This window comes from Marinococcus sp. LNHM4E3-1 (assembly GCF_056034405.1).
In genome coordinates, this window is record NZ_JBQLID010000006.1 from 57,672 (window position 1) to 173,014 (window position 115,343).

119 protein-coding genes, 1 tRNA gene, 1 riboswitch and 4 other annotated features (2 of these 125 cut by a window edge) are annotated in these 115,343 nt (G+C 47.4%); of the genes, 101 read left to right on the top strand and 19 right to left on the bottom strand.

Features of this window, described 5'->3' with window-relative positions:
- From thrS to rplT, 4 genes are all read left to right on the top strand, one after another.
- On the top strand, positions 1-598 hold the 3' portion of the coding sequence (gene thrS, locus ACTRXI_RS08065; RefSeq protein ID WP_474261915.1) for a threonine--tRNA ligase. The gene continues 1,343 nt to the left of window position 1, outside the view; the window shows 598 of its 1,941 coding nt (coding positions 1,344-1,941); the start codon falls outside the window, past its left edge; it ends in the stop codon at positions 596-598.
- Positions 599-794: 196 nt separating this feature from the next.
- Positions 795-1,406: a translation initiation factor IF-3 gene (gene infC / locus ACTRXI_RS08070; protein ID WP_322526529.1), complete on the top strand. Its 612-nt coding sequence runs from the start codon at positions 795-797 to the stop codon at positions 1,404-1,406.
- Between the two features lie 42 nt (positions 1,407-1,448).
- Positions 1,449-1,652, top strand: coding sequence for a 50S ribosomal protein L35 (gene rpmI, locus ACTRXI_RS08075; protein WP_022793119.1), 204 nt, complete (start codon positions 1,449-1,451; stop codon positions 1,650-1,652).
- A 41-nt stretch (positions 1,653-1,693) separates the two neighbouring features.
- A complete protein-coding gene (rplT, locus tag ACTRXI_RS08080) occupies positions 1,694-2,047 on the top strand; it encodes a 50S ribosomal protein L20 (RefSeq protein WP_298783507.1) in 354 nt (117 codons plus the stop codon).
- Positions 2,048-2,092: 45 nt separating this feature from the next.
- On the opposite strand, the gene ACTRXI_RS08085 is transcribed toward rplT, so the two are convergent.
- Complete coding sequence (locus tag ACTRXI_RS08085; RefSeq protein ID WP_474261916.1) at positions 2,093-2,500, bottom strand: sigma-w pathway protein ysdB; 408 nt, start codon at positions 2,498-2,500, stop codon at positions 2,093-2,095.
- Positions 2,501-2,766: 266 nt separating this feature from the next.
- On the opposite strand from ACTRXI_RS08085, the gene ACTRXI_RS08090 reads away from it, so the two are divergent.
- The 12 genes from ACTRXI_RS08090 to uvrC all read left to right on the top strand — a co-directional run bounded on the left by ACTRXI_RS08090 (position 2,767) and on the right by uvrC (position 17,287).
- Positions 2,767-3,855 carry a M42 family metallopeptidase gene (locus tag ACTRXI_RS08090; RefSeq protein ID WP_474261917.1) on the top strand — a complete coding sequence of 363 codons (1,089 nt, stop codon included), beginning with the start codon at positions 2,767-2,769 and terminating at the stop codon, positions 3,853-3,855.
- 105 nt (positions 3,856-3,960) lie between these two features.
- Positions 3,961-4,728, top strand: a complete 768-nt coding sequence (locus tag ACTRXI_RS08095; RefSeq protein WP_474261918.1) for a TrmH family RNA methyltransferase — start codon at positions 3,961-3,963, stop codon at positions 4,726-4,728.
- Positions 4,729-4,783: 55 nt separating this feature from the next.
- Positions 4,784-5,002: a binding site (T-box leader), on the top strand.
- Positions 5,003-5,050: 48 nt separating this feature from the next.
- Complete coding sequence (gene pheS / locus ACTRXI_RS08100; RefSeq protein WP_474261919.1) at positions 5,051-6,085, top strand: phenylalanine--tRNA ligase subunit alpha; 1,035 nt, start codon at positions 5,051-5,053, stop codon at positions 6,083-6,085.
- A gap of 15 nt (positions 6,086-6,100) precedes the next feature.
- Positions 6,101-8,524, top strand: a complete 2,424-nt coding sequence (gene pheT, locus ACTRXI_RS08105; RefSeq protein ID WP_474261920.1) for a phenylalanine--tRNA ligase subunit beta — start codon at positions 6,101-6,103, stop codon at positions 8,522-8,524.
- A gap of 117 nt (positions 8,525-8,641) precedes the next feature.
- Positions 8,642-8,893: a cell division protein ZapA gene (gene zapA / locus ACTRXI_RS08110; RefSeq protein ID WP_022793126.1), complete on the top strand. Its 252-nt coding sequence runs from the start codon at positions 8,642-8,644 to the stop codon at positions 8,891-8,893.
- Between the two features lie 5 nt (positions 8,894-8,898).
- Positions 8,899-9,471, top strand: coding sequence for a CvpA family protein (locus ACTRXI_RS08115; protein WP_474261922.1), 573 nt, complete (start codon positions 8,899-8,901; stop codon positions 9,469-9,471).
- Positions 9,472-9,608: 137 nt separating this feature from the next.
- Complete coding sequence (gene polX / locus ACTRXI_RS08120) at positions 9,609-11,324, top strand: DNA polymerase/3'-5' exonuclease PolX (RefSeq protein ID WP_474261923.1); 1,716 nt, start codon at positions 9,609-9,611, stop codon at positions 11,322-11,324.
- Positions 11,325-11,347: 23 nt separating this feature from the next.
- Positions 11,348-13,705: an endonuclease MutS2 gene (locus tag ACTRXI_RS08125; RefSeq protein ID WP_474261924.1), complete on the top strand. Its 2,358-nt coding sequence runs from the start codon at positions 11,348-11,350 to the stop codon at positions 13,703-13,705.
- A gap of 26 nt (positions 13,706-13,731) precedes the next feature.
- On the top strand, positions 13,732-14,130 hold the full coding sequence (locus ACTRXI_RS08130) for a DUF350 domain-containing protein (protein WP_322526574.1): 399 nt from the start codon (positions 13,732-13,734) through the stop codon (positions 14,128-14,130).
- Between the two features lie 251 nt (positions 14,131-14,381).
- Positions 14,382-14,972, top strand: a complete 591-nt coding sequence (locus tag ACTRXI_RS08135; RefSeq protein WP_474261925.1) for a TetR/AcrR family transcriptional regulator — start codon at positions 14,382-14,384, stop codon at positions 14,970-14,972.
- 110 nt (positions 14,973-15,082) lie between these two features.
- Positions 15,083-15,397, top strand: a complete 315-nt coding sequence (trxA, locus tag ACTRXI_RS08140; RefSeq protein WP_022793132.1) for a thioredoxin — start codon at positions 15,083-15,085, stop codon at positions 15,395-15,397.
- 102 nt (positions 15,398-15,499) lie between these two features.
- The gene (uvrC, locus tag ACTRXI_RS08145; RefSeq protein WP_474261926.1) at positions 15,500-17,287 is read left to right on the top strand and encodes an excinuclease ABC subunit UvrC; all 1,788 of its coding nucleotides are present in this window, start codon (positions 15,500-15,502) and stop codon (positions 17,285-17,287) included.
- A gap of 54 nt (positions 17,288-17,341) precedes the next feature.
- Here uvrC and ACTRXI_RS08150 read toward each other — a convergent pair whose 3' ends face one another.
- Positions 17,342-17,728 carry a DUF2507 domain-containing protein gene (locus ACTRXI_RS08150; protein WP_322526519.1) on the bottom strand — a complete coding sequence of 129 codons (387 nt, stop codon included), beginning with the start codon at positions 17,726-17,728 and terminating at the stop codon, positions 17,342-17,344.
- A 106-nt stretch (positions 17,729-17,834) separates the two neighbouring features.
- Between ACTRXI_RS08150 and ACTRXI_RS08155 the strand changes: the two genes are divergently transcribed.
- The 53 genes from ACTRXI_RS08155 (at position 17,835) to ACTRXI_RS08415 (ending at position 74,884) form a co-directional block, all read left to right on the top strand.
- Entirely contained in the window at positions 17,835-19,184 is a 1,350-nt protein-coding gene (locus tag ACTRXI_RS08155) for a TrkH family potassium uptake protein (protein ID WP_474261927.1), read from the top strand.
- Between the two features lie 387 nt (positions 19,185-19,571).
- Positions 19,572-20,183: a succinate dehydrogenase cytochrome b558 subunit gene (locus tag ACTRXI_RS08160; protein WP_474261928.1), complete on the top strand. Its 612-nt coding sequence runs from the start codon at positions 19,572-19,574 to the stop codon at positions 20,181-20,183.
- Positions 20,184-20,222: 39 nt separating this feature from the next.
- Positions 20,223-22,001, top strand: a complete 1,779-nt coding sequence (gene sdhA, locus ACTRXI_RS08165) for a succinate dehydrogenase flavoprotein subunit (protein ID WP_474261929.1) — start codon at positions 20,223-20,225, stop codon at positions 21,999-22,001.
- Positions 22,001-22,798: a succinate dehydrogenase iron-sulfur subunit gene (gene sdhB, locus ACTRXI_RS08170; RefSeq protein WP_322526515.1), complete on the top strand. Its 798-nt coding sequence runs from the start codon at positions 22,001-22,003 to the stop codon at positions 22,796-22,798. The genes sdhA and sdhB overlap by 1 nt, the downstream gene beginning before the upstream one ends.
- A 332-nt stretch (positions 22,799-23,130) precedes the next feature.
- A complete protein-coding gene (locus tag ACTRXI_RS08175) occupies positions 23,131-23,394 on the top strand; it encodes a phosphocarrier protein HPr (protein ID WP_298783538.1) in 264 nt (87 codons plus the stop codon).
- Positions 23,394-25,115, top strand: a complete 1,722-nt coding sequence (gene ptsP, locus ACTRXI_RS08180) for a phosphoenolpyruvate--protein phosphotransferase (RefSeq protein ID WP_474261930.1) — start codon at positions 23,394-23,396, stop codon at positions 25,113-25,115. The genes ACTRXI_RS08175 and ptsP overlap by 1 nt, the downstream gene beginning before the upstream one ends.
- Positions 25,116-25,350: 235 nt before the next feature.
- Positions 25,351-26,220, top strand: a complete 870-nt coding sequence (gene racE, locus ACTRXI_RS08185) for a glutamate racemase (RefSeq protein WP_474261931.1) — start codon at positions 25,351-25,353, stop codon at positions 26,218-26,220.
- The gene (gene rph / locus ACTRXI_RS08190; RefSeq protein WP_474261932.1) at positions 26,189-26,965 is read left to right on the top strand and encodes a ribonuclease PH; all 777 of its coding nucleotides are present in this window, start codon (positions 26,189-26,191) and stop codon (positions 26,963-26,965) included. Before racE ends, rph begins: the two co-directional genes overlap by 32 nt.
- On the top strand, positions 26,966-27,562 hold the full coding sequence (locus ACTRXI_RS08195; protein ID WP_474261933.1) for an XTP/dITP diphosphatase: 597 nt from the start codon (positions 26,966-26,968) through the stop codon (positions 27,560-27,562).
- A gap of 41 nt (positions 27,563-27,603) precedes the next feature.
- Positions 27,604-28,134, top strand: a complete 531-nt coding sequence (locus ACTRXI_RS08200; RefSeq protein WP_474261934.1) for a metallophosphoesterase family protein — start codon at positions 27,604-27,606, stop codon at positions 28,132-28,134.
- Between the two features lie 72 nt (positions 28,135-28,206).
- Positions 28,207-28,283, top strand: a tRNA-Arg gene (locus ACTRXI_RS08205).
- A 373-nt stretch (positions 28,284-28,656) separates the two neighbouring features.
- Positions 28,657-29,562: a branched-chain-amino-acid transaminase gene (gene ilvE, locus ACTRXI_RS08210; protein WP_474262072.1), complete on the top strand. Its 906-nt coding sequence runs from the start codon at positions 28,657-28,659 to the stop codon at positions 29,560-29,562.
- Between the two features lie 37 nt (positions 29,563-29,599).
- Positions 29,600-29,852: a binding site (T-box leader), on the top strand.
- A 129-nt stretch (positions 29,853-29,981) separates the two neighbouring features.
- A complete protein-coding gene (ilvB, locus tag ACTRXI_RS08215; protein WP_474261935.1) occupies positions 29,982-31,709 on the top strand; it encodes an acetolactate synthase large subunit in 1,728 nt (575 codons plus the stop codon).
- Positions 31,706-32,224 carry an acetolactate synthase small subunit gene (ilvN, locus tag ACTRXI_RS08220; protein WP_322526507.1) on the top strand — a complete coding sequence of 173 codons (519 nt, stop codon included), beginning with the start codon at positions 31,706-31,708 and terminating at the stop codon, positions 32,222-32,224. The genes ilvB and ilvN overlap by 4 nt, the downstream gene beginning before the upstream one ends.
- A 30-nt stretch (positions 32,225-32,254) precedes the next feature.
- The gene (gene ilvC / locus ACTRXI_RS08225) at positions 32,255-33,259 is read left to right on the top strand and encodes a ketol-acid reductoisomerase (protein ID WP_474261936.1); all 1,005 of its coding nucleotides are present in this window, start codon (positions 32,255-32,257) and stop codon (positions 33,257-33,259) included.
- A 4-nt stretch (positions 33,260-33,263) separates the two neighbouring features.
- Positions 33,264-34,817, top strand: coding sequence for a 2-isopropylmalate synthase (locus ACTRXI_RS08230; protein ID WP_474261937.1), 1,554 nt, complete (start codon positions 33,264-33,266; stop codon positions 34,815-34,817).
- A gap of 37 nt (positions 34,818-34,854) precedes the next feature.
- Positions 34,855-35,943 (top strand): 3-isopropylmalate dehydrogenase, encoded by a 1,089-nt coding sequence (gene leuB / locus ACTRXI_RS08235; RefSeq protein ID WP_474261938.1) that lies wholly within the window; start codon positions 34,855-34,857, stop codon positions 35,941-35,943.
- Positions 35,944-35,960: 17 nt separating this feature from the next.
- Entirely contained in the window at positions 35,961-37,376 is a 1,416-nt protein-coding gene (leuC, locus tag ACTRXI_RS08240; protein WP_474261939.1) for a 3-isopropylmalate dehydratase large subunit, read from the top strand.
- Between the two features lie 12 nt (positions 37,377-37,388).
- Complete coding sequence (leuD, locus tag ACTRXI_RS08245) at positions 37,389-37,979, top strand: 3-isopropylmalate dehydratase small subunit (protein ID WP_462865561.1); 591 nt, start codon at positions 37,389-37,391, stop codon at positions 37,977-37,979.
- 149 nt (positions 37,980-38,128) lie between these two features.
- A complete protein-coding gene (locus tag ACTRXI_RS08250; protein ID WP_474261940.1) occupies positions 38,129-39,148 on the top strand; it encodes a tetratricopeptide repeat protein in 1,020 nt (339 codons plus the stop codon).
- Between the two features lie 144 nt (positions 39,149-39,292).
- Positions 39,293-40,630 carry a trigger factor gene (gene tig, locus ACTRXI_RS08255; protein ID WP_474261941.1) on the top strand — a complete coding sequence of 446 codons (1,338 nt, stop codon included), beginning with the start codon at positions 39,293-39,295 and terminating at the stop codon, positions 40,628-40,630.
- 327 nt (positions 40,631-40,957) lie between these two features.
- Entirely contained in the window at positions 40,958-42,232 is a 1,275-nt protein-coding gene (clpX, locus tag ACTRXI_RS08260; protein ID WP_022793156.1) for an ATP-dependent protease ATP-binding subunit ClpX, read from the top strand.
- 232 nt (positions 42,233-42,464) lie between these two features.
- Positions 42,465-44,798, top strand: coding sequence for an endopeptidase La (gene lon, locus ACTRXI_RS08265; protein ID WP_474261942.1), 2,334 nt, complete (start codon positions 42,465-42,467; stop codon positions 44,796-44,798).
- The gene (yihA, locus tag ACTRXI_RS08270; protein WP_322526498.1) at positions 44,785-45,366 is read left to right on the top strand and encodes a ribosome biogenesis GTP-binding protein YihA/YsxC; all 582 of its coding nucleotides are present in this window, start codon (positions 44,785-44,787) and stop codon (positions 45,364-45,366) included. Before lon ends, yihA begins: the two co-directional genes overlap by 14 nt.
- A 210-nt stretch (positions 45,367-45,576) precedes the next feature.
- Entirely contained in the window at positions 45,577-46,977 is a 1,401-nt protein-coding gene (gene hemA, locus ACTRXI_RS08275) for a glutamyl-tRNA reductase (RefSeq protein WP_474261943.1), read from the top strand.
- Between the two features lie 15 nt (positions 46,978-46,992).
- Complete coding sequence (locus tag ACTRXI_RS08280) at positions 46,993-47,823, top strand: cytochrome C assembly family protein (RefSeq protein ID WP_474261945.1); 831 nt, start codon at positions 46,993-46,995, stop codon at positions 47,821-47,823.
- 35 nt (positions 47,824-47,858) lie between these two features.
- The gene (hemC, locus tag ACTRXI_RS08285) at positions 47,859-48,794 is read left to right on the top strand and encodes a hydroxymethylbilane synthase (protein WP_474262073.1); all 936 of its coding nucleotides are present in this window, start codon (positions 47,859-47,861) and stop codon (positions 48,792-48,794) included.
- A complete protein-coding gene (locus ACTRXI_RS08290) occupies positions 48,794-49,540 on the top strand; it encodes a uroporphyrinogen-III synthase (protein WP_474261947.1) in 747 nt (248 codons plus the stop codon). Before hemC ends, ACTRXI_RS08290 begins: the two co-directional genes overlap by 1 nt.
- Positions 49,541-49,551: 11 nt before the next feature.
- Complete coding sequence (gene hemB / locus ACTRXI_RS08295) at positions 49,552-50,544, top strand: porphobilinogen synthase (RefSeq protein WP_474261949.1); 993 nt, start codon at positions 49,552-49,554, stop codon at positions 50,542-50,544.
- A gap of 102 nt (positions 50,545-50,646) precedes the next feature.
- Positions 50,647-51,960 carry a glutamate-1-semialdehyde 2,1-aminomutase gene (gene hemL, locus ACTRXI_RS08300; protein WP_474261951.1) on the top strand — a complete coding sequence of 438 codons (1,314 nt, stop codon included), beginning with the start codon at positions 50,647-50,649 and terminating at the stop codon, positions 51,958-51,960.
- Between the two features lie 49 nt (positions 51,961-52,009).
- Positions 52,010-52,225, top strand: a binding site (T-box leader).
- Positions 52,226-52,265: 40 nt separating this feature from the next.
- A complete protein-coding gene (locus ACTRXI_RS08305; protein ID WP_474261953.1) occupies positions 52,266-54,905 on the top strand; it encodes a valine--tRNA ligase in 2,640 nt (879 codons plus the stop codon).
- A 58-nt stretch (positions 54,906-54,963) separates the two neighbouring features.
- Positions 54,964-56,256, top strand: a complete 1,293-nt coding sequence (locus tag ACTRXI_RS08310) for a bifunctional folylpolyglutamate synthase/dihydrofolate synthase (protein ID WP_474261955.1) — start codon at positions 54,964-54,966, stop codon at positions 56,254-56,256.
- A 103-nt stretch (positions 56,257-56,359) separates the two neighbouring features.
- On the top strand, positions 56,360-57,115 hold the full coding sequence (locus ACTRXI_RS08315; RefSeq protein ID WP_474261957.1) for a prepilin peptidase: 756 nt from the start codon (positions 56,360-56,362) through the stop codon (positions 57,113-57,115).
- 41 nt (positions 57,116-57,156) lie between these two features.
- The gene (gene radC / locus ACTRXI_RS08320; protein ID WP_474261959.1) at positions 57,157-57,840 is read left to right on the top strand and encodes a RadC family protein; all 684 of its coding nucleotides are present in this window, start codon (positions 57,157-57,159) and stop codon (positions 57,838-57,840) included.
- A gap of 327 nt (positions 57,841-58,167) precedes the next feature.
- Complete coding sequence (locus ACTRXI_RS08325; protein WP_474261961.1) at positions 58,168-59,211, top strand: rod shape-determining protein; 1,044 nt, start codon at positions 58,168-58,170, stop codon at positions 59,209-59,211.
- A 26-nt stretch (positions 59,212-59,237) separates the two neighbouring features.
- Complete coding sequence (mreC, locus tag ACTRXI_RS08330; protein ID WP_322526487.1) at positions 59,238-60,179, top strand: rod shape-determining protein MreC; 942 nt, start codon at positions 59,238-59,240, stop codon at positions 60,177-60,179.
- The gene (mreD, locus tag ACTRXI_RS08335; protein WP_474261964.1) at positions 60,176-60,700 is read left to right on the top strand and encodes a rod shape-determining protein MreD; all 525 of its coding nucleotides are present in this window, start codon (positions 60,176-60,178) and stop codon (positions 60,698-60,700) included. The genes mreC and mreD overlap by 4 nt, the downstream gene beginning before the upstream one ends.
- Before the next feature lie 111 nt (positions 60,701-60,811).
- Positions 60,812-61,504 carry a septum site-determining protein MinC gene (minC, locus tag ACTRXI_RS08340; RefSeq protein WP_474261965.1) on the top strand — a complete coding sequence of 231 codons (693 nt, stop codon included), beginning with the start codon at positions 60,812-60,814 and terminating at the stop codon, positions 61,502-61,504.
- Positions 61,505-61,584: 80 nt separating this feature from the next.
- Entirely contained in the window at positions 61,585-62,382 is a 798-nt protein-coding gene (gene minD / locus ACTRXI_RS08345) for a septum site-determining protein MinD (protein WP_319631120.1), read from the top strand.
- Between the two features lie 208 nt (positions 62,383-62,590).
- Positions 62,591-62,764 carry a hypothetical protein gene (locus ACTRXI_RS08350; protein ID WP_022793174.1) on the top strand — a complete coding sequence of 58 codons (174 nt, stop codon included), beginning with the start codon at positions 62,591-62,593 and terminating at the stop codon, positions 62,762-62,764.
- Between the two features lie 68 nt (positions 62,765-62,832).
- Complete coding sequence (locus tag ACTRXI_RS08355) at positions 62,833-64,347, top strand: Rne/Rng family ribonuclease (protein ID WP_474261967.1); 1,515 nt, start codon at positions 62,833-62,835, stop codon at positions 64,345-64,347.
- 38 nt (positions 64,348-64,385) lie between these two features.
- Positions 64,386-64,458 (top strand) — a sequence feature (ribosomal protein L21 leader region).
- 11 nt (positions 64,459-64,469) lie between these two features.
- Entirely contained in the window at positions 64,470-64,778 is a 309-nt protein-coding gene (rplU, locus tag ACTRXI_RS08360; RefSeq protein ID WP_322526483.1) for a 50S ribosomal protein L21, read from the top strand.
- Between the two features lie 2 nt (positions 64,779-64,780).
- Complete coding sequence (locus tag ACTRXI_RS08365; protein WP_474261969.1) at positions 64,781-65,119, top strand: ribosomal-processing cysteine protease Prp; 339 nt, start codon at positions 64,781-64,783, stop codon at positions 65,117-65,119.
- A gap of 6 nt (positions 65,120-65,125) precedes the next feature.
- Entirely contained in the window at positions 65,126-65,410 is a 285-nt protein-coding gene (rpmA, locus tag ACTRXI_RS08370) for a 50S ribosomal protein L27 (RefSeq protein ID WP_022793178.1), read from the top strand.
- Positions 65,411-65,477: 67 nt separating this feature from the next.
- Positions 65,478-66,218 (top strand): MBL fold metallo-hydrolase, encoded by a 741-nt coding sequence (locus tag ACTRXI_RS08375; protein WP_474261971.1) that lies wholly within the window; start codon positions 65,478-65,480, stop codon positions 66,216-66,218.
- A 184-nt stretch (positions 66,219-66,402) separates the two neighbouring features.
- Positions 66,403-67,401, top strand: a complete 999-nt coding sequence (locus tag ACTRXI_RS08380; RefSeq protein ID WP_474261972.1) for a PstS family phosphate ABC transporter substrate-binding protein — start codon at positions 66,403-66,405, stop codon at positions 67,399-67,401.
- 84 nt (positions 67,402-67,485) lie between these two features.
- Positions 67,486-68,436 carry a phosphate ABC transporter permease subunit PstC gene (gene pstC, locus ACTRXI_RS08385; RefSeq protein ID WP_462865526.1) on the top strand — a complete coding sequence of 317 codons (951 nt, stop codon included), beginning with the start codon at positions 67,486-67,488 and terminating at the stop codon, positions 68,434-68,436.
- Positions 68,437-69,336, top strand: a complete 900-nt coding sequence (pstA, locus tag ACTRXI_RS08390; protein WP_474261974.1) for a phosphate ABC transporter permease PstA — start codon at positions 68,437-68,439, stop codon at positions 69,334-69,336. It begins immediately after the preceding gene.
- A 1-nt stretch (position 69,337) separates the two neighbouring features.
- Entirely contained in the window at positions 69,338-70,183 is an 846-nt protein-coding gene (gene pstB / locus ACTRXI_RS08395; RefSeq protein WP_474262074.1) for a phosphate ABC transporter ATP-binding protein PstB, read from the top strand.
- A gap of 22 nt (positions 70,184-70,205) precedes the next feature.
- Positions 70,206-70,862: a phosphate signaling complex protein PhoU gene (gene phoU / locus ACTRXI_RS08400; protein ID WP_474261976.1), complete on the top strand. Its 657-nt coding sequence runs from the start codon at positions 70,206-70,208 to the stop codon at positions 70,860-70,862.
- Between the two features lie 212 nt (positions 70,863-71,074).
- Positions 71,075-73,045: a chemotaxis protein CheW gene (locus ACTRXI_RS08405; RefSeq protein ID WP_474261978.1), complete on the top strand. Its 1,971-nt coding sequence runs from the start codon at positions 71,075-71,077 to the stop codon at positions 73,043-73,045.
- Positions 73,046-73,057: 12 nt separating this feature from the next.
- Positions 73,058-73,510: a chemotaxis protein CheW gene (locus ACTRXI_RS08410; RefSeq protein WP_474261980.1), complete on the top strand. Its 453-nt coding sequence runs from the start codon at positions 73,058-73,060 to the stop codon at positions 73,508-73,510.
- 192 nt (positions 73,511-73,702) lie between these two features.
- On the top strand, positions 73,703-74,884 hold the full coding sequence (locus ACTRXI_RS08415; RefSeq protein ID WP_474261982.1) for an FtsW/RodA/SpoVE family cell cycle protein: 1,182 nt from the start codon (positions 73,703-73,705) through the stop codon (positions 74,882-74,884).
- Positions 74,885-74,912: 28 nt separating this feature from the next.
- Here ACTRXI_RS08415 and ACTRXI_RS08420 read toward each other — a convergent pair whose 3' ends face one another.
- From ACTRXI_RS08420 to ACTRXI_RS08430, 3 genes are read right to left on the bottom strand one after another with little or no spacing between them, the layout of a single operon-like run.
- A complete protein-coding gene (locus ACTRXI_RS08420) occupies positions 74,913-75,101 on the bottom strand; it encodes a hypothetical protein (protein ID WP_474261984.1) in 189 nt (62 codons plus the stop codon).
- A 54-nt stretch (positions 75,102-75,155) separates the two neighbouring features.
- Entirely contained in the window at positions 75,156-75,377 is a 222-nt protein-coding gene (locus ACTRXI_RS08425) for a DUF2922 domain-containing protein (protein WP_474261987.1), read from the bottom strand.
- A gap of 35 nt (positions 75,378-75,412) precedes the next feature.
- Positions 75,413-75,637: a DUF1659 domain-containing protein gene (locus tag ACTRXI_RS08430; RefSeq protein WP_474261989.1), complete on the bottom strand. Its 225-nt coding sequence runs from the start codon at positions 75,635-75,637 to the stop codon at positions 75,413-75,415.
- Positions 75,638-75,761: 124 nt separating this feature from the next.
- Between ACTRXI_RS08430 and ACTRXI_RS08435 the strand changes: the two genes are divergently transcribed.
- Positions 75,762-76,400, top strand: a complete 639-nt coding sequence (locus tag ACTRXI_RS08435; RefSeq protein WP_474261991.1) for an SDR family oxidoreductase — start codon at positions 75,762-75,764, stop codon at positions 76,398-76,400.
- Between the two features lie 75 nt (positions 76,401-76,475).
- Complete coding sequence (locus tag ACTRXI_RS08440) at positions 76,476-77,075, top strand: CPBP family glutamic-type intramembrane protease (RefSeq protein ID WP_474261993.1); 600 nt, start codon at positions 76,476-76,478, stop codon at positions 77,073-77,075.
- 27 nt (positions 77,076-77,102) lie between these two features.
- Here ACTRXI_RS08440 and ACTRXI_RS08445 read toward each other — a convergent pair whose 3' ends face one another.
- On the bottom strand, positions 77,103-77,999 hold the full coding sequence (locus ACTRXI_RS08445; protein WP_474261995.1) for an LCP family protein: 897 nt from the start codon (positions 77,997-77,999) through the stop codon (positions 77,103-77,105).
- A gap of 134 nt (positions 78,000-78,133) precedes the next feature.
- Positions 78,134-78,301: riboswitch (M-box (ykoK) riboswitch) on the top strand.
- 125 nt (positions 78,302-78,426) lie between these two features.
- On the opposite strand from ACTRXI_RS08445, the gene mgtE reads away from it, so the two are divergent.
- A complete protein-coding gene (mgtE, locus tag ACTRXI_RS08450) occupies positions 78,427-79,785 on the top strand; it encodes a magnesium transporter (RefSeq protein WP_474261996.1) in 1,359 nt (452 codons plus the stop codon).
- Positions 79,786-79,916: 131 nt separating this feature from the next.
- Positions 79,917-80,390, top strand: coding sequence for an RrF2 family transcriptional regulator (locus tag ACTRXI_RS08455; protein WP_474261997.1), 474 nt, complete (start codon positions 79,917-79,919; stop codon positions 80,388-80,390).
- 126 nt (positions 80,391-80,516) lie between these two features.
- Here the strand turns inward: ACTRXI_RS08455 and ACTRXI_RS08460 are convergent, their stop codons facing one another.
- A complete protein-coding gene (locus ACTRXI_RS08460) occupies positions 80,517-81,170 on the bottom strand; it encodes a potassium channel family protein (RefSeq protein WP_322526465.1) in 654 nt (217 codons plus the stop codon).
- A gap of 79 nt (positions 81,171-81,249) precedes the next feature.
- Positions 81,250-81,642 (bottom strand): YhjD family protein, encoded by a 393-nt coding sequence (locus tag ACTRXI_RS08465; protein ID WP_474261998.1) that lies wholly within the window; start codon positions 81,640-81,642, stop codon positions 81,250-81,252.
- 346 nt (positions 81,643-81,988) lie between these two features.
- Here ACTRXI_RS08465 and ACTRXI_RS08470 point away from each other — a divergent pair, with 346 nt between their 5' ends.
- The 7 genes from ACTRXI_RS08470 (at position 81,989) to ACTRXI_RS08500 (ending at position 87,334) form a co-directional block, all read left to right on the top strand.
- The gene (locus tag ACTRXI_RS08470) at positions 81,989-82,282 is read left to right on the top strand and encodes an IDEAL domain-containing protein (RefSeq protein WP_322526463.1); all 294 of its coding nucleotides are present in this window, start codon (positions 81,989-81,991) and stop codon (positions 82,280-82,282) included.
- 155 nt (positions 82,283-82,437) lie between these two features.
- Positions 82,438-82,974 (top strand): dCTP deaminase, encoded by a 537-nt coding sequence (gene dcd, locus ACTRXI_RS08475; protein ID WP_474261999.1) that lies wholly within the window; start codon positions 82,438-82,440, stop codon positions 82,972-82,974.
- Between the two features lie 169 nt (positions 82,975-83,143).
- Positions 83,144-83,815, top strand: coding sequence for a 7-cyano-7-deazaguanine synthase QueC (queC, locus tag ACTRXI_RS08480; protein WP_474262001.1), 672 nt, complete (start codon positions 83,144-83,146; stop codon positions 83,813-83,815).
- Positions 83,812-84,252 carry a 6-carboxytetrahydropterin synthase QueD gene (queD, locus tag ACTRXI_RS08485; protein WP_462865486.1) on the top strand — a complete coding sequence of 147 codons (441 nt, stop codon included), beginning with the start codon at positions 83,812-83,814 and terminating at the stop codon, positions 84,250-84,252. Before queC ends, queD begins: the two co-directional genes overlap by 4 nt.
- On the top strand, positions 84,253-84,972 hold the full coding sequence (gene queE / locus ACTRXI_RS08490) for a 7-carboxy-7-deazaguanine synthase QueE (protein WP_474262002.1): 720 nt from the start codon (positions 84,253-84,255) through the stop codon (positions 84,970-84,972).
- 13 nt (positions 84,973-84,985) lie between these two features.
- Positions 84,986-85,477, top strand: coding sequence for a preQ(1) synthase (gene queF, locus ACTRXI_RS08495; protein ID WP_474262003.1), 492 nt, complete (start codon positions 84,986-84,988; stop codon positions 85,475-85,477).
- Between the two features lie 132 nt (positions 85,478-85,609).
- Positions 85,610-87,334 (top strand): pyruvate oxidase, encoded by a 1,725-nt coding sequence (locus ACTRXI_RS08500; RefSeq protein ID WP_474262004.1) that lies wholly within the window; start codon positions 85,610-85,612, stop codon positions 87,332-87,334.
- An 18-nt stretch (positions 87,335-87,352) separates the two neighbouring features.
- Here ACTRXI_RS08500 and ACTRXI_RS08505 read toward each other — a convergent pair whose 3' ends face one another.
- The gene (locus ACTRXI_RS08505) at positions 87,353-87,661 is read right to left on the bottom strand and encodes a YtxH domain-containing protein (RefSeq protein ID WP_322526456.1); all 309 of its coding nucleotides are present in this window, start codon (positions 87,659-87,661) and stop codon (positions 87,353-87,355) included.
- The gene (locus tag ACTRXI_RS08510) at positions 87,654-88,109 is read right to left on the bottom strand and encodes a DUF948 domain-containing protein (protein ID WP_474262005.1); all 456 of its coding nucleotides are present in this window, start codon (positions 88,107-88,109) and stop codon (positions 87,654-87,656) included. The genes ACTRXI_RS08505 and ACTRXI_RS08510 overlap by 8 nt, the downstream gene beginning before the upstream one ends.
- A gap of 277 nt (positions 88,110-88,386) precedes the next feature.
- On the opposite strand from ACTRXI_RS08510, the gene ACTRXI_RS08515 reads away from it, so the two are divergent.
- On the top strand, positions 88,387-88,830 hold the full coding sequence (locus ACTRXI_RS08515; protein ID WP_474262006.1) for a DUF2188 domain-containing protein: 444 nt from the start codon (positions 88,387-88,389) through the stop codon (positions 88,828-88,830).
- A 40-nt stretch (positions 88,831-88,870) separates the two neighbouring features.
- On the opposite strand, the gene ACTRXI_RS08520 is transcribed toward ACTRXI_RS08515, so the two are convergent.
- The 3 genes from ACTRXI_RS08520 to ACTRXI_RS08530 form a co-directional block, all read right to left on the bottom strand.
- Positions 88,871-91,186 (bottom strand): bifunctional diguanylate cyclase/phosphodiesterase, encoded by a 2,316-nt coding sequence (locus ACTRXI_RS08520; protein WP_474262007.1) that lies wholly within the window; start codon positions 91,184-91,186, stop codon positions 88,871-88,873.
- Between the two features lie 189 nt (positions 91,187-91,375).
- Positions 91,376-91,666 carry a 4a-hydroxytetrahydrobiopterin dehydratase gene (locus tag ACTRXI_RS08525; RefSeq protein WP_474262008.1) on the bottom strand — a complete coding sequence of 97 codons (291 nt, stop codon included), beginning with the start codon at positions 91,664-91,666 and terminating at the stop codon, positions 91,376-91,378.
- A gap of 18 nt (positions 91,667-91,684) precedes the next feature.
- The gene (locus ACTRXI_RS08530; protein WP_474262009.1) at positions 91,685-92,542 is read right to left on the bottom strand and encodes a dimethylarginine dimethylaminohydrolase family protein; all 858 of its coding nucleotides are present in this window, start codon (positions 92,540-92,542) and stop codon (positions 91,685-91,687) included.
- A 241-nt stretch (positions 92,543-92,783) separates the two neighbouring features.
- Between ACTRXI_RS08530 and accC the strand changes: the two genes are divergently transcribed.
- The 3 genes from accC to accB are packed head-to-tail and all read left to right on the top strand — an operon-like array spanning position 92,784 to position 95,316.
- Positions 92,784-94,145 (top strand): acetyl-CoA carboxylase biotin carboxylase subunit, encoded by a 1,362-nt coding sequence (gene accC / locus ACTRXI_RS08535; protein WP_474262010.1) that lies wholly within the window; start codon positions 92,784-92,786, stop codon positions 94,143-94,145.
- Between the two features lie 23 nt (positions 94,146-94,168).
- A complete protein-coding gene (locus ACTRXI_RS08540; RefSeq protein WP_474262011.1) occupies positions 94,169-94,801 on the top strand; it encodes a TetR/AcrR family transcriptional regulator in 633 nt (210 codons plus the stop codon).
- Positions 94,802-94,830: 29 nt separating this feature from the next.
- A complete protein-coding gene (gene accB, locus ACTRXI_RS08545; protein ID WP_474262012.1) occupies positions 94,831-95,316 on the top strand; it encodes an acetyl-CoA carboxylase biotin carboxyl carrier protein in 486 nt (161 codons plus the stop codon).
- Between the two features lie 47 nt (positions 95,317-95,363).
- Here the strand turns inward: accB and ACTRXI_RS08550 are convergent, their stop codons facing one another.
- Positions 95,364-95,804, bottom strand: coding sequence for a hypothetical protein (locus ACTRXI_RS08550; protein WP_474262013.1), 441 nt, complete (start codon positions 95,802-95,804; stop codon positions 95,364-95,366).
- Between the two features lie 162 nt (positions 95,805-95,966).
- Here ACTRXI_RS08550 and ACTRXI_RS08555 point away from each other — a divergent pair, with 162 nt between their 5' ends.
- Together ACTRXI_RS08555 and ACTRXI_RS08560 are read left to right on the top strand one after the other, a co-directional pair.
- Positions 95,967-96,533, top strand: coding sequence for a hypothetical protein (locus tag ACTRXI_RS08555; protein ID WP_474262014.1), 567 nt, complete (start codon positions 95,967-95,969; stop codon positions 96,531-96,533).
- 21 nt (positions 96,534-96,554) lie between these two features.
- The gene (locus ACTRXI_RS08560) at positions 96,555-97,430 is read left to right on the top strand and encodes a fumarylacetoacetate hydrolase family protein (RefSeq protein ID WP_474262015.1); all 876 of its coding nucleotides are present in this window, start codon (positions 96,555-96,557) and stop codon (positions 97,428-97,430) included.
- Position 97,431: 1 nt separating this feature from the next.
- Here ACTRXI_RS08560 and ACTRXI_RS08565 read toward each other — a convergent pair whose 3' ends face one another.
- Positions 97,432-98,331 (bottom strand): PucR family transcriptional regulator, encoded by a 900-nt coding sequence (locus tag ACTRXI_RS08565; protein WP_474262016.1) that lies wholly within the window; start codon positions 98,329-98,331, stop codon positions 97,432-97,434.
- A 127-nt stretch (positions 98,332-98,458) separates the two neighbouring features.
- Here ACTRXI_RS08565 and ACTRXI_RS08570 point away from each other — a divergent pair, with 127 nt between their 5' ends.
- The 5 genes from ACTRXI_RS08570 (at position 98,459) to ACTRXI_RS08590 (ending at position 101,620) form a co-directional block, all read left to right on the top strand.
- The gene (locus tag ACTRXI_RS08570; protein ID WP_474262017.1) at positions 98,459-98,830 is read left to right on the top strand and encodes a rhodanese-like domain-containing protein; all 372 of its coding nucleotides are present in this window, start codon (positions 98,459-98,461) and stop codon (positions 98,828-98,830) included.
- A gap of 180 nt (positions 98,831-99,010) precedes the next feature.
- Positions 99,011-99,325 (top strand): hypothetical protein, encoded by a 315-nt coding sequence (locus ACTRXI_RS08575; protein WP_022793220.1) that lies wholly within the window; start codon positions 99,011-99,013, stop codon positions 99,323-99,325.
- A 164-nt stretch (positions 99,326-99,489) separates the two neighbouring features.
- The gene (locus ACTRXI_RS08580) at positions 99,490-100,245 is read left to right on the top strand and encodes an alpha/beta fold hydrolase (RefSeq protein WP_474262018.1); all 756 of its coding nucleotides are present in this window, start codon (positions 99,490-99,492) and stop codon (positions 100,243-100,245) included.
- 30 nt (positions 100,246-100,275) lie between these two features.
- Positions 100,276-101,121: a YitT family protein gene (locus ACTRXI_RS08585; RefSeq protein WP_322526440.1), complete on the top strand. Its 846-nt coding sequence runs from the start codon at positions 100,276-100,278 to the stop codon at positions 101,119-101,121.
- Between the two features lie 28 nt (positions 101,122-101,149).
- Entirely contained in the window at positions 101,150-101,620 is a 471-nt protein-coding gene (locus ACTRXI_RS08590) for a BsuPI-related putative proteinase inhibitor (RefSeq protein ID WP_474262019.1), read from the top strand.
- Between the two features lie 34 nt (positions 101,621-101,654).
- On the opposite strand, the gene ACTRXI_RS08595 is transcribed toward ACTRXI_RS08590, so the two are convergent.
- Positions 101,655-101,957: an AzlD domain-containing protein gene (locus ACTRXI_RS08595; RefSeq protein WP_474262020.1), complete on the bottom strand. Its 303-nt coding sequence runs from the start codon at positions 101,955-101,957 to the stop codon at positions 101,655-101,657.
- Complete coding sequence (locus tag ACTRXI_RS08600; RefSeq protein ID WP_474262021.1) at positions 101,954-102,664, bottom strand: AzlC family ABC transporter permease; 711 nt, start codon at positions 102,662-102,664, stop codon at positions 101,954-101,956. Before ACTRXI_RS08600 ends, ACTRXI_RS08595 begins: the two co-directional genes overlap by 4 nt.
- Before the next feature lie 67 nt (positions 102,665-102,731).
- Here ACTRXI_RS08600 and ACTRXI_RS08605 point away from each other — a divergent pair, with 67 nt between their 5' ends.
- Complete coding sequence (locus ACTRXI_RS08605) at positions 102,732-103,298, top strand: helix-turn-helix domain-containing protein (protein ID WP_474262022.1); 567 nt, start codon at positions 102,732-102,734, stop codon at positions 103,296-103,298.
- A 33-nt stretch (positions 103,299-103,331) separates the two neighbouring features.
- Here ACTRXI_RS08605 and ACTRXI_RS08610 read toward each other — a convergent pair whose 3' ends face one another.
- On the bottom strand, positions 103,332-103,784 hold the full coding sequence (locus tag ACTRXI_RS08610) for a GNAT family N-acetyltransferase (RefSeq protein ID WP_022793227.1): 453 nt from the start codon (positions 103,782-103,784) through the stop codon (positions 103,332-103,334).
- A gap of 32 nt (positions 103,785-103,816) precedes the next feature.
- Positions 103,817-104,653, bottom strand: a complete 837-nt coding sequence (locus ACTRXI_RS08615) for a Cof-type HAD-IIB family hydrolase (RefSeq protein WP_474262023.1) — start codon at positions 104,651-104,653, stop codon at positions 103,817-103,819.
- A 363-nt stretch (positions 104,654-105,016) separates the two neighbouring features.
- On the opposite strand from ACTRXI_RS08615, the gene argC reads away from it, so the two are divergent.
- From argC to fabF, 9 genes are all read left to right on the top strand, one after another.
- A complete protein-coding gene (gene argC / locus ACTRXI_RS08620) occupies positions 105,017-106,048 on the top strand; it encodes an N-acetyl-gamma-glutamyl-phosphate reductase (RefSeq protein WP_474262024.1) in 1,032 nt (343 codons plus the stop codon).
- Between the two features lie 16 nt (positions 106,049-106,064).
- Positions 106,065-107,297 carry a bifunctional glutamate N-acetyltransferase/amino-acid acetyltransferase ArgJ gene (gene argJ / locus ACTRXI_RS08625; protein WP_474262025.1) on the top strand — a complete coding sequence of 411 codons (1,233 nt, stop codon included), beginning with the start codon at positions 106,065-106,067 and terminating at the stop codon, positions 107,295-107,297.
- 21 nt (positions 107,298-107,318) lie between these two features.
- Positions 107,319-108,107, top strand: coding sequence for an acetylglutamate kinase (gene argB, locus ACTRXI_RS08630; protein WP_474262026.1), 789 nt, complete (start codon positions 107,319-107,321; stop codon positions 108,105-108,107).
- Between the two features lie 13 nt (positions 108,108-108,120).
- Positions 108,121-109,278, top strand: coding sequence for an acetylornithine transaminase (locus ACTRXI_RS08635; RefSeq protein WP_474262027.1), 1,158 nt, complete (start codon positions 108,121-108,123; stop codon positions 109,276-109,278).
- A gap of 24 nt (positions 109,279-109,302) precedes the next feature.
- Positions 109,303-110,382 (top strand): carbamoyl phosphate synthase small subunit, encoded by a 1,080-nt coding sequence (locus ACTRXI_RS08640; protein ID WP_474262028.1) that lies wholly within the window; start codon positions 109,303-109,305, stop codon positions 110,380-110,382.
- Positions 110,375-113,539, top strand: coding sequence for a carbamoyl phosphate synthase large subunit (locus ACTRXI_RS08645; RefSeq protein WP_474262029.1), 3,165 nt, complete (start codon positions 110,375-110,377; stop codon positions 113,537-113,539). Before ACTRXI_RS08640 ends, ACTRXI_RS08645 begins: the two co-directional genes overlap by 8 nt.
- Positions 113,540-113,542: 3 nt before the next feature.
- Positions 113,543-114,493 (top strand): ornithine carbamoyltransferase, encoded by a 951-nt coding sequence (argF, locus tag ACTRXI_RS08650; RefSeq protein WP_474262030.1) that lies wholly within the window; start codon positions 113,543-113,545, stop codon positions 114,491-114,493.
- A gap of 128 nt (positions 114,494-114,621) precedes the next feature.
- A complete protein-coding gene (locus ACTRXI_RS08655; RefSeq protein WP_474262031.1) occupies positions 114,622-114,795 on the top strand; it encodes a hypothetical protein in 174 nt (57 codons plus the stop codon).
- 153 nt (positions 114,796-114,948) lie between these two features.
- Positions 114,949-115,343, top strand: the 5' end (the start) of a protein-coding gene (gene fabF / locus ACTRXI_RS08660) for a beta-ketoacyl-ACP synthase II (protein ID WP_474262032.1). Its footprint extends 850 nt past the window's final position; 395 of the gene's 1,245 nt are visible here — the first part of the coding sequence; the start codon lies at positions 114,949-114,951; the stop codon falls past the right edge of the window.

Sequence of the window (115,343 nt, forward strand, 5' to 3'; positions counted from 1 at the left end):
CATTCTGAAAGAAGCGATGGATGCGATTGACGCTGAATACGTGGAAGCAGAAGGCGAAGCAGCATTTTACGGTCCGAAACTCGATGTCCAGGTAAAGACAGCAATGGGCAAAGAAGAGACACTTTCCACTGTCCAGATCGACACTCACCTGCCTGAACGATTTGATCTCACGTATGTGGGAAGCGACGGCGGCGAGCACCGTCCGGTAGTCGTCCACCGTGGCATTGTGTCCACGATGGAACGCTTTATCGCTTTTCTGCTTGAAGAGTACAAAGGCGCCCTGCCGACGTGGCTTTCCCCTGTACAGGTGAAAATCATACCGGTCTCGCCTGACGTTCATCTTGACTACGCGAAAGAAGTGGAAATGGCACTGCAGGCCTCGGATGTCCGGGTGGAAGTGGATACAAGGGATGAGAAGCTCGGCTATAAAATCCGCGAAGCCCAGACGCAGAAAATTCCTTACATGCTTGTGCTTGGTGACAAAGAGCAGGAAGCGAACGCCGTAAATGTACGCAGATACGGTCAGCAGGATTCGGACTCACAGCCGCTGAATGATTTCGTGGAAAATGTAACAGCGGCTATCAACGAATATCGATAAAAAGGTTGACGTCCTAATGGGGCCGTGCTAAGATGTCCTAGTGTGAAAATAATTAATCCCTAAAGAAGAAGCGCCCGCTTCTCACCTGACCGACAAACGTTGGCTGGTTATTACTAATATATTGAATGTGTAGAGCATATATTCTGTATACGTGTGGGCGCTTCTCTGTTTTAGAGGGTGTCTGCACGTTTTTTCGTTGTGCCAATGGTATGTATTTGCGTGGAAGCCCCGCGCACTAAATTTCTGGAGGTGGCTTATTATTCGTAAGGACCAAAAGGTAAACGAGGGCATCCGTGCCCGTGAAGTTCGACTCATCGACTCTAACGGAGAGCAGCTTGGAGTAAAATCAAGAAACGAAGCTTTAGAGCTGGCCGGGAAAGAAAACCTTGACCTTGTTCTTGTCGCTCCAAACGCAAAACCGCCTGTCTGCCGTATTATGGATTACGGTAAATATCGTTTTGAACAGCAGAAAAAAGATAAAGAAGCCCGGAAAAAGCAAAAAACGATCAACGTGAAAGAAGTTCGTTTGAGCCCGAGCATTGAAGAACACGACTTTAATACAAAACTGCGTAACGCAAGAAAGTTTTTGTCTAAAGGCGATAAAGTAAAAGCAGCTATCCGCTTCCGCGGTCGTATGATCACACACTCTGATATCGGTAAAGAGGTGCTTGACCGGTTTGCAAAAGAGTGTGAAGACGTGAGTACGATTGAAACGAAGCCGAAAATGGATGGCCGCAGCATGTTCCTCATGCTCGCTCCAAAAGCAGAGCAGGAACGGGAGCAAAAAGAAGAATCCAGTAAAGAGTAGACAGCGGTCAGCCCGTTATATTAAAAAAGGAGGATGTCACTTATGCCAAAAATGAAATCTCACCGCGGAGCAGCAAAACGTTTTCGCAAAACAGGAAGCGGCCGTGTAAAACGCGCACGCGCATTCACGAGCCATATGTTTTCGCATAAATCCCAAAAGCAAAAGCGTAACCTGCGTAAGCCGGAGCTTGTTTCCAAGTCCGACTACAAGCGTATCAAGACACTGCTGCCGAAAACGAAAAAATAAGCACGACCAAATAATTAAGATAAGCTAAGGAGGGGTTGACGATGCCAAGAGTAAAAGGCGGATATGTGGCACGTCGCAGACGTAAACGAGTATTAAAACTCGCGAAAGGTTATAGAGGTTCTAAGCATAGACTGTTTAAAACAGCACAGGAACAGGTAATGAAGTCCCTGCAGTATGCTTACCGGGACCGTCGCCAGCGCAAACGCGAATTCCGTAAGCTGTGGATTGCACGTATTAACGCAGCAGCCCGTTTAAACGGCTTGTCCTACAGCCGCATGATGCATGGCCTGAAGCAGGGCGGTATCCAAATGAACCGTAAAATGCTCGCAGACCTTGCGGTAAATGACGAAAAAGCATTTGCAGAGCTTGCTGAAAAAGCGAAATCAAACTTATAATCAAACAAAAAAGCGGAGCGCCCGGTAAATCAGGCGTTCCGCTTTTTATTGTTTCTCGGGCTGTTTTGCTTCAAGCTGCTGCATGAACTCCTTCACCGGGCTGTTCCACTCGATAGCAGCTTCCGGATAGAGGGATAAAATTTCCCGCTCGAGAAAGGTGAAATCCTCGCGCTGGAAGCCGCGCAAATGCTCACTTTCAATCACCCACAGCGAAATCGTAACGACTTCAAACGATTTTTCGGTTGTACCTACGTATTTTTCGCCTTCAAACATGACGCCTTTATGGGTCGCCAGTAAATTTTTCCGCACGTTTTGCTGGTCATCAAGCAGATAGAATTGTTTTTTATGGTGAGCTGCTTCCAGCTTTCTCCTAGAATTATTCCAGTATCTCCAAAACGAGTATATGATAATAATAAGAGCGATCAACAGCAGCACTCGTAAAAGAATACCCAATCTTTACACCCTCCTCTGCATCTATCGGATTAAGCGTACATAAGCCTTCTCATTTCTAATATATACGCACAGTCTGCTAAAAAGTTTCACAGGCACCAGGGTATGATAGATTATGTTTGAGCCCTGCGGCAAAGTTCTTTATACTGAATATGGAAGAACCCGCACCACACCGCTTGTATGGATGAGAATATTAGCCCGCAGCATTAATAATATTTTCCCTTTGCATGTGTGTGTAAAACAACCGTACATAAAGGAGGCAGCACGAAATGGCAGAATTAGACCCGACATTGCAGATGCTAAAGGACCTCACGGACGCAAACGGCGTTCCGGGGAACGAACAGGAACCGAGAAAAGTAATGACCCAGTATATTTCTCCTTACGCCGATGAAATGAGCACCGATCGGCTGGGAAGCCTGATTGCTAAAAAAACCGGACAGGCCGGCGGTCCGAAATTAATGATTACCGGACATCTGGACGAAATTGGTTTTATGATATCGGGAATCGATGAGAATGGCTTTTTGAAATTCCAGACCCTCGGGGGATGGTGGAGCCAGGTGATGCTCGCCCAGCGGGTGAATGTAATGACGAGAAAAGGAAATATTACCGGGGTGATCGGCTCAAAGCCGCCGCATATTCTTCCGGCGGAGCAGCGCAAGAAAGCAATGGAAATTAAAGATATGTTCATCGATATCGGTGCTTCAAGCAAGGAAGAAGCAGAATCATTCGGCGTGCGTCCGGGAGATTCGGTCGTGCCGGTATGTGATTTTGAAGTGATGAATAATGAAAAACTGCTGATGGCAAAAGCCTGGGACAACCGTATTGGCTGTGCTATCGCGATTGAGGTGCTGAAGCGTCTCGAAAATGAATCCCATCCGAATGAAATTTACGGCGTCGGTGCTGTACAGGAGGAAGTCGGCCTGCGCGGAGCGAAAACAGCAACCAACCTTATTCAGCCGGATATCGGCTTTGCTGTCGATGTAGGGATTGCCGGGGATACGCCGGGTGTCACAAGTAACGATGCCAGAGCGAAAATCGGCAAAGGCCCGCAGCTTCTTATGATGGACGCCTCCGTCATCGCACACAAAGGGCTGCGTGATTTCGTTGTCGGTGTGGCTGAAGAGAAAGAAATTCCTTTTCAGTTCGACATGATGGCAAACGGCGGCACAGATGCAGGGTCTATTCATCTGTCCGGCGAAGGAGTACCGGCGATGGCCATTACGATTCCGACCCGCTATATCCATACGCATGCGGCTATTCTGCACCGGGATGACTTTGAGCATGCCGTGCAGTTAATCGTAGAAATTGCTAAGCGTCTGGACCGCGACACAGTAGATTCGTTAACGTACGAAGCATAAAATACCAGCCTTTCTGTCCATGAGGGACGGGAGGGCTGTTTATTTTCTTTCTGCGGCGGGGCAAAGTGTGCTACGATGAGAGAAAATACTGGGGGAGACAGCGAAGTGAAGCGGATAGAATCGGCAAAAAACCCGAAAGTAAAAGAGATAAAAAAACTTCATAAACGTAAGGAACGTGAAAGGTCAGGGCTTTTTTTAATTGAGGGAGACCACGCGCTGACAGAAGCCGTCCGGTCGGAGGCCTGGATTGAAGAAATTTTCATTGAAGAGCATAAAGAGTGGCCGCAGGTTTTTAATGAAATTCCAACACCGGCCACAGAGGTAACAGAAAGCGTAATGAAAGAAATAAGCTTGACGGAAACCCCGAAAAATATTGTAGCTGTATGCAGAATTCCTGAATTTTCTAATGTAAGAAGCGGTGGATATTCATTTTTCGTGCTGGTGGACAGCATTCAGGACCCAGGTAACCTGGGAACAATTATCCGGACGGTTGACGCGCTTGGAAAAGGGGTAGTCGTTCTCGGCACAGGTACGGTGGATGCGTACAATGAAAAGGTGGTCCGGGCGACCCAGGGCTCACTGTTTCATGTCCCGGTACTGCAGGAGGACCTGGGTGAATGGCTGGAATGGCTGCAGGAAACGGACATTCCGTGCTTTGGCACTTCGCTTGATGAAGGTACGTCGTATTCGGCACTTGAGCCGCAGCCTTACTTTGCGTTAATCATTGGCAACGAAGGAGCCGGCGTACAAAAGAAATGGCTCGAGCGGACCGACCAGAACCTGTACATTCCGATTCCGGGCCAGGCAGAATCGTTAAATGCGGCAGTTTCTGCCGGCATTCTGCTGTATCACTTGAAGCAGACAGATTGGTGATGGTTGCAATCGGGCCAGGCTTTTTCTATAATAATTCATATTGAAACATATAAACACAAATGCGCAGATGAAGAGTAGTAGCATCGCTTCCTGCTGAACAGGGAAAAGGTATCGCTGACTGAAAATACCTTGCAGTAAGGATTTGTGAATTCGCTTCGGAGCAGCCGCTGGAGTATTCCCTGTGGAAGAAAAGCGTGCCGGAACCTGTCGTTACAGGAGAGTGAGCTGTGCACTGCAGCTAACAAGGGTGGTACCGCGAGCCTTCGTCCCTTTCAGGGAGAGGGCTCTTTTTATTTGGCATAAAAATGGAGGGAATCAGAATATGATAGAACGCTTGGAGGAGCTGCAGCAGGAAGCGCTGCAGCAGATTGAAGAAGCTGGCGATACAAAGGAATTAGAGCAGGTGAGAGTAAAATACTTAGGGAAGAAGGGTCCGATTACGGAAGTGCTCCGGGGGATGGGGCAGCTGTCCAAGGAAGAGCGTCCTGTGGTCGGCCAGAAAGGAAACGAAGTACGGGAAGCTATTCAGGAGCGTCTGGAGAAAAAAACAAAAACGCTTGCCGACGAAGCATTAAAGGAAAAGCTTGAAAAAGAAACGCTCGATGTAACACTGCCGGGACGTAAGGTCCAACGAGGGGCGAAGCACCCGCTGACAAGCGTTGTGGAAGAAATTGAAGATATCTTTATCGGTATGGGGTTTGAAGTGACTGAAGGACCGGAAGTCGAAACCGATTATTATAACTTTGAAGCGATGAATCTGCCAAAAGATCATCCGGCCCGTGACATGCAGGACTCTTTTTATGTCAGCAGTGATCTGCTGCTGCGTACACAAACGTCGCCGGTACAGGCCCGCTCGATGGAACGCCACCACGGCGAAGGGCCGGTGAAAATCATCTGCCCGGGCAAGGTCTACCGCCGGGACGATGACGATGCTACCCACTCCCACCAGTTCATGCAGATCGAAGGGCTGATGGTTGACGAAAATATCCGTATGAGTGATTTAAAAGGGGTGCTCGAAACATTTGTGAAAAAATATTTCGGAGAGGAAAGAGAAATTCGTCTCCGCCCGAGCTACTTCCCTTTTACCGAGCCGTCTGCAGAACTCGATGTTTCATGCGGTATCTGCGCCGGGGAAGGCTGCCGCATCTGCAAGCATACTGGGTGGATTGAAGTTCTCGGGTGCGGGATGGTGCATCCGCGCGTGCTGGAAATGAGCGGTTTTGACCCGGACGTATACAGCGGCTTTGCCTTTGGCATGGGAGTAGAGCGCTTCTCCCTACTGAAATACGGCATTGATGATATCCGGCATTTTTACACGAACGATATGCGCTTTTTAAAACAATTCACTCGAGTATAGAAGGAGAATGCAGATATGTTGATCTCATATAAATGGCTGAAAGATTATGTGGATATTGAAGATATTACCCCCGAAGAAATTGCCGATCGCCTGACTACAGGAGGTGTAGAGGTGGACGCTCTGTACCGGCGTGCCGAACCGATTGAGGGATGCGTGGTCGGGTATGTTACCGAAGCCGAAAAGCATCCGGATGCGGATAACTTAAACATTTGCCAGGTGCATCAGGGAGCAGAGACAGTACAGATCATCTGCGGTGCTGACAACGTGGCAGCCGGACAGAAGGTCGTAGTGGCAAAGCCGGGCACCGTTCTGCCTGGGGGGATGGAAATTAAAGCAGCGGAAATCCGCGGCCAGCAGTCCAACGGCATGATTTGTTCTCTCCAGGAGCTCGGCGTGGAAGCCAAGCTGGTGCCTAAGCATGTGGCTGAAGGCATTTTCGTTTTTGACGAGGATCCGGAGACGGGATCGGATGCGGTAAAAGCTCTTGGCTGGGACGATACAGTGATGGATCTGGATATTACGCCAAACCGTGCCGACTGCCTGAATATCCTCGGGGTCGCCTACGAAGTGGCAGCTCAGCTGGACCGGACCGTCCGGCTCCCTGTGACTTCGGTAAAAGAAAGCGAAAAGCCTGCATCAGCAGCGGTTAATGTGAAAATCGAAAACGGCGAAGACACTCCTTATTACGGAGCGAGAGTCGCGGAAAACATTCAGGTGAATCCTTCTCCGTACTGGATGCAGAACCGCTTGATGGCTGCCGGCATCCGGCCGATCAGCAACATCGTGGACATTACCAACTATGTGCTGCTTGAATACGGGCAGCCGCTGCACGCGTTTGATTTTGACGCCTTCGGCTCCGACGAAGTGCTCGTGCGAAGAGCATTCGAAGACGAAGAAATACAGACGCTCGACGGTAATAAGCATCATCTTTCGACGGAGCATCTGGTCGTAACCAATGGTACAAAGCCGACAGCCCTTGCAGGAGTGATGGGTGGAGAGCACTCTGAGGTGAGCGACCAGACAACAAATATTCTGCTTGAAGCGGCCCTGTTTCATCCGTCCCTGATCCGCCAGGCGTCTAAAGATACGCGGATACGAAGCGATGCAAGTGTCCGTTATGAGCGGGGGCTCGACACGGAGAGAGTGGAGCAGGCAGCAGACCGGGCGGCGCATTTATTCGCTGAATATGCGGGCGCCACTGTGCTTCAGGGCATCGAGCAGGAGGACCACCGGGAGCCGGGCGGCCGCTGGGTACGGGTGAGTGATCGCCGTATCAATCAGCTGCTTGGAATGGAGCTCAGCGGTTCAGAAATGGTCCGTATTCTCGAACGTCTCGGCTTTCAGACCGCCGACAAGGAAACGAGCAGTATCGAAGTATATATCCCAAGCCGCCGCCCGGATATCCGCATTGAAGAGGATGTGGCTGAAGAAATCGCTCGGATGCACGGCTATCAGGACATTCCGAGTACACTTCCTAAAGGTGCTACAACGGCCGGAAGCCTGACTGCCGAACAGAAAAGAAAGCGGACAGTACGCCGTTTTTTGGAAAGTGCCGGGCTGAGTGAAGCTGTCACCTATTCCCTGACGACTGCCAGCTCAGCTTCCCGTTTCACGCTGTACCCGGAAAAGTATACGATGGAAGTAACCATGCCAATGAGCGAAGACCGCAGAGTACTGCGGCAGAGCCTGATTCCTCAGCTTCTTGAAGGAGTCAGCTATAACCGCAACCGCCAGACGAAAGATATCGCTTTGTTTGAAATGGGCTCGGTGTTTCTTTCCGAAGAAGAGAATGCTGCTGTACAGCCGGAAGAACGTATTATGCTTGCTGCGGTAGTAAGCGGAAGATGGGAAAGCCACCTATGGCAGGGAGAAACAAAAAATGCAGACTTTTACGTGATGAAAGGAATTGCTGAAGGCATTCTTGAAGAGCTGCACGTAGAAAGCCGTGCTTCGTTCACTTTGGCAGAGCACAGTGATATGCACCCCGGCCGTACCGCAGACATACAGCTGGATGGAAAAACGGTGGGATACGTCGGCCAAATTCACCCAACAACGGCTGGTGAGTGGGATATAGCCGAAACGTATGCCCTGCAGGTTGATTTAACCTCCCTGCTTCAGGCGGTGGAAACGCCGGTTCGTTATCAAACGCTTCCGCGCTTCCCTTCCACTACCCGTGATATTGCAATTGTTGTGGATGAAAATGTGCCTGCAGTTGAAGTAAAAGAAGTCATTGAGTCCGCAGGTGGAAGCACGCTTTACAGCACCTCCCTGTTTGACGTTTATCAGGGCGAGAATCTAACGCCCGGCAAAAAATCCCTGGCGTTCACGCTGGTCTACCTGGATCCGGAAAGAACACTGACCGATGAAGAGGTCAGCTCCGCGCACAACCAGGTGCTTCGCATGCTTGAAGAAAAAACCGGGGCAGAGCTCAGGCAGTAAACAGCTGCCGGGCATCTCCCGGTTTAAAAAAGGGCCTGTAAAGGGAAAGATATTCAGAGCCTTTTTATTCTGTTACTATTAAGGAAAAGGCACATTCAAGAACAGGGGGCGGAAGACGTGGCTGATGATCAAAGTAAAAAACGCACTACGGTTACAATATACGGCCAGCAGTACACGATTGTCGGTGATGAACAACCCTCGCATATTAATCAGGTCGCCAATTATTTAGATAAGAGAATGAAAGAGTATAAAGCATACAATCCTTATTTGGATACGACCCGCCTGGCGGTATTGACGGCTTTAAACGTAGTGGATGACTATATAAAACTCAAAGAAGAAGTAAACAAGGACAAAGATTCTGAAGGGTAATGGCTATGGAAATAGTAATAAACGTTCTGCTTGTTGTGATTTTAATCGGAAGCTTTTTTACAGGGCTTCAAAGAGGCTTTGTTCTTCAATTGCTTCGCCTTGTCAGTCTGGTGGCAGCGTTTATTGTTGCGTTTTTATTCTATGAAGAAGTCGCGCAGTTTTTAGAACAATGGGTCCCCTACCCATTCGGCCAGCAGGCGGAGGGGACGTTCCTGGCTGCTTTTGATACCCGCAGCTTGTTTTATTATGCGATTGCCTTTCTTCTTTTGTTTATCGGCACCCGCATCATCGCCGGCTTTTTAACCGGAGCAGCAGGCGGCATTGCCAGACTTCCGGTGCTTAGAACGATTAATTACTGGCTTGGTGGTGTGCTTGGGGTGCTCGAAACGTACGTAATTTTATTCGTTGTGCTGGCTGCAGCTATGCTGATGCCGTTTCCGGCTCTTGAGCCGGTAATAAACAATTCGGCAGTCGCCAGCTTTATATTACATGAAACCCCATGGCTTTCCGGCTGGTACGAGCAAATCATGCCGGCAGACCCCGGGAACATGGACGGCCCAATAGAGAATGAAGGCTGACTTCCCTGTGTTTCACAGGGAAGTCTGTTTTTATGTCTTCAGCCCGGCGGCGTGAGCTTAGACAGAATTATTAACTCCCGTTATACTCAAAAAAGAATGCCTAACATGATTAAAGCTGACATGTGGAGGAGAATAGCATGAATAAAAAAGATCTGATCGGCCATTTGGAAACAATTGCTGTATATATGGAAATCAAGGGGGAAAACCCGTTTAAAATTTCTGCCTACCGTAAAGCGGCTCAAGCGCTTGAATATGATGAGCGTTCACTAAATGAAATTGAAGATGCTGGCAGCTTAAAAGGCATCGGTAAAGGCACAGCTGCGCTGATAAAAGAATGGCGGGACAACAACGGGGAAACAGAACTGATGCAGACGCTGACAGAAGAAGTGCCGGAGGGATTAATTCCGCTGCTGAAGCTGCCTGGACTGGGAGGAAAAAAAGTGTCGAAGCTCTATCAGGAGCTCGACATAACGGACCGGGACTCGCTTGAACAGGCGTGTTTAACTCATGAAGTACAGAATCTCGAAGGGTTCGGGGCGAAAACCGAGCAGAAAATACTCGAAGCGCTCGCAGAAGAAGGCAAGCGACCGGAGCGACTGCCGATTGCCTATATGCTGGAAATGGCCGAAAAGCTTGAAGCGTCCCTCGAAAAAGTGGAAGGGGTGCAAAGGTATGCGCGGGCTGGAAGTCTGCGCCGGGTGGAAGAGTCGGTGAAGGACCTGGATTATATTATGAGTGTGGAAAACGCCGAAAATGTCCGCAAACAGCTGGTGGAGATGCCCGAAATAACGAAGGTTATTAATGACGGTACAAGCAAGGTCAGCATTGAAATTAAAGGGGAATATAATGTTCAAGTAGATATTCGCCTGGTAAAGGAAGAAGATTTTGCAAGCACCCTGCATCATTTCACCGGTTCTAAAGACCATAATGTACAAATGCGGCAGCTCGCAAAGGAACGAAACGAAAAATTAAGTGAATACGGCATTGAAGATCAGAATGGACGCAAAACTACGTTTCAGAATGAAACCGAATTTTACGGCCACTTTGGTCTGCACTTTATTCCTCCCGAAGCGCGCCTGGGGAGAGATGAAACGGATAAATTCCGGCAGCCGTATTCATATATAGAAAAGAAGCATATCCGCGGTGATCTTCATATGCACACTACGTGGAGCGATGGGTCTCTTTCCATCCGTGAGATGGTGGAGGAAGTAAAGAAACACGGCTACGAATGGCTGGCTCTTACGGACCATTCTAAATACCTGCGGGTCGCCCACGGACTGGACGAAGAAAGAATCCGCAGGCAGATAGAAGAAATACGTAACGTCAGAGAAGAAGAAAAAAATATTCAGATATTTGCCGGTATTGAAATGGATATCCGGCCCGACGGAACGCTCGATATTGAGGATGAAGTTCTCGAAGAGCTTGATGTCGTCATTGCTTCCATCCATTCCTCCTTCTCCCAGACAGAAAAAGAAATTATGAACCGGATGGAACAGGCGCTGGAGCATCCGGAAGTAAATGTTATTGCCCATCCGACGGGAAGACTTTTAGGACGACGGGACGGATACAAAGTAGATGTAGACCGGCTGATGAAACGGGCGGGCGAAACAAACACAGCGCTGGAGCTGAATGCCAATCCCAACCGCCTGGATCTTTCGGCTGAATGGCTGAGAAAGGCTGCTGAGCATAATGTTCTTATTGCAATCAATACGGACGCCCACAACCCTGGTATGCTTGATCATATGGACGTAGGCATATCCATTGCCAAAAAAGCGCTTCTTCAGCCAGAGCAGATCATAAATACAATGACGGCGGAGCAGTTAAAAAAATGGCTGAAGCGCAAGAAACAATAGAACAACCAAAGAGGTGAGCATTGTTGAATGATAGAACACTCCGTGTGCTGGAATACGAAAAAATGAAAGAGCAGTTGCAGGCTCATGCCGGCTCCACTCTTGCCAAAGAACGGATTGAACGGCTGCAGCCCTACCGGGAGCTTGCGGAAGCGAAGGAAGCACAGAGCTTCACCGCGGAAGCAGCCAAAGTAATACGGCTTCGGGGACAGGCACCCCTCGGCGGCATACGCCAGATTCATGCCCATGTGCGCCGGGCTCAAATCGGCGGGATGCTGAACGCCGGCGAGCTCACAGAGGTTTCGGACACCCTGTATGCCGGCCGCCGGATACGGTCGTTTATTCTGGATATGACAGAAGAGACGGTGGATCTCCCGCTGCTTGAGGGGCTGGTGCGGCAGATAGTGACTCTCCCCGAGATTGAAAAGCAGATCCGTGACTGTATAGATGAAAACGGGGCGGTGCTAGACAGTGCAAGCTCCGCCCTGCGCGGACTCCGGCAGCAGATGAGAAGCCTCGAGTCATCGGTGCGTTCGAAGCTTGAACAGTACACCAGGTCGCCGGACCAGCAAAAACGCCTGTCTGATTCCATCGTAACGATACGCAACGACCGCTACGTGCTGCCGGTAAAACAGGAATACCGTTCGTCATTTGGCGGTATTGTTCACGACCAGTCGTCCACAGGGGCTACTCTTTTCATTGAGCCGCAGGCGGTCGTTTCGATGAATAACGAACTAAGAGAGGCAAGACTGAAAGAACAGCGGGAAATTGAGCGAATTCTCCAGGAACTGTCTTCATATATTGCTGAAGACGGGGAAGAGATTCTGGTAAATATGAATACGCTGACCGAGCTCGATTTCACATTTGCCAAAGCCTACTATGCAAGAGATCAGAAAGCGGTGCAGCCGGAGCTGAACAATGAAGGAAGGTTCCGGTTCATGGAGGCACGGCATCCGCTCATTGACCCGGAAGAAATGGTGCCGCTTGACTTGGAGCTTGGGGAAGAGTTTGGAACGCTTGTCATTACCGGCCCCAATACGGGCGGTAAAACCGTGACACTTAAAACGGCTGGTCTGCTGACGCTCATGGCCCAGTCAGGGCTGTTTGTCCTCGCAGAAGAAGAAGCAGAAGCCGCTGTATTTTCGAAAGTGTTTGCCGATATTGGAGATGAACAGTCGATTGAACAGAGCTTAAGTACGTTTTCTTCCCACATGACGAACATTGTAGATATCGTCAAGCAGGTGGACAGCGAATCGTTTGTGCTTTTTGATGAGATAGGCGCCGGCACCGATCCGGAGGAAGGCTCGGCTCTTGCCGTCAGCATTCTGGACTATGTCCAGGAAGCCGGGGGCAGATTGATTGCTACCACGCACTACAGTGAACTGAAAGGGTATGCGTACAACCGTGACGGGGTAATGAATGCAAGTGTCGAATTTGACGTGGAAACATTGAGGCCAACGTATCGGCTGCTCGTAGGTGTACCGGGCCGAAGCAACGCGTTTGCTATTTCAAGGCAGATCGGCCTGCCGGATTCTATTATTTCCAATGCAGAAAAAGAAATGAGCACAGATACAAAGCAGGTCGAAACGATGATTGCTTCTCTGGATGAACAAAGAAAAGAAACAGAATCGGCATGGCAGGAGGCAGATGACCTCCGGCAGGAAGCGTCCAGGCTCTGGCAGGAGCTGAATACTGCCTGGAATGAAGTGCTGCAAAAACGGGATCAGATTATTGCGAACGCAGAAGGTAAAGCAAAAAGCGAAGTCGATAAGGCGAAAGCCCAGGCGGAGGAAATTATTGCCGAGCTGAAGGAGATGCAGAAGGAAGGCGCGGAAATTAAAGAACACCGCCTGATCGAAGCCCGCAGGCAGATGGAACAGGCAGCTCCTGCGATGACCAAAAAGCAGAAACAGGTGAAACAAAAAGCCCAGCAAGAACGTACCTTTGAAGTAGGAGATGAAGTGAAGGTGCTTCGCTTCGGGCAGCGTGGACATATTGTAGAAAAGGTAAATGACAAGGAATTTCAGGTGCAGCTTGGCATCATGAAAATGACAGCGAAACCCGAAGAAATGGAAAAGCTCAAATCAGAGCCCGTGAAAGAGCCTAAACGTCAGGTCGCAACGACTTCTACAGCCGCCCCGGCAAAGCCCGAACTGGACCTGCGCGGGGAAAGATACGAAGACGCCGTACAGCGCCTCGAAAAATACCTCGATGAAGTAGTGCTCGCCGGTTACCGGGAAGTCCATATTATTCACGGAAAAGGCACCGGCGCTCTACGCAAGGGTGTAAAAGAATATTTGAAAAACCATCCCAGCGTAAAATCAACCAGGGATGGCGGGATGAATGAAGGCGGCATCGGTAACACGGTGGCAGAACTTAAGTAAGCGGAGGGGTGCACGTGGATGCGTGGATGGATAATGCTTTTATAAATACAGCTGGCAACTTCAGCGTTGCTGTACTCTCCCTGGTAATTTTTCTGTGGATATTTGAAATTATTACTCCTTACCGTAACTGGGAAGAAATCAAGAAAGGAAATATCGCTGTCGCCCTGGCGACGGGCGGGAAACTGTTTGGGGTTTCCAACATTCTTCATTATTCCATCATGCATAACGACGGTATCCTGTTTATGCTTCTATGGGGTTTTTATGGTTTTGTATTATTAATTTTAAGCTATTTAATATTTGAATTTCTTACTCCCATGTTTAAGGTGGATGAGGAAATCAGCAAAGATAACCGTGCAGTGGGAATCATTTCCTTTATTATTTCGGTAGGGGTTTCTTTTGTAATAGGTGCCGGAATTATCATTTAAATAGAAGAAAATGTAACGAAAAATCCACAAATAGTTAATTAATTAGGACTATGTATGTGCATTTTGGTTGACATCCCTTTATGGATTATGTACATTTATAACTAACTAAAATACTGTGCCAGTATTACCCAAACGCAATGAAGCGCCTTACTCTGTTACGGGAGTGAGGCGTTTTTAAAGGCATTATATCGGTTGGGTGAAGCAGGAACCGGCATGATGGATGGTTTTGTTTGAAAGGGTGGCAGATATATATGGGGAAAAATCCAAACAGGAAACATGCACAGATTATTGAGGCGGGAATCAAAGTAATCGCTGAACATGGTTATCATCAGGCTAAGGTGTCGGATATTGCTAAAGAGGCAAAGGTGGCAGACGGCACGATTTATTTGTATTTTAATAATAAAGAGCACATATTAATTTCCATTTTCGAGGAAAAAATGCAGGAATTCATGCAGAAGCTTGAAATAATCATGCAAAAGGATATTTCTGTTAAAGAGCAGCTGTTTGAAATGGCCCAGCTGCAGCTTGAATTCATGGAAGGCCGGCCGGAGCTTGCTACGCTTGCCCATTTTGAACTTTTGCAGACAAAGGGTGAGATTCATGACAACATGCAGCGCATACTATCCCCGTTTTTTCAGGCGGTTATTGATATTATAAAGAGGGGAAAAGAGGAACAGGTTTTTTCTCGCTCGCTTTCCATTGAAATCGGAAGAATCTGTTTTGTCGGCATACTCAATGAAGCGATTACGACATGGGTAATGGAAAAAGGAAGCTATTCACTGGCAGCCCAGGGGCCGGCCCTTGCGGAAATAGTTTATCAGGCACTGAAGACGGAAATATAATCAGATGGAGCCTTTAAAAATTTTAAGCTAAACGTTAGCCAGTAAAGCACGGGAATGCTATAATAACGAAGAATAAATGCAAGGATAGAGATATAAAGGAGGAACCATTCATGGCTATTGTCAATGTATCGGACCAAAACTTTGCAGGTGAAACGTCTGATGGTGTAGTACTTGCGGACTTTTGGGCACCCTGGTGCGGACCTTGTAAAATGATCGCTCCGGTGCTCGAAGAAATCGACACCGAAATGGGCGAGCAGATTAAAATTGCTAAATTAGATGTTGATGAAAACCAGGAAACAGCCGGAAAATACGGCGTAATGAGTATTCCAACACTAATGATTTTTAAAGACGGCGAAGTCGTCGAGCAGGTTGTCGGCTTCCAGCCTAAGGAACAACTGGTGGAGCTTTTGAACAAACATTTGTAAAACACGAAACTGCTGGTCTCTGGGCCGGCAGTTTTTTGTTTCTTCTGATTTAAAAAAGGAAAGGAACACCATAGATATTACACGCCAAGAGGGGTTGGGCACATGACTCAATTAAAAGAAAAGCTGGCTATTCTGCCGGATCAGCCCGGCTGCTATTTAATGAAAAATAAACACGGGACCGTTATATACGTAGGTAAGGCAAAGGTATTGAAAAACCGGGTGAGATCCTATTTCACAGGGTCGCACGACGGAAAGACCCAGCGGCTCGTAATGGAAATTACCGATTTTGAATATATTATGACCTCTTCCAACCTGGAAGCATTAATACTTGAAATGAATTTAATTAAAAAGTACGAACCAAAATACAACGTGCTTCTTAAAGACGATAAATCCTACCCGTATATTAAAATCACCAACGAAGAGCATCCCCGGCTGATCATTACGAGAAAAATTAAAAAGGATGGCGGAAAATACTTTGGTCCGTACCCAAACGCCGGGGCGGCAAATGAAACGAAGAAGCTGCTTGATCAATTATATCCACTGCGCAAATGCCGGACGATGCCTGACCGGGTCTGTTTGTATTACCATATCGGCCAGTGTCTGGCCCCGTGTGAGTTTACGGTGACGAGGGACCAGTACGACGATATGATTCAGCAGATTGCACGGTTTTTAAACAACGGCCATCATGAAATCCGGGCGGAGCTTCAAACGAAAATGGAAACCGCTTCTGAACAGCTGGAGTTTGAACGCGCCAAAGAGCTGAGGGATCAAATACAGCATATTGATTCTGTGATGGAAAAACAGAAAATGTCTGTAAAGGATCAGGTGAACCGCGATGTGTTTGCCTACAGCTACGACAAAGGCTGGATGTGCGTGCAGGTATTTTTTGTAAGACAGGGAAAGTTGATCGAAAGGGACGTTTCCCTTTTTCCAATGTATCAGGAGCCGGAGGAGGATTTTCTTACCTTCCTGGGCCAGTTCTACATGCAGGAGCAGCATATAAAGCCGTCGGAAATATTTATTCCGGGCTCGGTGGATGCCTCTATGGCTGAACAGTTCGTAAACGTCCGGGTCCAGCAGCCAAAGCGCGGCCAAAAAAGGGAGCTGCTTGATCTGGCAGAAAAAAATGCCCGGCAGGCGCTCAGCGATCGCTTTGCATTAATTGAACGGGATGAAGAACGGACAATTAAAGCGGTGGAACAGCTCGGTGAAGCAATGGGCATTGATACTCCTTACCGTATGGAAGCTTTTGACAACTCGAATATCCAGGGTACAGATCCGGTAGCGGCAATGGTTACTTTTGTGGACGGCAAGCCCTGGAAGAAAGGATACAGAAAGTATAAGGTCCGGGATGTAAAGGGGCCGGATGACTATGCGTCCATGCGCGAGGTTGTGCGCAGAAGATACATCCGCCTCTTAAAAGACGAAGCGGCACTGCCGGATCTGATTCTTATTGATGGCGGGAAAGGCCAGTTGAGTGCAGCCGTCAGCGTTATCGAGGATGAGCTTGGTTTAAATATTCCGGTAGCGGGACTTGCCAAAGACGATAAGCACCGCACCTCGGAGCTTATAATGGGAGAAGAGGCTGTCAGAGTGCCCCTTGAGCGGCACAGCTCCGCCTTTTATTTGCTGCAGCGTGTGCAGGATGAAGTGCACCGTTTTGCAATTACCTTTCACCGTCAGACGCGCGGAAAAACGATGTTTTCCTCTCTTCTGGACGATATCAACGGGATCGGACAAAAGCGCAAGCAGATGCTTCTAAAGCATTTTGGTTCCGTGAAAAAAATGAAGGAGGCATCCTTTGAGGATTTTAAACAGCTTTCGCTCCCGGATGACGTTATTACGGAGCTGATGAAAAAGCTGGAGGAGGACTCCACTCTTTCGAAGTAAAAAACGTTCGCTGAGGCGCCTCAGCGAACGTTTTGCTATGCGGTCTGGTTTAGGTTACTCCCATTTTATATGCATAGTCGTGGATTTTTTCTTTTCTTCTATGTAAGTTTCCGCGTATGTATCCTTCATTTTTGACCACTGTTCTGCCAAAAATCCGCCTTCTAAAGCTTTCGTGAACGAATCTTCCTTTTCGTAAACAGACAGTTCAGCAATGACGTCTTTTTTTCTTTCTTTTTTCCATACAATCTCTCCCCAGCCGGCATCACGGAAAAAATCAGCGACCTCTCCGGGGGTACTGCATGGATAGCGGCGGGCGAGCTGTTTGCCGGCCCAGTATAATATCGCATGCTCGTCAGAGCCTAAAATATCAGGAAGAACATTTTTCCGCAGTAATTCGTATCCGAAGGCAGCCGGTTTATTTGTTTCTTCTTCCATTTCCATCACCACTTTCTTCACCTAATATTATACATGCTGGAGTTGGAAATCTCTATAGATTCCCAAAATCATACATGATATACTAATGCACGATTATGACGGAGGGACCGATATGAAAAATATTTTTGCAGAAAAAATGACACCATTTCGCATGATCATCGGTGCCTACGTTTTTTCAATGCTATTGTTCAGCTTACTGCTCTGGCTTCCGATCTCGCATCAGCCGGGGCATGAATTAACATATATAGAAGCTTTGTTTACCTCAGTATCCGCCGTGAGCGTAACAGGTCTGACAGTCATCCAGGTATCTGACACCCTGAGCGCTGTCGGGATTACGTTTTTGGCACTGGCGATGCAGGTAGGCGGCATTGGAATTATGTCTCTGGGCACGTTTGTGTGGATGGTTTTTGGAAGAAAAATTAATTTATCCCAGCGGTTACTGATTATGGTTGACCAAAATCAGTATAAGTTTTCAGGCATGGTCAAGCTGATGAGAAATATATTGCTTCTTGCTTTAGGAATTGAAGCAATGGGTATGCTGATACTCGGTACATACTTTCTTCGTTATTTTGACTCGACATGGGAAGCTTATTACCAGGGCGGATTTGCCGCACTGAGTGCTTTTACCAATGCCGGCTTTGATGTAACGGGACAGTCGCTGATCCCATTTGCTGAGGACTACTATGTCCTGTTTGTCGTCCTGACCCTGATTTTTGCCGGGGCAATTGGCTTTCCGGTTCTGATGGAGGTCAGAGAATATTTGACAAACAGGGAGCGGTTTAATTTCAGTCTGTTTACGAAAGTGACGACTACCACGTATTTTCTCGTGTTTGTGCTCGGGGCCGTCAGCATATGGGCACTTGAATTTGGCTTTTATTATGACGGTATGGCCTGGCATCAGCAGTTTTTCTTTTCGATGTTTAACTCAGCGACGACCAGGAGTGCCGGCTTATCGGTAATGGATGTTTCGGCGTTTTCTCTGCCTACTCTTTTGCTGATGTCCGGCCTGATGGTTATTGGGGCGAGTCCGTCGAGTGTCGGAGGAGGCATCCGGACGACGACGCTTGCTGTAATGTTTTTAACGATTCGGAGCTTTGCGCTTGGACGTTCGGATGTCAAAGTGTTTAACCGCCAGATTGACCCGGAGGATAAGCAGCGGACCTTTATTGTTATATCCTTTTTCATTGTAGGCTTATTGGCTGCGATTACTCTAATCAGTGCATTTGAACGTGGCAATGCGGAAGTGGAATTAATTGATATTATTTTTGAAACAAGCTCGGCCTTCGGAACCTGCGGGCTTTCGACTGGGCTGACGGATGATTTTTCCACACCAAGCCATGTCCTGCTCATGTGCCTGATGTTCATCGGACGGGTGGGAATACTGGTGTTTTTATTCTCAGTGAAAAAGAAAGAAACGAAATCACATTATAGATATCCAACAGAACGCATAATTATTGGTTAGCCGGAGAGGGGATTCTCCGGCTCTCTTAATTGCCGGGAAAGTGAATCGCATAAAGTATGAATAATATGCATTTAAGATGCTGTATACGTTTTCTTGACGGGTAATTTTAGGGGGAGTACAATTAACGTAACGTTTCGCACAATTCCTTGAATAATTCTTTTCCATTTTGTGACTAATTGGTTGTATAGTGCATGCATATGCATTTTGCAAAACGGAAAAGAGGCAGGAGACACGGCCGGTACACAAGTACATATAAAACAGGAAGCTTTAATTCTGTTTATTGTGCGGGCGGTGGAAAGTTCAGCAGGGGGGTAATGGAGCCGGAAAAGAAAGCAATGCAGAAAAACAGGATGGAGAGAATTTTTATGCTAATGGAGGAGGATGAATATGGCTTTAAATAAGGAATTTGCCGCCCGGAGGCTGCACTCGCTTCTTGGTATTATTCCAATTGGACTATTTTTGATGCAGCACTTCGTAGTAAACCATTTCGCGACCAGGAGTGCTGAAGCGTTCAACGGAGCGGCTCACTTTATGGAAAATTTACCGTTTCGTATCTTTTTAGAGATGTTTCTCATTTATATTCCCATACTATTTCACGGGATTTATGGACTTTATATCGTATTTCAGGGCAAGGCGAATGCGAAGCGTTTTGGCTACTTTCGTAACTGGATGTACATTTTCCAGCGTATTACCGGGGTATTCCTGTTAGTGTTTATTACCTGGCACGTCTGGGACACATGGGTGCAGGCACAGTTTTTCGGTGCGGATGTAAACTACCAGATGATGGCTGATATCGTAGCGAACCCATGGATGCTTGCATTTTACATTGTAGGTATACTGGCTGCTACATTCCACTTTTCAAACGGCTTATGGTCCTTTTTGGTTACATGGGGCATTACGGTTACACCAAAAGCCCAGCTGGCTGCAACATACTTCACCCTGGCCGTTTTCGTAGCAATGTCTGTGATTGGCCTTCGTGCTATTTTCGCATTCGTATAAGATCGGTTTTTAAATAAACTAAAGGAGTGAAACATCCGCATGAGTAATGGAAAAGTTATTGTCGTAGGCGGCGGACTGGCAGGACTGATGGCAACAATCAAGGCCGCTGAAGCAGGTTCTCAAGTGGACTTATTTTCAATTGTACCGGTAAAACGTTCTCACTCTGTCTGTGCTCAGGGCGGCATGAACGGTGCCGTCAATACAAAAGGGGAAGGGGACTCCCCGTGGGAGCACTTTGACGATACTGTATACGGGGGCGACTTTCTTGCAAACCAGCCTCCAGTGAAAGCTATGACCGAAGCAGCTCCGGGGATCATTCACCTGATGGACCGTATGGGCGTTATGTTCAACCGGACCCCTGAAGGACTGCTCGACTTCCGCCGTTTCGGCGGCACCCAGTTCCACCGTACAGCTTACGCCGGAGCAACGACCGGCCAGCAGCTGTTGTATGCGCTCGATGAGCAGGTTCGCCGTTATGAAGTGGAAGGCCTGGTCAACAAATATGAGGGATGGGAATTTCTTTCAGCTATTCTGGATGAGGAGCAGACCTGTAAAGGGATTGCTGCCCAGAACCTGCGTTCGATGGAAATTGAAACGTTCCGGGCTGACGCGATCATTATGGCTACTGGGGGACCCGGCATCATTTTCGGTAAATCCACGAACTCCATGATCAATACCGGCTTTGCCGCCTCATCGCTTTATCTTCAGGGCGTCAATTATGCCAACGGTGAATTTATCCAGATTCACCCGACTGCCATCCCTGGCGATGACAAACTCCGTCTGATGAGTGAATCTGCACGGGGGGAAGGCGGACGCATCTGGACATACAAAGACGGTAAGCCATGGTACTTCCTGGAGGAAAAATATCCGGCTTACGGTAACCTGGTTCCGCGCGACATTGCAACACGTGAAATCTTTGATGTCTGTGTTAACCAAAAACTTGGTATTAACGGAGAAAACATGGTTTATCTGGACCTTTCCCATAAAGATCCGCATGAGCTCGACGTGAAGCTTGGCGGGATCATGGAAATCTATGAAAAATTCATGGGCGATGATCCGCGGAAAGTGCCAATGAAAATCTTCCCTGCCGTACACTATTCGATGGGCGGCATGTGGGTTGACTATAACCAAATGACAAACATTCCGGGTATTTTCGCTGCTGGGGAATGTGACTATACCCAGCACGGCGGTAACCGCCTCGGAGCAAACTCCCTGCTTTCCTCTATATACGGCGGGATGGTTGCCGGGCCGAACGCGGTGGAGTATGCCAACAGCCTGGAAAAATCAGCGGAAGATCTTTCTTCTTCGCTTTTTGAAACAAAGAAACGGGAAGAGCAGCAGGAGTTCGACAAAATTATGAACATGGACGGCACTGAGAATGCCTACGCACTTCATAATGAACTCGGTGAATGGATGACAAACAACATGACTGTGGTCCGGGAAAATGATAAGCTGCTCGAAACAGACGATAAACTCCAGGAGCTTCTCGAACGCTGGGAAAACATTAACATGCATGACAGCTCCAAATGGAATAACCATGCCGCCATGTTCACCCGTCAGCTTAAAGGAATGATCCACCTGGCCCGCGTGATGACTCTGGGAGCTTATCACCGTAATGAAAGCCGCGGTGCTCACTATAAGCCTGAGTTTCCGGAGCGTAATGATGAAGACTTCCTGAAAACAACGAAGGCTCATTACAATCCGCAGACCAATCATCCGGAATTTGAGTACGAAGAGGTTGACACTTCGCTGATCAAGCCGAGAAAACGGGATTATTCCCAAGGAAAAGCATCTTCTGAGAAGGGAGCAAGTAACTAATGAGTGATGCACAAGCGCAAGAAACGCGTAACGCAGAAGAAACCGATACTAAAAAAGTAAAGTTTATTATTACCCGGCAGGATGACCCGGACAGTCCTTCCTATGATCAGGAATTTGAAGTTCCTTACAGAGAAAATATGAACGTTATTTCCGCACTGATGGAAATCCGCAGAAACCCTGTCGACAGCCAGGGTAACCAGGCCAATCCTGTTATCTGGGATATGAACTGTCTCGAGGAAGTATGCGGCGCATGCTCGATGATTGTAAATGGTACAGCCCGCCAGTCCTGTACGGCCTTAATTGATCAGCTTGAACAGCCGATCCGTCTGGAGCCGATGAAGACATTCCCGGTAATGAGAGACCTTCAGGTGGACAGAAGCCGGATGTTTGATTCCCTGAAAAAGGTTAAAGCATGGATTCCAATTGACGGTACGTATGATCTTGGTCCCGGACCGAGAATGGCCGAAAATAAACGCCAGTGGTCGTATGAGCTCTCCAAATGTATGACGTGCGGAGTATGCCTCGAGGCCTGCCCGAACGTAAACGATGACTCTTCATTTATCGGTCCTGCGGCTATTTCCCAGGTTCGCTTGTTTAACTCCCACCCGACCGGGGAAATGAACAAATCCGAGCGTCTGGAAGCCTTGATGGGTGAGGGCGGTATCAGCGGCTGCAGTAACGCACAGAACTGTGTGGAAGTTTGTCCGAAGGGCATTCCTTTAACGACTTCCATTGCAGCAATGAACCGCGAAACAAATATTCAGTCGTTTAAAAACTTTTTTGGCGGCGGGAACTAATTGATCAAAAGGCAGCCTCCGGGCTGTCTTTTGATTTATGGTTTATGAAAATGATCTTCCTGGCGAGTCGGAAAAACCTGGTGTCTTTTTGAAGAAGGCGGCCACTGCGTCTGTTCTTGTTTCCCTTAAATCAGAGTGGTACAATGTAGAAGTATTTACATACTGAAACCGCTGATAATAGTAGTGCACCGTACGCTCTGGATTTATGGAGCAGTTCGCAGTTGCGACTTTATTAAGGGTGAAGTACAATATAAAAAGCCTGCTTTCGAGAAAAACGTACATGGTGCGCATTTCTTAGTGAAAGCGATCTATATTGAAAAGGGGTATGAATCATGCAGGAAAAAACATTTACTATTACAAACGAAACAGGAATTCACGCGCGCCCAGCGACACAGCTCGTAAACAAAGCCGGTCAGTTTTCTTCAGATATTTCTTTAGAATATAACGGCAAATCGGTAAACCTTAAATCCATCATGGGTGTTATGTCTCTTGGCGTTGGAAAAGGCTCCGAGGTCACGGTTAAAATCGAAGGCAACGACGAAGAAGACGCTATGGAAGCAGTGGATCAAGTGATTAAAGAAGGGCTTGGAGAATAATGAGTGCCAGCCTGACCGGAATTGCTGCCTCGAAAGGAATAGCGATTGCAAAAGCTTTCCTTTTGGAACAACCGGAATTGGATGTAAGTAAACAACCGGTGGATAACGCCCAGGACGAAATTGCAAGATTTAAAGAAGCAGTCCAGGAGTCCAAGCAGGAACTTCAGGTTATTAAAGAAAAAACACTTCAGGACATGGGAGAAGATCAGGCTGAGATTTTCTCTGCACACCTGCTCGTGCTGGAAGACCCTGAGATTATGGACGGTGTCTCCAGTAAAATTACGGAGGAAAGTGCCAATGCAGAATACGCTCTCAGTGAAGTAGCGAACATGTATGTAGATATGTTTGAGAACATGGATAATGAATACATGAAAGAGCGTGCTGCAGATATCCGGGATGTGTCAAAGCGTGTACTTATGCATTTGTTTGGTCTCGAAAATACCAGCCTGGCAACAATTGATCAGGAAGTAGTCGTTATTGCTGATGATCTGACCCCGTCTGATACTGCTCAATTGAATGAATATGTGCAGGGTTTTGCTACAGACATCGGCGGGCGTACTTCTCACTCTGCGATTATGGCCAGATCGATGGAAATTCCGGCTGTAGTTGGAACGAAAGAAGCAACGGGCACGATTAATCAGGGCGATCTTTTGATTGTTGACGGCCTTGAAGGCCGGGTAATCATCAATCCGGGCGACGATGAAGTGCAGGAGTATAAAGAAAAGCTGGAGCAGTTTAACCGCCAGAAAGAAGAGTGGGCAAAACTGGTCAACGAACCGACAAAAACAGACGACGGCCATACGGTGGAATTAGCAGCCAATATCGGCACCCCGAATGACCTCGACGGTGTCCTGGCTAACGGTGCTGAAGGTATCGGTTTGTACCGGACAGAGTTCTTGTATATGGGCAGAAATGAACTTCCTTCCGAGGAAGAGCAGTTCGAAGCTTACAAAGAAGTGCTTGAGCGTATGGAAGGAAAGCCAGTCGTTATACGTACACTTGATATCGGTGGTGACAAAGAGCTCCCTTATCTGGACCTGCCAAAAGAAATGAATCCGTTTCTCGGCTTTCGTGCGATCCGTCTCTGTCTTGAAGAGAAGGATATGTTCCGGACGCAGCTGCGTGCTCTGCTGCGGGCCAGTTCTTATGGGAAATTAAAAATAATGTTCCCGATGGTGGCAACAGTAGAAGAAGTGCGTGAAGCAAAATCGATGCTTGCAGAAGCCAAAAAAGAGCTGCAGGATGAAAACATCGAGGTCTCCGGAGATATTGAAGTAGGTATTATGGTAGAAATTCCTTCCACAGCGGCAGCAGCAGAAATTTTTGCCAAAGAAGTAGATTTCTTCAGTATTGGGACAAACGACTTGATCCAATACACACTTGCTGCAGACCGTATGAGCGAAAAAGTAGCTCATTTGTATCAGCCTTATCACCCGGCAATCCTTCGCTTAGTTAAAAATGTGATCGATGCCGCTCATAAAGAAGGCAAATGGGCAGGTATGTGCGGCGAAATGGCCGGCGAGCCTGTAGCGGTTCCTCTTCTTTTAGGACTCGGATTGGATGAATTCAGTATGAGTGCGACTTCAGTACTTCCAGCAAGAACCCAGCTCCGTTCATTGAAAAAAACGGACGCAGAGGGTCTTGTAGAAGAAGCAATGAAATGTTCCACAGCAGATGAAATTGCTGAACTTGTTGAGAGCAGAGGATTTGTCATTCAATAAGCTGGAATGAGAAAAATACAAAAAGCCTGGAACCGTTGGTAGGTTCCGGGCTTTTTTGTGGGTGATGAAACGTGTATTTTCTTGTATACTGAAAAAGTTGATGTTTTTCAGCTGAAAAAGCTGTTGAACGGAAATTATAAAATTGTCAGCAGCTCAGGATTCACACAGGAAAGGTTAGAAAGCCTGTTTGGTGTCCAAGCCGGATAACAAGGTCTGAAAATGGAGAGAAGCGAATATGAAACAACCTATTGGCGTTATTGATTCAGGTCTTGGAGGCCTGACTGTTGCCCGCGAAATTTTAAGGCAGCTGCCGAAAGAAGAAATGATATACATAGGGGACACTGCCAGGTGTCCATACGGACCTCGTCCAATTGAAGAAGTACGGGAGTTCACCTGGCAGATGATTGCACGGCTGCAGTCTGAAAATATTAAAATGCTCGTGATTGCGTGCAACACGGCAACGGCCGTGGTGCTTGAGGAAGTAAAACAAATATTGGATATTCCGGTCATAGGTGTGATAACACCGGGGGCCATATCCGCGTTGAAGGTGACAAAAACAGATCAGGTAGCAGTGATTGGCACCAGCGGAACCATTCACAGCGGTGCTTACGAACGGGCGTTGAAATCTATTAATGAAGAGGTCGAAATCACCTCGCTTGCCTGCGTGCCCTTCGTACCGCTCGTAGAACAGGGGCAGTACGAGGGCAGAGCCGTTCTTGATATTGTGAAGCAGACACTGCTGCCTTTAAAACAAGCTTCATATGATACGCTGATTTTAGGCTGTACTCATTATCCGCTGCTCGAAGACGTAATTCAGGAAGCGGTTGGACCGGACATCCAGTTAATTTCATCCGGTGATGAAACAGCCAGGGAAGTAAGCACACTGCTTAATTATCATGAAACGTTAAATACGGGAGAAACCCCTCCGTTTCACAGGTTTTACACGACCGGGCCCGAAAAAGAATTTCGGAGTATAGCAAACCAATGGATGGACCAGGATATAGAGCAGGTCGTGTCCATTCAACTCGATAATGACGACCGTTTTGCCGGAAGTGAAAAGAAAGGAAGATTGTATGAATCGATTGGACGGAAGGGAATGGAATGAGCTTCGTTCTATTCAAATTGAAACAGATTATTTAAAGCATCCGGAGGGTTCAGTACTTATATCCTTTGGACAGACAAAGGTAATTTGTACAGCGAGTATTGAAGAACGGGTTCCGCCTTTTATGCGCGGAGAGAAGAGGGGTTGGATCGCAGCCGAATATTCGATGCTGCCAAGAGCAACAGAAACCCGTAATATCCGCGAAGCGGCCCGGGGCAAGCTTACCGGAAGAACGATGGAAATCCAGCGCTTAATCGGGCGGGCTCTCCGTGCGGTCGTGGACCTGAAGCTTCTCGGGGAACGCACCGTCTGGATTGACTGCGACGTGATTCAGGCAGACGGGGGAACGCGTACGGCTTCGGTGACAGGAGCTTTTATTGCTCTCGCTATGGCTGTGCAGTCCTACCATGAGCTGGGGAAATTTAAAGGCTTCCCTATTACAGATTATTTAGCAGCTGTTTCTGTAGGGCTTAACGCGGAACAGGAAACGATCCTCGACCTTGCCTATGCAGAAGATTCGCAGGCAAATGTAGATATGAACGTAGTAATGACGGGAAAAGGCGAGTACGTGGAAGTACAGGGCACGGGCGAAGAAGCCTCGTACACAAGAAGACAGCTTAACAGTATGCTCGACTCTGCAGAGGCGGGAATGTATGAAATCATCCAGCTTCAAAAGCAGGTTATCGGGCCTGCTGCAGCTTCTATCCAGGAGAGCTTTTCAGACGATGACAGCGGAAGGGAGTTATAAATGAACACGGTAGTAATAGCTACGAAAAATCCGGGAAAAGTCAAAGAGTTTGAACACATGTTTGGCAGCGGGTATAAAGTGGAATCGTTACTGGAGAAAAATATTGATGACATTCCAGAAACCGGAGCCACCTTTGAAGAAAATGCGATTATTAAGGCCGAGGCTGTAAGAGATCATCTCAACTGCACGGTAGTTGCAGATGATTCCGGGCTGGAGATTGACGCCTTAGACGGACGTCCGGGTGTTTACTCCGCTCGTTATGCAGGAGAAGAAAAAGATGATGAAGCGAATATAGAAAAAGTGCTGCATGAAATGAAGCAGGTGCCCCGTGGCGGGCGGAGTGCCCGTTTTGTATGTGTGTTGGCTGTGGCATTTCCAGACGGCAGCGTGCATACATTTACGGGAACATGTGAAGGGGAGATAGCAGAATCGAAAGCTGGAGATAACGGCTTTGGTTATGATCCTGTGTTTTACCTGCCGGACTACGGGAAAACGATGGCAGAGCTGACTGCAGAAGAAAAGCACCGTATCAGCCACAGGGGCAATGCACTTGAAAAGCTACGGGTCCAGGGAAAAAATCTTCTGCAGGACGACTGAAAATAATTTTTACGAATCATAGAGAGCTGGAGGCAGAACGAATGGACATTTTAGTGGTAAGCGACAATCATGGAAGTGAAGAAGTATTAAAGCAGGTACTTGACCGTCATCAGAATGAGGTAAGTGCTGTATTGCATTGCGGAGATTCGGAAGCATCACCTGAAAATAAACTGTTAAGCGATGTGCATATCGTCCAGGGCAATGTAGACAGTCCGGGAAACTTTCCTGATGAATTAACAGTGGACGTAGGCCATATTAAAACGTACCTTACCCACGGTCATTTGTACCAGGTGAAAACGTCTTATGCTTCGCTCTTTTCCAAGGCTGAGCAGATCAATGCTGATCTGGTTTGTTCCGGGCATACTCATATAGCTGGGGCGTTTGAGGAGGATGGAACGATTTTTGTGAATCCAGGAAGCCTGCTTCTCCCACAGGAGCGTCCTGAACAGACATATGCTATTGTAAATGTCTCTAACCAGGGCCAGTCGATCAACGTTCATTTCTATGAAAGAGAGTCAGGCAGCGAGCTTCTTGAACTTTCGCAAAGCTTTCCGTTTCCAGAGGGAGAATAAAATCCCTCCGGAAACCTTTATTGACTTTTAAGGAAAAATATTTTAACATAATGAATGTCGCAAAAAACAGATGTCCCAGTAGCTCAGCTGGATAGAGCAACAGCCTTCTAAGCTGTAGGCCGCAGGTTCGAGTCCTGCCTGGGACACCATTTCCTAATTTAATTAATGATATGTTCAGAGACAGAAGGGGATCTCCTTTTCTGTCTCTTTTTATTTATTTCCGGCAGCGGGAAAAGAAGCCGAAGAAAACGCTTCAGGGTACTTTTTCTCGGGCTTTAGAAAAGAAAAGTGTCAGATTATATTTCGAGATCATGGACAATAGAGCATATATCTGATGCAGAAGTACAAATTATCTAAAAAGTTTATACAAAATGGTTGACCATAAACTGTATTCGGCGTAATATATACGTCAAACGTTAAAAATGTATTCAGAGAAAGAACATTTGCCTTTTGAGGGTGTACACGTTACCCTATGCATTAAGAAGGCAGAAGATAGATTGAAGGGGCGCAGAGGTGATATCAGTGGCGGAACAATGGATATTTTTGGATGGAGAGTTCGTCAAAAAGGAAGATGCCAAAATCTCCGTATATGATCATGGTTTTTTATACGGCGACGGTGTTTTTGAAGGCATTCGCGTATATAACGGAAATATTTACAAACTGGATGAACACCTCTTGCGTTTATACCACTCTGCGAAATCGATTATGCTTGATATCCCTCAATCAAAAGAAGATATGACGGAAATTATCAGGCAGACGCTGCAGAAAAATAAACTTGAAGATGCTTATATCAGGCTTGTTGTTTCAAGAGGTGTAGGAAATCTTGGCCTGGATCCGGCATCGTGTGCGAACCCTTCTATTATAGTTATAGCAGAGGAGCTTGCAATCTATCCAAAAGAATTTTACGAGCACGGTCTTGAGATTGTGACAGTCGCTACCCGGCGGAACCGGCCGGATGTGCTGAGTCCGAAAGTGAAATCATTAAATTATTTAAATAATATATTGGTGAAGATGGAAGCAAGCCTTGCAGGGGTCAGTGAAGCTTTAATGCTTAACGACCAGGGTTATGTGGCGGAAGGCTCCGCAGACAATATCTTTATTATTAGAAACGGCGTGCTGATGACACCCCCAGGGTACATCGGGGCTTTAGAGGGCATCACCCGACAGGCGATCCTGGAAATGGCCGAGGATATGGGATATGATGTGCGCGAAGAAGCGTTTACAAGGCACGATGTCTACACCGCAGAAGAGGTTTTTCTGACCGGGACAGCTGCAGAAGTCATTGCCGTTGTAAAGGTAGATGGAAGAGTAATCGGCGATGGTCAGCCGGGAGAAGAGACGAACCGGCTATTGCGCGCGTTCAGACAAAAGGTAGTAGAAGACGGAGTAAAAGTTTATTCAGACAATTCCCGCATAGAGATTGGCTAATTGCCTGATTAGATGTACAATATAATTAAATAGTATTGATAAATCGACGACAGGGACCAGTAAATAATAGATTTTCCTTCACAGAGAGCTGCCGTGGCTGAAAGAGCAGCAGGAAATCGTATTGAACTCCCCCTTGAGAGCTTTCCTGAACCTGAGTAAGGAAGGCCGGATGCCGACACGGCCTCCGTTATGGCAAACCGAACCGGAAAAACGGTTCTTAAGGCAATAAGTGCGAGCTTATTGTAAAAAAGGGTGGTACCGTGAAAAGCAGACGTCTTTTCGCCCCTTTAGAGCAGCAGCAGCTGTCTATTGGAGGTGAAAGGGCGTTTTTTATTATCCGGAGAGGTCCTTTTTAAGGGTGGCGGCATTGAAGCAGGCATGGAGAAAAAAGTGATTTGAGTATAAAAGGAGGAGCGAGTATGAACACAAGAGTGAGAGAAGTAAAAGGGCGCGAATTGAAGGATGAAAACCAGGAAATGAGTGGCTCAAGCATGCTGATCCAGGCGTTGGCCCGGGAAAATGTAGATACCATTTTTGGCTATCCCGGCGGAGCCATTCTTCCGACGTACGATGAAATCTACCGTACCGGTATCCGGCATATCCTCTCCCGTCATGAGCAGGGCGCCATTCATGCAGCAGAAGGGTACGCAAGAGTTTCAGGGAAGCCCGGTGTTTGTGTAGTAACATCAGGACCCGGAGCTACAAATGTGGTAACCGGCATTGCCGACGCCATGATTGATTCTCTCCCTCTTGTGGTTGTGACCGGCCAGGTGGCAACATCAGTGATTGGTACGGACGCCTTCCAGGAAGCGGACATCCTGGGCATTACGATGCCGATCACAAAGCATAATTTCCAGGCTCGAACGGTGGAAGACCTTCCGAGAATTATCCGGGAAGCATTCCATATTGCTACTACCGGCCGTCCGGGACCAGTCGTAATCGATCTGCCTAAAGACGTATCCATTGCCTCCGGGATGTTTCATTACGACGACGAGCCGAATCTCCCCGGGTACCAGCCAACGTATACGCCGAACAAGCTTCAAATCCGTAAGCTTGCTGAGGCGGTATCGAAAGCCAAACGCCCGGTTATACTTTCAGGAGCAGGCATTCTGCATGCCGGAGCTTCCCCGGAACTGCTTGAATTTGTTGAACAGCAGCAGATCCCAGTCGCTTCTACGCTTCTTGGACTTGGCGGTTTTCCAGGCACTCATGAGCTGGCACTCGGCATGGCGGGGATGCACGGAACGTACGCAGCCAATATGGCTCTCCATGAAGCCGACCTGCTTATCAATGTAGGTGCCCGCTTCGATGACCGTGTCACCGGCAATCTCGAGCACTTTGCCCCGCAGGCAACAGTCGCCCATATTGACGTTGATCCGGCAGAAATCGGTAAAATCATCGAGACGCATATTCCGGTAGTAGGAGACGCCAAAGAAGCATTACGCCTGTTAAATGAAGTGAATCCGAAGCCGGGCGAAAGCGTGCGCTGGAGAATGAAAGTGGACGAATGGCAGCAGGAGTTCCCGCTCTGGTACAAAGAAGGCTCTGAATATATTAAACCGCAAAAGCTTACAGAGCTTGTTTACGAAAAAACGAACGGTGAAGCAATCATCACCACGGACGTCGGCCAGCATCAGATGTGGGCAGCCCAGTATTACAAATTCGATCATCCGAACGCCTGGGTAACAAGCGGCGGTCTTGGAACGATGGGCTTCGGTTTTCCAGCCGCTATCGGTGCCCAGTTTGCTGAGCCGGACCGTCAGGTGGTAGCTATTCTGGGAGACGCCGGCTTCCAAATGACGATGCAGGAGCTTTCCATCCTGCAGGAGCTGAACCTTCCGGTGAAAGTACTTCTGGTCAACAACGCTTCCCTTGGTATGGTCCGCCAGTGGCAGCAGCTCTTCTATGAAGAGCGGTATTCCAACTCCCTGTTTCCGATCCAGCCGGATTTCGTGAAGATGGCGGAAGCGTATGATATTAAAGGGTATAAAATTACCGACGAAAATGAAGTAGCGGGGGTGCTTGAAGAAGCATTCAATTACAACGGCCCGGTGCTTATCGACTGCAGAGTGCACGAAGAAGAAAACGTGTATCCGATGATCGCTCCCGGGCAGGGGCACCATCAAATGGAAGGAGTGAAACCATGAGGCGGACCATTACAGCGACAGTAAACAATACAACAGGAGTGATGAACCGCATTACGGGTCTGTTTGCCCGCCGTCATTTTAATATTGAAAGCATTACGGTTGGAATGACGGAAAACCCGGAAGTGTCCAGGATGACATTTGTAGTAAATGTGAGCGACCAGCGGGGGCTAGACCAGGTCATCAAGCAGCTGAATAAGCAGGTGGATGTATTAAAAGTCCGTGATATTACCGATGAAGCGATTGTAGCCAGAGAACTTGCGATGATTAAAGTCATGACAGTTTCCGGCCAGCGTGGAGAAATATCGGATTTAATTGCCCCGTTCCGGGCCACAGTTATCGATGTGGGAAGAGAAAGCGTCACGATTCAAGTGACCGGAGATACCCCGAAAGTGGAAGCGCTCATCGACCTGTTAAGGCCTTACGGCATTAAAGAAATGGCCCGGACGGGTGTGACAGCCTTTCAACGGGCTACTAAAAAAAGCAGTGATCAAACCAGGTATTCCATTATTAATTAATGAGTATTCATAAAAGGAGAGGTTCCAGCAATGGCAAAGGTATTTTATAACAACGATGTAAATGAGGCAGCACTCCAGGAGAAAACAGTAGCAATCGTAGGGTATGGCTCACAGGGGCACGCTCACGCACAAAACCTCCGGGAAAGCGGCGTTCACGTTATCATTGGGCTCCGTCAAGGAAAGTCGTGGGACAAGGCGTCGGAAGATGGGTTTGAAGTATATTCGGTAAAAGAAGCGTCAGCGAAAGCAGACGTTATCATGATCCTGCTTCCGGATGAGTATCAGCCGACGATTTACACAGAAGAAATCAAGCCGGAGCTTAAAGCTGGAAAAGCGATCGCGTTTGCGCATGGTTTCAATATTCATTTCAGCCAGATCCAGCCGCCGGAAGATGTGGACGTGTTCATGGTAGCGCCGAAAGGGCCGGGACATATCGTGCGCCGGACATTTGAACAGGGAGCCGGAGTGCCTGCTCTGTATGCTGTGTACCAGGACGCAAGTGGAAACGCCACAGACTCTGCGCTTGCTTATGCAAAACAAATCGGTGCGGGACGTGCCGGAATTTTGGAAACATCGTTCCAGGAAGAAACAGAAACTGACCTTTTCGGAGAGCAGGCTGTTCTTTGCGGCGGAACGTCCGCGCTTGTTAAAGCCGGATTCGAAACGCTTGTTGAAGCCGGGTATCAACCGGAAATTGCCTACTTTGAGTGTCTGCACGAGCTGAAACTGATCGTTGATTTAATGTATGAAGGCGGCCTTGAAGGCATGCGCTATTCCATTTCAGACACCGCTCAGTGGGGAGATTTTCAGGCTGGTCCACGCATCGTAACAGAAGATACTAAACAGGCGATGAAAGGCATCCTGACTGATATTCAAACTGGCCGTTTTGCCAAAGGATGGATCGCGGAAAATCAGGCGAACCGCCCAGAGTTCAACGCTACCAACGCCCGTGAAAGAAATCACCTCGTTGAGCAGGTAGGCCGCGAACTCCGCGAAATGATGCCGTTTGTTAACCCAAATTCCAAGGGAGTGTAATGCTGTGAAAAACATTAACGTTTTCGATACGACGCTTCGAGATGGAGAGCAGACGCCGGGCGTCAACCTGAACTTTGAAGAAAAGCTTCAAATTGCGAAACAGCTCGAACGTCTGGGTGTTGATATTATTGAAGCGGGATTTCCAGCCGCTTCTAAAGGCGATCTTCGTTCTGTGAAGGAAATTGCGGATACTGTCAAAAACAGTTCAGTAACCGGGTTGTCCCGGGCGCTGACTTCTGATATCGATGCCTGCTGGGAAGCGTTAAAAGGAGGGGCAGAGCCAAGAATCCACGTATTTTTGGCCACCTCCCCCATCCACCGTGAGCATAAGCTTCATATGACCCAGGCAGAGGTGATTGAGACAGCGGTGAACGCAGTGCGCTATGCAAAAGAGCGTTTTGCCAAAGTCCAGTTTTCTGCAGAGGATGCCTGCCGGACTGAGCTTCCGTTCCTGGCAGAAGTTGTCGAAGCAGTCATTGATGCCGGAGCAGACGTAGTAAATCTGCCGGACACGGTCGGATTTATTATGCCGGAGGAGATTCGCAGCATGTTCCGCTATATTAAAAGCGAAGTGCCGAACGCAGATAAAGCTGTACTGTCTGCGCACTGTCATGACGATCTCGGCATGGCTACTGCTAATTCGCTGGCTGCTGTAGAAGGCGGCGCCGAACAGGTGGAATGCACGATTAATGCGGTTGGGGAACGTGCCGGCAATGCTTCTTTGGAAGAAATTGCTGTAGCTCTTCATATCCGTAGTGATTTTTACGGTAAGTCCACTAATATTACGCTGAACGAAATTAAACGGACAAGCAGCCTTGTCAGTTCACTGATGGGGATGCAGGTTCCAAACAATAAAGCCGTTGTCGGCGACAACGCATTTGCGCATGAATCAGGAATTCATCAGGACGGAGTGCTGAAAGAAACATCCACGTATGAAATTATTACGCCGGAGCTCGTCGGTGTAGAAGCGAACCGGATGGTGCTCGGCAAGCTTTCCGGACGTCACGCCTTTAAAGAAAAGATTATTTCTCTTGGCTACAATGCCACCGAAGAAGAAATCAATAAAGTATTTAAATCATTCAAAGAGCTCGCAGATAAGAAAAAAGAAATTACAAATGAAGATATTTTTGCTTTAATGGCCGATGAAAAAGCCGGCGATGCAATGAAATATTATTCTCTTGAGACACTGCAGGTGACGTACGGCACCTCAAATATACCGACAGCCACAGTTACGGTGCTGGATCAGGCAGGAGAGCGTATCGAACACGCAGGTACTGGCTCGGGCAGCGTGGAGGCCCTTTACAACACGCTTGAAAAAATTGTAGGGGAAGGCTTTACGCTCCAGGATTACCGTATCCAGTCCACGACCGGCGGCCGGGACGCTTTGGCAGAAGTATTTGTACGGCTGGCATTTGAAGAAAATGAATCCAGTGGACGCGGCACAGATAATGACGTACTTGAAGCTTCCGCAAAAGCGTATATTAACGCTGTGAACCGGGTGTTAAACCAGCGTCGTGCAGAAAATCAGCCTAAAGTAGCAAATATATCCACGCCATAAAATAATTACTGAAGCAGCGGACAAGGGAGAGATCGAAATGGAAAAAAAGATTGCGATCCTGCCCGGTGACGGTATCGGACGGGAAGTAGTAGAGGCAGCAGCACAGGTGCTGAAGCAGATTGAAACATCGTTTAACCATTCATTCACATTTGAATATGCAGATATTGGCGGAGGAGCAGTGGATGATTACGATGATCCACTCCCTGCCCACACGCTCGATATTTGTAAAGGAAGCGATGCCATTCTGCTCGGTGCAGTTGGTGGCCCGGCGTGGGACCACCTTCCGGGAGAAAAACGTCCGGAAAAAGGACTGCTCCGTATCCGGAAAGAGTTAGGACTGTTTGCCAATCTGCGCCCGGTCCGCAGTTTCAAAAGTTTGCTGCACAGTTCACCCCTGCGTGAAGAAGTGATCGACGGAGTCGATGTAATGATTGTCCGGGAATTGACCGGAGGACTTTATTTCGGGGAGCCGAGAGAACGCCGGACTATCAACGGCGAAGAAGCAGCGGTGGACACATTGGTTTATAAAAAATCAGAAATCCGGAGAATTGTTCAGCAGGCCTTTGAAATTGCCCGTTTACGCACGCAAAAAGTAATATCAGTCGACAAAGCAAACGTTCTTGAATCAAGCCGCCTTTGGCGGGAAACGGCTGAAGAAACAGCTAAAGACTATCCGGATGTGGAGCTTGAGCATATGCTAGTGGATAACGCGGCCATGCAGATTATGTATAATCCGAAAAAGCTGGACGTCATCGTCACGGAAAACATGTTCGGGGATATTTTAAGCGACGAAGCGTCGATGCTGACAGGTTCACTCGGCATGCTTCCGTCTGCGAGCATGGGCAGTGAAAAGCCCGCTTTATATGAGCCGGTCCATGGCTCGGCTCCTGACATCGCCGGACAGGGAACAGCGAATCCTCTGGCTACGATTGCTTCGAGTGCAATGATGCTGAAGTATTCCTTTGGACTTCAGCGGGAATCGGATGTAGTGGAGGAAGCTATTGAACAGGTCCTCTTAGAAGGTCTGCTTCCGGCAGACTTAAGCAGAGGTAAAACATCTGCTGCTTCAACGGAAGAAGTCACAAAAGCCGTGTGCAGTCATATTGCACGGCTGGCAGGAAAATAATAAAAGGAGGAAGTTCCATGAAGCCGAGAACAATCATCGATAAAATTTGGAACGAACATGCTGTTCGTGCCGAAGCGGGCAAACCGAATTTAATGTATGTTGATCTTCATATGGTCCACGAAGTCACGTCCCCGCAGGCATTTGAAGGCCTTCGGCTGAGCGGGCGTCCGGTGAGGCGTCCGGACCTGACATTTGCGACTATGGACCATAACGTACCGACGCTGAACCGGGAGTCTATTACGGATGCCATTTCAAAAAAACAGATCGATACGCTGTTTGACAACTGTAAGGAATTTGGGGTGGAGCTTGCTGACATTCACAGCCCGAACAATGGCATTGTCCACATTATCGGCCCAGAGCTCGGACTGACCCAGCCAGGGAAAACGATCGTGTGCGGCGACAGCCATACGTCGACCCACGGAGCTTTTGGAGCCCTTGCCTTTGGTATCGGCACAAGTGAAGTGGAGCATGTGCTTGCCACTCAGACACTTTGGCAGTCTCCTCCTAAAACGATGGAGGTCCACGTGGACGGGAGACTGGGCACTGGGGTCACAGCGAAGGACATTATTTTGTCGATCATCGCTAAATTCGGTGTTGATTTTGGCAGCGGTTATGTTTTGGAATATACCGGTGAGGCAATTCGCGGTCTGACGATGGAAGAGCGGATGACGATCTGTAACATGTCCATCGAAGCCGGGGCTCGTGCTGGCCTGATCAGCCCGGATCAGGTGACGTTCGATTACTTGAAAGGCCGCCGGTTCGTGCCGGAAGGTGCAGAATTTGAGGAGAAAGTGGAGCAGTGGCGTCAGCTTGCTACAGATGAAGGAGCTGAATACGACGAGCGCGTAGTGATCCCTGCAGATGAAATTGAACCGATGGTGACCTGGGGAACCAACCCGTCCCAGGGTGTAGGTATTCACGGTACGGTTCCTTACCCGGAAGATGGAAAAAGTGCCACGGAGAAAAAAGTGATCAAAACATCGCTTGACTACATGGCTTTGGAGCCGGGGACGAAAATTACAGATATTCATGTGCAGCATGTGTTTCTTGGTTCCTGTACCAACGCACGTATCGGAGATCTTCGTGAGGCTGCTAAAATTATCCGCGGTAACAAAGTAGCCGACGGTATCCGCGCGATGGTGGTGCCCGGATCCCAGCAGGTGAAAATGCAGGCAGAGGAAGAAGGACTCGATCAGGTATTTAAGGAAGCTGGATTTGAGTGGAGAGACTCCGGGTGCAGCATGTGCCTTGGTATGAACCCTGATTTTGTGCCGGAGGGAGAGCGCTGTGCCTCCACGTCCAACAGAAATTTTGAAGGCAGACAGGGAAAAGGTGCAAGAACCCATCTGGTCAGTCCGGCTATGGCAGCAGGGGCTGCTATTTATGGACACTTTGTGGATGTACGAAAATTAGATCAAACGATTTCTTCATAAGGAGGTGGCAGCATGGAAGCACTCACAGTGCACGAAGGAAACACGGCAGTACTTGAACGGGCAAACGTGGACACGGACCAGATTATTCCGAAGCAGTTTCTGAAACGCGTAGAACGTACCGGGTTCGGCCAGTTTTTATTTTTCGACTGGCGCTTCAAGTCAGATGGAGAAGAAGATCCTTCGTTTGAGCTGAACTACCCGTCAGCAGCCAATGCCTCAATTTTGATTGCCGATCATAATTTTGGCTCGGGCTCTTCGAGGGAACACGCCCCGTGGGCCCTGCAGGACTATGGGTTTCGCGTTATTATTGCTCCCAGTTATTCAGATATTTTTTACAATAACTGCGTCAAAAACGGGATACTGCCGGTGAGGCTGCCCGAAGATCAGGTTTATGAACTGATGCAGAATGGGAATGATAAAGAATACCACTTGACAGTAGATTTACAGGATCAGCAAATCTTTGATAAGGATGCCGATTTTCAGGCAACATTTGAGATAGATCCCTATTGGAAGGAAATGCTGTTAAACGGATGGGATGAAATTAGTATTACGCTTCAATATGAAGAAGATATTGAAGCTTATGAAAAACGGGTCAAAGTTTAACGGGGGAAGGCGGCCCACAGCGGCCGTCTTCATTTTTACATTAAGCTCTAATGAACGCAGTTATTCATACATACATATACTATTTGGTCTGCCCATACAAAAGGTTTAAGATCTACTGGATAGCGGATTTGCAAAGAAGGAGGCTTCAGATGGATAAAAGGCTGAATCAGAAGGTTGTTTCTTTCCCCGGAACAGCCGGGCAATTGGTTAAGCAGGGACTCGAACAGCTGAAGTCCGGGGAAAAGGAGCAGGCTGTACATGTTTTTCGCCAGGCACTGCTTCATGAGAGTGATAACCCGGACGCCTCCTACGGTCTTCTTTTAGCTTATGCGGAAGCAGGACAGCTGCAGGAAGCAGCGGGGTGGGCAGAAGAACTGCTTAAAGACAACACCAGTGACTTCATCGAAATTCTGCACGTATACGTACCGGTGTTAGCCCAGCTTGGCAGGTACGACCAGGTAATTGAAACGCTGGATGAAGTGCAGAATACAAAAGAAGTGCCTGCCCATCTGAGAGAACAGTTCCAGGAATTATATGTCCTGGCCGACGGCATGACTCAGATGGAAGCAGAAACGGAAGAATATGATACAACGCCTGAGGGACACTCCTCGCTTCCGGTGGAATGGGAAATGGTGCTTCAAATGGGGACGGAGGACCAGAAGCTTCATGTGTTAAATGTACTTCGAAAAGAAGGGCCGGAAAAATGGATGCCTGCAATAAGAGAACTGCTGGGCCGTCCGGAGACATCGCCATTAATGAAAAGCTTCCTTCTTCTGCTTCTGAAGGACTGGCGGGTCGAAGACGCCGTCTGGGTACAGAAGCTGGGCAGGAAAGGGGAGTTCGCTCCGTCAACGCTTCCGGCTTTAGAAGAAAGCAGCTCATATAAAGAGTCCTCGTTTCTGCTCGACCGTTCACTCGGGGACAAGGATCCAGTACTTCTGCAGCACGCGAAAGAGCTGCTGCAGCAGCTGCTATTGTATTATTATCCCTTTCCTCCTTCGGTTCAGATTGAAGTGCTTGCAGCAGTGCTGCATTATGAGACGTTCCGGCAGTTTGAGCCGCTCCCGGACGAACAGACTATCAGGAGTTTTTACGGAGTAGCTGAACCAAGCTTTAAATCGATGCAGCAGGAATACGAAAGAATCCAGGGGTTCATTCAGGAAATCTGAAAAGCCCCTATTTGAAAGTGATGTTTAATCCCTTGTGGGAGTAAGTTTAGCGGAAAATGAATCATTCATTGAAATGGTTTAGTGTTATGTTATAATAGGGTAGTTGTTTACACGGTAGAACCTAGTTATTTGGAGGGAATTTGAATGAATGCCAGTTGGGAAAAGAAAGAAGGAAACCAGGGAGTCTTAACCGTAGACGTAGAATCGGAACGGTTTGACAAAGCTCTGGATCAAGCATTTGATAAAGTGAAAAACGATGTATCTATTCCAGGATTTCGTAAAGGGAAAGTACCACGGAAGCTTTTCGAAAGCCGTTTTGGAGTAGAGTCTCTATACCAGGATGCCCTCGACATCCTGCTTCCGGATGTTTATGCCGAAGCAGTTGATGAAGCGGGTATTGAGCCAGTGGACCGCCCGGAAATCGATGTGGAAGAAGTGGAAAAAGGCAAAGACCTGAAATTCACTGCTACAGTAACTGTAAAGCCGGAAGTAGAACTCGGCGAAATTAAAGGGCTGGAAGTAGAAGAGTTCGATACTTCTGTATCAGAAGAAGAAGTAAACCAGGAGCTTGAAAATCTTCAAAGCAAATACGCAGATCTTGCCGTAGTGGAAGAGGGCGAAGTGCAGGACGGAGATACCGCTGTACTCGACTTCGAAGGTTTTGTCGACGGTGAAGCCTTTGAAGGCGGCAGTGCGGAAAACCATTCGCTCGAAATCGGCTCTAATTCCTTCATTCCAGGATTTGAAGAGCAGGTTGTAGGCATGCAGCCGGGAACAGAAAAAGATATTACAGTTACTTTCCCGGAAGAGTACCATGCTGAAAATCTTGCCGGACAGGAAGCTGTCTTTCATGTTAAACTTCACGAAATCAAGCGTAAAGAGCTTCCAGAGCTCGACGATGAATTTGCGAAAGACGTAGAAGAGCATGAAGCAGAAACGCTCGACGAGCTTAAACAGGCAGTACGCCATCAGCTCGAACACGACCGTGAGCATGAAAAAGAACATCACGAGCGCGATGCTGTAGTTGAAGCAGCAGCAGAGAAAGCTTCTGCAGAAATTCCACAGGCAATGATCAATACAGAATCTGACCGCATGCTTCAGGAATTCAGCCAGCGCCTTCAGTCCCAGGGAATGACTCTGGAAATGTACCAGCAGGTTACCGGTACGGACGAAGAAGGCATGAAAGAGCAGTTCCAGCCGGAAGCTGAAAAGCGCGTACGGATGAATCTGACTCTTGAAGCTGTAGCTGAGCAGGAAAACCTCGAAGCAAGTGAAGAAGATGTGGAAAACGAACTTCAAAAAATGGCTGATATGTATCAGCGCGATAAAGAAGAAATTCGCAGCCTTATCGAAATGCAGGGCGGCGTGGATATGCTGAAGCAGGATCTTCGTCTGCAGCGTGCTATCGATTATCTGGTTGAGCACAGCAAAACTGTACCGAAGAAAGAAGAACCGGAAGCTGAAGGAGCAGAAAACGAATAAAGCAGAAATGCTGCAAAAATCCTGAGGGTGAAGTATGCCTTCAGGATTTTTCCGCCTGAAACGGTCAAAAATCAGCATGTTCCGGCCGCTCTGACTAAAGGGTATTGTTTCGATTTCCATAGGAAAGTATGATACAATTCAACTCAAGCGCAATAATTGTGTTATTTAAAAACTTCCTATATAGTAAACGAAGAATTAATAATTGTGTTTAGACAGAGCAGAGAATATGCCGCGTTGAGAAAAGTCATCGAAGGGCTTAATCATACGGATTGATTGTATACATGACACTGCTTTAATTGTTTCATATTTAGGTGAGGGGTGAACCAGTTGATTAAATTCAATGAAGAAAAAGGACAATTGAAATGTTCCTTCTGTGGAAAAACTCAGGATCAGGTTCGTAAACTGGTCGCCGGGCCCGGTGTATACATTTGTGACGAATGTATCGAACTGTGCACGGAGATCGTGGAAGAAGAATTAGGTTCAGAAGAAGAAGTGGAATTCGAAGAAATTCCGAAGCCGTACGAAATCAATGAAACACTCGATGATTATGTCATCGGCCAGGAAAGAGCAAAAAAATCGCTCTCTGTAGCTGTCTATAACCACTACAAACGTGTGAATTCCACAAAGAAAACCGACGACGTGGAACTGGCTAAAAGTAATATAGCACTCTTAGGCCCGACCGGGAGCGGAAAAACGCTATTAGCGCAGACGCTGGCCCGTATTTTGAACGTTCCGTTTGCGATCGCAGACGCAACTTCCTTAACAGAAGCAGGGTATGTGGGTGAAGATGTGGAAAACATTCTGCTGAAGCTGATCCAGGCAGCTGATTATGATACAGAAAAAGCAGAAAAAGGGATTATTTACATCGATGAAATCGATAAAGTAGCCCGTAAGTCGGAAAACCCTTCCATCACCCGTGACGTATCCGGAGAAGGGGTTCAGCAGGCGCTTCTGAAAATTCTGGAAGGCACCACAGCCAGTGTTCCTCCGCAGGGAGGCAGAAAGCATCCTCATCAGGAATTTATCCAGATCGATACGAGCAATGTGCTCTTCATCTGCGGTGGTGCGTTTGATGGCATCGAACAGATTGTAAAAGAACGCCTTGGCCGTAAAATTATCGGTTTTGGAGCAGAGTCTGAAAATGCTGAAATGGGCCACGATGAATATATGAGCCGGATTCTTCCGGAAGACCTGCTGCGCTATGGTCTTATTCCTGAATTTATCGGCCGGATCCCTGTTATTTCCAGCCTGTCGCAATTAGACGAGGAAGCATTGATTGAGATCCTGACCCAGCCGAAAAACGCGCTCGTCAAGCAGTATCAGAAACTGCTCGAAATGGATGAAGTTGAGCTTGAATTCACCGAAGACGCGCTGCGTGCGATTTCGCGGAAAGCAATTGAACGGAAGACCGGAGCACGTGGTCTGCGTTCCATCATCGAAGGAATTATGCTTGATGTAATGTATGATCTGCCTTCTAAAGAAGAAATTGTTTCCTGCACTATTACAGCAGAAAGCGTAGATAGTGATGGGTCGCCTCTTCTGAAAACAAAAGATGGCAAAGAAGTAACGTTAAAACAGTACAAACCAAAAGAAAGTGCATAAACGGTTTTTCGCCTGAATGAAAAGGGACCTTATACAGAAACCCCCGCATCCGTATGGTGCGGGGGTTCTGATTATTTATACATAGCATTTATAGACGACTTCCTGTCAATGAGTAATGTTTCATAGACAGTAATTTTATAAATAGGATAAAATAAATAGTATACCTTTAGTACGTAACAACCGCATCACTGCACAGCAAACGAACATAATTTGACAATAGAGGTGTTAGCGAATGCCAAATACAACAACGATCTCCATACCGATGCTGCCGCTTCGCGGGCTGCTGGTGTTCCCGTCGATGGTGCTCCATTTGGATGTGGGTAGGGATAAATCGGTGGAAGCCCTTGAGCAGGCGAATGCGAAAGACAGCCGGATTCTGCTTGTAACACAGAAAGATTTATCAGTAGATAATCCGGGCGAAGCTGATGTGTACCATGTCGGTACGGTGGCAAAAATTAAGCAGATGCTTAAGCTTCCAAACGGAACCATCCGTGTACTTGTGGAGGGTCTGGAGCGCGCAGAGATAAAAGAATTTATCGATAAGGACGCTTTTTTTGAAGTGGAAATGGAAGTACTGCCTACGGAAGAGAACGCAGATTCGGCTGAGGAACAGGCGTTAATGAGAAAGGCGCTGGAAGCTTTTGAACAGTATGCGACTGCTTCTAAGCGCATTTCCAGTGAAACGATCCAATCGGTGCAGGACATTGCAGGGGCCGACCGGCTCGCTGATATGATCAGCTCTCATCTGCCGTTGAAGGTGGCAGAGAAGCAGGAGCTGCTCGAACAATTCACCGCCTCGGAGCGTCTGCGTAAAATTATCGATATTCTGCAGAAAGAACAGGAAGTATTAGGTCTTGAAAATCAAATTGGGCAGCGCGTGAAAAAATCGATGGAAAAAACGCAGCGTGAATACTACCTGCGCGAACAAATGCGGGCGATCCAAAAAGAACTCGGAGAGACGGACGGAAAAGAAAGTGAAGTCGATGAACTCAGAGAAAAAATTCAGCAGGCAAAAATGCCCGAACAGGTTCAGGAAAAAGCTGAGCGGGAGCTCCGCCGCTATGAAAAGATGCCAGGGGCTTCTGCAGAGACTTCCGTTATCCGGACATATATCGAATGGCTTGTGGATATACCGTGGTATGAGGAAACAGAAGACCAACTCGATATTAAGCGTGCCCAGCGGGTTCTCGATGAAGATCATTACGGACTCGAAAAAGTGAAGGACCGGGTGCTTGAGCATTTAGCCGTGCAGCAGCTGACAGAATCAGTGAAAGGCCCGATTCTATGTCTGACAGGACCGCCGGGTGTTGGGAAGACCTCCCTGGCACGTTCCATTGCGCGTTCGCTCGACCGTAATTTCACCAGAATGAGCCTTGGAGGCATCCGGGATGAAGCAGAAATTCGCGGGCATCGCAAAACCTATGTCGGTGCTATGCCCGGACGTATTATTCAGGGAATGAAAAAAGCCGGGACCATCAATCCGGTATTTCTGCTTGATGAAATCGACAAAATGGCCAGTGATTTCCGGGGAGACCCGTCTTCAGCAATGCTTGAGGTGCTTGACCCGGAACAAAATAATACATTTGAAGATCATTATGTGGAAGAGCCTTATGATCTTTCCAAAACGATGTTTATTACCACGGCAAACAATATGAACACGATCCCTGAGCCGCTGCTCGACCGGATGGAGGTCATCCGCATTGCCGGTTACACCGAAATTGAAAAAGAAGGCATTGCCAAAAATCATCTTGTGGAAAAGCAGATTAAAGAAAATGGCTTAACCAAAGGAAGCATCCAGTTCCGCCAGGGAGCTCTTTTGAAACTCATACGCGAGTATACAAGAGAAGCAGGAGTCCGTGGACTCGAGAGAGAAATTGCAGCGGTGTGCCGGAAAGCAGCAAAGCTGATTGTGATGGGAGAAAACAAAAAAGTAGTAGTAACGCCGGCGAAAATCGAAGAACTGCTTGGGCGTCCGCGGTACCGCTACGGACGTGCAGAAGAGGTAGACCAGGTGGGAGCGGCTACCGGTCTTGCCTATACAGCTGCCGGTGGAACGACTTTATCTATTGAAGTGTCTCTCGCAAAAGGAAACGGACAGCTGCAGTTAACCGGAAAGCTCGGCGACGTCATGAAGGAATCCGCGCAGGCAGCATTCAGTTATATTCGTTCCAAAGCGGATGAGTGGGGCGTCGATCCGGACTTTCAGGAAAAATGGGATATTCATATTCACGTTCCGGAAGGGGCCACTCCCAAAGACGGACCTTCTGCCGGTATTACGATTGCAACAGCCCTGGTGTCCGCATTGTCCGGCCGGAAAGTGAAAAAGGAAGTAGGGATGACCGGCGAAATTACTCTGCGCGGCAGAGTGCTTCCGATCGGCGGACTGAAGGAAAAATCAATGAGCGCCCACCGGGCCGGACTGACGACGATCCTAATCCCTGCCGATAATGAAAAAGATTTAGAAGATATACCGGAGAGCATCAAAAAAGATATTACATTTATCACGGTGAAGCATCTCGATGAAGTGTTAAAAGAAGCATTGGAGGAGAAAAATGAAAGTTCATAAATCGGAGCTGGTTATAAGCGCGGTCAGCCCAAAGCAATACCCTGAAGGAGGACTTCCGGAAATAGCTCTGGCCGGAAGGTCCAACGTTGGGAAGTCTTCGTTTATTAATTCCCTGTTAGCGAGAAAAAACCTGGCCCGGACCTCTTCAAAGCCCGGCAAAACACGTACGCTCAACTTTTATAATATCGAAGACCGCTTTTTGTTTGTAGACGTTCCCGGCTACGGATATGCGAAAGTATCAAAAAGCGAACGGGCAGCCTGGGGCGAAATGATGGAAGAGTATCTCAAAAGCAGAGAGGTGCTGAAAGCTGCTTTTATGATTATCGATTTTCGCCACGAGCCGACAAAAGATGATATAGCCATGTACGATTATTTGAAATTTCATGAGCTGCCGGTAGTTATTATTGCAACAAAAGCGGACAAAATTACGAAAAATAAACGTCCGCGTCATTTAAAGCGTGTTAAAGAAACACTTAAGCTGAAGCCGGAGGACCAGACGGTCGTGTTTTCTGCAGAAACCGCCCAGGGTAAAGATGAAGCGTGGCGGGCCATTGAGCAGTTTATTTGAAAATGATATGTGGAAGATATACATTGGAACGGTGAGTAAAAGAAAGATACAGAAGAAAAACTGTCAGCCGTTGTTCACAAATTAATGCCAAAAGACAAATAGTTGTGTGATACAATGGGTTGTGTGAAGAGTGGAACGTATAAATAGAGTTGAACATTTGGTGGTTGCATTAAACATGGTACTGATGACGCAGGGGGTGAAGATACGAACATGCATATTATTGTCGCTGGATTAGACTATAAAACAACTCCAGTTGAAACGAGAGAGCGATTGGCTTTTCAGGAGGATACACTTCCTCAGGCACTGCAGGAGCTTCGTGACATGAAAAGCATCCTGGAATGCGTCATCGTATCTACTTGTAACCGGACAGAGGTGTATGCAGTCGTCGACCAGCTGCATACAGGAAGACATTTTGTGAAAAAATTTCTGGGCCGCTGGTTCGAAATGCCACAGGAAGACTTTGGCCCATTTTTAAATATACGCGAAAATGATGCAGCGGTGCAGCATTTGTTTCAGGTTGCAAGCGGTCTTGATTCCATGGTGATTGGTGAAACACAAATACTGGGCCAGGTGAAAAATGCCCTTGCTACAGCGCATGAGAATGAAACGACTGGCACGATATTTAATGAACTGTTTAAACGTGCAGTCACGTATTCCAAACGGGCCCATCACGAAACAGAAATTAACGACAATCCTGTATCAGTCAGCTATGCAGCTGTTGAGCTTGGTAAAAAAGTCGTCGGCTCGTTCAAAAACAAGCGGGTGCTTGTTTTGGGTGCCGGAAAAATGAGCGAATTGACAGCTAAGCATCTGCACTCCGGCGGTGCTGCCGAAGTGACAGTGTTTAACCGTACGTATGAAAAAGCAGAACAGATTGCCACGCAGTTTAACGGCGAAGCAAAACCAATGGAGGAGCTGACTGATGCGCTTTGGCAGGCTGATGTTTTAATTTCTTCCACGGGTTCGGATTCATATGTGCTGAGTAAAGAGCAGGTGGCTTCTGCCAGCAAAAAAAGAAAAGGCAAACCGCTGTTTATGGTTGATATTGCGGTTCCAAGAGATTTGGACCCAGCATTGAATCAGCTCGATAACGTTTTTTTGTATGACATTGATGATCTGCAGGATATTGTGAATTCCAATATGGAAGAACGCAAAAAAGCTGCAGCACTGATGGAGAGAATGATCCATGCTGAAGTCTCGGATTTCAAGGACTGGGTGCATACTCTCGGAGTGGTACCGGTGATTTCAGCTCTTCGGACAAAAGCTCTGGCTATTCAGGCAGATACCATGGATAGTGTGGAACGGAAGCTTCCGGAGCTGACCGAACGGGAAAAGAAAGTGCTGCGTAAGCACACAAAAAGCATTATCAATCAAATGATCAAGGATCCGATAACGAAAGCTAAAGAAATGGCTGATAACAACGATGCAGAAGAAATGCTGCAGCTGTTTACCGAAATCTTTGCTCTTGAAGAGGAAGTAGAAGAAGCAAGAGCAGCAGAGGAGCGCCAAATACGCAAGGAAGAGGCGGAAGAGGAATGGAATGCCTCCAGAGAATCACGCGGGTTCCGCCTTCCATATGCTTACGCGACAGATGTCGCTGTTCGTTCCTAAGAGAGGGGCGTCAGGATGGTTGCAGCCGAGGGAATTATTTATATCGTAACGATTGTACTATACGGCCTGAGCGTCCTTTGCTACTTCGTTGATTTTTCTCAAACCAACCGGAAGGTGAACCGACTCGCCTTCTGGTTGCTTTCTATTGTCTGGACTTCGCAGACGGCCTTTTTAGTACTTAGAATATTTATGTATGATCGTGCACCAGTAATCACGCCTTTTGAAGGCATGTATTTCTATGCGTGGTCGCTTGTGACCATTTCACTTATCGTGAACTGGTTTTTTCGAATGGATGTACTGGTTTTCTTTTTAAATGTGATCGGATTTCTGCTGATGACGTTCAGCTCTTTTTCGTTTAACGGCGATATTCCAAATGAGCTTGAAACGCTGCTCTTGTCTGAGACACTCGTGGTGCATATTATTTTTATTCTGCTTTCTTATGCTTCATTTACCCTGGCATTTGTATTCTCCGCAATGTATGTGCTGCAGCATCAGCTTTTAAAAAGGAAGCAGTGGGGGAAACGGTTAATCAGAATGGAAAACCTGCCGAAAATGGAAAAGCTGGCGGGAACGACCACGGTGATTGGAGTCCCTCTTTTATTCGCGGGGCTGGTGTTTGGTTTTCTCTGGGCAGGGAAATGGTACGACTCTCTCCCCTGGCAGGACGCAAAAGTCATCGGTTCGATCATTCTGCTTGGCTTTTACAGTACGTATATATATTTACTGGCCGTTCATCACTGGCGCGGGTACCGGATGGCGCTTTTAAACGTTGCCTGTTTTTTTGTTTTACTCATTAACTATTTTATTTCCAGTGATTTGAGTCAGTTTCATATATGGTACTTATAATAACTATGGATGCTTAGAAAGGAATGGCTAAACGCATGCGCACAATTACCCTGGGCACTAGAAAAAGTAATCTGGCATTAAAACAAACGGAGTGGGTGCAGCAGGAGCTTGAAAAGCTGGACCTTCCTTATCGTTTTGAAGTGAAAAAAATCTCTACAAAAGGTGACCGTGTTCTGGACCGGACGCTATCTAAAGTTGGCGGAAAGGGCCTGTTTGTAAAGGAAATTGAGCAGGCGCTTGCAGATGGCGAGATCGATATAGCCGTACACAGCATGAAGGATCTCCCGGGAGAGATGGCGGAAGGCTTCGAGGTCGGCGCTGTCACAAACCGGGTGGACCCGCGGGATGCCTATATTGCAAACGATCATGTGAAGTTTCATAACCTGCCGCTTGGAGCAGTAGTTGGTACGAGCAGTCTGCGGCGCACATCCCAAATTAAAGCAGAGCGCCCGGATTTAAACGTCCAGTGGATTCGGGGCAATATTGAAACCCGGCTCCGGAAGCTGCGTGAGGAAAGCTTTGATGCTATTATTCTAGCCGCCGCCGGCCTGGAGCGCATGGGCTGGAGCGATGAGATTGTCACGGAATTTCTCGAGCCCAATATGTGTGTGCCGGCCGTAGGGCAGGGCGCACTTGGTATTGAATGCCGCAGCGGGGACGAAGATATATTAAAGATCATTCAACACCTTCATGATGAACCAGTAGCGGTATGTGTTGCTGCAGAGCGGGCTTTCCTGAAAGCCGTAGAGGGAGGATGTGCGGTGCCGATTGGTGGATACGCCACGCTTAATAAGCAGGGTAATGTACAATTAACCGCCATGATTGGATCCACGGATGGACGCAAAATACTAAAAGAAAAGCTCACGGGTGACAATCCGGAAGAAATGGGCAGAAAAGCCGCAAACGCCCTGCTTGGACGGGGCGGCAAAGAAATTCTGGAACAGGCCCGGGAAGAGATGGGGGAAGAATAGTGACAGCAACAGTACTGGTGACAAGAGGAGCCGGCCAGAATGCAAGTCTGGTGCAGGGTCTTCAGTCTGCAGGCTGTTGTGTCAAAGCGGTTCCGGTTATTACGACCGTACCGGTACGGGGCAGGGAAAAGACGATAGCAGAGCGGTGGCAGAGCGGAGATATAGACTGGATGCTGGTAACCAGTGTGAACACCGTCTATTATCTGGCGGAGTGGCAAAAGCGGTATGGTCTGGGTATCCCTCCAGGCTTAAAAACAGCTGCTGTGGGGCCCAAGACCAAGCAAGCGCTGGAACAGGAAGGCTTTCATGTAGAGCTGATGCCGGAAAAATATAAAGCCGTTTCGTTAGCTGAATCAGCCGCACGAGTGATCGGCCGCGGGGAGAATGTGCTTCTTCCCCAAAGCGCCCAGGCAGCTGATACCTTGTACCGCTCACTTACGGCCCAGGGCATCAGCGTATGGGTATGGCATTTGTATACGACGGTACCGGAAGAAAAAAATGGGGCTCTTCTGCAGACGGTCTTAAAGACCCGGGAAGTGGACGTACTGACGGCTGCGAGCCCTTCCTCTGTAGATGCACTGTATCGGCTTGCAGGAGATTACCGGCAGGCGCTTTTGACTATTCCCGTAGTGGCAATCGGCCCATCGACCGGACGCGCTGCCCGCGAGAGCGGGTTCAAGTATGTGTACGAAGCAGGAATTCATTCTGTTGAAGGAATGATAGAAAAAACCAAGGAAATTACTTAGGAGGCTTCACATTGGCTGATTTACATTTCCGCCGGCACCGCAGGTTGCGGACAACGCCAGGTATAAGAGCAATGGTAAGGGAAAATGAATTAAGACCCAACGATTTGATTTATCCTATTTTTGTCGTCGAAGGGGAAAATGTGCGTAAAGAAGTGCCGTCCATGCCGGGGGTCTATCACGTTTCCCTGGATTATTTGGATACGGAAATGGACGAATTGGAAGCCCTCGGTATTCCGAGCGTCATCGTGTTTGGCGTGCCTCATGAGGAAGAAAAAGATGCAGAAGGAACCCCGGCGTTTCTAAGAGACGGAATTGTCCAGCGGGCGATCCGGCAGATTAAAGAAAATCATCCGGCATTAACGGTGATTGCGGATACCTGTCTGTGCCAGTATACAGACCACGGGCACTGCGGGGTAATTCATAACGGCTACGTGGATAACGATGAATCACTGAGAAACCTCACAGAAACCGCGGTCTCCCAGGCGGAAGCCGGAGCAGACATTATTGCGCCGTCGAACATGATGGATGGCTTTACAGCGGCTATCCGGGAAGGACTTGATAGAGCAGGGCACGTCACGGTGCCGCTTATGTCCTACACGGTTAAATATGCCAGCGCTTTTTACGGCCCTTTCCGTGACGCGGCTCACAGCACTCCTTCGTTTGGGGACCGGAAAACGTATCAGATGGATCCTCCGAACCGGCTTGAAGCGTTAAAAGAAGCGGAAACTGATGTCGAAGAGGGAGCCGATTTTCTCATTGTGAAGCCGGCCCTTGCTTATCTCGATATCGTAAGAGAAGTGAAGGAGCGCACCGGTTATCCAGTGGTGGCTTATAACGTTTCCGGGGAATATGCGATGATTAAAGCCGCCGCCCAGAACGGGTGGGTGAACGAAAAGGATATTGTCATGGAAAAGCTCACAAGCATGAAGCGTGCTGGAGCTGATCTGATTGTGACGTATTTCGCCAAGGACGCTGTCCGCTATATGCAGGAAGACAATAAATAATAGAAACAAGCTCTGGAAGGTATTCAGTCCAGGGCTTGTTTTCGTTATACTAAGTACGGGAATAGCAAAAAAGATAACTTTTAAGTATCCAGGAGGTATGACATGAAATCGTATCATAATTCAATACATGCACATGAACGCGCAAAAAAAGTAATGCCGGGCGGAGTCAGCAGCCCCGTGCGGACATATGAATCTGTCGGTCATCCGGCCGTTTATATGGACGAAGGCAAAGGATCCCGCATTAAAGATATCGACGGCAATGAATACATTGATTACGTAATGTCCTGGGGGCCGCTTCTTCTCGGCCACGCAAATGAGCACGTTGTGGACAGTTTAAAAATTGTGGCTGAAAAAGGCACGAGCTTTGGCGCTTCGCACGTAACAGAAGCGGGGCTTGCAGAGCTTGTCGTGGACCGTGTACCTTCCATTGAGGTCGTCCGGATGGTGAATTCCGGTACGGAAGCGACAATGAGTGCGCTTCGTCTGGCCCGAGGATTTACGGGCAGGGACAAAATCGTGAAAATGGAAGGCTGCTATCACGGCCACGGAGACTCTCTACTCATTCGTGCCGGCTCGGGAGTGGCGACTCTCGGTCTGCCGGACAGTCCAGGTGTTCCCGGCTCGATCGCCCAGAACACGCTTACCGTTCCGTACAACGATCTCGACAGTCTGCAGAAGGCATTTGATGAATACGGTGATGAAATCGCCGGTGTCATCCTCGAGCCTGTTACCGGGAATATGGGTGTTGTCACCCCGGGTGAAGGATTTCTCGAAGGCGTTCGTGATATAACGGAGCAGTACGGCAGTCTACTGATTTTTGATGAAGTTATGAGCGGCTTCCGGGTGGACTATAACAGTGCCCAGGGCCACTACGGTGTGACTCCCGACCTCACATGTCTTGGAAAGGTCATCGGCGGTGGGCTTCCAGTAGGCGCCTACGGAGGCCGTGCCGATATCATGCAGCATATTGCCCCGGACGGGCCTATCTATCAGGCAGGCACTCTTTCCGGCAATCCACTGGCGATGACAGCCGGACTTGAAACACTCAGGCAGGTGGATGAAAGCAGCTATGAAACGTTCCGCGCCCGGGCAGCCCAGCTTGAAGGAGGACTGAACCGCGCAGCCTCCAAGCATGGAATCCCTCATCAGATCAACCGTGCTGGAGCGATGATCGGCCTGTTCTTTACCGATGAACCTGTAGTGGATTTTGCTTCTGCGAAGAAATCTGATCTGGGAATGTTCGCGCGTTATTTCCGCGGAATGATGGCAGAAGGCATTTCACTTCCGCCTTCGCAGTTCGAAGGATTGTTTTTATCAACAGAACACAGTGAAGAGGATATCGATAAGACCATTGAGGCGGCTGACCGCGTCTTTGCAAGCCTTGCTGCGAATAAAGAACACGGGGAAGATAGTTGACGCATGCGTCCTGGTTTCGTAAAATAAAGGCACTAAATCAATATTAATAATAAATGCAGAAACAGGGAGGAGTACGCACGCAGGTTCGTTGTACAGAAAAAAGAATCCTGGGCTGAGAGATTCTTTAACGACCCGTGCGGAAAGTCGCCCTCGAGCTTCTTTTCTGAACGAATACAGTAAGAAAAGACGGTAACCGCCGTTATGGGAAAGTGCCTGCGCTGCCGCAGGTATTAAGGTGGTACCGCGAAAACTCTTCGTCCTTACTCGGGATGAAGAGTTTTTTTATGAGAAGAAAGGGGATTTATATGGGAAAACAAGAAACAGAAATGGCGAAAAAGTACGATCCGAAAGAAACAGAGAACCGCTGGTACGACTTCTGGAAAGAAACAGGACAGTTTGAAGCAGGACAGACAGACGGTACGCCGTATACCATTGTTATCCCGCCGCCGAATGTGACCGGCCGGCTTCACCTGGGGCATGCCTGGGACACGACGCTTCAGGATATTTTAATCCGCATGAAACGCATGCAGGGCTATGACGCCTTATGGCTGCCAGGCATGGACCATGCCGGCATTGCCACCCAGTCCAAGGTCGAGGCTCAGCTGAAGGAAGAAGGCACGAGCCGCTACGAGCTTGGACGGGAAGCATTCCTGGAAAAAACGTGGGGATGGAAAGAGGAATATGCAGATTTCATCCGCAGCCAGTGGGCCAAGCTCGGGCTTTCACTCGATTATTCGAGGGAGCGTTTCACGCTTGATGAAGGCCTGTCGGAAGCGGTACGTGAAGTCTTTGTTTCGTTGTACGAAAGAGAGCTTATCTACCGGGGCGAATACATTATCAACTGGGATCCAGAAACGCAGACGGCGCTTTCAGATATCGAGGTGGAATACAAAGAAGTGCAGGGTCACTTTTACCATATGCGCTACCCGGTTAAAGGTGAAAATACCTCGATCGAAGTAGCAACGACCCGTCCGGAAACGATGCTCGGGGACACGGCAGTCGCGGTACATCCGGAGGACGATCGCTATAAGCATCTCATCGGGAAAACGGCTGTACTGCCGATCATCGGAAGAGAAATTCCGATCATCGCAGACGACTATGTGGACATGGATTTTGGTTCGGGGGCAGTGAAAATCACGCCAGCGCATGATCCAAATGACTTTGAAATGGGCAATCGTCATGATCTTTTGCGTGTACTTGTGATGAATGAAGACGGCAGCATGAATGAGAATGCCGGCATCTACGAAGGCATGGACCGCTTTGACTGCCGCCGGCAGCTGACGAAGGATCTGCAGGCCGAGGATATTCTGTTTGACATCGAAGAGCACATGCACTCTGTTGGTCATTCTGAACGGAGCGGTGCAGTGGTTGAGCCATACCTTTCCACACAGTGGTTTGTAAACATGGGTCCGCTTGCGGAACAGGCAGTAGAACTTCAGCAGAAGGAAGAAAAAGTAACCTTTGTGCCGGAACGCTTTGAAAAGACGTATCTGCAGTGGATGGAAAACATCCGGGACTGGTGTATTTCCCGCCAGCTCTGGTGGGGACACCGCATCCCCGCCTGGTACCATAAAGAAACAGGCGAAATTTATGTCGGACGCACGGCACCGGAAAATTCGGATGAATGGAAACAGGATGAGGACGTGCTTGATACGTGGTTCAGCTCGGCTTTATGGCCATTTTCCACGATGGGATGGCCGGAAGAAAGCTCGGACTATGCGCGCTACTACCCGACCAGTGCTCTTGTGACCGGCTACGACATCATTTTCTTCTGGGTGTCGCGAATGATTTTTCAGGGGCTGGAGTTTACCGGCGAACGCCCGTTTGAGGATGTGCTTATTCACGGGCTGGTACGTGACAGTGAGGGACGGAAAATGAGTAAATCCCTCGGCAACGGAGTAGATCCGATGGATGTTATCGATCAGTACGGGGCGGATGCTCTGCGCTTTCTGCTCGCTACGGGTACAACCCCGGGTAACGATATTCGTTTCCAGTGGGAAAAAGTAGAGGCCAACTGGAATTTTGGCAATAAAATATGGAACGCCGCCCGTTTTACGTTGATGAATGTGGAAGGTGTAACGGCGGAAGACATCGAGCTCGAAGGCACAAAAACGATTGCGGACCGTTGGATTTTACACCGTCTGCAGGAAACAAAGCAGAACGCCACCGAACTGATGGAGAAATACGAGTTTGGGGAAGCCGGAAGGACGCTCTATAACTTTATTTGGGATGACCTCTGCGACTGGTACATTGAAATGGCCAAGCTTCCGCTGTACGGCGAAGACGAACAGCCAAAACGTATGGCTCAGTCTGTGCTTGTTCATGTGTTTGACCAGACGATGCGCATGCTTCATCCGATGATGCCGTTTATCACGGAGGAAATCTGGCAGCATCTTCCTCACGAAGGAACGTCGATTATGAGTGCTTCCTGGCCGGTAGCGGATTCGCAGTTGTTTGACGAGGAAGCGGTACGTGATATGGAATTAATTCAGGAGGTTATTCGTTCGGTCCGGAATACGCGGGCGGAAATGAACGTTCCGCCGTCCAAAGCAGTACCGATGAGCCTGAAGCCGTCCAACAGCCAGGCTTCGGAACGACTCGAACGTGGTCGTGACTATATTGTACGGTTTGGAAACCCGGAAACGCTGACTATCGATGCAGCGCTGGAAGCTCCGGAAAAATCCATCTCCCACGTATTGAGCGGAGCGGAAATCTTTCTGCCGCTCGAAGGTTTGATTAATGTAGATGAAGAAATAGAGCGGCTGCAGCGGGAAAAAGACAAGCTCGATAAAGAAGTGGAGCGGGTCACGAAAAAGCTGAACAACGAAGGATTTGTCAGCAAAGCTCCCGCGCACGTCGTCGAGGAAGAAAAAGAAAAGCAGAAGGATTACGAACAAAAAAGAGAAAAAGTAACAGCCAGAATGGAAGAACTGCAAAAAAGCTAAGCAGCAGACGCCCCCGGACTGGGGGCGTGCAGCATGGCTGTTTAAAGGGAGGTCTACTTTGCACACATACAAGGAAGCAGAAGCATGGGTGCACTCACTCGAAACGTTCGGCATCCGCCCGGGGCTTGACCGTATGAATATGATGCTTGAAGCCGTCGGTAACCCGGAACGCCGGCTAAAAGGCATTCATATCGGCGGAACGAATGGAAAAGGATCCACCGCAGCATTTACGAGAAATATTATGACAGAAGCAGGCATTGTCTGCGGGTCGTTCACATCACCGTATATCCATCATTTTCGTGAGCGTATTGCGACAGATGGAGAACCGATCAGCGAGGAGGATTTTCTGGAGCTGGCTGCCGTTCTTCGTCCGGTAGTGGAAAGCATTGCCCGAACGCCATTTGGATCACCGACGGAGTTTGAAGTGATTACCGTCATTGCGGCAATGTATTTTGCCAGAAAAACGTTTCCGGACGTAGTCATATGGGAGGTTGGACTTGGCGGTCGCCTGGACGCCACAAACGCCATCCACCCGATGGTGAGCGTTATCACAAATATTGGACACGACCATCAGGGAATACTCGGAGATACGCTCGAAGAAGTAGCCCGGGAAAAAGCCGGCATTATTAAAGGCGGAGTGCCTGTAGTGACGTGTGAGCAGAATGAAGAGCTTGCCGGCATTTTTGAGGAAGCTGCCGATTACCAGCGTTCGAAATTTTATCAGCTTGGCCGTCAGTTTCACGTCCGCCGCCTCGAACCGTTAGAGTCAGGAACCCGGTTTTCCTTTTACTCCCTTCTTGGAGATATGGAAGACCTCGAAGTCTCCATGCTCGGGGAGCACCAGGTGGAGAATGCGGCAGCAGCAGTAATTACAACGCGTTACCTGAAAATGTATTACGCGCTGCCCGCAGAGGATGAGCACATTCGTGCCGGCCTGAAAAAAGCTGCCTGGCCGGGGAGACTTGAAAAAGCGCCTGGCGAAGAGCATGTTCTTTTCGATGGTGCTCATAATGAAGAAGGAATGAAAAGTCTTAAAGAAGCGTTGGCTAAGCATTATCCAAACAGCCGGTTTCATTTTATTGTCGGAATGAAAACGGACAAATTACAAGCGCCGGTGCTCGATCAGCTGGGCGGCCTGGAGATAGAATCCATCACGGCAGTTCCGTTTGATTTTCCGCAGGCAGCAGCACCGGAGGATATTGCGGAAGCGAATACAGCAGATGTTCAAAAAGCATCAAGCTGGCAGGAAGCATGGGAAAAAGCAAATACAGCCCGGGACCAGGAGGACGTAATTGTGTTTGCCGGCTCCCTGTATTTCATCTCCCAGCTGACGCAGGAGTGGAGTCAATAAGAAAGCGAAGGCAGAAGCATGCGGCTTCTGCTTTTTATTATATTTTTGAGCTAATTAAAGGGAAACCATGCTATAATAAGAAAAAAATGGAAGAGGTGTTGTGATGAACGTATTGCTCGCTGTATATTTTACAGCGGCAGGGATGGTAGTGAGTTCTTTCTGTAACGCCGCAGGCATGCGCCTGGCTGTCGGCGGATCCGTGTGGTCGCCCCCATCGCGCTGCCCGGTATGTATCCAGCCGATTAAAAAAAGAGATTTAGTCCCCTGCTGTTCGTATTTGTATCTGGGCGGTAAATGCCGCTTCTGCAAAAACCGTATTTCCGCAATTTATCCTCTTATGGAAGGCGCCGGCGGCGTCTTGTTTTTCCTCGCTTATGTCCGCTTCGGACTAACTGCAGAATTCGCTGCAGCTTTACTTCTTATTTCCTACCTTTTTATTATTACCATCAGTGATATTACAGCTATGATCATTCCGGACCGGGTATCGTTTTTGTTTTTTCTCGGAGCGGTGCTGTTAAAATTTTTCTGGCTGGAGGAGCCTGCCTGGAGCGGGAGTTTCATAGGTGCATTCACCGGCTTATTTCTTTTATCAGTCATTATCCTGTCTACGAGGGGAGGAATGGGTGGAGGTGACCTGAAAATATTTACTGTTCTCGGGTTTTTCTTTGGCCCTTACCTTCTTGCTGTTAATTTTATAGCTGCTGTGTTCATCGCTTCTATCGTTATTTTTCTTTTATATCCATTGAGCATTTTCAAAAAAGGAACGCCATTCCCGTTTGCGCCTGCCATTGCAGCCGGCAGTTTATTTACTTTATTTGCCGGAGAAGCATGCCTGAAATGGTACCTGGCTTTTTTATAACCCCCGTTTTAACCCCCCACATATAAAGGAGACGATCACTGATGAAAACGACTGCAATCCCCGATGGGACAGAACTGTTCAGACCCCGTGAGAAAATGGAACAAAAAGGAGCAGAGGCACTGACGGAACAGGAATTGCTGGCGGTGCTCCTGCGCACAGGTACAAAGCAGGCACCGGTTCTGGAACTGGCTGCTGAGGTAATGGAGCGTTTCGATGCTCTGCCGTTACTGAAAGAAGCCACCAGGGAGGAACTGATGGAAATTCCGGGGATTGGAAAAGCAAAAGCCCTGGAGCTGCAGGCAGCACTGGAATTGGGAAAACGTATCTTTCGCTATTCATATCCCGACAGATACGTTGTGCGTTCACCTGAAGACGCAGCGGAATATATGATGGAAGACTTGAGGTTTTTACAGCAGGAGCATTTTGTCGTACTGTGCCTGAATACTAAAAATCAAATTATCCATAAGCAGACATTATTTATCGGCAGCCTGAATTCAAGTATCGTCCACCCGAGAGAGCTGTTCAAAGAAGCGCTGCGGCGATCGGCAGCGTCAATTATCTGCCTTCATAATCACCCCTCCGGCGATCCGGCACCAAGCAGTGAGGATATCCAGGTGACTAAACGGGTGGCAGAATGCGGAAGGCTGCTCGGCATCGAACTGCTCGATCATGTAATTGTCGGCGATCAGTGCTTCAAGAGTATGAAAGAACAGGGGTTTATGTAAAACTGGAAGTTGTGAAAATAAGCCTATCCTAAAAAAACAGGTGCATTGACCCTATGTTTTTCAAATATTTTTCAGTATAATAAAAAATAGTGCATGCAGGAGCAGCTGTGCTTTAATGCATAATAACGGGAGAGCGTCAGAGGGATGGAAACCCCGGAGATGAGATCATTCATCCAGGGACCGCTGAACGTGCCCGCTACATATGGAAATACAGGACATGCCGGAAAAGGCATAATCCAACATAATAAATCGTTAGATGACCTAATGAACAATACCTGCTGAAAAGAATGACCGTGTATTTTGCAAGACGAGAGGAGATATACATAGATGTTTGGAACGAGAGACCTGGGGATCGATTTAGGTACGGCAAATACGCTCGTTTACGCCAAAGGAGAAGGAGTCATTCTTCGTGAGCCCTCGGTAGTGGCTATGCGGACAGATACGGGGAATATTGAAGCTGTAGGCCGCAGTGCGAAAAATATGATTGGGCGCACGCCGGGAAACATTACGGCAATACGCCCAATGAAAGACGGCGTCATTGCTGATTTTGATACAACGGCAACCATGATGGAATATTTTATTGGGCAGTCGGTCAAAAAACGTTCAATATTCTCCAGAAAGCCAAACGTAATGGTATGTGTGCCGTCAGGTATTACGGCAGTTGAAAAGAGAGCCGTGGAGGATGCCACGAAACAGGCAGGGGCAAGAGAGGCTTACACGATCGAAGAACCGTTTGCAGCAGCGATTGGAGCCGATCTGCCTGTGTGGGAGCCTACAGGAAGCATGGTCGTTGATATCGGGGGTGGAACGACAGAGGTGGCTATTATTTCCCTTGGGGGAATTGTCACGAGTCAATCGATCCGCATTGCCGGAGATGAAATGGATGAAGCGATCATCCATTATATCCGAAAAACGTACAACGTCATGGTGGGAGAGCGTACCGCGGAAGCCATTAAGCTTGAAGTTGGTGCTGCTGCACCTTCCGCAGAAAATGAAGACAATGATACAATGGAAATCCGCGGAAGAGATGTAGTGACCGGACTTCCAAAAACAGTTACAATTACCTCTGAAGAGATCGCAGGATGTCTGAAAGACACGGTTTCGACTATAATTGATACGGTGAAGAGTACACTTGAACAGACGCCGCCGGAATTAGCAGCGGATATTATGGACCGTGGTATCCTGTTAACAGGAGGAGGGGCTCTTCTGCAGCAAATTGACCGGGTTCTCAGCGAAGAAACGAACATGCCGGTGTTAGTATCGGAGGAGCCGCTGGATTGTGTGGCACTTGGTACAGGACGCGCTTTGGAAAATATTCATTTGTTCCGCTCGAAAGCAGGAATTACATCCCGCTCAGGCCGGAATGCTTAATCTATCTTTAGAGTAGGTGGGGAACCATGCCGCACTTTTTTAACAACAAGCGATTGATCATCTTGATGGTAAGCATTATTCTTCTTGTTATACTCGTAGGGTTTTCCATGAGGGAACGGGAATCGGTGCCGTGGCCGGAAGAGTTCGTGAGAGACTCTGTAGGCGTTTTTCAATCGACCATCAGCCGCCCGGCTCATTTTGCAGCTAATCGCTTTGAAGCTGTGGAAAATTTACTGGATACATACGAGGAAAATAAAACCCTGAAACAACAGCTGGAAAAGTATGCTGCCACTTCGGCAGAGCTTGAAAACACCCGGCAGGAAAATGAAACGCTCCGTGAATCGGCAGATACACAGGAAATGCTGAGCGACTATGAAAGCCGCCAGGCGCTTGTCGTCTACCGGAACCCAGACCGCTGGACACAGACCATCGGTATTAATCAGGGCACCCAGAACGGTATTGAACAGGATATGGCCGTAGTTACAAATGAAGGCCTTATCGGACGTGTGGCTGAGGCTTCTGAATTTTCCTCCACTGTCCAATTACTATCGGACGGGGAACGGACAAACCGTATCAGCGCCAGTGTGACCGCCGGTGATGAAACGGTTAATGCTTTCATTGAAGGATGGGATGAAGACCGGGACGGCCTCATGCTCCGGAAAATCCGCAGTGATGCAGAAATCGAAGAAGGCCAGCAGGTAGTTACTTCAGGAATGGGCGGAGCGTTTCCAAGCGGTATTCCAATCGGGGAAGTAGAGAGCGTGGAGCCCGATGAATACGGTTTAACGTATAACGCCCTTATTGAACCAGCGGCAGACTTCAGTGATTTGACGTATGTAAATGTTCTGGACCGGAATATTGAAGATCTGAGTGAAGAATTTCCTTCGCTCGAAGAAGACCAGGAGCAGGAGGACGAAGAGGAAGAAGCCGTGGACCCAGTCGGTGAAGAAGGCGGCGGGGGCTCATGACACGCTTTCTTATCCCCGTAGCGATCTTTTGTTTATTTCTTATTGAAGGAACATGGTTTGAAATCCTCTTTCCACAGGAAAATGAAAGTGGATGGGTGTGGATGCCGAGATTTGCGCTTATTGGAGTGATTTTGACCAGCATATACCGCGGCCCGGTTGCAGGAGTATGGGCAGGTGTTTTCGTTGGCTTTCTCTATGATTTCACGTACACGCAGATTCTCGGTGTTTATACGTTCTGCTTCGGCTTCATTGCGTACATGAGCTCCTACTCTCTGCCGGTGGTCCGGAACAGCTATGGATGGCAGTGGCTTATCATATTCTGTGCGCTTTTTGTATTTGAACTGCTGATTTACTTTATTTATTTTTTGCTGGGCATTGCCGAACTTTCCTTCGGAGAGTTTTTAGTGAAGCGGATGATTGCTTCGTGGCTTATTAACGGGGCTGCTGCTTTACTGCTGCTCGTTCCTTTCCGCCGTATTTTTGAATGGATTGAAGACGAAGAAAAAATCAGGCAGCGATAATTTTTTAAAAAAGAAGTGGTTTGCTGTTTATTCCTGTGAAATGAAACCGTATAATGGAAAGAACGACATTTACTAAGAATGGAGAGCGCTTAAGGGTTCAGGGGTGAAAATATGACGAATAACAATGGAAATTATGTAACGATCAAAGGTACTAAAGAAGGACTAACCATTGTATTAAATGATCAGTGCTCTTATCATGAACTTCTTGAGGAATTGAAGAAGAAGATTGAACGGGAGCAGCGTTTGTTTGAAAACGGGCCGCAAGTAGAAGTCCGTGTGGACGCCGGGAACCGTTATTTGAGTAAAAGTCACGAAGAAGAAATTACGGAAGTTCTGAACAAAACGGGTTCAGTGCGGGTGCATGAGGTTCATTCGAACGTGATAACAAAGGATGAAGCACAAGAGGTAATTGAAAAAGCAACAGTAACGTCTGTCACACAGATTGTCCGTTCGGGGCAGGTACTCCGCAAAACAGGCGACATCCTTATTATTGGCGATGTTAATCCCGGCGGAGTGGTTGAAGCAACGGGTAATATCTATGTTATCGGTGCATTAAAAGGAATAGCGAGAGCCGGCACAGAGGGAGAAAGTCATGCTGTGGTGTGTGCCTCTGTGATGATTCCTAAACAAATTTCTATCTCGGATACGTATTTCTACGCGCCGGAAAAGCATGAAAAGCAGGAGCAGAAGCCTGCGATTGAAGGCCCGGGGTATGCGTATGTTACCGGAGAAGAATATAAGGCAATTGCATTTGAGGAAACAAAAATGCTCGGGCATTATTTACGCTCGGTCTCATATACATAAGCATGTCAGGCCGAAAAACAACTTCCGGACACCGTTAGCCGGAATGAGAAGCATGTAAGGTCTGAAAGGAGGAACCGTTGGTGGGAGAGGCAATAGTAATTACATCCGGAAAAGGCGGAGTCGGGAAAACCACGACTTCTGCCAACATCGGTACAGCACTTGCACTGCAGGGACAAAAAGTATGTTTGATTGATACAGATATCGGACTTCGGAATTTGGATGTCGTTATGGGTCTGGAAAACCGGATCATTTACGATCTGGTGGATGCTGCGGAAGGACGCTGCAAGGTGCAGCAGGCATTGATCCGGGATAAAAGGTTCGACTGCCTGCATTTGCTGCCGGCAGCACAGACAAAGGATAAATCTGCGGTGAATCCCGAACAAATGGAGGAAATCGTGGAAACGCTCCGCCCGGAATACGATTTTATTCTTATCGATTGCCCGGCCGGTATTGAGCAGGGATTTAAAAACGCTGTGTCCGGCGCGGACAAAGCGATCGTTGTTACCACTCCGGATACGGCAGCCGTGAGAGATGCTGACCGGATCATCGGTTTGCTTGAAAACGAAGATATTGAACCGCCAAAGCTGGTAGTGAACCGGGTGCGGAGTGATCTTTCAAGGGAAGGCAACGTACTGGATGTGGAAGACGTCGTAGCTACACTCGCAGTGGATCTGCTCGGCATGATTGTAGACGAAGAGCATGTATTAAAAGCAGCACATAAAGGGGAGCCGATTGCGATGAATCCAAACAGCAGGGCTTCGCTTGGGTATCGTAATATTGCCCGCCGGCTGCTCGGGGAATCGGTACCGCTTATGGCAGTGGAAGAAAAGAAAAGCTTTTTCTCCAAAGTGAAAAGTTTATTCGGAATAAAATCATAAAAGGTTAAGGACGGGGAGTATGCTTCCTGTCCTTTTTGTTTGTGCAGAGGAGTCAATTTTGTTTTCTTTAAGAGCTGCGTGGTATAATAATAACGAAAGGGCATGCTGTTTTGGAGTTGATTCCCGAATCGCCTGTCTTTCTTATAAAGGTTTTTACAGAATGAAAGGCTTCGATTATCTATCCGAATGCGCGGAGGAGGAATCACTGATGACTGTTATAGAAAAGCACCCTTATCTTTCCGATGAAGAACGCCAAAAACTGGCACTTTTAAATAAACAAATGCAGGAAGCGGCTTCCGAACAGGAATTGAAGCGGCTTACAACGCAGATCGCCCTGCTTCATGAAAAAGCGAAGGTCAGAGAAGAAAACAAGTCTAACTGAATGACTGCCACCATCATGTGGCAGTCTTTTTCCTTTTGGAAAGAAATGCGCCACTGGAGGAACGTTCAATGGAATTAATTACAAATATGAAAGCCGGGGAAGCAAGAGCGGCCCTGAAACATAATGGAAGAGTGAAAGAGTTCTTTTTTGAGTCGGCAATGGATGACACGGCGGCCGGAGATATCTATAAAGGAAGAGTAGTGGACGTGCTGCCGGGCATGGATGCTGCATTCATAGATATCGGCAAAGGGAAAAAAGGATACCTGCACCGGGACAATATTATGGCGTACCGGCTGCTGAAAGAGCCGCTTGCTGAAAAAAAGCAGCGGGGCATCAAAGATTTTATCAAAAAGGACGAATATTTATTTGTTCAGGTCGTGAAGGAAGAAACGGCCAGCAAGGGAGCCAAGCTTAAGGAAAATTTGTCACTGCCGGGAAAATACTGCGTGTATCTTCCGGATGAGCCGGGACTGTTTATTTCACAAAAAGTGGAAGGGGCAGTAAAGGAAGAATGGCTCGAACAGGAAAAAGCGCTGCCGTTGAACGGAGACGGCCTGATTGTGCGTACGGAGGGCACGGACCAGTCTCTGGATGTAATAAAGAAGGAAGTCTCCCAGCTGCAGAGCCTTTGGCAGGAGATGGTGCTTCGGGGGGAAGAGATGTCCTCTCCGGGAAAGGTATCGCAGGAGGAGCACTTTTTAAAAAAATGTCTGACATATGCTCCTCTGGAATATGTGAAAAGAGTCGCTGTGGACACAAGAGAAGCGATTGAGACGGCAAAAACACAATTCAGCGGATGGGAGCCCGAAAAGCGTCCAGAATTTGTGCTTTTTGAGAACCAGGAAAATATTTTTTCGAAAGAAAATGTGGAAGTTGATCTCGAGCGCGCCTTAAAGCCTATAGCGTGGCTGAAAAGCGGAGGATTTTTACAGATCGAAAAAACAGAAATGTGTATTACCATTGATGTGAATACGGGAAGGTTTACCGGAAAACATGATCTCGGGCACACAATTGTAAAAACAAACCTCGAAGCTGCCACAGAAGTGATGCATCAATTGCGTGTCAGAAATCTCTCCGGGATGATAATGATTGACTTTATACGGATGAATGAAGAAAAAGACCGGCATCATTTAATGCAGGTATTGGAAGAAAAAGCTGCTGAAGACCCACAAAAAATCCGGATTGCCGGCTTCTCCCGTCTTGGCGTTGTGGAGGTGACCCGCCAGCGTTCCCGTCAGAGTCTCGAAGAACACCTGCTCGAACCTTACGGCACAGAGTACGGCAAAGGGTGGAGGCTGTCGGAAAAAGAACTGTTGGAAAGATCAAAACGAATGCTTGGTGCGTGGATGGAAGAAGACGTGGATGCGATCGTACTGGAAGTCCCGGACCGACTGCTCCTCAGGGAAGGAAGGGCACTGTATGATGATCTTCAGCAAATAGCCCCGGGCCGCTTGTTTATCGTTTCTGAACCAAAGGAGCAGGAGGTCGTTGTCCGCTACGCGGGAAGCCTTGAAGTGGCGGAACAAAGAAATCAGGCATTGAAGGCTCAAATGAAGCAGCGGGGAATTGACTTTCGTTTTTAATATATGCTATTATTTGTAACGTTAGTTGTTTGGAAGCACCCAAACTACAACCGCACAAGAACAGGTTTAAGCCCTGGAAAGGCACCTGTATTGGCGAGTCTAAGTGATTAGGAGGTGCAGAGATGTACGCAATTATTGAAACTGGTGGAAAACAGTTAAAAGTAGAAGAAGGCCAGACTATCTTCGTTGAAAAATTAGACGCAGAAGCTGGAGAGAACGTGACGTTCGGCAATGTAGTATTTGTCGGAGGCGACGATGTAAAAGTTGGTTCTCCTTTTGTTGAGGGAGCTAAAGTTACAGGCAAAGTAGAAAGACAGGGCCGTAACAAAAAAATCATCGTTTTCAAATTCAAGAAACGTAAAAACTACCGCCGTAAGCAGGGCCATCGTCAGCCTTACACAAAAGTTACAATCAACAGCATTGACGCGTAGTTATGATACGGGTCACTGTTAGCCGTGACGGGGCAGAGCGTATTCGTTCTGTTACCATGACCGGCCATGCTGAGTCAGGGCCGTACGGCTACGATTTGGTATGTGCCGGCGCTTCGGCAGTATCTTTTGGGGCTGTAAACGCGATGGCATCTCTCTGCCATACTGATCCCGTAGTGGATTTAGGCCAAGAAGGCGGTTATTTTCAGTGCGTGCTTCCGGAAGAAAGCACTGAAGAGGATAAGCGTCAAATGCAGCTTTTGGCAGAGGGAATGATTATCTCTTTGGAGACCATTGCTGATCAGTACGGTGAATTTATATCAATTGAAGAGCATAGGAGGTGAATGTTGATGTTGAAATTAGACCTGCAGTTCTTTGCTCAGAAAAAAGGGGTAGGTAGTACAAAAAACGGTCGTGACTCCATTTCCAAGCGTTTGGGTACCAAGCGCGCTGATGGCCAGCACGTAACCGGTGGTTCTATCCTCGTCCGCCAGCGCGGTTCGAAAATTTTCCCCGGCAACAATGTCGGTAAAGGTGGAGACGATACTCTTTTCTCCAAAATCGACGGTGTTGTGAAATTTGAGCGTGTCGGAAAAAAACGTAAACGCGTGAGCGTTTATGCAAAAGAAGCATAAGACTCGCATCCGTTCAAACAGATATTTTCTGTTTGAACGGATTTTTTTATTGAAAGGGGAGCGAAAGATGCAGGTAACAATTATTGGCTTTTGGCATGCGTTTCCGGAAGCCGGGGAAGCGGCTTCCGGTTATCTGATTGAAGAAGATGGTTTTCAGCTGCTGCTCGACTGTGGAAGCGGAGTGATTTCCCAGCTTCAGCATTACACTGAGCTTAGCGGCATCGACGCTGTGCTGCTGTCCCATTATCATCAGGATCATGTGGGTGATTTCGGAGCTTTCCAGTACTATCGTCTGCTCGAACCCGTCCTCTGGCCGGAAAAGCAGCATGAGACCGCGGTTTACGCGCACCGGGAGGATGAAGAAGGCTTTCAGCGCCTGTTTTATAAAGAAGCCGTACAGCCGACAGAATACCGGGCAGAGGAGCCTTTTACCGCCGGGCCGTTCACCATTACTCCTACAGCTGTAAAACACGCCGTCCCCTGCTTTGGGTTTCGGATTGAAAGCGCAGCCGGCAGCCTATTTTTCACTGCAGATACTTCATATATACCAGAGCTCGAGCAGGCAGCTGCGCAGGTGGATGTACTTATCGCCGAATCCAGCTTTTATGCCGGGCAGGACGGGTCATTCGCCGGCCATATGAATTCAGAGGAAGCAGCGGAGCTCGCCAAAAGGGCTCAAGCAGGTAAATTAATATTAACCCACCTGCCTCATTTCGGAGACCATACACAGCTGAAAAGAGAAGCGGAAAGGATTTTCACAGGACCGGTGGAGCTCGCAGCAGGCGGACTTAAAATAAATATCAGCTGAGGCAGTTAATCATTTCTTCCGGGAAATGATTTTTTTGCGTTTAAATGAAAGCGGTACCGCATGCACCTTTACATATTCTTAACAATCAAACTATTTTCTCTTAACAATTAAATCCTATACTAAGCATTGGGAGCAAAAAGAGTTGCTTTGCCATTAGTACATAAACAAAGAGGAGGAAGTTGCTTTGAAACTCAAAACAGTATGGATGGTTCCAACATTAGCCTCAATGGCAGTATTTGCATCCGCATGTGGCGGTGGGGGAGAAGAACCCGGCGGCTCGGAAGAAAGCTCCGGCAGTGAAGGAAGCGGAGAAGAAAGCGCAGGCCAGGAAGGCGGCGGTTCCGGAGATATTGCTATTGATGGTTCCTCCACGGTTTTTCCAATTATGGAAGCCGTATCGGAGGAATTCGGTAAAGAAAATGAAGATATAGACGCACCGGTGGGTGTTTCTGGCTCCGGTGGCGGTTTTGAGCGTTTCATTGCTGGTGAAACGGACCTTAACAACGCCTCCCGTGAAATTTCTGAAGAGGAGCAGCAGGCCCTTGAGGATGAAGGAATTGAATACACTGAACTTACGATGGCTTACGATGGTATCACTGTTGCTGTAAATCCGGAAAATGATTTTGTGGATGAATTGACCTATGATCAGCTCGACCAGATCTACTCCGACGACAGCGATGCAGAAACGTGGTCCGATATTAACGAAGAATGGCCGGACGAAGAGTTGGACCTTTATGCTCCGGGTACGGATTCCGGCACTCATGATTACTTCGTAGAGAACGTGCTTGGCGGCGATGATCTTTCCCGTAACGCTTCAACGTCCGAAGACGACAACGTTCTTGTTAACGGGGTATCAGGCAGCCAGGGAGCTATTGGGTTCTTTGGATATTCCTACTACAGTGAAAACGAAGATGATTTAAAAGCTGTACCAGTTACAGATGACGATGAAGAAGCTGTAGAGCCTTCGCCTGAAACGATCACTGATGAATCTTATCCACTGGCACGTCCACTGTTTACTTACTTCAAAAACTCTTCTGTGGAAGATGATGAAGATGTAGAAGCATATGTGCGCTTTGCCAATGAAAACGCCGGTGATCTGGCAGAGGAAGTAGGCTATGCAGCAGCTCCTGACAGTGCTTATGAAGAAAACGAAGAAAAAATTGATGAAGTAGCCGGAGAGTAAATAAAAGGCAGTAAAGGGCAAAAAGCGAGGAAGCTTTGACTTCCTTGCTTTTGTACTTGCCTGAAAGAAATCATCTGTAAGGGGATGGACAGCAAAATGGAAGATCGTTCAAAGCTCTCGATCAGCGAAAGAATCGAACAGAAAACAAAAGGCTCCGGCTCTTCAAGCTTTATGGAAAAATTGATGCCGGCTATCTTTTTATCGTGTGCAATTATTTCGATATTAACTACTGTAGGTATCGTGTTCACTCTACTGTTTGAAACAGTAACCTTTTTCCGGGGGGTGCCATTTGCTGATTTTTTTGCTTCCACTGAATGGTATCCATTCTTTTCAGAGCCGCAGTACGGCATTTGGCCATTAGTGAACGGTACGTTAATGATTGCAGGTATTGCCATGATGGTATCTATTCCTTTTGGGCTGGGAGCTGCCATTTATTTGAGTGAGTATGCCTCAGAAAAAGTCCGTAAAACAGTTAAACCAGTTTTAGAAGTATTGGCTGGTATTCCAACTATTGTTTATGGTTTTTTTGCTCTTACTTTTGTGACGCCGATTCTAAGGGCCGTTATCCCCGGCGTGGATGTCTTTAACGCATTAAGTCCAGGGATTATAGTAGGCGTTATGATTATTCCAATGATTGCAAGCCTTTCAGAGGATGCAATGAGCTCGGTGCCGAATTCGATCCGGGAAGGGGCTTTCGCTTTAGGGGCCACACGCATGGAGGTCACGGTGAAGGTAGTTATGCCGGCCGCCTTATCGGGAATCATTGCCTCCTTCGTCCTCGGCGTTTCACGTGCTGTCGGTGAAACAATGATTGTGTCAGTGGCAGGCGGTGCAAGCCCGAGTATGGGAATTGACCCGACAGGAGCGGTGCAGACAATGACAGCGTACATTGTACAGGTGGTCAAAGGAGACGCTGGTTTTGGAACACCGATTTATTACAGTATTTATGCTGTAGGTATGACATTATTTGTGTTCACCCTGGCGATGAACCTGTTGGCTCATTACATTTCTCGACGATTCCGGGAGGATTACTAAATGAAATTTGCAGATACAACAGCACCTAAGGAAGCATACGAAGAAAATACTCAGCGGCTGGGCAAAAGGCATATTTGGAATAAGGCGTTTAAAGGGCTTTGTTTTGCCGCTATGGCTTTTAGCATAGCGATGCTTCTCGTATTGCTGATACGAATACTCACTCAAGGAATTGGTTTTTTAGACTGGGGCCTTGTCGTAAACTTTGCTTCAAGAAACGCAGAGGATGCAGGAATGCTTGCTGCGCTGGCAGGGACGATTTGGTTGATGATGGTAGCAGCACCGCTTTCTTTTGTTTTAGGAGTCGGCACAGCTGTTTATATGGAGGAATACGCTCCGGTAAACAGATTCACCAATCTTCTTCAAACGAATATTTCCAATCTTGCGGGCGTTCCTTCTGTGGTCTTCGGGCTATTGGGACTTACGATATTCAATCGTCTTCTGGGGCTTGGAGCAAGTGTTCTTGCAGGGGGCCTGACCCTGTCTCTGCTTGTTCTTCCTATTATCGTTGTTGCCTCCAGGGAGGCTATTAACGCGGTTCCGACAGACGTCAAGCAGGCCTCCTATGCTATGGGGGCAACTAAATGGCAGACAATCTTCCGGATTGTTATTCCTACATCTCTTCCAGGAATACTGACAGGAACTATTCTGGCACTCTCGCGGGCAATCGGGGAGACAGCCCCAATTCTGGTAATTGGTGCACTGACATATGTTGCTTCCACGCCATCAGATCTGTTCTCCAACTTTACTGCCATGCCAGTTCAGATTTATGACTGGACCGGACGTCCGCAGGAGGAATTTCAAAACATTGCAGCGGCAGGCATTATTATCATACTGCTCATGCTCTTTTTCATGAACTCCATTGCTGTATTTATCCGGACTAAATTCCAAAAACGCTTTTAATATAAGGATCAAAGAAAGGGGAAGCACTATGCAGACTAAGCATGAAAACCGTTCAGTAGAGGGAAACGACAATTTCAATACAGAGGAAAAAGCGCCGCTTGCATACAACGTAGACCAGCTGAATCTCTGGTACGCTGACAACCACGCGCTGCAGAATATTTCGATGGAGATTCCGGAAAAGTCCGTGACAGCCATTATCGGACCTTCGGGCTGCGGGAAATCGACATTTATTAAAACCTTAAACCGGATGACTGAAATGAATCCGATTGTAAAAACGAACGGCTCCATTAAGTACCGGGAAAATGAGATTTTTTCAAAGAATTTCAGTGTCGAGTATCTTCGTACTAAAGTAGGAATGGTGTTTCAAAACCCGAACCCGTTTCCCAAATCGATTTATGAAAATGTAATATACGGTCCGAAAATTCATGGCATCAAGGATAAAAAAACGCTTGATGAGATCGTGGAAAAAAGCTTGAAAAAAGCGGCTATCTGGGATGAAACGAAGGACCGGCTGAAAGAAAATGCTTTCGGGCTCTCCGGTGGTCAGCAGCAGCGTCTTTGCATTGCGCGCTGTCTGGCAATTGAACCTGACATCATTTTAATGGACGAGCCTACTTCTGCATTGGATCCAATTTCTACGCTGAAGATTGAAGAGCTGGTCCAGGAGCTGAAAAAAGACTATACGATTGTCATTGTTACCCACAATATGCAGCAGGCAGCCCGCATTTCAGACAATACTGCTTTCTTCTTAAACGGCGTTATTGTAGAGCATGATCAAACAGATAAAATCTTTTCATCGCCGGCGAAAAAAGAGACAGAAGATTATATTTCCGGCAGATTCGGCTGATCCGGAAGAAAGAGGTTGAATAATGGGCGTTCGAAAGGCGTATGAGCAGGACTTAACGTATTTAAAGCAGGAAATACTAGACATGGGCAAATATGTGAAGTATGCTTTCGAGCAGTCGCTGCTCGCGTTGAAAACCAATGATAATCAGTCACTTGTCCGGGAAATTGTTACAGATGATAAAAATATCAATTCCATGGAATTGAAAATCATGGATGCGGCGACATTAACAATTGCCAAGCAGCAGCCGGTGGCTACAGATCTGCGCAGGTGTATTGTTGCTTTAAAAATGGCCAGCGATCTCGAGCGCATGGCCGATATCGCGGTGGATATTGCAAAAGCTTCAGCCAGGCTGAGCGAAAATAGAAGCCGGGAGGATATTGACCAGTTAATTGATATGGCGGAAATTTCCAGGCAGATGTTTGACCAGGCGATGGAGGCATATGACAATCAGGAACTGATGCATGCCCAGCGAGTCGCTTCTTTGGATGATCACGTGGACAGTAAGTATAAATTGTTTATACAGAAGCAGCTTCGGCAAAGTGCGGATGAAGTGCTGCTGGAAGACATTACTCAGCTGTCTTTTATCGGGCGTTATATTGAGCGTTTTGCAGATCATACGACGAACTTGGCAGAATGGGTCGTTTATGAAGTGAACGGGCACCATTTTGATTTAAACTAGAAATGCATACAATGCAGTCTCCGCCTGATAGCGGAGGCTTTTTTTGTACTGTATGGAGCTCTTTTGCAAACTTGAAGGCAGAGAAGGGGCTGAAAGAAAAAATTTTAACCGGCTGTTATCTCAAATACCTGCTCCAGTCTGTCGATATAAAAAGAGAAGAAGCTGCAGCACACTATCAACTAGTATTGAGTTCAAAAGGCGGAGGTACGGGCATGAGCCATACAGAATATTTGGATATGTTTATTGAAGAAAGCCAGGAGCACATTCAGGCGATTAACGTTCACCTGCTGGAGCTGGAAAAGCAGCCGCAGGATGAAACGATCATAGGGGAAATTTTTCGTTCGGCCCATACGATGAAAGGCATGGCCGGCACGATGGGATATGAGGATTTGACGAATGTTACACATGCTCTGGAAAATGTTCTCGACCAAATGCGTGAAAAAACGAGGCTTGCAGATGCAGAAACGATGGATGTACTTCTTGAAGCAGCAGATGTTGCTGAAGAAATCGTAGAGGATATCGCTTCCGGCGGTGAGGGGAAAAAGGATATACAGGCTATTACGGAAAAGCTGCTTGGTCAAAGCACCCGGCCCGGGGCAGAGCAGGGGACAAAAGAAAAGAATGGCATTGACATGGATTGGAATGAATACGACCGGGCAGTGATCGCCCAGTCCGTGGAAAGTGGTATGCAGGCATATACAGTGCATGTGACCCTTGAGGAGAATGCCATGCTAAAAGCAGCACGTGCCTACATGGTATTTGAAGCTCTTGAAGCAGACGGTCACGTTATTAAATCAGTGCCGGAGGCTTCAGATATTGAAGCGGAGCGATTCGATAACGCATTTACCACAGCAGTAGTAACGACCGCTGCAAAGGAAGACCTGATCAACCAGGTGGCCTCAATTTCGGAAATTGAAACAGTGGTGGCAGAGGAAATTGAAATAACGGGCAGCACAGACTATCAGGAAGGTTTGGTCGAAAAACCGGCTCCGGAAGTAAAAGAAACCAGTTCACTGGAACGTAAACGTACAGAGACGAACAAAACCATCCGGGTTAATATTGACCGGCTGGATAAATTAATGAACCTTTTTGAAGAGCTGGTTATTGATCGGGGGCGCCTTGAGCGTATATCGGAGGAAATACGAAGCAGCGAACTGACAGAAACAGTCGAAAGAATGTCACGGACGACCGGGAGCCTGCAGGAAATTATTTTACATATGCGGATGGTACCGGTGGATCAGGTGTTCAGTCGTTTCCCGAAGATGGTGCGCAGCCTGTCAAGAGACCTTGGCAAAAAGATAGAGCTCGAAGTCATTGGTGCAGAGACGGAACTGGATCGTTCGATTATTGATGAAATTGGGGACCCGCTTGTTCATCTTATAAGAAATTCAATCGATCATGGAATTGAAATGCCCGAAAAGAGAAAGCAGAACGGCAAGCCGGAAGAGGGTCATGTCGAGCTTCGTGCTTATCACAGCGGCAATCATGTGTATATTGAAATTGAGGATGACGGGGGCGGAATTGACCGTGAACGTGTACTCAAAAAGGCCGTGGAAAATGACGTAATAGCTGCCGAGGATGCCGATACGCTGACGGATTACGACGTGCATCAATTCATTTTTTCAGCAGGATTCAGCACTGTTGATGAAGTGACTGACCTGTCAGGGCGCGGGGTCGGTTTGGACGTAGTAAAAAATACGTTTGAATCACTCGGCGGCGTCATCAGTGTGCATTCTGAAAAAGGACGAGGAACCAAATTCAGTATTCAGCTTCCCCTGACACTGTCGATTATTGATGTGATGCTTGTTGATGTGGGTGAAGAGCATTACGGACTGCCGCTTACTTCTATCGTAGAGACAGCAAGTATTAAGAGCAGTAGCATTTTTTATGTGCACAAACGGAAAATGATCGATTTTCGCGGAAATATTATTCCGGTAATGTTTTTGGAGGATGTATTTGAAATTCCGGTGGAACGGGAGTGGGACCGTGAAAATTATTCGGTCGTAGTCGTGCATAAAGGAGAAAAGATGGCCGCTCTGGTTGTCGACAGTTTTATCGGCCAGCAGGATGTTGTATTGAAATCACTCGGCCATTACCTTCGGGACGTACGCGCCATATCAGGAGCCACGATTCTCGGAGACGGTAATGTAGCATTAATTGTAGACACAAACGCTCTATTGTAAGGAGGAAGTATTATGACGGAAGAAAATGTTGTAAAAAAAGTCATTATATTTCGATTGGAGGCCGAAGAATACGGCGTTGAAGTAAATCATGTCCAGTCGATTGAACGAATGCAGAATTTCACCCGTATACCAAATGCTGAAAAAAGTATACGCGGCGTCATTAATTTGCGGGGTGTCATTATTCCAATTATTGATCTTCGAAAAAGACTTTCCTATGAAGAAGTCCCGTATACAGAAGAAACACGGATTTTAATTTTAGCTCTTGAAGGCAATCATATCGGCTTGATCGTTGATGCGGCAAACGATGTGATGGACGTGTTTGAAAGTGAAATTGACGCGCCTCCTCAAGCAGTGTCGAAAGAAGAACAAATGTATTTAAAAAACGTAATCAAAAAAGAAAGCCGCGTATTTACTCTTTTAAATGTGCATGCAGTAGCCGAATCCTTGGAAACGGCGTCTGTTTGATTCCCAGGGCTGTTCTCCTTTAATATAGGAGAAGGAGCCCTTTTTCATATGTGTGAAAAATAAATTAGGGAATAGGGCGGATAGTGGAAATATTTTCACAGGACTGTACGCCGCAGATAGAACAAGGTATGATGTTAACAGCGGCGCCAGGCAGCGTGCGTTCGAAATTTTATATAATGGGGACATGCTTCCATGAGTTTACATCAATCAACCGAAGAAAAGCAGTATGATATCAATATGATGTTTGTATTGTTTTTGTTCGCAGTAGTCAGCTGTTTCTATATTTTTCAGGCTCAGCAGCTCGAACAATACGAAGGCAATTTTATGATCCAGCAGATTATCTTTTTCGTGCTGGCATTCGCTATTATGATGGTAGTTATACATTTTGATTTTGAGTATTATCTGATACTGCACTGGTTTTTATATGCTTTTGGGCTGGCTCTTTTAGCAGGGCTGCTAGTTGCCCCGTCAAGCATTGCCCCAGTGATTAACGGGGCACAGTCATGGTATGTAGTCCCCGGTCTCGGCCAGTTTCAGCCGGCAGAATTTATGAGAATTTTTCTGATCTTGACGCTGAGTGCTATCATTTATAATCACCATACAGAGTACAGCGGGAGCAAAAACATGCGCTCTGATTTTATACTTATAGGGAAAATGTTTCTGCCCACCCTCCCGGTCATTCTTCTTCTGGCAACACAGCCGGACATGGGGAGTGTGATGCTCGTGGGAGCTATTTTTGTTTCTCTTCTGGTGGTTTCGGGGATCTCCTACAAAATATTGACAGTAGCTATCGGCGCTCCACTTTTAGCGATACTTGGATTTGTCATTTCTTTTTTTCAGTTTCCTAATTTGATGGAGCGATTTGTATTTTCCAATATGGACCCTTATCAGGTAAGCAGAATCCAGGGATGGCTGAATCCGTTTGAAAATCAGGACGCAGGTTTTCAGACAGCAAGAGCATTGACTGCCATCGGCTCCGGGAGGCTGTTTGGCAACGACGGGGACCAGGTGTATATCCCGGAAGCCCACACGGATTTCATTTTTGCTGTGATCAGCTCTGTTCACGGCTTTCTGGGCGGTGCGATGGTCATCACCCTTTATTTTGTGCTCCTGTATCAAATTCTTCTGATCAGCATGCGGTCGCATAACGCTTACGGCAAATACATCTGTGCAGGTGTTATTGGATTGTTTGCTTTCCAGATATTTCAAAATATCGGACAAAGCCTTGGCCTTCTGCCGGTCACCGGCTTTACGCTTCCACTGCTCAGCTACGGAGGAAGCTCGCTTGTCGGCACCATGTTTATTTTAGGTATCGTAATGAGTGTACGCTATCATTCAAAAAATTACTTCTTTGCCCACCACAAAAATCAGTAAAGCCAGCCGAAATCCGGCTGGCTTTTGTTTATGGTTTTTTGATATGCATGGAATTCTTTGGTGCTCTGGCTCTTCCCGAAGATGAGAAAAGCTGTTCACTCTGCCTTTGCACGGCCGAGATGAGCGTATCGAGTTTACGCTCCATCCGGTAAACAAGAAAAAAGGCAAGTGCAACAGCCGCTCCCTGGTCTCCGGCCAGCTGTATCCATTCCTCCATGAAAAATCCTCCTTTATAAAGAATCCCCCAGCCGAGGGGGCTGAGGGAATCGGATTAATTGGTTTCCCAGATAGTGTCTACGTTTCGTTCTACGACTCTTGCATACACTTTTTTAGTAACAATGCCATCGCTTGTGAAAAAGGCTTCCTTAGCAATAATGGTGTCCATTAATGTCTCTACTGCTGTTTCATCCACCGGTTCTGCCGGGTTTTCGATAGAAAGAGTAGTAGCTTTGCCGAAATCACTTTCAAAACGCAGCTGCAGTTGCTTGCTCATCATCTTCACCTCCTGTATTTAAAGCTACTGCCGTTTTACAACGGGGCCGGAGCCTGCATGGTGTACTCGTTGTTGCGCTGCACGCTTTGTACAACGTACGGCTGAAGTGCGGCAAGGCCATCCGCAATTTCCTGGAGGTCATCGTCTGAAATTTCAGGGTTTATGCTGCGGAATGTTTTTCGTTTGTAGTCACCGCTGCCGTCTTCGCCAGGTCCTAAATAAAATTCAAAAGAAAGATCAGTTTTTGTTAATTGAGCCATTGTGTCTCACCTCCTTTCACCGTATATATTGACGTGCCGAAGCAAAAGGGGGGAGGGAGCTGTGTTTATTTTACGAAGGTTATGGGAATATCACCATGGAATGTTAAACGAAGGAGGATTTACAATGAACGTACTGGTAATTGGAGCGAACGGAAAAATTGCACGTCACCTGGTGGAAGAATTGAAGGACACGGATCACCACGTAACGGCGTTAATTAGAAAAGAAGAACAGTCAGAAGAATTGAAGAGCCTTGGGGCGGACGAAACGGTAGTCCGTGATTTGGAAGGAGATATTTCCGATGCGTTTGCCGATAAAGACGCAGCGGTCTTTGCTGCTGGGTCAGGCGGCCATACAGGACCGGATAAAACCACCATTATTGACTTGTGGGGGTCGAGAAAATCAGTGGAAGCCTCCAAAGCCCACGGGGTAAAACGCTTCATTCAGGTAAGTTCGATGAATACGGATGAACCGGAAAACGGCCCGGAAAAAATGCGCCATTACTTTATTGCTAAGCGCGTAGCCGATGATTACCTTGAAGAAAGCGGCCTTGATTATACCATTGTACGGCCGGGAGTGCTCACAAACGATGATCCGAGCGGCACTGTACAGTTAAAACAAAAACTGAATGAAAAAGGCGAAATTCCACGTGCTGATGTGGCTAAAGTGATCGCCGCATCTTTGGATACACCTGGTACTATCCGCAAAAAGTTTGATCTGATCAGCGGCGACCAGGAAATTATTGCAGCGCTCAACGAATTATAGGAAGGAAAGCAAACAGCCGGGGCCCAACGCAGCCGGCTGTTTTTACATAATAACCGCATGGGAGGCAAAAGCGCCATGACGAACAGTTCAGGCCCCCGGATTTCCGGGCGTGCCCTATGGTTAAACTTTTTCCTGCTGTTTGCAGTTGGTATTGTTATCATTGCTGCTGTGTTTCAGGGGGAAACTTTAACATACATAAACAGCTTATTTTCCTTTAATACAGCTGCTGCCGATAGTCTCACCGGAGCCTGCACGGGAATAGCGGCAGGATTTTTCGCCTGGGGGGCGTATAAAAAGCAGTGGTTTGCCGTGCCGGACAACACATATACCGATCTCTTAAAAGAACTGATCCGCCGGCGGGGGAGCTTTTGGGCTGTAACAGTTGGAGCGGCAGTATCAGAGGAAATATTGTTTCGGGCAGCAATGCTTGGAACACTGGTGCTTGTACTGCCGGACATCTTTGCTTTATGCGTTACTTCATTTATTTTCATGCTGGTGCATGTGCCTCAATACGCCGGTCAGCAGCTGATTCATGCATGGATTTTTGTCCTGGGCCTGCTGCTCGGAGGCCTGCTTTTATGGCAGGGAACGCTGTGGGGGGCTGCGGCTGCTCATGCCGGATACAATGCGGTCTCCTTTCTGATTTGGAAACGAAGTGAAGCACTTCAGGAATAATCACTCTGAACCGGCGGGGCGGAAATGTCAGTAGCTTTTGCCAGTCTGGTGACGCTCCAGGCGGAGCTGTGCTTTCTCCTGCTCTTCCGAAGAAACGAGATAATAGCTTACCCCGTTCTCTTCAGCAGAAGCTCCATGAATTTCAGTCGTCTGGATCTGGGTGAGGGCAGGAGTATAGTGGTAAGAAAAGCTGCGGATATCCTGAAACGTCATATCGGTCTGTATGTGGTCACCGAGGGCGTAAAGCAGTTCTTCCGCTTTACGGAGCGTAGCCGGACTTTTTGCTTTTTCAAGAAGTGCTTCGAGCACCTGCTGCTGGCGGAGGTTCCGACCCAGATCGCCCCGTGGGTCCTGCTTGCGCATGCGGACGTAATATAATGCCTGTTCGCCATTTAAATGGAGGTTTCCCTTCGTGTAGGTGAAAGGCTCTCCTTCGTCCTTGACGAATTCCAAATCGTTTTGCACTGTAACTCCGCCGTAAGCATCAACCACCTCCCGGAACCCTTCCATATCAGCTTCGACGGTAAAATCGATGGAGGTGTCCAGAAATTCTTCCGCTGTTTTCTTCAGTAAGGGCATGCCTCCATAGCTGTAGGCATGATTTATTTTATCCATACTGTCTCTTCCTGGAATGGAAACCTTAGTGTCTCTTGGAATATTAAAAAGCAGCGTGGATTCGTTCCCGGAATGGATAGAGATAATCATAATCACATCAGCGCGGGAAACTGTCTCTTCTTTATCTGTCCCCGCTATTAGAATAATCTGAGGTCCGGAAACAGTAGAAAAATCCTCCGGCGCTGTTTCCGTGGTGATTTTCTCTTTTTGTCCAGCAGTTATAGTGTAATAATAGTAAAAGAGTCCGCCGAGAGATAGGAAGCATGTAAGCAGGAAAGTAATCATAAAAAACAAGTATACGTTTCGCATAGTTGGACGTCCTGTCTGTAAAAGTCAAAATCTCTATTTTTATATCGGCAGAAAAGGGAATATATCCAGTAGGCAAGGGTGCTCCCTGCGTTGACAAAAAAAGAGCGTAACGTTATATTCAACGTTACTGCTATTTATAATCTCGTTAGGTGAGGCTCCTGTGTAGATACAAGCTTATGCCCAAAAATGTCTAAAGACGCCAATGGGTCAACAGAATCCATCGAATTAAGGTGTTTTCTAATGAAGCTGGATAATATATTCCTACGCTATGCAGTGCTAAAGCTCGACGAAGGGGAACAGAACGGGCATATACGATGACTGGCTGATTATGCACGTCTTCCCAACGGTGGAAGGCGTTTTTTGTTTGAAATAAGTGTCAGACGGAAGAAGTACAGCTGCGTGTCTGGCCTGGAGAGGAGGAAAAAGGATGGAGAAATTAAACGAACAGGCACGGGAGGAATTCGTGGAATTAATAGCGGAGTCTTTGCAGCAGGAGCGCATAGAAGCGTTTCGTGAATTATTTTTGGATTTGCACCCTGCAGACCAGGCAGAAGTTTTTCTTGAGCTTGATGAAGAACGGGCAGTAGTGTATAAGTTTTTGTCCCCGGAAGAATTCGCTGAAGTATTCGACAGCTTTGAACCCGAAGTGCAAAAGGAAGTAGCTCTGCAGCTGAACGATCAGTATGCTGCCGAAGTATACAATAATATGTATGCAGATGATGTTGCCGACTTTCTGGGGGAGCTTGAGCCGAGGCAGATGACACATATTCTGCAGGCGATGGATCAGGAGGACGCCAATGACGTCCGGGAGCTGCTCGCCTATGAAGATAAAACGGCCGGTGCCATCATGACAAAAGAATTTGTTTCCATCAAAGCAACGGATACAATTGATGAAGTGATTGACCATCTGCGGCGGGAGGGCCCGGATGCAGAAACGATCTATTATCTGTATGTAGTGGATGAAGAGGAGAAGCTGGCAGGTGTCGCTTCGATCCGTGACTTGATTGTAGCAGACTCAGACCGCACGGTTTCTGAGGTAATGAGCAGCCGTGTCGTGTCTGTCCACGTAGATGATGACCAGGAAGAGGTCGCCCAGCTGATACAGAAGTATGATTTTCTGGCAACTCCTGTTATAGACAGTGAAGGGAGGCTTGCGGGAATTGTAACCGTGGATGATGCACTCGATGTGCTCGCAGAAGAAGCTTCGGAAGACATTGGAGAAATCTCCGGGTCCCGTGGTTCCACAGATGTGAGTGTTAATGCATTTAAAGCAGCCAGACTCCGTGCTCCCTGGATTATCCTGCTGATGTTTTTAGGGCTGTTTACAGCCCAGGTAATCGGCTGGTTTGAAAGCACCCTCGAAAGTGTCGTTCTGCTTGCCGCGTTTATTCCGATGATTATGGGGTCAGCCGGAAACACGGGCACGCAGTCGCTTGCTGTGTCTGTGCGTGCGCTTGCAACGGGAAACATTGAACGAAAAGGGCTGTGGCGTACGATCAGCCGGGAATTTTCCACGGGAATTATGATTGGGGTGGCCTCAGGAATTGTGATTACGATCTTATTGTATCTTTTTTACGGGGAGCCCCTGATAGGAGTAATTGTCGGTTTTTCCATCATGATTTCACTTGGAGTGGCTAGTGTTATCGGCACGCTGGTGCCGCTTGTAATCAACAAGCTGAAGCTCGACCCTGCCATTGCTTCAGGACCGTTCATTACAACGCTCACTGATATTATCAGCCTGCTGATTTATTTCACAGTAGCTTCGTCGCTCATCCAGAGCATTTAAGAACAGATTTTTAAAAAGAATAATGAAAAAAGGGGAGACGCTGTCTCTTCTTTTTTGTGGGCAGTTAATTAGATTAACAATTGCGCGGTGTGATAAACTATCACTATCCTGGATGAAAAGGAGCGAGGGCTTTGCAGTTAACAACCTATACGGATTATGCATTACGGATGGTAATGTACCTGGCCGCTCATGATGAAGACGAGTCCCTGCATAGTATTAAACAAATATCGACTGCATACTCCATTTCGTACAACCATCTGACTAAGGTTGGGCATGAGCTGTCGAAGCTTGGCGTCATTCACACGGTGAAAGGCCGGAACGGAGGAATTCGTTTGGCCAAAGAACCGGAAGAAATTAACATTGGCTGGCTTGTAAGGCAGACAGAAGATAATCTGACGCTGGTGGAATGCTTTGATCCAGAATCGAACCAGTGTATTTTAGCAGGCAGATGCCGGCTCCAGGGTGTTTTGGGAGAGGCTTTGAAAGCGTATTTGTCGGTACTCGATAAGTATACGGTCAAAGACCTCACAGTAAACAAGGAAATGCTTCATGCTCTGTTTGCAGCTTCAACGGCAAAAAATCAGCCGCCGATTTCTTTTTCTTAAGAAAAGATATCATCGTGCTTGCCCCGGTCACGGTGACATTCGTTAATCATCCAGGAAACCAATTATACATAATAAAGCAGCAGCCCTGTTGAAACGGGACTGCTGCTTCTTTTCATACTCTGAAGGTTAGTTTGTCTCTTCAAAGCGCCGCAGGTCGTTATTGTGACCGATAGCAATAAGCACGTCTTCTTTGAAAAGGCGGTCCTGGGCTGTGGGTGATATATTAACCTCTTTGCCGCGGCGGATGCCGAGAACGGTAACCCCGAATTTGGCCCGGATATCGAGCTGGGCGAGGGTCTTTTTATGCATGGATGCTGGTGCAGTAATCTCTATAATGGAATACTCTGCGGAGAGCTCAATATAGTCAATGACACGGTCAGAAACGAGGTGCTGGGCGATACGGTTGCCCATGTCATGCTCCGGGTGGATAATCTTATCTGCCCCGATTTTATCGAGAACCTTGTGGTGGTGAAAGTTTTGCGCTTTTACCCAGACCGAAGGGATGTCCATCTCCTTTAATAAGAGGGTGCATAAAATGCTTGCCTGAAGATCATCACCAATAGCGACAATCACGTGATCAAAATTTGTAATCCCCAGGTTCCTTAGTTCTTTTTCATCTGTGCCGTCGGCGACGGCGCTGTACGTAGAATGATTGGTAATGTCGTCGAGTTTTTCTTCATTATTGTCAATGGCCAGCACGTCATGACCGAGCTTGTACAATTCTGTACTGACGCTGACACCGAATCGCCCGAGACCGATAATGGCAAATTGTTTTTTCACACGGCGTTCTCCTTTGTCTGAAGCTTGGGGTCGTTTTCCTGTAATTGTATCGTTAATGTACCGCCGCAGTCGTGATTTGTCAAACGGGAGCCGGATGAAGGACTTGATCGTCTGATAAAGCGGAACGGCCGGAGAAATAAAGATGAAGGCAGCGCTCTGTCTGTTTTTTTAAATTAGCGTTTAAATGAGAGGTCCGGCCTGAGCCGCTGTTAAGATAGTACACGTAGTGTGTGAAAACACCGTCATTTTCTTCAAAAACGACCCTTATATTCTTTTTTTTCATGTAGAGACGCAGCTGATCGAGGTCGTGCCCAAGAGTATCGAAAGCCTGTTGAAACAACCGTTCGTAGGGTTCCTGCAGGCGGACGTCAGAAGATTTAAGCGCCTGTGTATCGAGCGTCAGTACTTTTTTTACAATCGGAAGGAGGACAGCATAATGGATAACGATATGTTCTTTTTCTGTTATAACCATTCTGTTCTCCCCCTTGCGTTGCATGATTAAATTCATTATACGAATACATGTTCCCGTTTTTCAATAAGATTTTTCATTTGCTCCGAATTTTTTTGAATTGTATAGCTCGAATTTTTGCAGGAAATGGTCTATAATGAAGTTATGTAAGCGGATACATTAAGCTTTTATTCTTCTTGGAGTTGTCGGACAATTAGTTTTACTGGCGTCAAAGGTGGGTATAGTGCAGTACACACAAAATTTATTGGCAATCAATAGATAGGCATTGGGAGGCCATGCGCGCGTCGCCCGCTTTAAAAAAGATCAGCGCCCGGCGGGTGCTGCAATAAGAACAGGGGGTTCGGCGAATATGTTACATCCAACTCATGAGCAGCATTTTATGAAAAAAGTGAAACCAATTCAAAATGGTAGAAGACCTTCAAGGCAGATTCTTCAGTCTCTATATGCTCAAATGATGATGGAGTATGCTGTGTTTGAATTTAACAGAGAGCGGCTTCTGCAAAAAATTGATGACTCCCTGGATATGCATGACGAAAAAGCTTTTCAGGAATGGACAGAGGCTTATAAAGAATTGATGAGCGAATATAAAGATGGCAAAGTATTATTCGAACAAGGCTATAAATTAGAGCTTGAATTTGAATGAAGATTTATATCAGCACCCTTTGGGCTTCCCTGAAGGGTGTTTTTTTCATGTCATAACAAATCAGAAAAAGTCACTGCCGGTCTTTACGGTGTTGGCGTTTTTTTGTATTGTTCTTTATACTGGGAAAGAAAAGAAAAGCGAAGGAGGCAGAGCTGGTGATACTTTCCGACCAAACAATCCGTTCAATGATGGAACAGGGCGATCTTAGTATCGATCCATTAGAGGACCATCAGATCCAGCCGGCATCGGTGGACATTCGTCTGGGTACTCACTTTCTAAAAATCGACGAGAACGCTATCGAGTCCATTCAACTGGACCGGCCCGCTAAATATGTGGAATTTGAAAGTGATCAGGTAATTATTCCCCCGCATTCGTTTCTGCTTGCGACCACAAAAGAATACATCAGGCTCCCCCAGCATATTACAGCCTTTGTGGAAGGAAGAAGCTCTATCGGACGGATGGGACTCTTTATTCAAAATGCAGGCTGGGTGGACCCGGGGTTTGAAGGGGAAATCACGCTTGAGCTTTATAACGCCAATCGTCTGCCTATTCGTTTAACGTCCGGCAGGCGGCTCGCACAGCTCGTTTTCGCTGAGATGGATCAAAAAGCCGGTTCTCCTTATGCGGGCAAATACCAGGGACAGCGGAATGCGATGGGAAGTCACGCCTTTTTGGATCAGGAAAACGAATAAAACTGCGCGGGGCTAATACATAGCTGAAATGAGAAATAATGATTTAAAAGACTCGTGACCTTTACTGTTCACGGGTTTTTTCGAGGTAAGCGTAAGCAGAGGCACAGGCGAAAAAAGATGTTATAATGGGAGCGCTGTGAAATGTTTTGGTGGAAAGAAGGAATAACAATTGGGTTTTCAAAATGACAAAGCGGTCGTTGTTTTTAGTGGGGGACAGGACAGTACTACTTGTTTGTTCTGGGCACTGGAACAATTTGAAGAGGTCATTGCCGTAACTTTTTCTTACGGACAACGGCACGATCAGGAAATAGAAGTAGCAAAGCGAATTGCTGAGGATATAAATGTTGAGCACCATGTACTGGATATGGGGCTTTTAAGTCAGCTGGCACCGAACGCGCTGACTCGCGACGATATTGAAGTAGAGGCGGGAGAAGACGGGGAGCTTCCTTCTACGTTTGTAGAGGGCAGGAATCTGTTGTTCTTTTCGTTTGCGACGATTCTTGCTTCGCAGAAAAAGGCAAAACACATTGTGACAGGCGTATGTGAGACAGATTACAGCGGATACCCGGACTGCCGGGATGTATTTGTGAAATCATTGAATGTGTCGCTAAATCTGGCTATTGGAAAAGAGTTTGTGCTGCATACACCTTTGATGTGGCTCGATAAAAAAGAAACCTGGGGGCTTGCCGACCAGCTCGGGAGGCTTGAATACGTAAAGAATGAAACGCTCACCTGCTATCATGGCATACCGGGGGACGGCTGCGGGGAATGCCCGGCCTGTCAACTGCGCCGTGCAGGCTACGAGCAATATATGGAACAAAAAGAAAGGAAAGAATTATGATTTATTCGTATTATCCACAGTGGCCGCACAACTACCGGTACGAATTAAACAAGGATATGCATTTAAGTGCGGCACACTATATTCCTTCTGAAGAAGCGGGAAAGTGCCGCCGGGTGCATGGACACACCTATACAATTAACGTGACAGTTGCCGGTGATGAATTGAACCGGAACGGGTTTTTAATTGATTTTACCGTTTTAAAAAAATGGATCCATAAACGATATGACCATACTCTGTTGAATGATCACCCGGAGTTTGCCAGTGAAGAAACCGAGGCTGCTTATCCGACAACGGAAGTAGTCGCGCAGGTGATCTGGAAAACAGTACAGCAGAAGCTCGATGAAACGTCGAATAAACCTAAATGCCTGCAGGTGCTCGTTAGGGAGACTCCGACAAGCTATGCGGTGTTCCGGCCCAAAGAGGAGGACTTTGCCTAAATGAAACCAACACCTGTACTGGAAATATTCGGTCCGACGATCCAGGGCGAAGGCATGGTTATCGGGCGAAAAACGATGTTTGTACGCACCGGCGGCTGTGACTACCGGTGCTCCTGGTGTGATTCCGCCTTTACATGGGATGGATCACAAAAGGCTGTAGCGATGAGTGCGGAAGCCATTTATGAAAAATTAAAAGAAGCCGGCGGCAGAAGCTTTAACCATGTCACTATTTCCGGAGGCAATCCGGCTATGCACCCCGGTCTCGGGGAACTTGTAGCGCTTTTGCAGGAACACGGTATCGAGACAGCGATTGAAACACAGGGCTCGATCTGGAATGACTGGGTGAAGGAAATCGATGAGGTAACAGTTTCCCCGAAGCCGCCGAGTTCGCTGATGAAAACGGATTGGACCAGGCTGGATTATTATATGAAAGAACTGTGTTCGCGCAGAGAAAAAGAAGTCAGTCTGAAGGTAGTCGTTTTTGATGAAAGCGATCTGAATTACGCGATAGAAGTACATGAGCGTTATCCCGCTGTAACAATGTATCTGCAGGTGGGAAATGACGATACTGTAACGCCGCAGGTAGAGAAACTGAGAGATCATCTGCTTGCTAAATACGAATGGCTTACAGAAAAAGTTCTGCAGGAGGAGCGTTTGAACGGAGTGCGGGTGCTGCCGCAGCTGCATACGCTTCTTTGGGGAAACAAACAGGGAGTATAAGGAGGAAAAGAACATGCCGGAAAGAGACGATATTGAGCAGTTAGATCAGCTGGGAAGTGAAAAAACGACGTATACATTTGAATATGACCCTTTTCTGCTTGAAGCATTTGAAAACACCCACCCGTACCGGGATTATTTTGTGAAATTTAATTGTCCGGAATTTACCACCCTCTGCCCGAAAACGGGGCAGCCGGATTTTGGCACGCTGTATATCAGCTACATTCCGGACGAAAAAATGGTGGAAAGCAAATCGCTGAAATTGTATTTGTTCAGCTTCCGAAATCACGGTGGCTTTCATGAAGATTCGATTAATACAATCGTAAACGACCTGGTAGAGCTGATGGACCCCCGTTATCTGGAGATATGGGGTAAATTTACTCCGCGCGGCGGTATTTCGATTGATCCATTTGTAAACTACGGCAGAGCCGGAACTAAATACGAGCAGCTTGCAGAAAACCGGCTGTTTCAGCATGATTTGTATCCTGAGCCGGTAGACAACCGCTAAGCCTTTCCCGACAAGGGAGAGGCTTTTTCTATAGGGAAAAGGAGAAGAGCGGTAAAGGTTTGAAGTAAATAAGAAGAGGGGTAGAGAAATAAGTAATTGTGAAAATTTGTGAAAACAGGAGGAAGAGGGACGATGGGGAATCAAACAGCGGGAAATAAAGTGGTGGAAATACTTAAGGAATGGGGCGTTAGCCATCTGTATGGCATGCCGGGAGATTCCATCAATGAATTGATGGAAGAATTACGGAAGGATGAAGACGGTCTGAAGTATATCCAGATTCGTCATGAAGAGACGGGAGCCCTTGCCGCTGCCGCCTATGCGAAGCTGACAGGGAGGCTGGGCGTTTGTTCTTCGATTGCCGGACCTGGAGGAGTTCACTTATTAAACGGCCTGTATGATGCGAAAAGAGATAAAGTGCCGGTACTTGCTTTGGTCGGACAGGTTGATACGTCCATCATCGGCACAGACAATTTTCAGGAAATCCAGCTGAACCAGATGTTTGCTGATGTCAGTGTATTTAATGAAAGTGTCCAGAGTGCCGCGCAGCTCCCGGACATGCTGCATCAGGCGATACGTGCTGCCTACACAGAAAAAGGAGTAGCTGTGCTCGTGATCCCGGATGATGTTTCGGCTGAAGAAATAAAACGTGAAGCCCCGATATCTTCTGGCGTGTTTGCGAGGCCGAAGATCCGCCCGGAGAAGGAAGATATGGTGGAGGCTGCGAGGCTGCTGCACGGGGCGCAGAAGCCAGTGATTCTGGCGGGGAAAGGGGCCAGGCACAGCACTGATGAGCTGCTGGCGTTTGCTGAACATATTCAGGCACCAGTAGCATCTACGCTTCTTGCAAAGGGCGTTGTTCCGGATGAGCATGAGCACAGTCTTGGACAGAATGGCCAGATTGGCACAACGCCGTCATACGAAGCGGTGCAGGAGGCCGATTTGTTAATACTGGCCGGCACTTCCTTTCCTTATCGTGATTTCATGCCAAAAAATACTAAAGCAATTCAAATTGATATTGACCCCAGAGTGATAGGGAAATACTATCCTGTAACGGTAGGTTTAGTCTCTGAACTCGGACCTGTGCTTCAGTGGTATACAGAAAATCTCGAACGCCGGGAGCCTTCTGCCTTTATGCAGAAATATAAAGAAAAAAGAAAAGAGTGGTGGAACGAGCTCGAAAAAGATATGACAGAAGAAACAGACAGGCTGCAGCCGCCGCAGGTGATTCATGAAGTACAGCAGTTTTTGGAGGAAGACGCTGTAGTCTCTGTCGATGTTGGAAATGTCACCGTATGGGCTGCTCGTTATTTAAAGCTGAAAAGACAGGAGTTTGTAATATCAGGGTGGATGGCTACGATGGGGTGCGCCCTTCCCGGTGCGATTGCCGCCAAAGCGGCCTGGCCTGAAAAGCAGACAGTCATGCTTGCCGGGGATGGTGGTTTTGCCATGGGGATGCAGGATTTTGCCACTGCCGTAAAGTATCAGCTTCCAATGATTTGTGTCGTATTTAATAACGAAAAAATTGGAATGATTGAATACGAGCAGCAGCAGATGGGCCATCTGGATACGGAAACAGACATCAGCGGTATTGATTTTGCGGGATTCGCCAAAGCTTGCGGCGGTGAAGGATACAGGGTCAGAACAAAAACCGAACTGCATGAGGCGCTGCAAAAAGCAGTGCTTGCTACCAGACCCGTAGTTATTGACTGCGTCGTGGATATGCAGCCGCCGCTTCCCGGCCGGATTTCTTACCAGCAGGCGGTGCATTACAGCGAATTTATTATTAAAAATGTTTTTGAGCGTGGAGAAATTTCGCTGCCGCCTTTGAAAAAAGGATGGAAACGAATAAAAAAATAAAAGAAAAACCAGCTGATTTTATTCATCAGCTGGTTTTTGCATTGATTGATACTGCATACTTGATGCACCTTTGATCCGGGCTTCCAGACGGATATTATCGAGTTTGCCGTGAAGCAGTTCATACCGGATTTTTCCGGATTCATACAGCTTGTCGGAACGGGCTTTTGCTTTCCCTTTCACCCGTGCAGGCGTCTGCTGGACAGCTCCTGCTCCAGAAGATACTTTGCGGCGGTATTCTTTCCCGCTTTTCGGAGCGGTGAGCAGACTGGTAAGCACTGACACAGCATAGCCAGCAGCAACTCCCGACCAGAGGCTTTTTTTATGCATTTCCTGTATTCTCCTCTTTCCAGTCCTTAATGGCCTGGCGCTTCTGGTACATATAGTATCCTAAAGCAAGGCTGCCGTAAAGACCGCCAAGAGCCTGCTCATTCACTTTGCCTTTGCCTTCGGTGGAACTCTTTTTCATGCCTGCTGTCATATCAACAAGGCTTGAAGTGAGCTTTCTGGAAGCTTCCCCGGCGTCGCCAACAATGTAAAACAGCGGACTCAACGAGTGGAGCTTTTCATTTACATCCAGAATCGTCTCGTTGCTGTTATGTAAAATCAGCTCCGATTGATTCATTACCTGGTCGAGTTGCTCAGGCAGTTTGTCTACTGTTTCGTTCACCCCATTTAATGTTTTAGTGAGGTTGCTTAAGACACGTGCCAAGAAAATAACTAATACTGCAAAAGCTACCGCGATGATTAGTAGAGCTATGCCGCCAATCATACCCATGATTCACCATTCCTCCTTACAATAAATGCGATTAATCCTACAGCCTAATAAATGGTACCATGATTCATGGCAGAGCACCAGGGCGTGCGGACCATATAATAGTGTCTAACTCTCTCGTACCCTGCTTTTCAGAGCCCTAAACAGATTCTATTATAAATTTCCGGAAAGAAGCCGGGGTTTGGAGAAATTAAAGAGAGGGCTTCTGGAGAAAATCCTGTTTTTGTATGCACATAATATGGGAAAAGAAACGTAACAAAAATGATGAGGAGGAAAAAATATGCCATGGACGATGAATGACTACCCTTCATCCCTAAAAAACCTGGACAAGCCGGTAAAGAAAAAAGCAATTGATATAGCCAATTCGATGCTCGACGATGGATACGATGAAGGCCGTGCAATTCCAATTGCAACCGAACAGGCAAAAGAATGGTACAGCAATGCTTCTAAAGAAGAAGTGACGGAATTCATGGAGGAGGAAGATCCTAAGTCCCGTGATGATAAAGAAAGTGGTTCGGATCCGGAACTGATGGAAAAAGCAGAGCTGGTAGAAGCACATGAAGACGGATGGGCTGTGCGGGCAAAAAGTGCGAAAAAACCGGATATTGTCTATGACAGCAAATCAGAAGCTATCGAACGTGCAAAAGAAGTGGCAGAAAAGAAAGGAACAGAAGCCATTATTTACAAAAAAGATGGGACAGTAGAAAAAAGGCATTCCTATTAAATAAAAGAGGGAGCAGCTGTATATTAGGCAGCTGCTCTTTTCAATGTATAAAGGAGGGATCCTTTTTATTTTTTTCTTTCATGAAAGCAATCAGCTCTACTGAAGGCACCGGCCGGCTGAAATAATATCCCTGGACGTAAGAGGTGCTGTACTGCTGCACAAATTCCAGCTGCGCGGCATTTTCCACTCCTTCCGTAACGACATCGAGATCAAGCTCTTCAATGAGGCGGTAAATGCCAGTTAAAAGCGTTGTATCAAAGGTCGTGGAAGGAATATGGCGTACAAAGCTGCGGTCGAGCTTTACCAGATTGATAGGAAGGTCGCGGAGGGAATGCAGTGAAGAGCTTCCCACCCCAAAATCATCGAGCGCAACTTTCACTCCGCGCTGCTGCAGCTGTGTAATAAAATCAATAGTCATTTGAGGATCATAATCGATATTGTCCTCTGTAATTTCCGCCCGCAGAAGATGAGGCGGAAAGCCTGTTTCTGCCAGCGCGCTATCAAGGGAGTCCATAAGATAATCAAGCGATTGAATCTGTATTTTAGACACATTAAAAGACAATTTGATGGAAGGGAAGCCGGAGTCTCTCCACTTTTGGGCTTCCTTAAGCGAAGAATGAATCACCCACGAGCCGACTTTGTGAATATCTCCTGTTTCTTCTAAAAGCGGTATGAACGTGGCGGGGGAAATGCTTCCGTAAACCGGATGTTTCCAGCGAAGAAGAGCTTCAGCCCCGTCCACATTCTCGCATTCCGGCTCCATAATCGGTTGGAATTCCAGATAGAATTCTTCTTTTTCGAGAGCAAACATAATGTCGTTTCTTATTGCCAGAGAAAATTGATAATCATCATTAAGAGACAACTCATCATAAAAGACAATTCTGCTGTCTTTATTCTTTTTAGCCTCGTACATAGCGGTGTCGGCATGCTTTAAAAGAACGTCAAAGCTTTCCCCATCGTCAGGAAAAGAGCTCACCCCGGCACTGGCTGAAATAAACGTAGCTTTATCGTCAAAATAGTATTGTTTATTAAGAAAAGTCACGGCCTCTTCGAGTACGCCAGCGAGGTGTTCTCTGCTTTCGGCTGCTGTAACTACAACAAATTCGTCTCCCCCGAGGCGGGCGGTGATTGAATCAGGACCGGTAAACATGCTGTTTAACCTGGCGGCAGCCTGTCGGATTAATTCATCACCTGCCCTGTGCCCCCAGCTGTCGTTAACTCGTTTAAACCCATCAAGGTCAAAAAATAGAACGAATGTGTTATTTTTATGGTTTTCAAGAAACCCTGGAAAAGCTTCCTGCACATAATGACGGTTATGCAGAGAGGTGAGGTGGTCTGTATATGCCATATGTGTAACTTCAAGGTGAGCGTATTCCGAACGCTCAAGCATATTGTTCATAGATTCCTCCAGCTCTTTTAATTCCCTGGCCGGCCGGTGTTTTAAAGAAACCCTGTGGGAAAGCAGATGATGGAGACGAATATGCTTCAACTGCTCTGATAAAGAAGTAATCGGTCTTTCTACAAGGAATTTAAACTGCGAGTATGTCAGTGCGAAATAGGCGAGCAGCAGAGCAAGCATGAAAAAAACCATTGTATTCACGGTATCGGAAAGTTCGGAGGAGTATATCCGGTCTTTCATTACCCCCAGCTGGAAAGCAGAACGGCCATCTGCGTTTTCAGCTGTCCAGGTGCCTTCGATAGTGTCCGCATCTTCAGAAGTAATGGCCGTACCGGACGGTCCATTTCCTGGCCGCAGAGTGATCGGGAAGGAGAACAAGTCACCCACAGTATCTATATATCTGTCGTCAACTGTTTTTCCCATAACTAAATAACCATTAAAGTCTCCAGTCCCGTCGCTCGGCAGAATATGCTGAATAGAAAAATAATGGGCGCCGGAGCCGCTTCCAGTCAGAAAAGTCCGCTCTTCCCCGGACTTCTGCAATTCTTTCTGTACTCCAGAGAGGAGCGAACGGCTTATATCTCCTTCTTCCTGGCTGTGCAGATCCACTTTTTTTTCGTAGACGGCTTCAAGCTCTTTATTAACGAACAGAATGATGTTTACGCCGTTGTTAATAAATGTATCATTCTGCAGATTTGTATGTATGTACTCTTCATGCTGGTCTGTCATAAACTGAAAAGAATCGTCCCAGGTGGCCCAGTCTTCATTTAAAGCGTGCATGGAAGTAATGTCCTGTTCAACAGCTGCCTGGACCTGTCCAACATCCTCAAGGGCATTGTGCCGGTCAAAGCTATCGGCGTCCGCCATCAGCATCGGGTAAAAAATAAAAGCCATGACTGCGAGAAAAACGGCGATGCTGATAAGAGCATGAGCCTTGCCGTAAGATCCTATTCTCATTTCTTATCAACTCCTCCGCAGCTGATTGACTGCTCATTATTATATAAGTATCTCTGTTACATATATAATGACACAAAAGGCTGTATAAAGATATGTATTATTTGTGACTTTAGTCTTACAAAAAGACAGCTGCCGGAATTTCACCCGGCAGCTGTCTATATACAAATTATTGAAAAGAAAATCCGCGAGTTACTGGACGTCTTCGGCTAGTCGTTCTACTTCCTTCGCAGCGTTGAAATCTTTTTCGGTGACGCCGCCCTGGTCTACAGTGGTAAAAGAAATAGTAATCTGGGTATGATCAATGGTAATTTTGGGATGGTGCTGCACATTTTCTGCATGCGCTGCCACCTCTTTAACAAACTCAATACCATCCAGATAATTAGAAAATTTATACTCCCGTACAATGGCCTTGTCCCCGTCATTATTCCATTTTGGCAGATTGCTAAGCTCGTTTTGAATTTCTTCTGCAGACATGATCATTGTTCCACGTTCCTTTCCTTATTGATGATTTTTTTTCTCCCGCCTCAAAGGGAGAGTAGTACACCTGAAAGAGCCCCCGGATTTTATAATTTCATCGTAGGACACTTCATGAACTATAAAACCGTATTCCCGTAATTGTTTGTTAACATGCATATTTTCCGGCAGTGAGATGACATGGCGGCGCCCGAGAGAGAATACATTAGTCCCCAGCCGGCTCTGTTCCTCCTCAGGTACAGAAATAATATTAAAATACTGCTTGACTGCTCCCAGACTCTCCGTGTCAAAGGCTGCTTCATAGGCAATAGCAGTAGCACTGTCCAAAATATTAAATATACAGTCCAGATGCAGATGGCGGTTATCGAAATGTACCGGTATAATCTGCTTATCAGGACACGCTTTCTGAAGTTCGTCCAGGCCTTCTTTAGATGTCCGGGAGCTTTGCCCGACAAAAAGAAGCTTCTCTGAAAGCATAACGTCCCCGCCTTCGATGGTGCCGCTTTTTAAATGTGTACACGGGCCGTAACGCTGTTCATACCAGTCCGCTAAAGCCGTGGTTTCTGCCGAACGAATAGAAGTACCCATATTTGATAAAAACAATTGATCATCAATCACAAACCCAATGTCCCGGGTGAAGATCTGTTCGGGGAGAGAAGCGGAGGCAGGCAGAAAATGTACAGAAGCGCCGAATTCCTGAATGACAGCTGTAAGCTGTTTATGCTGAAACACTGCTTTTTCTATATCGATATTGGCGGAAGCGTGCTGCTTCTGCATTTCATTTATTACTTCTTTGATAGCCATATGCCTGGGCTCGCACATGATAACATCGGCTAAAACAGAATATTCATCTTCAACATACGCAGTAATAGTGTTGGTCAAAAGAACCCGCTCCTTTTCTCTTTAAGCATACATTATACCAGACAAAACGACGGGAATTATGTATGCTTAACGGAAAGAAAAGAAAAGTTTTAAAAAAATTGTTGAGAAGAATTGACAAAAGGAATAAAATGAAGGGTAGTATAATTATGAAAAATCCTTACATATCAAGGGTTTTCGAGATAGATCGTCAGCGGGGCCGGAAATCAGCCGCTGGTTGTTTACAGAAAGAGAGGCACGAAGTATGTTTAAACGAATATTAATAGCCAACCGCGGCGAGATCGCAGTTCGCATTATAAGAGCCTGCCGGGAGCTTGGGATTGAAACTGTAGCCGTATATTCTGAAGCGGATAAGGATGCCCTCCATGTCCACATGGCAGACGAAGCTTACTGTGTGGGACCGTATGCTTCCTCAGAAAGCTACTTGAAAATGACTAATTTAATTTCCACTGCTTTAAAAACAGGAGCTGAAGCGATCCACCCGGGATACGGTTTTTTAGCAGAGAACGCTGAATTTGCCGAAATCTGTGCAGACCACGATATTACGTTTATCGGCCCTTCTCCGGAAGCTATCCGCCGGATGGGAACGAAGGACGTGGCAAGAGAAACAATGAGGGATGCAGGAGTACCGGTTGTGCCGGGAAGCAATGGATTGCTCGATGAAAATACGGATGTTCATGCACTTGCAGAAGAGATCGGTTATCCAGTGATGATCAAGGCTACTGCCGGCGGCGGCGGAAAAGGAATGCGGGCAGCTCATGCCGCTGAAGACCTGGACAAATGCATCCAGATGGCCCGTCAGGAAGCAGAGAGCTCCTTTGGTGACGCCGGAGTTTACATGGAGAAGCTGGTTGTGGAGCCAAGGCATATTGAAATTCAGGTTATGGCAGACAGTCATGGAAACGTTATCCATTTAGGAGAAAGAGACTGTTCGATCCAAAGACGCCACCAAAAGCTTGTAGAAGAAGCGCCTTCACCTGCTCTCGATGAAGAAACGAGAAAAGCAATGGGGGAAGCCGCCGTTCAGGCTGCAAAAGCAGTTGATTACTGCGGAGCGGGCACAGTGGAATTCCTTTTGGATGCCCATAAAAAGTTTTATTTTATGGAGATGAATACGAGAATTCAAGTGGAGCACCCCGTGACAGAGGAAGTGACCGGTGTTGATTTAATCAAAGAACAAATTTATGCAGCAGCCGGCCATGAACTGCAGGTGAAGCAGGATGAAATTGAAATTGAGGGATGGGCGATGGAATGCAGAATCAATGCAGAAAGTCCGGCAAAAAATTTCAGGCCTTCTCCTGGGAAACTTGAACTTTATCTGCCTCCAGGCGGATTGGGTGTACGGGTGGACAGTGCGATGTATACAGGGTTCAAAATTTCTCCCTACTACGATTCAATGGTAGCCAAGCTGATCGTCCGCGGGAAAAACAGAGAAGAAGTGATCGCCCGGATGAAGCGGGCGCTGCTTGAATTCGTCGTAGACGGAGTGGATACGACGATCCCGTTTCACCTGAAGCTTTTAAACCATGAAGATTTTATTTCCGGAAACTTTACTACAAACTTTTTGGACACCCATTCTATTATGGAAGAAGAAAGCAGTGTCTAGCATATAGGAAGGCGGAAGGATCGATGGCGACCAGATCGACAAAAAAGCGGATTACGGATGCAGCGTTGGAGCTGTTTGAAGAATTTGGCTTCCATGCGGTCACCGTCGATCGCATTGTGAAACAAAGCCATACATCCAAAGGCGGTTTTTATCATAACTTCACGTCCAAAGAAGAACTTTTGTACACCATTCATGAATCATTCATTACCTATGTGCTTACAAAGGCAGACGAAGTGCAGTCCAGATATGACACACCGGCCGAGCGGTTATATGAGGTAATACGCTCGTTTGTCCGTATGTTTGAAGTGTACCGTCCGCATGTAACAGTGTTTTATCAGGAAGGAAAGCACTTGTCTTCAGATTATTTCAAGCGGCTCGAAGCCAAACGGGATGAATACAAGAACACGATGTTTCAATTGGTCGAAAACGGTATTGAAGAAGGAGAGTTCCGAAAGGAGCTCCCAGTGCCAATTACGTCGATGGCGATATTTGGAATGATGAACTGGACATACAAGTGGTACAAATCAAGCGGCCTGTACTCACTTCAGGATATCGCGAACATATTTGGCGATCTCGTGATGAATGCGGTCCTTACCGAAGAAGCCAGAAAACAGCAAAAGTACCAGCGTTTTTTCTTGAATTCAACGCATGTGTAAGTGTTTATTTTTGAGAGGAGAGAACCCTAATGTATTCCATTGAAGAAATCAAAGAGCTCATTCAGGCAGTGGACGAGTCCTCCGTTGGAGAGCTCGAGATCCGCAACGATATGAAAGAAAAGGTTACTATACGTAAAGAAGCAGCGATGCGTCCTGTGGCACAGCAGAGCGTCCAGCCGGCGCCGCAGCCAGCAGCCCAGCCGGCGCCGCAGCAGTCTGAAATGAAAAAGGAAGAAACGCCGGAAGACAACAGGGAAAAGGAAGCGGAGTCCAATTATTATGAAATTACATCACCGATGGTAGGCACGTTTTACCGCTCACCTTCACCGGAAGCAGGAGCTTATGTGGAAAAAGGAGCGGCGATTAAGCCGAACACCATCGTCTGCATCGTAGAGGCAATGAAGTTAATGAACGAGCTTGAAGCAGAGGTCACTGGAGAAATAGCAGAGATCTTAGTAGAAGACGGAGAGTTAGTAGAATACGGGCAGCCTCTTTTCCGGGTGAACCCTTCATAAATAATATGCTCCGGGACTGAGAAGCCCCGGAGCATATTTGTATCTGTTCAGGAAAAAGAAGCACCGATAAACATCAGAAGGACACTGCTGAAGCTGAGAACAAAAGGAACGTTTGCCATAAAGGAAAACCGTTGGTGCCAGAGGACGAACAGCTGGTCGAGCGTAAAAAACAGAACAGCAGCGAAAATGCCCATGAGTGCGATGTTCCAGTGCTGGGAAAAAACATAAACAAAAGCTCCGCCAATCATGTGCAGAACGAGGGAGACTTCGGGGATGCGCCTGAAGAAAAGGTTGGTGATCCAGTCTGAACAGATCGAAAGAATAGTGCCGTAAACAATAATTGGTACGAGGGAAAAAAAGCCATAGATCGTATAGCTGTGCATTAAATCAGCCAGAGTACTGCCGCCGTTTGTCGTAAAGGGGAGGACAAAAGCCATAACAAACAAAAAGAGCGCCCAGACAGCCAGTGAGGTATGCAGTTTATTCATCAACGATCCCCCCTGAGGTATTTAAGTTTGTATTACCGCTTTCATATAGAACTAAACCCGTATATATGATTGAAGGGAAAAGCTTCTGTTTCTGATGGGAAGGGAGGATATGGTACGATAGGAAAGGAATTTTTAACGAAGGTACAAAGAAAGGATTAGACAATGATTTGGACAATAACTCCCTGGGTTTTTTATGTCATCTGCGCCATTGTTACACTAGTAATAGGAGGAGTGACAGCGTATGCGCTGCACCGGGCTGGCGCTAACCGGTCAAAGCGGATAGAGCGGCTGCTCTCCCCGTTACTGGCTGTTTTTATGGTGGGATTATTTTTTTATTTGAGCTTCAGCTTTGCCGACCGCCTGCAGCCGGGGGAACAATTAATAACCTCAGACAGCCTTGAAGAAGCTCAGGAAACAAAAGCAATTATTCCCCTGGGTTCTTACGCGGTACTCGATAACGTGTATGCTTTTGGATATTATAAAAACGACCAGTGGGAGGGCAGTGATGTTCTCGTCCGTGTCCAGGTAACTGATGAAGAGGCATTTCTGGAATCGTACGAGCCTTATATAGCTGGAAATGGCCTGTTTTTTAACCATTCCCGCGTAGAGTTTGAAGAAGCATACGAGCAGGAATGGCGGGCACCCGCCCAGGAGGCCGAAAGCCGTCTGCTGAACGGGGAGAGCCTTGAGCTTGACGGAGTAACGATTGAAGCTGAGCATACAGAATAGTGTTCAAGGAGGAAAATAATCATGCGGATCGCAGCAGTAGAACAAAACGGCCATTCTTTTCTTGCCGGGTACGATGAAGAATTTGATGTGTATGTTGATTTAGAAATTGGCGAAGACGGGGATTTGAGAAAATGGCTCGAAGAAACCGTTAACGGAAAAGCACTGCTTGTAGAGCGGTGGAAGGACTATACAGAAAGCCGTCACCAATTCAAGACACATGCTGCCGAAAGTGTAAACGTGCTCCCGCCGGTTAACCGGGAAGGCCAGAACATTATCTGCATCGGAAAAAATTACGCTGATCACGCTGCTGAAATGGGGGCACAAAATGCTCCGGAGGCACCGCTGGTGTTTACAAAATCTTCTTCGTCATTAATCGCACACGGCGAAATGATAGAGCTGGACCAATCTTTCACAGAAGCTCTGGATTATGAAGGGGAAATAGCTGTCGTCATTGGAAAAGCGGGACGGCAGATTTCAAAAGAAAATGCAATGGATTATGTATTTGGGTACACCTTGTTCAACGATATCACTGCCCGGGACGTACAAAAACGGCACCAGCAGTTCTTCCTTGGAAAAAGCGGGGACACGTATGGTCCAATCGGCCCGTATGTTACCGTCGGCCCCTCCGGCCAGCCGTCAGACTGGAAACTCGAAACTTACGTAAATGGAGAAAAAAGACAGTCGGGCAGTATGTCGGATCTTATCTTTAATATTGAAGAGCTGATCGAACAGTTATCCAGGGGTATGACGCTCCGCCCGGGTGATGTTATTGCCACGGGTACGCCGGCTGGTGTCGGCTCAGGGTTCAATCCTCCTAAGTATTTAAAAGACGGGGATGCTGTAGACGTTCATGTGAAGGCGATTGGTACGCTCTCCAATAAAGTAAAAAAATTATAGCCTATGCAATGCCTGAACCATACTGCGCCTGCAGAAGTAAAAAGAGCGGGGCAGCGTGCAGAAACTGTTTAACGTCGATGCCAAGCCGGTCTGTCACTTTGTCGAGGCGGTATTTCAGCGTATTCCTGTGCAGGTGGAGCCTTTTGGCGGTGGCGCTGCTGTTTAAGTTTTCGAGGAAGAAAGTATAAAGAGTGTGCATTAATTCTTCATCCTGTTCAAGACCGCTTAGAGCATAATGGAAAAGTTCTTTTTTAGAGAACCGGGTACTTTCAACCATATGAATGCAGGGCAGCGCTTCAAATGGGGCAAAAGAGCGTCTGGAAGGCTGCTGCTCCTGAAGAAATGAAAACATCTCCTGTTCCTGCTGATAAATTAAACGAATATTTTCACTGCGGTAGACCTTTCTTCCGCAATAAACAGAAGCATCAACCATCGTGTCTCCCATCAGCAGGGTTGATAATTCCTGAGCCTCGAATACTTCCTCCTCGTCTGAGTCATCATCCGGGATAACAGCAAGAAGCTTTTCATCCCCGAGGACGGTAAGAATGACAGAGCGCTGGTAATATTCAAGAAGAGTATCGTAAATATCATTTTTCCAGCGGTAAAGGCTGGAGCCTTCAAGAAATAAAAAACGAAACGGACTGGGGATATGCTCAGGAAGCGTATCACTTTTTGCCTGAAGATAGGCCGCCCAGGGAGAGTCTTCCCGGCTCCCGGGGGATACGGGCGTGAGCACAGTTTCGAGCAGCTGCTTTTCCCGGATCGAGAGTGAATGAATGGGAATAGCCAATTGTGCACCATCCGGAAGCCTGTAATAAAGGTGTTGTTCGGGCTGGATGATTTCCTTCCATTGCTCCTGGGGCACTGCTTCTGGAAATAGCGAAATAATATCATTTTGCAAGCTGACCGCCTCCTATTCTTACATTATTGTATCAGACACGCATTATTCTAAGGTATAAGACTTTTAACGAATTGGCGCCAGGGTGATAGAATGAACCAGAAAGCTAAAATAGAAAGGATGAACGACATTGGCTTACGATTTAGAAGGAATCCGCCAGTTGGATGTAGACGAACTGAAAGAACAATATAATAACGGTAAAAAAACACCGATCATGATTGATATAAGAGAGCCGGGCGAATATGAAGAACGTCATATACCGGGTGTGCCTCTTCTTCCGATGAATCAGGTCCCTGAAGTGATCGATCAGTTTAAAAAAGATGAATCATACGTTTTTATCTGCCGAAGCGGTTCAAGAAGCCAGCATACGGCCCAGTATTTTCAGGACAATGGCATTGAAAATGTTTATAATTTTGCCGGTGGGATGCTCGCCTGGGATGAAGAAACGAATTCCGGCATGGAAAATCCGTTAAAGGACGTAAACGATTTATATAAAAAATAATCGCGAAGAAAGCTGCAGAGTAATTTCTGCAGCTTTTTTAATATAACAGCTATCATAATTTTCACTGAAAAAGCTGAATGTGTCTTCTTTTCTATAAAGATGAAGGGTTTAGTATTAATTGATTTGGGAAATAGCAAAAAAGAGCATTGAATACAGTTGATTGAGACAGGAGGCGTATGTATGCAGAAAAATAGTATTTTATGGACCGTATTGACAGCACTGATTGTTGGCGCAGCCGTTTATTTCCTTAAAGACGGAGAAACAAGAGCGCAGGTGAAAGATGTATCAAAACGAACAGCGGCTAAAGTAGGCGGCAAAACGAAAGAAGAAGAAGATAAAGAATTGAATGAAACTGTAGGTAACCCGAACCCTCAGGATTTTGAAGACAACAAAATGGTTTCTGAAGGTGCTCAATACTCTGTCCTTCATTACGAAGAAGCAGAGGAAAAAGAGGAAGAACCCCTCCGGACAGCAAAGGAAAAAGATGAAAAATAGGCAACGGAAAGACAGCTGTCGAAGTGCTTAATGCACGCAGCTGTCTTTTTATGTTCCTAAAGATGATTGAAGGAAATGGAAGGCTTCGGTCTTTTCAATAATTGCTTTACTGGGGTACAATATTCAGAGTGTACTACTATAACGGCTGTAAAGGATGGACTGGCATGATTACTATCGAAAAGCAAATGATCGCAGATATTCCCAGCCTGCATATTTCTAAACAGGCAGATAAACATCATCCGCAGCCGACGGTTTTATTCTGGCATGGCCTTGGCAGCAGTAAAGAGCAGAATCTTTCCTTCGCCTATTATTTGGCAGAAAGAGGGCTGCGGGTAGTGCTTCCGGATGCTCTTCATCACGGAGAACGTGAAGGCGATATGGACGCCGGCAGTAGAACCTATGCCTTTTGGGATATTGTCATGCAGGCGGTGGAGGAAACTGAAGCTCTGCTGAATGAAATGACTACATATGAATGGATTGACAGCGGCCGGGTGTATGTTTCCGGTACTTCTATGGGAGGAATCATTTCATGCGGAGCGCTCAAGTCCTTCGAGTGGATTCAGGGAGGCATGATCATGATGGGGTCGCCATCCTGGAAAGCAATGGCTGAAGAACAGATACGTTCATTAAAGAAAACGTCTGACTGGGAGCTCTCGGCACGTGAGGAGCAGGATTTGTTAGACAAACTGGCCACGTATGATCTTTCCCTTGATCCCGCTAAAGTGGAAGCAAAACCTATCTTTTTTTGGCATGGAAAAGAAGATGACGTTGTCCCTTATGAATTATCGTATCGCTTTTATGAACGTCTTCCGGATAGAACTTCAGCGGGGCAGGCCTATTATCTGCAGCAGGAAGCGGGTCATAAAGTAACGAGAGAAGGGATGATCGCAGCCTCAGAATGGGCCGCCTCCCGTATTTAAAGTAAACGTGCAGTAGAAAGGAGGACAACTATGCTTACAAGCCATTCATCTATCGTATCGGAAGTCATACGTGTCCTGGTTATCGTATTCGGGGCTTTGATTATGGCAGTCGGCCTGAACTTGTTTTTGGAGCCGGCAAATGTATTTGCGAGTGGAGCTACGGGGATTGCGCAGATTATTGCAGGCTTTCTTCCGCTTTCCACCGGCGTACTTTTGTTTCTGATCAATATACCGATTGCTATGCTCGGCTGGTTTAAAGTAGGACGGCTGTTTACGTTTTACAGCTTTTTGCACGTAGCGCTGACAACGTTTTTTCTTGATCTTATACCTATTACGGAACTTTCGGGAGACATTTTATTAAACAGTGTCTTTGGCGGGGCAATTACAGCTGCAGGAGCTGCCGTAGCCTTGAAGTGGGGGGCTTCTGCGGGCGGCCTGGATATTGTGGCCCTGGTGCTGGCACGTATGGGAGACCGTCCGGTCGGTACGTATTTCATGCTGCTGAACGGGGTCATCGTTATAGCAGCCGGCTTTCTGTACAACTGGGAAAGCTCTTTATACACCCTGGTAACACTGTATGTCGGATCAAGAGTCATAGATACTATTCACACACGACACGTAAAGCTTACAGCTTTAATCGTAACGAAAAACCCGGACGAGATGCGGGATGCCATTCATCAAAATCTGACCAGGGGGATCACACGGATCCCTGCCCGGGGAGGATTTGATGCAAGCGAAAAAGAAATATTAATGACAGTGATCACACGGTACGAAATGTACACGCTTCAGCAGGTGGTGCAGGAAGCAGATCCGGAGGCATTCACAAACATCATTAACACGACAACGGTGTTCGGGCTGTTCCGTAAAGACGACTAATCAAAATAAAAGTCGGGAAGTGAGAGAGATGGCCGTAAAAAAGTGGTTAGCTGCAGTACTGGTATGTTTCTGTATGCTCCCTGCCGCTGCGTGCGGCAGCGAACAGACTGCTGAAGAGCCTTCCGCCGGAAGTCAGGAAGCCTCAATGTCAAAAAATGATTGGGAGCTTGCCGGCACTCTGGACACTGAAAGCAATGCCTGGCATTTGGAATTTGAAAATACGGGCAGCGGAGAAATGAAGCTGGATTTCCCGGATGGCCAGGAAATAGAAGTTATTATTAAAGAAGAGGGCGTATCCGAACCAGTTTATATTTATTCGGAGGGAAAGGTGTTTACGCAGGCGGAGAAATCTGTGGAGATCAATGCAGGAAACGTACGAAGGTGGGACGGAGAGCTTGATGCAGATCTTCTCGACCCTGAAAAGTCGTATCAGGCAGAATTCCGGATCCTTGCTGAAAATCTGGATACCCCGGCTCTGGAAACATCCGACACCCCGTAAGAGCAGGAGCTGGCAAAGCTCCTGCTTTTTAGTATCAATAAATAAAAAAAGCAGCAAGAGACAGCAGACCGATAGTACCGCAAATGATAGCAGTGAACCTTCCGCCTATAAAAGCAATCAAAAAGGCAATGCAGAGACCGAGCATGCCGAACCAGGCATCAGGAGGGGAACGCAGGGCTCCCGGAAGCAGAAGAGCTCCGAGCGCTGCATACGGAATGAGCTGGAGTGCCTGCTGCACGGAAACGGACAGCCGGTTAATATTTAATGAAAAGAAAGGGACCACTCTCGTTACGTATGTAATAACGCCCATTCCAATGATTAAAAGAAGCATGTTCATGGCCGATCCCCCTTTTTCTGCTCAAAGGAACTGACATATACGACAATAATGACTGAGGCTGTCATTGCAGCTGGAATAGCCCATCCTGAAGAAAGCCAGATCCCAAGAAACGTGTTGATAGCTGCGCTTAAGCCAGCGGTGTAAAGGGCCATCCGGTATTTTAAAATTGCGGGAAACAATAGTGCGGCAAACAGGGCATATAAAGCAAAATCCATGCTGATCTGCAGATAACCGGGGAAGAAGGCGCCAAAATAATATCCGGCACATGAAAAAGCAACCCAGCTGATATATGCTGCCAAAAAGACTCCAATACCGAAAAATACGGTTGTTTTATTCCTTCTGGAAGAGATCAACGCAAAGACTTCGTCTGTTAATCCAAATGCTAAAACCGCCTGTTTCCATTTAGAGTCTGAGAAAAGAGATTGTTTGGCAGAAGCGCTCATTAATAAATGCCGGATATTTATGAGAAACGTGGAAATCCAAATACTGTATAAACCAGCCCCGGCAGTAATCAGCCCAATAGCCATATACTGGGCGGCACCGGAAAAAATGATAATACTCATAAGTGCTGTTTCAAATATGGACAGACCGCTGTTGGCACCAAGCAGACCAAACCCCAAAGCAGCAGGTACATAACCGGCGGCGATAGGAAGACCCTGCGTAAGGCCGTTGGCCCAGGAGTGTTCTAATGCAGCTGTATTACTCATAAGGACCTCCTCTCTATTTAATTATATTGTACATTTGTATGTTATATTATACAACAGAGGTGAAAAAATGAAAGAATCAATCGGGAAAGAAATTGGCAAAACATTACGACAGCTTCGCCATGAGCGTGGGTGGAGTCTGGATAGACTGTCTGAAGCAACAGGAGTAAGCAAACCGATGCTTGGACAGATTGAGCGCGGGGCATCGAATCCGACGATTACGACGATGTGGAAGATTGCAGAAGGGATGGGTGTAGGGTTTTCCGCATTTCTGCAGCAGCAGCGGCCGGACATTGAATTTGTTTCCGCTGATAAAGCTGCCTGGCTCGAAGGGGAGAACGGCTACGCAGTCCGGAATATTTTTTCCAAACACGAACAGGCTCCAGTCGAATGGTATGAATTTGTGCTGGCTCCTTGGGGAAGCCATTATTCTTCTGCCCACCCATTCGGAGTAGAGGAATACATTTTTGTGCACGAAGGGCAGATGGAGGTACAGACGAAAGAGGAAAGTAAACAATTAATGAAGCCGGGGGATGCGCTGCGTTTCCGGGCGGATCACTCTCACGCCTATATTAATACCGCTTCGGAAAAAGTCAAAGGCGTTCTTATGCTTTTTTATACCGCTTACCGGCAATAAAAAAAGCCTTCCCCCTCAAAGGGAAGACAGAACTTAAAAACGGAAGCCGTAACGCTTGGAAATAACGTCGTAAAAGCCGAGGGAATTATACAATGCTTTTGTGGCTGCGTTGTTCACTCCGGTTTCCAATTCAATGCCTTTGATGTCATTATGCTCTGCCCAGTAAATAATTTTTAACAGAAGCTTCTTGGCAATACCCCGGTTCCGGTACTGCTGATCCACGTAGAGATCATTCAGCCAGACATAATACCCTCCCTTTTCAAGACTGATGCCAATATTTAAAAAAGCAGCTCCGACAATCTGTTCCTCCGTTTCAGCTACAAAAATATGGGCGGTGGAGTCGGAATCAAGAGAAAGATCGATAGCCCGCTGCAGAAACCGGTAAGCATCCTTCATGCCGATGGAATCCATCTGCCCCATGAGCAGATCTGCTATTTGATTTCTCACGTACTGTTCGGTATCTGTAGGTACTTTATACACCTGCATCGTTGAACACATCCTTATTTAAAATCACGCATTTAATTTTTAAAAAGCACTGTGTCGTCCGCGGAAAGCTTTAACCGCTCTTCTAAATAATGGGCGATGCCGTCTTCTTCATTTGAACCAATGACTTCATTGGCCGCTGATTTTGTGGCTGTACTCGCATTTCCCATGGCAAGCCCGGTCCCGGCGGCTTCAAGCATTTCCAGATCATTATCCTCATCCCCGAAAGCAATTACATCCTCCATTGAGAGCCCCGCATAGGCAGCAACTTTTTCGAGGCCGTTTGCTTTGTGATTTCCCTTTTTTATTATTTCAATCATATGGTGAGGCTCTCCCCACGAGCGCTGATGCATGCCCTTGGCTTCACTGGATGAGAGCAAATCCTGCAGGCGTTCCGCTGTCCCTTCCTGTGGATACACGAGCAGGGAAGTAGGAGAGTTCGGAAGCACTCTTTCAAGTCTTCCGGCTCCGGTTACCGGTCCCTGGAAAGCCAGAAGATCAATAAAGGATTCATCATGCTCATCCATGTACACGTCATCGAGAACTTCAGCAAGCATGTTTTGGACATTTAGCTTGCGGCAGGTCTCAATCACTGTCCTGGCAAGATCCAGGTCAAGCGGTTCATGGAAGGAGCGGAAAGAGCGATCGGCCGGATGATGAACATAGGCTCCGTTGAAATTAACGATAGGCGTGGAAAGGCCGAGCTGCTGGTAGTACATTTTACTGGCGCGGTATGGTCTGCCGGTAGCGATAGCTATTGTATGCCCGGCTTGTTTAGCCTGCTGGATTACTTTCCAGGTCTTTGTGGAAATTGTTTTATCATCTTTTAAAAGCGTCCCGTCTAGATCAAGAGCTATCAAATGTTTTTTCATAAAAACCTCTTCTTTCCTGGTGGAAATATCAATGCGTCTGTACGACTGTATAGAAACAGCGTCTTTCACGATCCGCTCTTTATTTTACTGGAACAAAAGCAAAAAGAAAAGAAAAGGAATACCTGCAACGTGATAAAAAAGATGAAAGCATTCTACTCATTTATACATCAATTGTACATTTTCATACATAAACTATATTCCCCGGAAAAAGGCTGAACAATTAGAAAAAGCTTAATAAACTCAGCTTATGACGGAAATGAAAAAATATGAAGAAAAAATAAAAATACAGTTGCATTAATATATATTCAGACTTATAATAATCACCAGAACATATTGTATAAAGATAAATAGAGGTGCAACTTTATGAATACAGCTATTATTGGAGCAACTGGCTACGGAGGAGTGGAATTAATACGCATGCTGGCCCAGCATCGCGGCGTTGAACAAATAGATGTTTACTCCTCCTCGAAGCAAAATACGAAGCTTTCTGATATGTATCCGCATATGAAAGATTTATATAATGAAATTCTGAAGCCGCTTGAGGCAGCTGACTGGTCCGCATATGACGTTGTATTTCTTTCCACCCCGCCCGGTATATCAGCGGAATGGAGCGAAGCTATTGCAGCACACACGAGGGTGATTGATTTGTCCGGGGATCTCCGGCTGAAGAACGCAGGAACTTACGAACAGTGGTACCAGCGTCAAAGCGCACCGGAATCCCTGCTTCAGGAAGCCGTCTATGGTTTGACGGAATGGAACAGAAACGAAGTGGCAGAAGCTTCTCTATTGTCAAATCCGGGATGCTATCCGACAGCAGTGCTTCTTGGCCTTCTGCCGCTGGTGGATAAGGACGTGATTGATCCTTCGAATATCATCATTGATGCAAAAACAGGCACTACAGGAGCGGGTCGGACGCCATCAGCGGTCACTCATTTCAGTGAAATGGATGGGAATTTTAAAATTTATAAAGTGAATGAGCATAAGCACACACCAGAGATCGAACAGGCACTGGACATGCATACAGGGGGAAATCACCCCGTTACGTTCAGCCCTCACCTGGTGCCGATGACGAGGGGGATTTTAGCTACTATGTATATGCCGCTTACCGAAGGGACGAAAAGCGGTCATATTGAAGAGCTGCTTCATCAGGCATATGACAAGGAGCCTTTCGTTAGAATACGGGGAGAAAAAGCATTTCCAGCAACTAAAGAAGTATATGGAAGTAATTTTTGCGATATCGGCTGGACAGTGGACGAGCGTACCAACCGGCTGACGGTGGTTTCAGTAATTGATAACTTAGTTAAAGGCGCCTCGGGGCAGGCGATACAAAATATGAATGTGATGCTGGGAGCAGATGAGAAGGAAGGAATTTCTCAGCTTCCGGTTTATCCATAAGAAAGGAAGAAAAATCATGGTAGAGGCATCGACAACAGAGCAGGTAATAGAAGTATCGGGAGGAAGCATTTTAAGTCCTGCCGGTTTCTCCGCAGCGGGTATTCATACAAAGGTCAAAAGAAAAAGAAAAGATCTCGGAGCTATTATTTGTGACGTGCCAGCGTCGAGTGCCGCTGTATATACGTTGAATAAAATCCAGGCAGCACCGCTGCAGGTGACGAAAGAAAGCATTGCCAAAGAGGGAAAGCTTCGGGCAATCGTCGTCAATAGCGGGAACGCCAATTCATGTACAGGAAGACAGGGGCTCGAGGATGCCTATACCATGAGAAAAAACAGTGCCGAAAAATTCGGTCTGCCGGAACATCAGGTAGCGGTCACTTCTACCGGTGTGATCGGCGAAGCGATGCCGATGGAGAAAATAAATGAAGGCATTGCCCACCTCGAGCCGGAAACCGGATTCGAACGGGCGCAGGATTTTAATGAAGCAATCATGACGACGGATGTTGCTGGAAAGCACGCATGCTTTCAGACATGGGTGGACAATAAAGCAGTGTTTATCGGAGGCGTAGCGAAAGGCTCCGGAATGATACATCCAAACATGGCTACAATGCTAGGATTTGTAACGACGGATGCTGCCATTGAGCCCGCTCATCTGCAGACGGCGCTTTCAGAAATAACGAACAAAACGTTTAACCGGATCACGATTGACGGCGATACCTCAACGAATGACATGGTAGTCGTCATGGCGAGCGGCAAGGCGGAAAACAGCCCGCTGCACCCCGGTCACCCTGATTGGAACGCGTTCGTTACCGGATTGAAGGAGACATGTGAATCCCTTTCGAAAAAGATCGCGAGAGACGGGGAAGGGGCCACCAAGCTGATCGAAGTGAAGGTCGAAGGTGCTGCTACAGATGAAGAAGCCGGCCAGGCAGCCAAGCAGATTGTCGGATCAGACCTGGTGAAAACCGCTGTATACGGCACAGACGCCAACTGGGGACGGGTGATTGTCGCTCTCGGTTACAGTGAAGTAGAGCTTGATCCGGATACGGTGGATATATCCGTAGGGCCGGTAGAAACCTTGAAAGCAAGCACTCCGGTGCATTTTTCCGAAGAGGATGCAAAAGCGTATCTGGAGAATGACACGGTGGAGATAACGGTGAACCTCCACGTGGGCAATGGAAGCGGCAAAGCATGGGGATGCGACCTGACGTATGATTATGTAAGAATTAACGCCGGATACCGGACGTAGGGAAAGAAGGAGGAGAAGAGCATGAACAGCATCACTGTAGTCAAATGCGGCGGTTCCACGGTAAACAAACTAACAGCTGAGTTTTTCAAAAGTATAGCTGCGATGAAAGAAAAAGGCATGAATCCGGTGCTTGTGCATGGGGGAGGCCCTGAAATCAACCGTATGCTTGAACAGATGCAGATTGAGTGTGAGTTCGTAAACGGGCTGCGAAAAACAACGCCCGAGGTGCTTGAAGTAGCAGAAATGATTCTCTCCGGAAAAGTGAACAAATGCCTCGTTTCCTCCCTTCAGTCCGCCGGTGCTCCGGCTTTTGGCATGTCCGGTATTGACGGAGGGCTTCTGGAAGCAGAACAGGTGGAGGATCAGAATCTCGGGCTCGTCGGCAACGTCGTAAACGTTAATACCTCCTGCATACACTCTATGCTGGAAAGCGGATTCGTTCCGGTGATCGCTCCTATTGCAGCGGATAAAAACGGAAAAAAATTAAATGTGAATGCTGATGCGGCTGCCTCGGCTGTCGCACAGGCAGTAGGCGCAAAAGAGCTTCTGTTTATTACAGATGTTGAAGGTGTGCTTATTGACGGAAGCAAAGCTGACTATATTCATGTAGAAAAGCTCGAGCAGCACATTCACGATGGAGAAATTTACGGCGGAATGATACCGAAAGTCCAGGCGGCAGCAGCAAGCCTGACCGGGGATTTGGAAAAGGTCGTTATTGCCGGTGCGGACGGACATACAGACGAAGCAGAAGGAAAGCTGAAGGGAACAGCAATCATAAGAGAACAGGTCCAGGCTCCGTCCCTGACTTGAAAGGAGGAGAACCATGCAGCAGACAGAACAGAAATCACATCTATTCGAAACTTATAAAAGATGGGAACTCACTTTTTCGCATGCGGAAGGCTGTACCGTAACGGATAAAGAGGGTGAAGAATACACGGACTTAATGGCTGGCATCAGCGTTGTCAACCTTGGCCACGGTGATCCCGATGTGATAAAGCATGTAGAGAAACAGCTGCACGCTGGATGGCACGGTTCCAATTTTTTTCAATATGAACAGCAGGAGCGTGCTGCAGAGCTTTTGACGAAGCTTACAGGCTTAGATCTTGTATTTTTTGCAAACAGCGGGACGGAGGCAAATGAAGCAGCTATAAAGTGCGCGAGAAAATATACCGGGCGTACGAAAATCCAAAGCTTTGTCCAGTCTTTTCACGGGCGGACATACGGAAGCATGGCAGCAACCGGCCAGGATGCCATTCATCAAGGCTTCGGCCGCATGCTCGAAGACTTTGAATATTTACCGTATAACGATGTGAATGCACTGGAGAAGGCTGTGGATGAAAACACCGCGGCAATTATGCTTGAACCGGTGCAGGGAGAGGGCGGTGTCATTCCGGGAGACCCGGCATTTATTCAAAAAGCCGCGGAGGTTGCCAGGCAGCACGGAGCGCTGCTGGTAGTAGACGAAGTACAGACTGGCCTGGGACGAACCGGCACGATGTTTGCCTATGAGCAGGCAGGCGTGGATCCTGATATTGTAACAACGGCAAAGGCTCTTGGTAACGGATTTCCGGTAGGAGCGATGATCGGCAAAGGATATTTACAGGAAGCCTTCGGACCCGGTTCGCACGGCTCCACATTTGGCGGAAATCCGCTGGCTATGGCTGCTGTAGAAGGGACGCTCCAGAAGCTTATGAGTATCAACGCCCCGAAGATGGCAGCAGAAAAGGGAAACTTTTTCACGAAGCTTCTTGAAGAAAAAATCTCCTCCCTGCCCGTGGTGAAAGAAATACGCGGCCCGGGACTTATGATCGGCATAGAGCTTACCGACAGCGCGGCACCTTACGTGCTCGCCATGCAGAAAAAAGGATTTCTGCTGATTGCTGCAGGACCTAACACGCTGAGACTTCTGCCGCCGCTGACAATTTCGCACAATGACTTGGAAAAAGCCGCAGCAGCACTAACAGAAGTGCTTGAAAAATAAAAAACGTACCAGGAGGGTTTGTAGATGAAAAGTTATATAAAATTGGAAACAGGCGAAATATTTGAAGGCAGCTGGCAGCAAGCCTTTCCGGATACGTATGGAGAAATTGTATTTTTCACAGGAATGACCGGCTACCAGGAAGTGATGACAGACCCTTCCTTTCACGGACAGATAGTTGTTTTTACTTATCCGCTAATCGGAAATTACGGTGTGAATCCAACAGATAATGAAAGTACGCAGCCGCAGCCGGCAGGTATCATTGTCAGCGAAGCCTGCGCTACGTCGGGTCACTATGAAGGAGACCAGACGCTGGCAGAGGCAGCGCTTGCAGCCGGAATTCCCGTTATGGAAAACGTGGACACGCGGGCATTGGTCAAAAATATCCGGGAAAAAGGCGATATGGGAGCAGTAATGACCGGGGATCCAGAGTCTGTGAATGTCGGAGAATACGAGCCGCTCGGAGAGCGCGATGTGATTGATACTGTAACGGTGGATAAACAGATAACGATCGGCAGCGGAGACCGGCACGTAGTATTAATGGACTTTGGCTACAAACAGTCGATGGTGGATCAGCTGAACAAAAAAGGATGCAAGGTTACGATTGTGCCTTACGATACGACGAAGGAAGCCATTAAAGCTCTGGCGCCTGATGGCCTGCTGTTTTCCAACGGTCCCGGCAACCCGAAGCAGCTTGAACAGTACTTGAGCACTTATAAGGAGCTTGCCGAAACCTACCCGACTTTGGGCATCTGCCTGGGGCACCAGCTCCTCGCGCTTGCGTTTGGCGGAAACACAGAAAAACTTCGTTTCGGTCACCGCGGTGCCAATCAGCCGGTACAGGACCTGGAAACGAACAAAGTATTTATGAGCTCTCAAAACCACAGCTATGTTGTCACGGATGCGTCTCTTTCAAAAGAGTCGTTCCGGATAAAGTACAAAAATGTCAATGACGGTTCGGTAGAGGGCATGATGCATACGAAGTTTCCAATCATGACAGCTCAGTTTCACCCGGAAGCCCATCCGGGTCCGGCAGACAGCGAAGAAATTTTTGATGAATTTCTCGAAACGATAGAGAATAAAGGGAGAGAAGCCACCTATGCCTAGAGATAAAGAAATAAATAAAGTATTGGTGATCGGCTCCGGCCCGATCATCATTGGGCAGGCTGCGGAATTTGATTATTCAGGCACCCAGGCATGCCTGGCGCTTAGAGAAGAAAATATTGAAGTAATCCTGCTGAATAACAACCCGGCAACTGTAATGACAGATAATACCTGTGCCGATAAAGTATATTTTGAGCCGCTTACCGTAGAAACAGTGGAGCGGATCATTGAACAGGAGCATCCGGACGGAGTGCTTGCCACCCTTGGCGGACAGACCGGGTTAAACCTCGCGCTTGCATTTTCCGAACAGCAGACGCTCGAAAAGCATGGGGTGAAGCTTCTCGGTACGCCGATCGAATCCATCCGGCAGGGAGAAGACAGAGAAGCATTCCGTGCGCTCATGCACGAACTAAACGAACCGGTGCCTGAAAGCGAGGTAGTTGAAAAAAAAGAAGAAGCACTCGCGTTTGCGGAGAAAACCGGATATCCGATTATTGTTCGCCCGGCGTACACACTCGGTGGAGGCGGGGGCGGCATTGCCCAGAATGAAAAAGAGCTTCGTTATATTATCGAAGGCGGGCTGGAGGCAAGCCCAATTTATCAGTGCCTGGTAGAAAAGAGCATAGCCGGGTTTAAAGAAATTGAGTACGAAGTGATGCGGGATGCCAATGACACGTGCATCACCGTGTGCAACATGGAAAACATCGACCCTGTAGGCGTTCATACCGGAGACTCTATCGTGGTGGCCCCATCCCAGACCCTGACGGACGTAGAGTACCAGATGCTTCGGAGTTCCTCGTTAAAGGTTATCCGGGCACTTGGGATTGTGGGCGGATGCAATATCCAATTTGCGCTCGACCCAGTCAGCAAGCAGTACTATTTGATCGAAGTAAACCCGAGAGTGAGCCGTTCTTCCGCGCTTGCTTCTAAAGCAACCGGATATCCGATTGCCCGCATGGCGGCTAAAATCAGCATCGGCTATCACCTGCATGAGCTGTTGAATCCGGTTACCGGGCATACGTATGCAAGCTTTGAACCGGCACTTGACTATGTTGTAGTGAAGTTTCCGCGCTGGCCGTTTGACAAGTTTTCCTACGCAGACCGCACCCTTGGCACGCAGATGAAGGCGACAGGGGAAGTCATGGCCATTGAAAGAAATCTGGAGGCGGCTCTGCAGAAAGCGGTAAGGTCGCTTGAAATCAAACTTGACGGGCTTGCTTTGCCGGAATGCAAAGAAACGGCTGATGAAAATATTTTAGACGAAATCCTGCAGCAGAACGATAAGCGATTCTTTTACATTATGGAATGGCTTCGCCGCGGCGGGGATATGGAAACAATTCATGAAAAAACCGGTATTCAGTATTTTTTCCTTCGGACCTTTTCTGCCCTTATTCAAAAAGAAAAAGATATTGCAGAGCTTTCCTGGGAAGAGTGGAGCGAAGAGCAGCTGCTGGTATGGAAAAAGGCTGGTTTTACGGATGAACAGCTGCACGCCCTGTCCGGAATAAAAATCGGAGAAATACTTGAGCTGCGTGAGCAGTTAAATATGTTCCCTTCATATCATATGGTGGATACGTGCGCAGCGGAATTCACCGCAGAAACACCGTACTACTATTCCAGCTGGTACAAGGAAAGCGACCGCGAGGCCGAACCGGTCGAAAATAAAGTGCTGGTCGTCGGTTCCGGCCCGATCCGGATCGGACAGGGCATTGAATTTGATTACTGCTCGGTGCACGGGGCGCGTGCGTTGAAAGAAGCCGGCTACGAAGCGGTAATTGTAAATAACAATCCTGAAACGGTGAGCACTGACTTTGAAATGGCGGATCATTTGTACTTTGAGCCGCTCACACCTGAGGATGTGCTTCACGTAGCCAGAGAAGAGCACGTAACGAAAGTAATCGTACAGCTTGGCGGCCAGACGGGGATCGCGCTGACTGAATCACTTGAACAAGCAGGAATGGAAGTGCTCGGCACAACGTCCGATATTATTGATCAGCTCGAGGACCGGGACCGCTTCTACCAGTTTATGCAGCATGTGAACGTTCCTCATATTCCGGGCGTCTCCGGCCACAGCAGAGAGGAAACGCTGAAGCAGGCGGAAGAAATCGGCTATCCGGTGCTTCTCAGACCTTCCTACGTCATCGGCGGCCGCGGGATGGCGATTGCGACCAAAGAAGAAGAACTGGTGGAATATATCGAAGATCCAGCCAATGATATTGAGTATCCAATATTAATTGACTCCTATAAGCCGGGCACAGAGCTTGAGGTGGATGTATTAACAGACGGCAAAGACATATGGATACCCGGTATATTTGAACACGTAGAGGAAGCAGGTGTTCATTCAGGCGATTCCATGGCTGTAACTCCACCATTCAGTATCAGTGCAGAGATTAAACAGCTTCTGGTGAACTATACGCAGAAAATTGCGGAGGGCATGGATTTTCACGGTATCTTTAATATCCAATTCGTTTACGACGCCGGCGAATTGTATGTGATTGAAATAAATCCAAGAGCATCGCGCACGGTACCGGTCTTTGCCAAAATCACCGGCGAAAAAGTGATTGAAGGAGCGGTGCACCTGCTGCTCGGCCATTCACTTAAAACATGGACAAGTGAGAAAGGGCTCCACGAAGAGCCGGGCTATTACACAGTGAAGGCCCCGGTCTTTTCCAACGATAAATTAAGCGGACTTGACCCGGTGCTCGAAGCAGAGATGAAATCCACCGGGGAGCTGATCGGCATATCAAAAGATCTTTCCGGAGCCTTTCAGAAAGCATTTGCCTGGTCGGAAACACAAATCCCTCTTCTATTCAAAAAAACCGGAAGTGTCTACTGCGAAATTGCTGACGGGGAATATGAAAAAGCAAGACCATCCCTGGAGAAGCTTGAAGGCCTGGGTTACACATTAGTGTTTCCACAGCAGACGCCGTTTGATGAATGGATTTACTCAGAGGATGCTTCAGCATTAATCAGTATTCCGGAGATCGGGCATAAAACAGGAAAAGAGAGTCGTCAGAAAGCATTAATTGAACGTAAAACGATCGTAACGAATGCACGCACGCTGAGTGTGATGGTTCAGGCCATTCAAGGGGCGCCGGAGCTGCCTGCACCAATTGAGTCGTGGCTGCAAAATTACGCTTTGTCCGAAAAAGGAGTGTAGCAAATGGCAACAAATCTGAATAATTCCGCCTCAACTCTGAATCAGCAGAGCGTTTTAACGCTGCTTGATTTTTCCGCGGAGGAAATCAAACAACTGCTGGAGCTGGCAGCAGACATGAAGAAAAATCCTGCTGCGTATTATAATCATCTGGCGCATCGCTCCCTCGGGATGATTTTTGAAAATGCATCGACGAGAACCCGAGTGTCCTTTGAGGTAGCTATGACTCAGATGGGAGGCCATTCTTTGTTTCTGAGCCCCCGCGATATGCAGATCGGCCGCGGGGAGCCGATCAAAGACACAGCCAAAGTGCTTTCGAGGTACGTTGATGCGTTGATGATCCGCACAAACGATCACGGGAAAGTCGAAGCACTCGCAGAGCATGCAGATGTGCCGGTAATTAATGCCCTTACGGATCTGTATCACCCGTGCCAGGCACTTGCCGATTTGCTGACTGTGCAGGAGCGGAAAGGGAGCTTCGAGGGCCTGAAAAGTGTTTTTATCGGAGACGGAAACAATGTCGCCCATTCCTGGATCATAGCAAGCATCAAAATGGGAATGGATGCGGTGCTCGCAGCGCCGGAAGGGTACGGTCCGGAGCCGGGCGTCTGGAAGCAGATTGAGCAGGCAGCGGAGGAGTCTGGAGCATCCGTTACCCGCACGACAGACCCTGAAGAAGCGGCAAAAGGGGCGGACGTTATTTATACGGACGTGTGGACGAGCATGGGCTATGAAGAGGAGCAGGCGAAACGCCTCGCGGCTTTTAAAGGCTTTATGATTTCTGAAGAGCTTACGGCGAAAGCTGCGAAAGACTACATCTTTTTGCACTGCCTCCCGGCCCATCGGGAAGAAGAGGTGGCGGCTTCAGTCATTGATGGTCCCCATTCAGCTGTTTATGATGAAGCGGAAAACAGACTGCACGTACAAAAGGCTATACTTGCTTCGGTCATCAGCTAGACTGTGAAACCGTTCCTAATAATACAGGGACGGTTTCTTTTATGTGAAGAAAGGAGGATAATCACTTGGATTAGCGTGTTTCTGCTTGTATAATTGCCGGGAAGCCGGTAAGCAGCGGGAGGGATGACATGACAGTGAAACGTGCTGCAGCAGGGGTAATTATTTTTATTTGCGTATTGATTGCTGTGTATTTAGGTATCGTTTATTTTTTTCAGGGAAGCCAGACGACAGCCATTCTTACAGCTATCACGGGAGCGCTGATCGCCGAATGGACATACCACCGTTCGTTCGTAGAGGAATAAAGATTATATGAATAAAACAGCGTGCAGAAAGTAGACAACCGTGCGTGACTCGTATAAAATTATTCCCAGACTAATGAAAACGTCCAGCCTGGTTCGTACATAGGCAGGGAGTATATACATGAGAATGTGGAAGATAACAAAGGAGAGAGTAGCATGAATGAAAACAGGCGAGTGGTTGTAACAGGAATGGGGACAGTCAACCCGCTGGGCCAGACAGTGGAATCCTCGTGGAAAAATGCTGTGGACGGCGTCTCCGGCATTAGTGCTATCGAAAGGGTGGATGTCTCCGAGCTTCCGATGAAAATCGGGGGAGAAGTAACGGATTTCGATCCGTCGGCCTATTTGGAAAAAAAAGAACTGCGGAAAATGGACCGCTTCACTCAGTTTGCTATTGTAGCTTCCATGCAGGCGCTTGAGGACGCGGGTTATACAATTACAGAGGAAAATGCAGCACGGACCGGCGTTTGGATAGGCTCTGGCATTGGCGGTATGGAAACGTATGAAAACCAGTTTCAAAACTTCATGGAGCGCGGCTATAAACGTGTGAG

Coding starts and splice junctions, on each gene's coding strand:
- rpmI (WP_022793119.1), top strand. CDS start 1,449: ATGCCAAAAATGAAATCTCACCGCGGAGCAGCAAAACGTTTTCGCAAA.
- rplT (WP_298783507.1), top strand. CDS start 1,694: ATGCCAAGAGTAAAAGGCGGATATGTGGCACGTCGCAGACGTAAACGA.
- ACTRXI_RS08090 (WP_474261917.1), top strand. CDS start 2,767: ATGGCAGAATTAGACCCGACATTGCAGATGCTAAAGGACCTCACGGAC.
- pheS (WP_474261919.1), top strand. CDS start 5,051: ATGATAGAACGCTTGGAGGAGCTGCAGCAGGAAGCGCTGCAGCAGATT.
- pheT (WP_474261920.1), top strand. CDS start 6,101: ATGTTGATCTCATATAAATGGCTGAAAGATTATGTGGATATTGAAGAT.
- ACTRXI_RS08115 (WP_474261922.1), top strand. CDS start 8,899: ATGGAAATAGTAATAAACGTTCTGCTTGTTGTGATTTTAATCGGAAGC.
- polX (WP_474261923.1), top strand. CDS start 9,609: ATGAATAAAAAAGATCTGATCGGCCATTTGGAAACAATTGCTGTATAT.
- ACTRXI_RS08130 (WP_322526574.1), top strand. CDS start 13,732: ATGGATAATGCTTTTATAAATACAGCTGGCAACTTCAGCGTTGCTGTA.
- ACTRXI_RS08135 (WP_474261925.1), top strand. CDS start 14,382: ATGGGGAAAAATCCAAACAGGAAACATGCACAGATTATTGAGGCGGGA.
- trxA (WP_022793132.1), top strand. CDS start 15,083: ATGGCTATTGTCAATGTATCGGACCAAAACTTTGCAGGTGAAACGTCT.
- uvrC (WP_474261926.1), top strand. CDS start 15,500: ATGACTCAATTAAAAGAAAAGCTGGCTATTCTGCCGGATCAGCCCGGC.
- ACTRXI_RS08150 (WP_322526519.1), bottom strand. CDS start 17,728: ATGGAAATGGAAGAAGAAACAAATAAACCGGCTGCCTTCGGATACGAA.
- ACTRXI_RS08155 (WP_474261927.1), top strand. CDS start 17,835: ATGAAAAATATTTTTGCAGAAAAAATGACACCATTTCGCATGATCATC.
- ACTRXI_RS08160 (WP_474261928.1), top strand. CDS start 19,572: ATGGCTTTAAATAAGGAATTTGCCGCCCGGAGGCTGCACTCGCTTCTT.
- sdhA (WP_474261929.1), top strand. CDS start 20,223: ATGAGTAATGGAAAAGTTATTGTCGTAGGCGGCGGACTGGCAGGACTG.
- sdhB (WP_322526515.1), top strand. CDS start 22,001: ATGAGTGATGCACAAGCGCAAGAAACGCGTAACGCAGAAGAAACCGAT.
- ACTRXI_RS08175 (WP_298783538.1), top strand. CDS start 23,131: ATGCAGGAAAAAACATTTACTATTACAAACGAAACAGGAATTCACGCG.
- ptsP (WP_474261930.1), top strand. CDS start 23,394: ATGAGTGCCAGCCTGACCGGAATTGCTGCCTCGAAAGGAATAGCGATT.
- racE (WP_474261931.1), top strand. CDS start 25,351: ATGAAACAACCTATTGGCGTTATTGATTCAGGTCTTGGAGGCCTGACT.
- rph (WP_474261932.1), top strand. CDS start 26,189: ATGAATCGATTGGACGGAAGGGAATGGAATGAGCTTCGTTCTATTCAA.
- ACTRXI_RS08195 (WP_474261933.1), top strand. CDS start 26,966: ATGAACACGGTAGTAATAGCTACGAAAAATCCGGGAAAAGTCAAAGAG.
- ACTRXI_RS08200 (WP_474261934.1), top strand. CDS start 27,604: ATGGACATTTTAGTGGTAAGCGACAATCATGGAAGTGAAGAAGTATTA.
- ilvB (WP_474261935.1), top strand. CDS start 29,982: ATGAACACAAGAGTGAGAGAAGTAAAAGGGCGCGAATTGAAGGATGAA.
- ilvN (WP_322526507.1), top strand. CDS start 31,706: ATGAGGCGGACCATTACAGCGACAGTAAACAATACAACAGGAGTGATG.
- ilvC (WP_474261936.1), top strand. CDS start 32,255: ATGGCAAAGGTATTTTATAACAACGATGTAAATGAGGCAGCACTCCAG.
- leuB (WP_474261938.1), top strand. CDS start 34,855: ATGGAAAAAAAGATTGCGATCCTGCCCGGTGACGGTATCGGACGGGAA.
- leuC (WP_474261939.1), top strand. CDS start 35,961: ATGAAGCCGAGAACAATCATCGATAAAATTTGGAACGAACATGCTGTT.
- leuD (WP_462865561.1), top strand. CDS start 37,389: ATGGAAGCACTCACAGTGCACGAAGGAAACACGGCAGTACTTGAACGG.
- ACTRXI_RS08250 (WP_474261940.1), top strand. CDS start 38,129: ATGGATAAAAGGCTGAATCAGAAGGTTGTTTCTTTCCCCGGAACAGCC.
- tig (WP_474261941.1), top strand. CDS start 39,293: ATGAATGCCAGTTGGGAAAAGAAAGAAGGAAACCAGGGAGTCTTAACC.
- lon (WP_474261942.1), top strand. CDS start 42,465: ATGCCAAATACAACAACGATCTCCATACCGATGCTGCCGCTTCGCGGG.
- yihA (WP_322526498.1), top strand. CDS start 44,785: ATGAAAGTTCATAAATCGGAGCTGGTTATAAGCGCGGTCAGCCCAAAG.
- hemA (WP_474261943.1), top strand. CDS start 45,577: ATGCATATTATTGTCGCTGGATTAGACTATAAAACAACTCCAGTTGAA.
- ACTRXI_RS08280 (WP_474261945.1), top strand. CDS start 46,993: ATGGTTGCAGCCGAGGGAATTATTTATATCGTAACGATTGTACTATAC.
- hemC (WP_474262073.1), top strand. CDS start 47,859: ATGCGCACAATTACCCTGGGCACTAGAAAAAGTAATCTGGCATTAAAA.
- hemL (WP_474261951.1), top strand. CDS start 50,647: ATGAAATCGTATCATAATTCAATACATGCACATGAACGCGCAAAAAAA.
- ACTRXI_RS08305 (WP_474261953.1), top strand. CDS start 52,266: ATGGGAAAACAAGAAACAGAAATGGCGAAAAAGTACGATCCGAAAGAA.
- ACTRXI_RS08315 (WP_474261957.1), top strand. CDS start 56,360: ATGAACGTATTGCTCGCTGTATATTTTACAGCGGCAGGGATGGTAGTG.
- radC (WP_474261959.1), top strand. CDS start 57,157: ATGAAAACGACTGCAATCCCCGATGGGACAGAACTGTTCAGACCCCGT.
- ACTRXI_RS08325 (WP_474261961.1), top strand. CDS start 58,168: ATGTTTGGAACGAGAGACCTGGGGATCGATTTAGGTACGGCAAATACG.
- mreC (WP_322526487.1), top strand. CDS start 59,238: ATGCCGCACTTTTTTAACAACAAGCGATTGATCATCTTGATGGTAAGC.
- mreD (WP_474261964.1), top strand. CDS start 60,176: ATGACACGCTTTCTTATCCCCGTAGCGATCTTTTGTTTATTTCTTATT.
- minC (WP_474261965.1), top strand. CDS start 60,812: ATGACGAATAACAATGGAAATTATGTAACGATCAAAGGTACTAAAGAA.
- ACTRXI_RS08350 (WP_022793174.1), top strand. CDS start 62,591: ATGACTGTTATAGAAAAGCACCCTTATCTTTCCGATGAAGAACGCCAA.
- ACTRXI_RS08355 (WP_474261967.1), top strand. CDS start 62,833: ATGGAATTAATTACAAATATGAAAGCCGGGGAAGCAAGAGCGGCCCTG.
- rplU (WP_322526483.1), top strand. CDS start 64,470: ATGTACGCAATTATTGAAACTGGTGGAAAACAGTTAAAAGTAGAAGAA.
- ACTRXI_RS08365 (WP_474261969.1), top strand. CDS start 64,781: ATGATACGGGTCACTGTTAGCCGTGACGGGGCAGAGCGTATTCGTTCT.
- rpmA (WP_022793178.1), top strand. CDS start 65,126: ATGTTGAAATTAGACCTGCAGTTCTTTGCTCAGAAAAAAGGGGTAGGT.
- ACTRXI_RS08375 (WP_474261971.1), top strand. CDS start 65,478: ATGCAGGTAACAATTATTGGCTTTTGGCATGCGTTTCCGGAAGCCGGG.
- pstC (WP_462865526.1), top strand. CDS start 67,486: ATGGACAGCAAAATGGAAGATCGTTCAAAGCTCTCGATCAGCGAAAGA.
- pstA (WP_474261974.1), top strand. CDS start 68,437: ATGAAATTTGCAGATACAACAGCACCTAAGGAAGCATACGAAGAAAAT.
- phoU (WP_474261976.1), top strand. CDS start 70,206: ATGGGCGTTCGAAAGGCGTATGAGCAGGACTTAACGTATTTAAAGCAG.
- ACTRXI_RS08405 (WP_474261978.1), top strand. CDS start 71,075: ATGAGCCATACAGAATATTTGGATATGTTTATTGAAGAAAGCCAGGAG.
- ACTRXI_RS08410 (WP_474261980.1), top strand. CDS start 73,058: ATGACGGAAGAAAATGTTGTAAAAAAAGTCATTATATTTCGATTGGAG.
- ACTRXI_RS08415 (WP_474261982.1), top strand. CDS start 73,703: ATGAGTTTACATCAATCAACCGAAGAAAAGCAGTATGATATCAATATG.
- ACTRXI_RS08420 (WP_474261984.1), bottom strand. CDS start 75,101: ATGGAGGAATGGATACAGCTGGCCGGAGACCAGGGAGCGGCTGTTGCA.
- ACTRXI_RS08425 (WP_474261987.1), bottom strand. CDS start 75,377: ATGAGCAAGCAACTGCAGCTGCGTTTTGAAAGTGATTTCGGCAAAGCT.
- ACTRXI_RS08430 (WP_474261989.1), bottom strand. CDS start 75,637: ATGGCTCAATTAACAAAAACTGATCTTTCTTTTGAATTTTATTTAGGA.
- ACTRXI_RS08435 (WP_474261991.1), top strand. CDS start 75,762: ATGAACGTACTGGTAATTGGAGCGAACGGAAAAATTGCACGTCACCTG.
- ACTRXI_RS08440 (WP_474261993.1), top strand. CDS start 76,476: ATGACGAACAGTTCAGGCCCCCGGATTTCCGGGCGTGCCCTATGGTTA.
- ACTRXI_RS08445 (WP_474261995.1), bottom strand. CDS start 77,999: ATGCGAAACGTATACTTGTTTTTTATGATTACTTTCCTGCTTACATGC.
- mgtE (WP_474261996.1), top strand. CDS start 78,427: ATGGAGAAATTAAACGAACAGGCACGGGAGGAATTCGTGGAATTAATA.
- ACTRXI_RS08465 (WP_474261998.1), bottom strand. CDS start 81,642: ATGGTTATAACAGAAAAAGAACATATCGTTATCCATTATGCTGTCCTC.
- ACTRXI_RS08470 (WP_322526463.1), top strand. CDS start 81,989: ATGTTACATCCAACTCATGAGCAGCATTTTATGAAAAAAGTGAAACCA.
- queD (WP_462865486.1), top strand. CDS start 83,812: ATGATTTATTCGTATTATCCACAGTGGCCGCACAACTACCGGTACGAA.
- queE (WP_474262002.1), top strand. CDS start 84,253: ATGAAACCAACACCTGTACTGGAAATATTCGGTCCGACGATCCAGGGC.
- queF (WP_474262003.1), top strand. CDS start 84,986: ATGCCGGAAAGAGACGATATTGAGCAGTTAGATCAGCTGGGAAGTGAA.
- ACTRXI_RS08500 (WP_474262004.1), top strand. CDS start 85,610: ATGGGGAATCAAACAGCGGGAAATAAAGTGGTGGAAATACTTAAGGAA.
- ACTRXI_RS08505 (WP_322526456.1), bottom strand. CDS start 87,661: ATGCATAAAAAAAGCCTCTGGTCGGGAGTTGCTGCTGGCTATGCTGTG.
- ACTRXI_RS08510 (WP_474262005.1), bottom strand. CDS start 88,109: ATGGGTATGATTGGCGGCATAGCTCTACTAATCATCGCGGTAGCTTTT.
- ACTRXI_RS08515 (WP_474262006.1), top strand. CDS start 88,387: ATGCCATGGACGATGAATGACTACCCTTCATCCCTAAAAAACCTGGAC.
- ACTRXI_RS08520 (WP_474262007.1), bottom strand. CDS start 91,186: ATGAGAATAGGATCTTACGGCAAGGCTCATGCTCTTATCAGCATCGCC.
- ACTRXI_RS08525 (WP_474262008.1), bottom strand. CDS start 91,666: ATGATCATGTCTGCAGAAGAAATTCAAAACGAGCTTAGCAATCTGCCA.
- accC (WP_474262010.1), top strand. CDS start 92,784: ATGTTTAAACGAATATTAATAGCCAACCGCGGCGAGATCGCAGTTCGC.
- ACTRXI_RS08540 (WP_474262011.1), top strand. CDS start 94,169: ATGGCGACCAGATCGACAAAAAAGCGGATTACGGATGCAGCGTTGGAG.
- accB (WP_474262012.1), top strand. CDS start 94,831: ATGTATTCCATTGAAGAAATCAAAGAGCTCATTCAGGCAGTGGACGAG.
- ACTRXI_RS08550 (WP_474262013.1), bottom strand. CDS start 95,804: ATGAATAAACTGCATACCTCACTGGCTGTCTGGGCGCTCTTTTTGTTT.
- ACTRXI_RS08555 (WP_474262014.1), top strand. CDS start 95,967: ATGATTTGGACAATAACTCCCTGGGTTTTTTATGTCATCTGCGCCATT.
- ACTRXI_RS08560 (WP_474262015.1), top strand. CDS start 96,555: ATGCGGATCGCAGCAGTAGAACAAAACGGCCATTCTTTTCTTGCCGGG.
- ACTRXI_RS08575 (WP_022793220.1), top strand. CDS start 99,011: ATGCAGAAAAATAGTATTTTATGGACCGTATTGACAGCACTGATTGTT.
- ACTRXI_RS08580 (WP_474262018.1), top strand. CDS start 99,490: ATGATTACTATCGAAAAGCAAATGATCGCAGATATTCCCAGCCTGCAT.
- ACTRXI_RS08585 (WP_322526440.1), top strand. CDS start 100,276: ATGCTTACAAGCCATTCATCTATCGTATCGGAAGTCATACGTGTCCTG.
- ACTRXI_RS08590 (WP_474262019.1), top strand. CDS start 101,150: ATGGCCGTAAAAAAGTGGTTAGCTGCAGTACTGGTATGTTTCTGTATG.
- ACTRXI_RS08595 (WP_474262020.1), bottom strand. CDS start 101,957: ATGAACATGCTTCTTTTAATCATTGGAATGGGCGTTATTACATACGTA.
- ACTRXI_RS08600 (WP_474262021.1), bottom strand. CDS start 102,664: ATGAGTAATACAGCTGCATTAGAACACTCCTGGGCCAACGGCCTTACG.
- ACTRXI_RS08605 (WP_474262022.1), top strand. CDS start 102,732: ATGAAAGAATCAATCGGGAAAGAAATTGGCAAAACATTACGACAGCTT.
- ACTRXI_RS08610 (WP_022793227.1), bottom strand. CDS start 103,784: ATGCAGGTGTATAAAGTACCTACAGATACCGAACAGTACGTGAGAAAT.
- ACTRXI_RS08615 (WP_474262023.1), bottom strand. CDS start 104,653: ATGAAAAAACATTTGATAGCTCTTGATCTAGACGGGACGCTTTTAAAA.
- argC (WP_474262024.1), top strand. CDS start 105,017: ATGAATACAGCTATTATTGGAGCAACTGGCTACGGAGGAGTGGAATTA.
- argJ (WP_474262025.1), top strand. CDS start 106,065: ATGGTAGAGGCATCGACAACAGAGCAGGTAATAGAAGTATCGGGAGGA.
- argB (WP_474262026.1), top strand. CDS start 107,319: ATGAACAGCATCACTGTAGTCAAATGCGGCGGTTCCACGGTAAACAAA.
- ACTRXI_RS08635 (WP_474262027.1), top strand. CDS start 108,121: ATGCAGCAGACAGAACAGAAATCACATCTATTCGAAACTTATAAAAGA.
- ACTRXI_RS08640 (WP_474262028.1), top strand. CDS start 109,303: ATGAAAAGTTATATAAAATTGGAAACAGGCGAAATATTTGAAGGCAGC.
- ACTRXI_RS08645 (WP_474262029.1), top strand. CDS start 110,375: ATGCCTAGAGATAAAGAAATAAATAAAGTATTGGTGATCGGCTCCGGC.
- argF (WP_474262030.1), top strand. CDS start 113,543: ATGGCAACAAATCTGAATAATTCCGCCTCAACTCTGAATCAGCAGAGC.
- ACTRXI_RS08655 (WP_474262031.1), top strand. CDS start 114,622: ATGACAGTGAAACGTGCTGCAGCAGGGGTAATTATTTTTATTTGCGTA.